The sequence below is a fragment of the Pontibacter toksunensis genome, assembly GCF_042686245.1.
GTDB classification, from domain to species: domain Bacteria; phylum Bacteroidota; class Bacteroidia; order Cytophagales; family Hymenobacteraceae; genus Pontibacter; species Pontibacter toksunensis.
Window position 1 is genome coordinate 173,014 of sequence record NZ_JBHUOX010000006.1, and the last position, 113,307, is coordinate 286,320.

Below are 113,307 nucleotides of genomic sequence, written 5' to 3' on the forward strand. Positions count from 1 at the left end.
TTCCTTATACGGCACCGACTCATCGGTTTGCTTAATGCGGCCTACTATCTCCTTGTATAGCTTCTCCTGTAGCGCTTCTGTATGTGCCAGCCGCTGCTTGGTATAATCATTCTCAGCATTGAGATAGGCAACCACCTTTGGGTCCTCACGCTGGTTCATCCAGTAATAATTGTCGATGCGCATATCACCGTGGGCGGTGAGCTCTTTCGGTGTCTTGGTGGCAACCGGGGGCTGCGGTTCCTGCACGGCTGGCTGTTCGGTTGCAGTGGTCACCGCAGCCTGCCCGGCGGTAGCGGTGTTGCCGCTGCTGGAGGAGGTATTGCTGGAGGAGCAACCACTACCAAAAGCCAGGCAGGCAGTTAGCATGGTAGCGGATGCAGCCACTTTCGTTTTAAAGCTTTTCATAATTCTCAAACATAGACTTTAGTGGGTGTGCAGCTGAAAAAACAAGGCGTATCACGACTAAAATTATGAAAAATCAGCCAGAAACAAAACAGGCATAATGTTATGCATGTAGCTGTAATTTTATTAACTTATCACATTATCCACATAAAAACATAGTTTAATAAAAGAGTGACATGGCAACACAAGCAGAATTTGAAAACGCAGTAGAAAAATCAAAGACCTTAACAGAGCGCCCTAGCAATAACGTGCTGCTGCAACTATATGGCCTCTATAAGCAGGCATCAGAGGGAGATGTGAATACGGAACGCCCCGGCGGATTTGACTTTAAGAACATTGCCAAGTGGGATGCCTGGAAACAGCAGCAAGGAAAGAGCCAGGAGGATGCGCGTGAAGAGTATGTGCAGTTGGTAAGTTCCCTGGCTGGCAAATAAGACGCATGGCAAAGCAGCAGCTACAGAAGCTGCTGCTTTTTTTTATGGGTGTCTGCACATGACGGTAATGTACTATAATAAAGCTATCGTTTACAGTACCAGGAGATGGCGTTGGTAAAGGAAAAGCGTTCGTTCGGCAGATGTATGGGCATGTTTATATAGTATGTTAGAACATTAATATTTAATATACTAAAACATAGCTACATTGATAAAGCTAAAAAGGGACGTAGCTGCTCCCGCCTGTTTATTATACCATATAAACTCCCTTGATCTATGAAGAAAAATTATCCTCTCAAGCTGCTTGTACTGCTGCTTATGATGATTCCCTTTGCCCTGTTCGGGCAAACGACAGTGCGCGGTACAGTAACTGACTTTGGCTCCGGGGCACCGCTACCGGGCGTAAGCGTTGTGGTAGTCGGCACTACCATCGGCACAAACACAGATGCCACAGGTGACTACGTTATCCAGGTGCCGGGCAACAGCGGGAAGCTGACCTTTCAGTTCCTCGGGTACGTTCCTATGACGTTCGATGTAACTCCCCAGGTGAATGTGCTGAACGTAGAACTGAAGGAAAGACTCACCAACCTGAGTGAGGTAGTGGTGACTGGCTTGGCCACTACCGTCAAGCGAACAAATGCCGCTAATGCAGTGGCGTCCCTGAATGCACGTGAAGTCTCTGGCATTACAACGCCGCAAACAGTAGATGCTGCTATCAGCGGCAAGCTGGTTGGTGCCAACGTGGTAGCCAACTCGGGTGCGCCAGGTGGCGGTATGGCCATGAAGCTCCGCGGAATTACATCTATCTTCGGTAATGCGCAGCCACTGTTTGTGGTGGACGGTGTTATCATCGATAACTCTTCTATCTCTGCGGGCCTCAACGCCATCACGAATGCAGCGGGTGGTGGTAGTACTTCCACACAGGACAACGCCTCAAACCGTATAGCAGACCTGAACCCTGCGGATATTGAAAGTATAGAAGTGCTGAAGGGTGCTTCTGCCGCTGCCATTTACGGTTCGCTGGCATCTGCTGGTGTGGTGATTGTTACTACAAAACGTGGTGCAGTTGGTAAAACCCTGATAGATTTTTCGCAGGATATTGGTGTTACCACTATCTCGAATAAACTGGGCATGCGCACTTATACAGAGGAAAGAGTAAGAGCGTCTTTCGGTGAAGACTTTGTGCCGCTGTTTCTGGAGGCGCAACGCGAGGGCCGCTTTATTGATTATGAAGAGGAACTTTACGGAAACGCCGGCCTGCTGCTGAACTCAAGGCTAAATGTGAGTGGTGGTACTGAAAAGACACGTTTCTTTGTAGGCGGGCTTATTCAGGATGAAGAAGGCATTGTGAAGAATACGGGTTATGAGAAGAAATCTATTCGCTTCAACCTGGACCATATCATTTCCGAGCGCTTTGATTTTAGTTTGTCCTCTAATTACATCAATTCCTCTGCTGACCGCGGGCTCACGAACAACGACAATGCCGGCGTCTCTTTTGGCGTGGCTTTGTCTTCTACGCCAAGCTTTGTCGACCTTCGCCCGGATGAAAACGGTGTTTATCCTGACAATCCTTTTGCTGCCTCTAACTTCCTGCAGACCCGTGACCTGATCACGAACAATGAGACCACGAACCGTTTTATAGGGGGCTTTACTTTAAACACCAAGTTGCAGGAAGGCGAAATGAGCAACACCAAACTGGTTATTCGCGCTGGCCTGGACTTCTACAACCTCGGAACGCGCGCCTTCTTCCCGAGCACACTGCAGTTTCAGTCTAAGGGAAGGGGTACAAACGGCGCCTCTATCCAAGGCAGCACCTATAACCTGAACACGAACTACGCCGCCTTTATAGTAAATAACCTTTCCTTGGCAGACAATAACCTGTTCCTGACTTCTACCCTGGGTGCCACCCGAGAGAACTTTAATCAGGACCAGATACTGAACGTGGCCACACAATTGATTGGTACACAGACAAACCTGGACCAGTCCGGTGCCGTGTCGGTGTCGCAGGACAGGCTGATTGTGCGCAACAAAGGCTTGTTCTTCCAGGAAGAGGTTAACTTCAGAGACATCATCATTGCCACTGCCGGACTTCGCCTGGACAAATCATCTAACAACGCCAATATAAATGACTTCCAGGCATTCCCGAAGGCTTCGCTTGCGCTAAACGTAGGGAACATGGATTTCTGGCAGTGGGATGACATCAATCTTTTCAAACTGCGGGTTGCCTATGGCGAATCCGGTGGCTTCCCGCCATTCGGTGCGAAGTATACTTCCTTTTCTCCTTTCAACATTGGCGGCGCGCCAGGCCTTATACCTGCCATACAACAAGGAAACAGTGACATTAAGCAGGAGCGCCAGAAAGAACTGGAGGCAGGCCTTGACTTTGCTCTGTGGGATAACAAAATCATATTTGAGGGGACCTGGTATAATAAAACAGTAGAAGACCTGATCCTGTACCGTAACATTGCGGGCTCTTCCGGTTTCACTACCCAGGTGGTGAATGGTGGCGAGCTTCAGAACAGAGGGTATGAACTTGCTGTTAACGCTATTCCTGTTGAAACTCCTGGATTTAAGTGGAACTCACGCACCAGTTACTGGGTGAACCGCTCTGAAATAACAGAACTGAACGATGATGTGCCGCCTTTCCCGTTGGGTGCCTTCGGTACTACCCTCGGAACATTCTTTATTGACGAGGGCAAATCTGCCACACAGATAGTAGGCATCAGGGGCGATGAGGGCGTGGTGCAGTTAGGAGATGCTGCTCCTGATTTCCAGATGAACTTCCACAACTTCTTCACTATAAAGCAGAACCTTACCTTCTCCTTCCTGCTTCACTGGAAGAAAGGCGGCGACAACATTAACCTGACAGAGCTGTTGACTGACCTCGGCGGCACAACACCTGATTTTGACGACGATGACAATGGCGATGGAGTGACAAATGCACAGGAGCGCATCAACACACTTGGTGTATCAGCCGAAACGTTTGTTCAGGATGCATCTTACCTGCGTTTGCGGGAAATCGGTCTGTACTACGATTTACCTGCACCGGCTTTGCGCACAGTGTTTGGTGACATGGTGCGTCAGGTAAAAGTAGGGGTTTCTGCCAACAACGTGTTCGTGTTTACAGACTACCGCGGCTATGATCCGGAAGTATCGAACTTCGGGGCAAACGGGCTTTCCACAGGCGTTGATGTGACACCGTTCCCGGCTTCGAGGAGAACATTCTTCCATTTTGTGATAGGCTTCTAATTTAAACTCACTCAGACATGAAGAATTACCTTAATAAGATAATGAATAAGCAGGTTGTAGCGATGTTGGCGCTGGCGCTTGCGCTCCCTTCCTGCGAAATAGAAAGTATCCCGGACCCAAACAACTCAACCATAGAATCGGTGCTGGAAAATGCATCGGTAGCCGATCTGAACAACTTGGTAGTAGGCACAGAGGCTGCGATGCGTATAGATTTAGGTACCTATTACGATGACCTGGGAGTGGTGGGGCGTGAGCATTATCGTTTTTCAAGTGCGGAGCCACGCTTTACGTCTGACCTTCTGGGTGCAGGTAGTGCCGCACTGGATAACAACACTTTCTACACAACCCGCCCCTGGAATGCCAGGTACCGGGCTGTGAAGAATGCCAACATCCTTATTGCCTCTGTTAACAATACAAACCAGATAACTGAGCAGCAGAAGCAAGGCTACCTGGGTTTTGCCAAAACCATAAAGGCACACCAGCTGCTCATGAACCTGACGCTGATGAATGAGAATGGGATTCGAATAGAGGTGGAGGACCCTGATAACCTGGGCCCTGTGGTGGGAAGAGAGGCTGCGCTTACTGCCATTGCCAGTCTGCTGGCAGAGGCCAAGGCGCACCTGGATCAGGCCGGTACTGTCTTTGCGTTTCCTTTGTCAGGTGGTTTTGAGGGCTTCAGCACACCAGAAACTTTCCTGAAGTTTAACCAGGCGCTGGCCGCCAGGGTAGCCGTGTACAGAAACGAGTTTGCAGAGGCGCTCACTTTTGTAAACAATTCGTTCCTCGAGCTGACTACAAACTTCGACAAGGGCGTTTACTATGTGTTCAGCAATGCATCTGGTGATATCCTGAACCCGCTTTACTTCGCTCCAAACGCAACAGGTGAGGTGCGTATTGCGCATCCAACCTTTGTGACAGATGCTACTCCCGACGATGACCGCCTGTCTAAAGTAGCACAACGTACTGCTGCGGCAACACAGAGTGGCCTGACAGGTCAGTATGATGTGGCACTGTATGAGACAAACCTGGACCCTGTGCCACTTATCCGTAATGAGGAGCTGATCCTGATTTACGCAGAGGCCAAGATACAGACAGGGGCTTTGCAGGATGCCGTAGATGCGCTGAACATCATCCGGGCGGGGCATGGCCTGCAACCTTATACTGGTGCCATAACACAGGAGGCGCTCATTGATGAGATGCTGCGTCAGCGACGCTACTCCCTGTTTTTTGAGGGGCACCGCTGGATAGATATGCGCCGCTATAACCGACTGAACCAGCTGCCGATAGACCGCACTGGTGATGATGTGTGGGTGAGCTTCCCGATACCATTTAACGAGGATGTGTAAGCAGAAGCATTTCCTAAAATAAAAAAGGAAGCCTCTTGAGGCTTCCTTTTTTATTTCGCTTTCCAACGGTGTCCGCAGTTATAGCAAATAAACTTGCGGCTCATGAAGGGCAGGGGGAACCCCAGCAGCAGGTAGCTGATGGAGAATACGGTCTTGTTGTATTTCTCCTCGCTGAAATTATCAGAACCGCAGTTGGGACATGTTTTGGCAGGAGCAACATGCTCCTGCATGGGAGGAGCCATCTCCAGGTCATCGTTATACAGGTACTCTGAGGTTCCTCCCTGTATTTTGGCCATAATGGCGAAAGCCTCTTCTGCGTCCTGTGCTGTTACCTTCAGCTTCACGCCACCCACAGCCACTGCATAGAACGGCTGTGCCCCCACAATATGCTCATCCCCCAAAAAGCAAAGAATGCCCTCTGCCTCCAGCCGGCCTTTCATGATATGGGCCTCCGTTAGTTCATTAAAAGTGGCAATGGTTACGAAGCGGTCAGCCATTGAAGGGAAAGTTGGAAATTACTGTTTCTTTGGAGGCAGGTCGAATGCCTCAGCCTCATGCTCAAAATGGCCTTTATGAGAGCCATCGCAGAAAGGCTTGTTTTTGGAAAGCCCGCAACGGCAAATAGATACCAGTTCGCGTCCTCCTAAGCCATACGTGTTACCGTTCTTGTCTACTATCTCAAATTCATCGCCTTCTATGCGCAGCGAGCCGTTGTTGTTTACTGTTATTTTTGTTTTTGCCATAGTTCTTTTTTACTTGAGTGTTAACAAATATACTGAAATAGGCGGATAAGTCTCAACGCATCCTATGTTAATGGAGCTCAAGCCTAAAACATATGCTGCCTGCGGTCGGTGTCGAAGGAGTAGATACAGTAAGGAATGCAGAACCGGGAAGCCATAGCTTCTGCAGGAGCCGGTTAATTTAAGCTGGCCCTCTGTGCAATGTTCAGCAACTCGTCACCGGCATCAATGTCATGTCGCAGCTTCTCTTTGAAGTTGATTGAAAGGCGTATTGCTTTTAGCCCTGGCACACCTGGCAGTTCCTCCACATCCAGGTATTCCACTTCTTTGCCTATGTAATTCTCAGACTGCAGAAACTCAATATAGCGTTGGTACTCCTGTACTTCTTTCTGCTGCGTATATACAATGGCTATCTTACCCGGCTGTGTCAGGCGCTCCTGGGAGTCGCGGACAGTTGCCTTGTCTATCCGCTTTTTAATTATCTCATACCGGATGTTGTTAGCGCCATCTACATCAAACTTCTTCTCATCCAATCTGAAGCGGATAGAGATAGGGTCGCTGTGCACAAGTATGAGTTGCGTGATTTCCAGGGGAAGCTTCAGGTTTGCACGCAGCTTATGCACACGCCGGGCAACCTCACAGGTGAGCATCAGTTGCCACAACCGCATGTTCTTAAGGTAAATAGGCTGGTAATCGCCGCTGTTGAGAAGCGATGCGCCAATATAAATATTATATTCAATGCCATCGGTTTTGTACTTCTCAAAATAATGGGGGAAGGTCTGCTGGGCTTTCTCTTCCTCCCGATCCAGAAAAGTGGAGATGGTTTCGTTAATCATGAAAAGGCTTTCCTCATAAGCGCGGCGCTTGTTGTACACCACCTTATAAGGATTGCTGATAGCGGAACGATATGCCTCTATAGCCTCGCGCGCAGCAGGGCGCTTTCTCAGGAAGTGATCAAAAAGCGGCTCAATCTCAGAGCGTAGAAATTCCAGTACCAGCACCTCATCCCCGGAGCTGAGCTCGCTCAGGATATCCTGGGAGAACTTGTCCATCTTAAATATTAATTCATCCAGAATGGAAAGCGGCAGGTTATCTTTCACAGCGAGTACTACCTCTTTTGCCAGCACCAGCTGCTCCATCAGGTCACCCTGTATGGCCTTGTTGCGCTCCGTGGCAGAACCACGAATATCGGAGGAGCCGTAGAGCGGGTAAATCTCCCGAAAAACGATGGGTTCAATCTCAGAACTCACGTTTCGCTCCATTTTATCTAACAGGTTTACTGCCGCCTTTGTAAAGCGCCATTCCACAATTGGGTGAATAGCCGTGTATTTTTCCTTTATGATACTCTGAATGTTGCTGCGTAGCTCTTCCAGGCTACGGTTAATAGCAAGGGCAAACAGCGGCAATATTTCTTTCAGCCTGATAGTAGACAGTGCGTTGAGCTCACCTGGTATGGGCGAGGCCAGCTCCATCAGGCCAATGATTTTTTCGTCATACACCAGCGGTGCTATTATTAGGTTGCGGATACCTGACTGCAGTAGCTTCTGCTCAACTTTAGTTGGGTTCGGCAGCACTTCCAGGTCTTCCACCACAATAGTATTGCCTCTCTTCAGCACTGGCTCATAAATGGAGTCATGCAGGTCTGAGAGAACAATGTCGCAGTCCTGAGTGAGGATAAGACCGTTCCAGATTCTGCGGGCATAGGTGGTATCAAATTCCTGCAACGCAGGGCAAGAGGCAAAGCCGAGTTTGATATCAGGTAAGCCAAAAAGGATGCGCATCTTCTGCTGCAGGTTCAGAAACCCCTCTGTTGTGCTCACAGAGCCCCTGTCCAGCAGGTCGAAGCGCAGCGTGGAAATAGTTTCCTCGTTTGTAACTTCCGTGAAGTCATACACTGCAAAGCCGGAAAACTCGAAGTTATCCGGTGGCAGCTTCATCATCCACAGGTCAAGGTCGTTATAGCGGTTAATCAGGAAATTTATCTCCTGCGTTTGCAGGTCTTTTATCTTGCCCTTGGCCTTCACCTCCATAAATTTCAGGTCGATGATGAGCTTGTAATGGCGCGGCAAGCCAGTGAATTTATCCTTTACAGTAAAAATAAATGGGACGTCAATGTTGAAGTTGGCATTATAAAACTTCTCAAGTATGAGGGTGTATGCTGATAGGATAAGCCGGAAAAGCAGTGTTTTCAGGTCCAGGTTCAGCTTTTCAGCATAATTGTCCCCTTCCAGCAGCCTCAGATCCTCCAGTTTCGGGGTGGCATAGAAACTCTGGAAGCGGAAAGGCACTACTGCTGCCATTAGCTCTTTCTCCCACAGGGCGCTCGGGAAGACATCCTCCATCAGGATATCAACGGTTTCTACATACTTGTCTATGATGGCTGTGTCCCCAATGGGGCCAGCCAGCTCCGGGGTGTTGCGAAGCAGGTCTGCCAACTCTCGCACCCTTGCCGCATTGCAACTGGGGTCGTTCTGCTCTTTGTTTTCCCAATACGTAATCAGAGGCGACAGGCTAAGTGTTGTCTTAAACGGAAATTCATCCACGCTCAGAAATATATCGTCATGGTTCGATATAGATACAACAGTCTCGTGAAAGCTGCCTTTATTATGATGGGATTTACTCATATATTACTTATTGCGTCGTGGCTAAGAAAGTACAATAAATCGTTTTGTCTTGCCCCTTGTGCATGATAAACGAAAATTGTCTCCAAAAGATAGTACAATAACAGTTGTGCTTGTGTAAAGTTTTTTTGAATGCTGCAGGAGATAATGTGGCAGTATGGTTGCTTCTTCTATTTGTGGCATAATTTTTACGGTTAAAAGCTGTTATAGTTTAAGCCAGACGGAACAACCTATGAAGAAAGTTATGAAATGGATGCTGACGCTTGTATTGGTAACAGCAACACTTGGAGGTGCGCAGGCACAGTCACAATTGGAGAAAGACCTAGCCGACCTGAGAGCTTGGATGCAGCGCAGGTCGAGCCAGGCAGACAGTACTATCCGTAAAGAGTGGCCTACTGTAAAGCAGGAGTTCAAGAGCCTGACCGCCGGCCTGAACCGGGACTCGCAAAATCTGTCTGAGGAGTCCAGGGAAGAGTACAACGACATAAAACAGCGCTATGAAGGTTGGGAAGAACGTAACGAGAGTACATCGGTTGACCTGTCAGGAAAAGAACTGGAGCGTTGGGAACGGAAACTGACAGGCACGACCAATATCAGCCGGTTGAAACCAGCTAAGCTGCGCGATGCCTATGTCCAGCATCTGGAGGTAACGCGGGAGCAGCGGCGCAACTGGAGCCTCCGCGACTGGGAGTATGCAGAATTTGTCATCGGGGAGTTGAACACCCGCAAAGCAGAGGTGTTTGACCAGCTCAGCAGCGGCGATAAAATAAAGATTGCAGCCCTGCAGTTAGAGTTTGCTTCCCTCAAAAAAAGCCGTGAAGTAAAAGATGCCTATGAGCAAAGGCGCGAGAGCAACCGATAACCAGGCAAACAATCCAATATAAATACAAAGCCCTTGCCACTACATTAGTGGCAAGGGCTTTGTATTTATATTGGATTGTAATTTAAATGGCATTCTGCCCTTTGGTGCCCCCAGACTGGTCTTCACCAGAGTTACGTCCCTGGTCCGGGTCTTTGTTCTGCTTCTTGTCGGTCAGGTGGCGGTTTTCGTTCTGGTCGTCCGGATTCTTCGGCTTTGGATCAGTCTGTTTGTTTGGGGCCTGGTTATGTCCTTTTGTCATAGCTGTTTCTGATTTATTGGTTAATACCTTTAATTGTACGGCACCCGGACCATGTGGTTAAGGCGCAGGTGGTGCAAGAGGCGGGAATGTTGATAACCCCGTGGGGAAATTGTCTAAAACCGACCTTATTCACCATCTGAAAAAGCCGTACTTTTACATCCCGATTTATACTATAACCACAGATTACCATGCACATTGCAATAGTCGGCAACATTGGTGCCGGCAAAACCACCCTGGCCACAAAACTGTCCCAGTATTTTAAATGGGATTTATACCTGGAGGCAGTTGATGATAACCCTTACCTGAAGGACTTTTATGAGGACATGGAGCGCTGGGCATTTCACCTGCAGGTGTACTTCCTGAACAGTCGCTTTAACCAGGTGCAGCAGATACAGTCGAAGACCAATGATGTGATTCAGGACCGCACCATCTACGAAGACGCTTTTATCTTTGCCAAAAACCTGCACCAGTCGGGCCTGATGAGCACCCGCGACTACGAGAACTATTTTTCGCTATTTCAGTCGATGATCAGCATGGTAAAGGCCCCGGACCTGATGATTTACCTGAAAGCTGAACTGCCCAAGCTAATCGGCCAGATAGAGAAGCGCAACCGCGACTATGAGAGCAGCATCAGCATTAACTATCTCCGCAACCTCAACGAACACTATAACTCCTGGATGAGCAGCTACGACCTGGGCAAACAACTGGTAATTGACGTCAACAACATGGATTTTGTGGCGAATCCTGAGGATTTAGGTTCTATTATTGAGAAGATACAGCGGGAACTGTTTGGTTTGTTTTAGGCTCTCAGGCTGTTTTTGTCTTAGTGAAGGGAAAGGCCGCGGCTTTTCCCTTCACTGTTTCTGGCGTTTTACGGCACTTTTACCTACCCGCACACCTGCACCACCTGCTGCTTTGGCACCACCTCAATTTTTGCTATCTTCAGCATCAAAATAAACTATACAAGATGAAACCACACCACCTACTCGTTGCTACGGCCATAGCGGCGGCTACTTTTGGATGCACCAGCTCTACTACCGAAACAGGAGAAACCACAGCGGCAGTTCAGCCCCCCGATAGCCTGCAGCAGAAACTGGATATGTACACCAACGTGCGCCTGACCGCTGACCTCCAGAACCTGAGTGCAAAAGAAAAGCAGATGATTCCGTTGCTGATAGAGGCCGCTGATATCATGAACAAGCTGTTCTGGCATGAGGCCTATGGGCAAAAGGACTCCCTGCTGACAGCCCTGGACAGTGAGAATGCGAAACGCTTTGTGAACATCAACTACGGACCTTGGGACCGCCTGAATAACAACGAACCATTTATTGCCGGAGTCGGACCAAAGCCCGAAGGAGCTAACTATTATCCGAAGGACATGACAAAGGAGGAGTTTGAGCAGGCCAGCCTCCCGGACAAGACCAGCCAGTACACCCTCCTGCGCCGCGATGCGAATGGCAAACTCATTACAGTGCCTTACCATGTACAGTTTAAGGAAGAAGTGCAGCGGGCGTCTGAATTGCTGAAACAGGCCGCTGACCTAGCAGAAGAACCAGGTTTGAAGAAGTACCTGAGCCTGCGGGCTGAGGCGCTGCTCACAGATAATTACCAGCCAAGTGACCTCGCCTGGATGGATATGAAGAATAATAAAATTGATGTGGTAATAGGGCCGATTGAGACGTACGAGGACAAGCTGTTTGGCTACAAGGCGGCGCATGAGGCCTATGTACTGGTAAAAGACATGGAATGGAGCGGGCGCCTGGCAAAGTATGCCGCCTTCCTGCCAGAACTCCAGCGTGGCCTTCCGGTAGAGGCAAAGTACAAGCAGGAAACGCCTGGCACCGACTCTGACCTGAACGCTTACGATGTGGTTTACTATGCCGGCGACAGCAACGCAGGCAGCAAAACCATTGCCATCAATTTACCTAACGATGAGGAGGTGCAGCTGAAGAAGGGTACCCGGCGCCTCCAGCTGAAAAATGCCATGCGCGCGAAGTTCGACAAAATCATGGAGCCTATTGCAGACGAGCTGATAGTGGAGGACCAGCAGCAGCACGTAACTTTCGATGCCTTCTTTGCCAACACAATGTTCCATGAGGTGGCGCATGGGCTAGGTATTAAGAACACGGTGAACGGCAAAGGAACAGTACGTGAGGCGCTGAAAGAGCATGCCTCTGCGCTGGAAGAAGGTAAAGCGGACATACTTGGCCTCTATATGATTACACAGCTACACGAGATAGGCGAGGTAGAAGGCAGCCTGGAAGATTACTATACTACCTTTCTGGCGGGTATTTTCCGTTCCGTTCGCTTTGGAGCGGCCAGTGCGCATGGCAAGGCAAACATGGTACGCTTCAACTTCTTTAAGGAAAATGGTGCCTTTGAGCGTGACGAGCAGACAGGCAAGTACCGGGTAAACTATGTGAAGATGCGGGAGGCTATGAATAAGCTGTCGGAGAAGATACTAACGCTTCAGGGTACAGGAGATTATGCCGGAGTAGGTGAGCTATTGGAGGTGCAAGGCCAGGTAAGTCCGCAGCTCCAGTCAGATTTAGACCGCCTGGCCAAAGCCAATATACCGGTTGATATCGTATTTGAGCAGGGAACAGATGTGCTGGGCTTATAAAGCGCTAAGCCTATAGACTTTAGTAGAGCAAATACATGGGTGATAGGACTGAAGAAAGCTGCCGAAAATAATATAGAAAAAGTAAATGCTTTATATTATTGGCAAACAGGCTATACCTTTTTGGTGTAGCCTGTTTATTTTTTAGTGAAGCTGCTGCTGCTGCTATTTATATGAAGTTGATTTTCAAATTGTTAACAACTTAATGTTTATATTAAGAGTATGTTACTCTTGGCAGCGAATTACAACTTAAAATTTAACAGTAAAAATCAACCATGAAAAGCTTTTATGACTTTAACAGAAACAATCCTGAGGAGCGGATGGAACAGTATGAATTATTTCCTGAAATGTCTCTCTTTCACATAGCCCTCCGGGAGGAAATGGGAGAGGAAGAGTACCAGGCATTTTACCAGGCAGAAAGAGAGTCTGTAAAACGTATGGCACCACTTTTTCACCAAAACAATCGTGTATGGGCAGCTGTTTAGTTAACTTTATTGCACCCAATTAAAAGGCAAGCCGATTTACCCGGCTTGCCTTTTAATTTATCGATTGTTTGCTGTTTAACCCTGTTGTATCCTGTGATTTCAGTCTTTTCATGGCCCCAACACCTTTGATGTAGGCATATACCAGGAACAGCTTTATCAGGATACCTGAAACAGGAGAAGTCGGCTCCTCTCTCAAACCTGTGAGGACGAACAACAGCGCCAGGTCAATTAGAATGAATGCGGCGACGGCATAAACTGCAACAGCAGATAAACGCCTGATGCCCCAGGCTAGCAGAAGGTAAGCTGCTCCGATAGCCATACTACCATACCCAAAGCCTATGCTTAGCATGATGTCTGATTGGGTAACCGCTGCCACCGTTCCTGCTGCTATATTCAGAAGGCCCAGGAAGAGGGCCAGCTGAAAAGAAGCCTTTCCATTGCTGCGCAAAAATCTTGTCTTAGCTGGCAGTGGGAGCCCGTCCAGCAGAAGCTCCAACTCAGGCTGTAATCCTCCCTTCAAGCGAACGGACAGCAGGTGCCCATCTGGCATTATAAACTGCCGCCCTGTTACCAGTTCCTTCTTTGTCGCAAAGGAGCAGATTTCCTCACCCTGGTAGCGCAGCCGGAAATTACTCCAGTTCTTCTTCCAGGAGGCGGAGAAACACTGATGTCTCTCTTTATCTGTATAAAAGATGTGCTCTGGCATAAAAGGATGAATTACATAAACAATTGCGCCACTATCCAAGCTTCCAGATAGCCTCTGCTTATAAAACAGGCGCAGGTTTACAAAAATTCAAATCTGCTGCAGTATAAGTGCTGCTCCTTCTTCCCCCACCAGCGAGCCGATGGCGATACCCATGCCACTGAGTCGGATGGCGCAGCTCACCCGCTCCGACACCTGCTGTACAAGCGTTGTCTTCTCAGAACCCATGCCCATGATGCCGCTCCAGCGGTGCTCTACCTCAAAGGAGGTGTCGGGGAGTATTACCTCGCGCAGTAAGTCCTCTAACTTTTGCTGTACCAGCGCTGTCAGCTCGAATTCCGGTGTTTCTTCTGTACTAAAATCAAGGTTGCGGCCTCCGCCAAAAAGCACACGATTACCGATATTGCGGAAGTAGTAATAGCCTTTGTCGTAATGGAAAGTGCCTTTGATACTAAGGTGGGGGATGGGCTTAGTAATCAGCACCTGTGCCCGGGCCGGAACAATGGAAAGCTGTGGCAGCAGCTTTTTGGCAAAGCCATTGGTGGCAACAAGGGCTGCGCGTGCTTTGATGGAAATGCCCTGTAGTGTTATGGCACTAACCTTTGTTCCCTCATCCTGTAGTTCCTGCACCTCCAGCCCATTCAGCACCAAAACACCAAGTGCCTGTACTTTCTGCGTCAGGGCCAGAATCATTTTGCCTGTGTCTATCTGCCCTTCGGCGGTGCTTTCAATCAGGTGGCGGACCCGCTGAAAGCCAAATGTGCTGATTTTACTATCGGCAGTGCGGTATATATCCTGCTCGCCTGTCAGGGGCTGCAGTTGCTTGTTGAGGTAGGGGAGGCGCTCCATGCAGGCGTCGTGCAGGCCTTCCTGTTGTGGCCCGAACAATTCGTATCCTCCCCAGCGGTTGTAGTCTATAGCAGTGTCGCCCAGGTTCTGCCGCAGGCGCTGCAGCCCTTTCCAACGGCGCTCCACTAGGCTAAAAACGGCTTCTTCCGAATGGTGCTCCAGGTCTTCCAGCAACTCAGAAGGACTGCCGAAGCAGGCAAAACCGGCGTTTTTAGAGCTGGCACCAGTCGGCAAAAGGCCCCGTTCCACAACCATTACTTTCAACTGTGGCTGTGTCTTTTTCAAGTGCAGGGCAGCATTGAGGCCAACAATGCCGCTGCCCACTATCAGTACATCTATATTACTGAAGTAGGTGTCTCTTTCCCAGAAACTGAGTTGCATAGGCTATTCGTCTTCGCGTATGTAGGGATGGCTATAGTGACGGGCGGAGGTTTCGTCTATCCGCTCAAAGTGGGTTAACATAATTTCGCGTTCCCCTTTGTTGAGCCCCTTCACAAAATAGCCCTCTGGTGTTTCGTAGATAGCATAATTGTGTTCTCCGAAGGGGTACAGGTTGTTGCTTTTCAGGATAATGGCTTGCGTAAGGTCCACCTGCTGCCCATCAGGAGTAGTTATGATGTATTTGCTTTTGCTCATTCGTCTTCTAAAATTTTTTTCAAGATAGCACTTATTTCGCCTGGCTGGTGCAGTACCATTAAATGTTCGCCACCGGGTACTTTGATGAGGCCGGGCCTGTCATACAGCGGCAGCACCCTGTCGGCGGTGCCATGGATATGTACCAGCCCCGGCAGCACTTCCTCCTGTTGCCAATCCAGCAGTTGCCCCAGCGACCAGCGCAGAAACAGCTCGTCTATGTCCAGAATAACTTCTTTCAACAGCTTTTTATTCGGCCTGGTGTGGGCGCCGAAGAACCATGGCGCAAGAGGCATACCGCTCTGTAGTACTTTCAGTGGTACCCATCTTTGCAACTTCATGCTTCCCAACGCACGGTAATACCACGGGAGGGCATGGCGGGTGGCCAGGCTGGAGATGATGATGGTCTTGCGCGGCTTCAGAATTTTGGCCAGTTCAATGGCTACTACACCGCCATAGGATAAGCCAATCAGGATAGGATCAGGTTCTGGAAGAAGCTGTTTCAGACGGTTTGCATAGTCAGGCAGGGGTTCATCTATGCTCTTGGGTGGGATCCACTCCACGTATTGCTTCCCGAACTGTTCCGGTAGCTTCAGGAGCCGGAACATGCGCCAGTCTGCTCCCAAGCCGCTGATAAGGTAAATGGTGCTCATGTCTGGCTATACGGAGAGAATCAAGAGTGTCTTATTTCATGCAATAAGAAAAGCGCTTCATGCTTTGGCGCATACACTTCATCCTCCTGTTCATGTATGGCATCAAACAGAAGAACGGATAAGTGACTGCTACCATATGTATTCATAATAAAAACTGCTGCTGTTCTATGTAAAAGAACCTCATCAGGCAGCTTTCAGCATTAAAAAAGTGTGTGTGTTCATCTGAATCTTTTTCTTGTTCGAGGATAGAAAAGGGTTGTTGGTATAATACAGTAGTAATATAAGAAACAGTACCTTGCATAACAAAGTACCTTAAGATATATTTGTAATAACAAAACGGAGTTAAACACATTAAAATTTAAAACTATGAAAATCCTTGTTCTTCTTTTCGCCTCTTTTTTTGGTTTTGGTCTTGCAGTTCAAAACACCGTGCGTGTAGATGCGCCAGCCAAAGTAGCTGTCAACCAGGTAGAAATTACTTCGCCTGTACTTGAGCAGCCTGTTATGGATGTTTTACTGGATACAGTTGAAGTCACAGTGGCAGCACCCGCCGCTGTGGCTTTGAACTAAGCCACATGTATCGGGACCAGCGGCACAAACTGCTGTCTCCGTGCATGGTACTTGTATCTGCTGACACCTGTAGCAGTATCAATAGTGATTGGCAAAACTGTCGCTTGATGGCTCTCCAGCAACGTGACAGGAAAGTAACCATGCTTTGGCAAGTGCCGGATCGTTGAAATTCTTTACCTGTATATGTGTCGTCAGGCGCTGTAACAGGTCACGGGAGGAAAGCCTGCTGAACATGTTGTTGGAATAAACATGTGCGATTGCGTGTAACCCTGACTTGATAGCTTCGGGCAGCCATTCATACTCGAGCCAATCATTTGCGTCTTCCCAGTCGCCGCTGGCGTCGGTCTTATCGTTGAGCAGCTTGGGAACAGGAGTTTTGTGCAGCAGGGAGAGGTATAGCGTGGCAGCTGTAACGATGCTGTCTGCTGTTAAATGCCCGCTCCATTTGGTTTCGATGTAGCCCTGCCGGATAGAGATGGTTAAAAACAACTCTCCTCCGGGATGGAAAAGCTTTACCGGCTCTGGCCATGCAGCCACCTTGTCCATAAAATCAGTACTATCTGGTGCCATTGGTGCCGGAAGTAAAACAGGAACTGCGCTTTTAGTACCTCCACTTCTGTAGCGGATTCTTTCTGTACAGCTAAAAGAAATACGACTTTCAGACGCAGTTGATAAGGCAAAAAGTGGAAATCGGAGAAAAATTCGCTTCTTCCCGACACGCGCTGATGCTATTCCGGCTTTCTGATGCCAATGTATACGCCGTCGGGGCGCAATTCTACCGGATGCAGCACCGCGTTCCGGGTGCGGTAATCGCACTCGCGGCCGTTCTCTAAATTGTAGCGGTAGCTATGCCAGGGGCAAATCACCTCGTTGAGGTAATTTGTGGTGCCACGGCTTAAAGACTGGCCCAGGTGGGGACAGGCATCATCTACGGCAAAGAAGCCGTCGGGGGTGTGCGCGAAACAGATGGCGCGCCCCTCTACCTCCAACAACTGCAACTTGCGCAGTGCTACCTGCTCTTTTGCCTCATCAGCAGAAGAGAACACTTTATGCCAGGTATACTTGTCTGTTGCTTCGGGCATAGGTATTAATATTCTACCCGGATGGCCTTGGCATATCCCTGCACCGGCACTGATTCCAGCACATCACCCTCAAACCAGACCTGTACCTCATGTCCCTCACGTAAGTGTTCTAACTTCAGTTCTTCTCCCGTAGCAGCCTCAATCAATGTGTTTTCGTCTATTCTCACGCTGCCGTCCGGAAAGTTTGCCTTGATACCCTCTATCGATTTCACTATGATAACGGCTTTAGCCGCGTTACCTTTGTTGGCAGTGCGTTTAATATCGCCAATGTAACCGTGCACATCAGGCAGGGTGTCAGGAATGCGTTTGGGTTCATCGCTGCAGCTACTACTTAGCAGTAGCAACAGGACCAGGTACACTACATGTAGCTTGTTGTTTTTCACTTGGTTTCTGTTATGGTTCGGTTGAGAAAGTGGTGTAAAGGCTGAACCTGCCTGTAAAGCGGCAGTAAATTACTCACAAAATCAGGAGCATAAACATCTTCATCTGTAAAGTAATGCAGCACCTGAAAATTATTTTGCTTCAGTAGCTCAATTTCCGGGTGCGCCTTGTCGTAACCCTTTGGAGGGATTTTACGCTTTTCTCCCCGCAGCCCTCCAAAAACAGATTTAAATTTCGTTTCCTGCAGTATGCCCTGCAGTTCACCCGGGTTATAGTCAATTTCCTCCCGTATCTGCTCCAACTGTTTAGCGGTAGGCTTCCTGATTCCACCTCCGGCCCTGGATTTTCCGTTTGGCTCCAGCACCAGCACGTAGTTGGCGTACGGCGAATGCCGCCCTCCCGGAGAAATGCCCGCACCAAAATGCCCCTTGTACGGTGGTTCTCCTTTCCTGGAGAAATCATTCTTATTTATTCTGAACAAGGACTCCTGCGCTATTACCCCGTGCAGGTCAGCGTCGAACTGCCGCAGTTCTTCCAGCAGCTGGCTTACAACCGCCGTAAACCGGGCTCTTGCCTTCTGATACCTTTCCCTGTGGCTGTCCATCCATAGTTTACTGTTGTTCTTTTGAAGGTCCTGTAAAAAATCGAGTACAAAGCAGGTATCCATTTGAGAAGGGGCAGCTTTTAATGCTTCGGAGTATTAGATTTAAACCAGATAACACCAATGATGATAGCGATTGCCAGTATGATTAATAAGATAAAAGTCATAGCTTCTTCAAGTTTATATACAGGGTGCTATGCTATAGTACTAAAGACAAAGCCCTCTTGTTGCAAATAATTGTGCAACAGGAGGGCTTCTGCGGGTGCTGTGTCGGATACTGCTATGCCACGCGCAGGTAAGACTCCCCGAGTAAAGCCTTTCGAATGCGGGCCTCCGCTTCATAGTGCGATAGGAAATCACCACGGCGGCAGGTCTGTGTTTGTGGCTCCTGCATCAGCACAACTTTTGACCGCTTACCTACTGTTATAACACCAACTCCGCGGCGCTGGCAGATGCACAGCAGGTGCTTGGCTAGGTCGTTATTCCTAAAAACGAGGCTGCTAATGGAGATGCCCAGCCAACGCTCATCGGCAGGCAGGCGCATAATATCATCGAGCAGATGTTCAACTTTACGCTTCAGGTGCTTCTTTTCCAGCACAGTGTAAAGAATAAAGCCAGCCAATGCCGCCGCCACGGGCAATATAAAAACAAGGGTCCAGTGGGCTGCTTTTAAACCTGCAAACATTGCTATTGCAAACAGGACAGCCGCTGCCAAGTAACGCATCTTACTCAGTCCGTTCTTTTTGTAACCTGTTAGCAGGGAGGCTATACTTGATGAGTTCTTAGTACTAAGAGAGGCAATAAAAAGGCTTTTTTCTGAGTTCTTAAATGAGAAGAACCCGTCTGCGACATACCCTTGCCTGGTTCGTGCGGCTTTGTCCACTATAATTGTTTCTATACCTGTACGTGTTGTATAGTAAGACGGAATATAGTTGAATGCAAAATCTTCTATATTGCTTTCTCTCTGGTTTGGCATAAGTACTTGCTGTGTTTTTATAAGGGCGAGGTGGATTTTGCACAAGCCTTTCAGTTACAGAATAAAGGTAGCTTGCGGTAGCTCACACCATACAGTTAAAGACAGAGTATAAACACTGATAAGAATAACCCCATACAGGATTTGTACACTGAACAAACATATTATAAATCTAATATAGTTGCAATAAAAATGTACATTATTTTATAAACAATATACTTAAGGTGCTACACAAACCAACGCTATGGTGGTTTAAGCCCATAATTTGCGTTATAACGTTTGTACAGTTCATTCTGTTGTTTGTAAGAGCTTACTCCCTTTCTGTCAAATACAGAAAGGCACTTATATTTTAGATCAACATTATTTTATAGCTTTACAAAACAAGGCGCCCCGGAAGGTTAATTTCCTGTTTGGCTGCTGAAGATAAGAAACAAAATGATAAAATACGCTTACTCCCGCCAAGGCTTCCTGCTGTTGCTGGCGCTGTTGCTTGCAGTGCCAGCTGCATGGGCACAGGCACCTGTTAAGCCCTCATCTTCAAAGGTGCTGCAGGACTTGAAAAAACTGAATGTACTCGGCTCTGTGCTCTATATAGCCGCGCACCCCGATGATGAGAACACCCGCCTGATAACTTACCTCTCCAACGAGAAGCTCTACAATACCGGCTATCTAGCCGTGACCCGTGGAGACGGTGGGCAGAATCTTATAGGGCCAGAGATCAGCGAAGGGCTGGGGATTATCCGGACACAGGAGTTGCTGCAGGCACGGCGTACAGATGGCGGCCAGCAGTTCTTCACCCGCGCCAATGACTTCGGCTTCTCCAAGGATCCTGAGGAGACTTTCACAATTTGGGACAAAGAGCAGGTGCTGGCAGACATGGTGTATGTAATCCGTAAATTCAGGCCCGATGTGATGGTGACGCGCTTTTCGCCGGAGCCTTCCGGAACGCACGGCCACCACACCAGCTCGGCTATTCTGGCAGCAGAAGCCTTCGACGCCGCCGCCGATCCAAAGCGCTTTCCGGAGCAACTGAAATATGTGGAGGTGTGGCAGCCGAAGCGCCTGTTATGGAACACAGGCGTATGGTCTTTTGGCAACCAAGCGGAGTTCGAAAAATATGTAAAAGAACTGCTGACGATAGATGTGGGTGCTTACAACCCGCTGCTGGGGAAGTCTTACGGTGAAATTGCCGCAGAGAGCCGCAGCATGCACAAAAGCCAGGGCTTTGGGGCCACAGGGTCGCGTGGCGTGGCACTGGAGTACCTGAAGCATACGAAAGGTGCCAGAGCAGAGAAAGAATTGTTTGAAGGTATAAACACCAGCTGGAGCCGGGTAAAAGGCGGTGAGAAAGTAGAAAAGTTAATTCAGAAAGCTATTGATACCTACAACCCCGCTGTGCCGGCTGCTGTAGTACCAACTTTGATTGCCGCTAAAAAAGAACTGGACAAGATACCTGAAGGCTATTGGAAACGCGTGAAGCAGGAAGAACTGCAGGATGTAATTCAGGAGGCGCTTGGCCTGTACCTGGAGGTCACAGCCAATGATTTCGCGGCAACGCCGGGCCAGCCGGTAAAGCTGCAGGTGGAAGCCATAAACCGTTCTGCCGTGCCTGTCACGCTGCAGCGCATTGGTTACAGCTTCGCCTCAAAAGACACTACTCTCAACAAACCCTTGCAGAACAACGAGCCACTCCTTTATAATGCCACTGCCACACTGCCGCAGGACATGCCGTATTCCCAGCCGTACTGGCTGCGCAAGCAGGGCACGGTGGGTATGTTTGCAGTAGAGAACCAGCAGGAGGTGGGTCTGCCTGAGAATGCACCCGCTGCGCAGGCTACTTTTACCCTGCAGGTGGCGGGCCAGCCGCTGGAGGTAAAGGTGCCGATTGTGTACAAGCGTACTGACCCGGTAGAGGGGGAGGTATACAGACCTTTTGTGGTGACACCCCCGGTATTTGTTAATATCTCGGAGAAAGTCTACATGTTCGCCAGCCAGGAGCCGAAGCAGGTGCAGGTGCTTGTAAAGTCAGGCAAGGATAATATAGCCGGTAACGTGAAGCTGCAACTGCCGCAGGGATGGCGTGCGGAGCCCGCTTCTGTGCCGTTTAACCTGAAGAGCAAAGGAGCAGAGTTACCTGTCTCGTTCACTGTATACCCGCCACAGGGGCAGCAGGAGGCAACATTACAGGCAGTGACCACAGTAGACGGTAAAAATTACTCCCAAGGCCTCAACGTCATCAACTACAGCCACATTCCGGCACAGGTGACGCTCCCGGATGCCAGGGCTAAAATAGTAAAGCTCGATTTGCAGAAAAAAGGGCAGAAGGTAGGCTATGTAATGGGTGCCGGAGACGATATCCCGACAAGCCTGCAGCAGATTGGTTATGATGTTTCGCTGTTACAGGAAGGCGATATGCGCCTGAGTAACCTGCAGCAGTTTGATGCCATAATATTAGGGGTGCGCGCCTATAACACCGTGGAACGCCTGAAGTTTTACCAGCCCACACTCCTGAAGTACGTAGAGAACGGCGGTAACCTGATTGTGCAGTACAATACCAACCACAGCCTAGTCATTCCGGATGTTGCCCCGTACCCGCTCAAACTTTCCCGTGACCGGGTAACGGTAGAAGATGCGGAAGTGCGATTGCTGCAGCCTGGGCACCCGGTGCTGAACACGCCAAACAAAATCACGCAGAAAGACTTTGATGGATGGGTGCAGGAGAGAGGATTATACTTCCCCAATGAGTGGAGTGATAAATTCCAGGCAATACTTTCCTCTAACGACCCTGGCGAGCCCGCACGAAATGGTGGACTGCTGGTTGCGCCATACGGCAAAGGGAACTATATCTATACCGGTTACTCCTGGTTCAGGGAGCTGCCTGCTGGCGTGCCGGGTGCATACCGCCTGTTCGCCAACCTGATTTCCCTGGGCAACCATGCATCAGGGGCAAACGGTGAGGCAAAATCAAGCGCCAACAAGTAAAGGCTATAGCCCGGAAACAGTTATCCAATATCTTGCTTCCGGGCTATGGTTTCTCTAGCACCCAACCAATGAAAAAGAACACTACCCCACCTGTAGACACTGAAGAACCTATTGTGAAGCCGCCTTTTTTCAGCAGCTGGTCTGGCATGTATTGGCTGGTGCTGGGCAATCTCGCGTTCTTAATTGTACTGTTTTACATCATCACCAGGGTATATTCATGAGGCCCCTCGATTGGATTGTGCTGCTGGGCACACTTGGCTTCATTGTAAGCTATGGCGTGTGGAAAACGCGCGGAAGCAAAAACATTGAGGGCTATCTGAAAGGCGACAACAGCATGAAGTGGTGGACCATCGGTCTGTCCGTTATGGCCACGCAGGCCAGCGCCATCACCTTTCTTTCCACCCCGGGGCAGGCGTATGAAGACGGCATGCGGTTCGTGCAGTTCTATTTCGGGCTGCCCATTGCCATGGTGATTATCTCCATCACCATTATCCCTATTTTTTACAGGCTGAATGTGTACACTGCCTATGAGTTCCTGGAGAACCGCTTCGACCTGAAAACCCGTTCACTGGCAGCGCTGCTGTTCCTAGTGCAGCGTGGTCTGGCAGCAGGCATTACCATTTATGCGCCGGCCATCATCCTGTCTACCATGCTGGGCTGGAGCCTGACGGTAACTATTCTCATAATAGGCGTGCTGGTTGTCCTGTATACTGTTTCGGGAGGCTCTAAGGCTGTTAGCGTGACGCAGAAGCAGCAGATGGCTGTGATGATGGGTGGAATGATCATAGCCGGCTTTATGGTAGTCAGTTACCTGCCCGACAATGTCAGTTTTGGGGAGGCTGTGGCTGTGGCCGGCAAAATGGGAAAGATGAACGTAGTGGATTTCTCTTTTAACTGGGATGACCGCTATAACTTCTGGTCTGGCATAACAGGAGGGCTTTTCCTTGCGCTTTCCTACTTCGGGACCGACCAGAGCCAGGTGGCCCGTTATCTGGGCGGTAAATCTGTTGGAGAGAGTCGTCTGGGCCTGTTGTTCAACGGCCTGCTGAAGATACCGATGCAGTTCCTGATTCTGTTTATCGGGGTGATGGTTTTCGTGTTCTACCAGTTCAACCAGCCGCCGGTGTTCTTTAATGAGGTTGCTAAAAGCAAGGTATACGCTACGCCTTATGCCGAAGACCTTCGCCGGTTAGAGGGGGAGTATACCACTGCGTTCGGGCAGAAGCAGGAAGCAGTACATGGCTTGATAGCAGCCATGAAAGCGGAAGATGACGCTGCTGTTACGGTGGCCCAGGGCAAGGTAGATGCTTTAACGACAATCACCATGGAGGTTCGGGAAGAGGTGAAAGAAATTATCAGGCAGGCCACCCCTGAGGCAGAAATCAAAGACACGGACTATGTTTTCATCTCTTTTGTGATGAAGTACCTTCCGGCTGGTCTGGTCGGTTTGCTGTTGGCAGTTATTTTCTCTGCGGCAATGTCGTCGTCGTCGTCTGAGTTGAACGCGCTGGCCTCTACTACAGTGGTGGATATCTACAAGCGATCTATGAATCAGAAGGGCAGCGACAAGCACTATCTCGATGCCTCCAGGTTCTTTACTGTTTTGTGGGGAGCTATCGCTATTCTCTTTGCCACCTTTGCCTCGCAACTTGATAACCTGATTGAGGCAGTGAACATAGTTGGATCTATTTTTTATGGCACCATTCTCGGCATTTTCCTGGTGGCTTTTTACGTCCGCTATATCCGGGGAAACGCCGTGTTCATTGCCGCTGTGCTTGCAGAAATGGTGGTGCTGTACTGCCACTACTACACAGACATTGCCTTTTTGTGGTTCAACGTAATTGGCTGTGCCTGCGTAGTGCTGTTTGGCTTCATTATACAGGCGCTGATAGGAGGGAGAAACATTAAGAAATAAGCACTGTTACAAAAGTCGCAGCAGCCAGGTAGGCTGCAATGCTGTTTTGTTGCTCTGTGCTTGATTCTTGTTTCCTCAATACCAGCAAAGATGGGTATGTTTGAATAAAATTTATCGCAAAATCTACATTTAGTAACTTTGCTAGGCATGCTACATGTATGCTTCAGAAAAGGGTATTTATTTCTAAACATTCAAAACAACAATGGGGAAAATCGGTATTCTGGCTTGGCCTGGTTTTTCAACTAGAAAAATAAACCCATACAACTATATCTTATATAGTAGTATGAAGCGTCAGGGATGCCAGCTTTACGAGTTCGATGCTACTTTAGGTTACTTTCTGAAGCACAGCCTTTCCCTTCATAAATTTCAGATTTTTCACATCCACTGGCCCACCCACGTATTTTTTAGAGAAAACAAACTGAAAGTCAGACTCAGGATAAAAGCGTTTTTTGCTTTTATAAAATTTGTACAGCTATTTGGAAAAAAAGTAATCTGGACGGTACATAACCTGGAGGCGCATGAGAGCAGATTTCCTGACCTGCAAAAGAAGCTCGATGAGTTCCTGTATAGAAAAGTAGACGGATTCATAAGCCTGAACAAACATGGATTGGACCTGATAAAGAAGAAAGCCAGAGACCATGCTAGGCAGAGTTTCTCATATATTGCTCATCCTCATTATAGAAAATATTACCGGAATAATGTTAGCCGGCAGGATGCACGAAATGCGCTGGGAGTACCTTCGGACGATTTTGTGTTTCTCTTTTTGGGGCAGATCCGTGGCTATAAAAATGTGACAGGGCTGATTAAAGCCTATAAGAACTTAAAAGGGGGCAAAACTACTTTGCTCATAGCTGGCAGCGTACATCAGGATACGAAGGCAGAGTTAAGGCAGTACTTAAAAAATACTGACAGCATCTTGTTTACCGATTCTTTTGTTAAAGACGAGGAACTGCAACTGTATTTTAACTGTGCCGATGTAGTTGTAACGCCTTATAATAAAATATTCAATTCCGGTTCGGTCTTCCTGAATCTGAGCTTTGGTAAACCAACTTTGGCTCCGGATGTCAGTGCCTTGGCTGAGATAAAGCAATTAGTTGGGCCTCGTTGGTTAAAGACCTACAAAGGGCAGATTTCTGCTGAAGTGTTGGAGAAATACATGGCAGAGGTAATCAGTGAATCTTCTGATATAGCTGCAGCGTCTCCCAATATCGATTGTTTTGATCCTGATACTATCGCCAGGGAAACAATAGCCTTTTATAATGTTGTGTTAGAGCACAAAAACCTTCCTGCGGATAGTAAGCTGTTATATAACCATGCTTGATTAAGCTACCTCGGTTTCTGTGCGGCAATTATATAAACTAGGCTGCCGCCTGCTGACACATACTCCTCGTTCTGTAGTTTTTGCTTCAGGGTAACTTTGTTGTAGAGCAATGTCTGCCAATAGGCGTCGAACTTCTCTTGCTGGCCACCGCCTGCCATATAGTAGTTCAGGTTGTCTTGGTAATCATAACCCATCGCCTCAGACTCTATCCATTGCAGCATCTGTTCCACGCGCAGCATTTTTTCCTGCGTATCATAGGGTGGAATGATAGAAAGGGCCTTGTCAGAAATCCACACTTTAATGTCTTTTAAACCGGCTTTCAGGAAGAGGTCCGGTATCACGTCTCCCAGTGAATTGAAGCCTTCACCCAATTGCTTTTTCCCTTTCTCGATGCGAAGCTTCACTTCCAGCACGTCAAGCATGCCCTCCACGTTATAATCAGTTTCTCCGTAGCGATCAAACATCAAATTTGGCACGAGATTGTTTGGCTCCAGTGCAAGCACCCAACCGCCTGGCTTTGTTACACGAATCATTTCCTGAATAACGCGCTGCGGGTTTTTCACGTGAATCAGCAGCGTTTGGCAAAGCGTAACATCTGCTGTGTTGTCGGGTAGGGGAATCTCTGTGGCATTGCCAACTTTGAATTCATAGCTGATGCTGTTGCCAGAGTACTGGCTCTGCGCCCGCTGCCGTGCCTCTTCTATATACCCAGGCTCATAATCCACGCCATACACTTTGCCACCGTCAGGCATGTACTTCGAGAACTTAAAGCCCATCATGCCCTTGCCGCAGCCAATGTCCACTAATGTTCCGCAGTATTCAATGTACAGGCGCTGGGCCAGGAGTTCCAGATAATCCTCGTTCCACCAGTACTCGCGCGCTGGTCCTAAATGCTCTTCTGAATGCTGTTTATCTTCTTGCAATTGTTTTCTTTCTAAAATAAACGGGATAAAAAAGCCTCCGGGAGTAACTTCCCCGGAGGCTTTTTATACGATAAAAGTGGATGAAGCTTTACTTCTGCTTTTTCCAGTCAGCAATTGCTTTTTGGTTCAAGGCTACATAATCCTGGTTCTGGGCCTTTTGTGCCTCTGCCATCGAACGCTCCGCTGTTTTCACAGCGTTCTTATAGTCTTTAAGCTGCGCCTCAATTTTGGCCTGTGTGTGCAGGTTCCAGAATTTAGCGTCTTTTTCGTTGGCTTTTTTGATCCAGGTCAGCGCCTGCTTCAGTTCACGGTTTGTCTGAAGGTAATAGCTGGCTGCTGCGGCATATACATTAGGATCAGCGTTGGCATTGTCAATGGCCTCTTTCTTAATCTGGCTCATCACCTTGCTGTCTACATCTGTCTTGATGGTGAACGGTACAATGGTGTTGTCCCACAGTATCTCCACATCGGCTGCATCGGCTTGCAGGTTAGCAAAGTTAATGGTAAAAGACTCTACCTTACGCGGGTTCTGCTGTGGCTTCACAGTAAAACGTGCCTGGTCTTCCTCCTGCTTGTAAGCAGCCACGTTACCTCCCAGCTTGGTATTTTTAGAAAGGATAACAGTCCACTCGTTCTGGTTCGGAATAGTCAGGATGGCATATTCACCGGCAGGAACCTGCTTTCCTTCGATGGTAACATCATCCGTGAACTTAATAACGGTAGAGTTATTAGCCCCTGTGCGCCATACCTTGCCGTAAGGCACGAGGTCACCGAAAACAGTGCGGCCTTTTACTGAAGGGCGTGAGTAATCTACAGAGACAGTGGAAAGCCCTACTGCCTGTTCTACTTTTTGAGATGGGCTTGCGGCTGGCATTTTGATGCCCTGTGCCTGCGTTGCTCCTGCACCAAATAGCAGGGCAGCAGAAAGTACAAAACCAATAAATGTTTTCTTCATGATAAAAACCTATTAAAATAAGGATGTTTTGATGCTGTGAAATTACACATTTAATCATGATTTAGCCAATCTATTTTGTTGTATGAGATACCTGCCACACATGGCCTGTCTTATAAGGAGTAGTCTTCAATTTTATATCATGATTAAAGCTTAATAAGCCCCTTCACATGGCTCTGCTTACCTTCTGTACTCCTGGAACAATATAGAAGGAATCTGGCTATAGTTGCCTGTCGTGTCAAATGTCATTTTTCATTTCTTATAATCTTTTGTACCTTGGCCTGCATTACACGGGGTGCTTAACAAAATGTTAGGCTGAGAAGATACCCGAAACCTGATCTGGATAATGCCAGCGTAGGAAATGTAAGTCTGCTTAGCACTTTATTCAGTGCTTTCCCGCCATTCCCTATCTGCTTTGTATAGTCAGGATATTTTAACCTAAAATTCCTGCTGTGAGAAATCTCGAAAAACAAAAATTTGATCTCGTAACGAAGGATTTACGAAAGTGGCAAGGCCGTAAAGAGTGGTTCTTTAACAGAGACCATACCGATACCTATGAGCTTTGGTATGAAGGCCGGTACAAAAGAGCCGAAGTCTGGCAGAAGAAAGTAATTGGCCAACTTATTAGCAAAGACGAACGTGTAAAGACCCTGCTGGAATTTGGCTGCGGAACAACCCGCTTTACCAGATGGTGGAAGGAAATAGGCATTGAAGCCAGCGGCGGCGATATTTCTCCATTTATGCTTGGGCAAGGGGTACATCTTTTTGATGGTGACCTTGTGCTGGCTGATTCTCACCATATGCCCTTCAAAGACCACACATTTGATGCTTTAGCCTTTATCACCACCTTTGAATACTACGAAGACCCTGTAAAGGTCATTCGTGAAGCTGTGCGGGTAGGCAAATACGGCATTGTGTTCGGAATGATGAACAGGAACTCACCTAAGGTGGCCAGAAGAAGGATTCAGGAATTGTTTGGCAAGAACCCCTTTTACGTGACTGCTACCTTTTATACCCCACAAAAACTAATCGCAGTCATTCAGGAAGCACTTCAGGGAAGAGAATATACAATAGAATGGACAGCTACCGGCCTTCCTAAGTGGTTTCCGGTGCAGCAATGGAACCAGCCCTATGGCGATTTTTTTGGTTTACATGTTCGGCTAAATGATGTACAATGAGCGCGTTTAAAGATAATTCAGGAAAAATAGCCGGTTCAACATTTAAAGATGTGCTGCTGCCGCACTGTGGTTACAGCCGGGAAGAAGTGCTAATGGGCCCTGCTTTTGGCGTAGATACCGCCGTCATTGATTTAGGAAACAACCTGGGGATGGCTGTATCCAGCGACCCGCTTTCGCTCATACCCTCCATCGGCCTCAAGGAATCGGCCTGGCTTTCCGTCCATCTGCTAGCCAACGATATGGCCTCCACCGGGTTTGCTCCCATGTACGCGCAGTTTGTTCTAAACCTGCCGCCCAGCCTTTCTTTGCAAGCCTTCGAAGAATACTGGAGCTACATGCATCTCTTCTGCAGAGACATAGGAGTGTCCATTACTGGTGGGCATACCGGCCACATAGAAGGCCAGAACTCAACCATATTAGGCGGAGGCACTATGTTTCTGACAGCTCCGTTGAGAAAAATCATAACAAGCAACAAGGCTGAACCCGGAGACATAATAGTAGTAACCAAGGAAACCGCTCTTGTAGCCTCTTCTATATTAGCTATGAGTTTCCCTGAGACGGTGAAAAGAAAGTTGGGCAAAGAAGTCTATGAGATGGGCTGTAAAAACTTTTACCAAACCTCTTCCCTGAATGATGCCCTGTCTGCTACTGAGGTGCTCCAGCACAATGTGGAGATAAAAGCCATGCATGATGTGACGGAAGGAGGCGTAGTAGGAGCTATATGTGAGATGGCAAAAGCATCAGGCTGTGGTTTCAGAATTGAAGATAAGGCTATTCCTGCAGGAGAAGCCCAGCGCCAGATAACCCGTTTTTTCGATATTGATCATCGTTTTTGTGTGGGTGCAGGCTCCATGATAATGGCAGTGAAAAGGGGCAGGGAAAGTGAGTTAATCAGCCACCTTCACTCAAAGTCAATAAAAGCAACTGTCGTTGGTGAAATGACTTCTCAGGAAGAGGGATTCAGAATCATTGAAAATGATGAAGAAATAGACCTTGTCTTTGATGGAAAGGACCCTTACTGGGAAGCATTTTTCAAAGGAATAAAAGGAGGTCTAAAATGAGGAGGTGTTCAAATTCCATAGGGGGAGTATACCTTGTATTGGATCCGGGTATGGATAAAGCAACGCTGCTGCACAGGTTAAAAGAAGCGTTGGAGGGAGGAGTCAAAATGCTGCAGGTTTGGAATAACTGGCCTGCTTCTTTCAACCTATCAGCTAAGCAGGACCTTATACAAGCCATCGTGCATGCTGCCTCCGCTTACCAGATACCGTTGCTGATTAATGAAGAGTGGGAGCTGCTAAAAGGCTCAGGACTGGCCGGTGTTCATTTCGATAAAATTCCTGAAGATTATGAGGCTATAAAGGCTGAAATCGAAAGAGAGTTTATTTGTGGCATTACCTGCAGCAATGGTTTGGAAGTGATTCACTGGGCCGAGCAGAACCAACTGGACTATATTTCATTTTGCTCTATGTACCCATCTGGTTCAGTGGATAGTTGTGATATTGTAAGTCCTGGAACGGTAAAAAAAGCTAGAGAAATCACTCAAATACCGTTCTTCCTTTCAGGAGGGATAACAGCAGATAACCTGATTGAACTCAAAGAACTTGATTTTGCTGGTGTTGCTGTTATTTCAGGAATTCTGAATGCGGAGTCTCCCAGAGAGTCCACTTTTGCTTATAAAAATGCTTTAACTAATTTAAATTCTAAGAAATGAATGCATCGCTTCTAAAAAAACTGTGCTGCCCCATTGACAAGTATGACCTTGTATCTAAGGTTTTTGTAAAAGATGAAGCAGGAGAAGTAATAGAGGGTCTACTTACATGCCCGGCTTGCAGAAGATACTATCCCATTGTTTATGGCATACCTATTATGACGCCTGACGAATACAGAGAACAGGCACTTGAGGCCCCTATTCTGCAAAAGTGGGGTTTAAGTATAGAGAAAGCAGATGCTGAAGTTTTCTTGCTGAAGGAGTAATTATATTGTAGAACGTTATTACCGGAAGCTTTTGCCCACGCTAAAGCCGAACCGGGGAATCACGCCCACGCCCGGTGTTCTGGATTCTTTGTCAGGAGAAATGAAAGGAGTGAAAGCCACCCGCACTAAAAGGCCCCCGCGCGGCACCTGGTACCGGAAACCCAACCTGGCAAAATACATGCTCTGTAGCAGGTCCGGGTCATCGGTTAAGCGGCGTGTGTAGCCTAAACCACCTTCAAAGTGCTTTCGGTTGTTTCCCACCAAGGCCATTAGTTCTAAAGGCATAACAGGGTATAGCGTCTTCTCATCCTCCAGAAAAAAAAGGTTGGTGCCAAGGCCTACCCGTGCAGCGGTTTTAAACTTTTCCCGCTGGTAAAGCACCCGGTCATAGTTAAAGGAGTAGACATCGCTGTTGCCACCGACTTCTACATAAAAGGCACTAAAGGCTTTAAAATTCTGGGTAAACTCCTGTGCGAACAGCTGGCACGGAAGCAAAAACAGGAGAAGGCTGAGGGTGGAAAGTGCCTTCGGTTTAAAATACGGCATAAGAAGAATATGGGCGAAACGTCTGTTTTTGAAGAATTGGTATATCTACGCAGTTAGCACAAAGTAAGAAGTAAAAGTATGAAAATAAAAAACCTGCCGGCTTAGCACCGGCAGGTTTTTTTCGTATTGTGATGGCCTTTGAACTAGCTGAGTTCAAACTGTAGCCTCAGCAGGTTAGCATAGATGCCCTCAGGGTTCATGGAGAGCATTTCATGGGAGCCTTCCTCCACAATCTCTCCACCATCAATCACAAGTATTTTGTCTACTTTTCGAATCGTAGCCAGGCGGTGGGCAATCACGATGGTGGTGCGGTCCTGCATCAGCACGTCCATTGCCTGCTGCACCAACTGCTCCGACTCAGAGTCGAGTGCACTGGTGGCTTCGTCCAGTATCAGTATGGATGGGTTCTTCAGAATAGCCCTGGCAATAGCAATGCGCTGGCGCTGCCCACCCGATAATTTAATGCCTCGCTCACCTACCAGTGTTTCAAAACCTTCCGGGAAGGAAACCACAAAGTCGTAGGCGTTGGCTTTGCGGGCCGCTTCTATAATTTCTGCTTCTGTTGCCTCTGGCCGCCCATAGGCAATGTTTTCCCGAATGGTGCCGCCAAAAAGCAACACCTCCTGCGGCACAATGCCAATGTTGCCGCGCAATGTTGTCAGGTTTATGTCACGGATATCTTTCCCGTCCACGGCAATGCCTCCTCCGGATACATCGTAATAGCGCATTAGCAGCTGTACAATGGTGGACTTACCGGCACCGCTTGGGCCAACAAGAGCTACTTTTTCACCGGCTCTTACAGTAAAGTTGATGTCGTTGAGCACCTGCACATCAGTGCGGGTAGGGTAGGAGAAGGCAACCTGGCTATACACAATGTCACCGTGGAGCCTTGGTATCTCGCTCAGCGCCTTTATGCTTTTGTCGGTTGGCTCTTCCTGCTCCTGCAGTATTTCGAGTATGCGTTCCGTAGACCCGAGCGCCGTCTGCACTTTACCATAAATCTCACCCAAACCACCTACTGATGCACCAATGAAGACAGTATAAAGCACAAAAGAAATCAGGTCACCAGGTTCAATCTCGCCGTTGGCCACCAGTGTAGCACCATACCAGATTACCAGGATAATGCCGCCAAACAAGCCGATGATAATGAAGGTGATAAAGGCACCCCGGTAATAGGCAGCAGACAAGGCCGTGCTTACGGCTTTGCCCAATGTGGCTTTGTAGCGGGCTACCTCAAACATCTCGTTTGTAAAAGCTTTCACTGTATTAATAGCCTGCAGCGTTTCTTCTACAATAACGTTGGTGTTGGCCAGTTCATCCTGTGTCTTTTTAGAGAGGCTCTTGATTTTGCGGCCAAACACCAGCGCCAGCGCCACCAGCACCGGGAAGGTAGCCAGCATAAAAAGCGACAATTTGATAGAGACCCACATGATGATGATAACACCCACAAGCAGGGTGGTGGTTTGCCTGAAAAGCTCTGCCAGCGTGATAGACATGGCATCCTGTACCTGTGCCACATCCGTTGTGATGCGGCTCGTTATTTCGCCCACGCGCCTTTTCTCGAAGAAAGAGATAGGAAGCAGTACAAATTTGCTGTACAGGTCGCGCCGGATATCAGCTACGGCGTTTTCGCTTACCTGTGCAAAGAAGTATACCCTGAAAAAGGAGAAGATGCCCTGAAATATAATGACAGCAAAAAGCCCCATGGCAATCAGGTTGATGTCCTGCAGCAGCCCCTCTGCGTTCCCAATAGAGGAGTCCACGAGCTTGCCTACGAGGTAGGGGAATGCCATGAAAGTGAGACTGGAGAGCACCAGAAAGGCAAGACCAATGATGAACTTATACTTATAGGGTAGAACGTAGCTGAAAATCTGCAGGCCACGTCGAAAGCTCTCTTTGCTGATTTTTACTCTGCCTTCTTTGTCCTGCTCTCCGCCTGGCCCGAATCCGCGTTTTGCCATTAATAAAACTCTGCTTAAAATAGGTTATAGTACAGCCTCCGGCTCCTGAATGCTTTTGCTGTAAGGGGTATCTGTGGTATAACAGCAAAACTGTTTGAATGATGCCACAGCGCCCTAAAATCTTACAAAGGTAAGGATTCTGATGGACTTTGGTGAAGTATGAGGAAAGGAAAGAAAGGCGTTGATAAAGGTGCGAAGGGGAGTAGAACCTATTTCCTGTTATCGCCGCCGTGCATCATGCTGAGGTAGCTTTCGTAGCGAGTGAGGGAAATGTCGTTCTGGCGCACGGCCTCTACCACGGCACAGCCCGGCTCATTGAAATGGGTGCAGTTGTTAAAGCGGCACTGGTTCATACGCTCCCGCATCTCAGGGAAAAAATGACTAAGCTCCGCTGCCGGAATATCCACAATCCCCAGTTCCTTTATACCCGGTGTGTCTATTATATAAGTGTCCTCGCCTACCTCAAACATCTCCGCGAACGTGGTGGTGTGCACGCCTTTGTCAGAGAAGTCAGAAATCTCAGAGGTCTTCAGCTCCAGGTCCGGCACGAGTAAGTTAATAAGCGTGGATTTTCCTACGCCGGAGTGGCCGGAGAGGAGGGTGGTTTTGCCCTGGAGTAGCGCCTGCATCTCTTCAATACCCTCGTTGTCTTTGGCAGATACAGAGAGGCTCTCATAGCCCACCTGCTGGTACATATGGCTTATCTGGCGCTGGTACTCCCGGATTTCCTCATCATACAAGTCCGTCTTGTTAAAGACAAGTGTAGTAGAGATATCATAGGCCTCTGCGGTTACCAGGAAACGGTCTATAAACCCAAAGGAGGTGCGTGGCGACACCAGCGTGACAATCAGCAGGGCCTGGTCGAGGTTAGATGCGATAATGTGAGAATAAGCAGTTTTATGGGTAGACTGCCGTATGATATAGTTTTCGCGGTCTTCAATCTTGTTGATAACAACGGTGTCTTCCCCTGTGTCCTCTATATCAAACTCTACCCGGTCGCCCACTGCCAGGGGGTTACTTACTTTCAAGTCCTTTTGCTTGAACTTGCCACGCAGGCGGGCACGGTGCATCCTGCCTTCTTTGTCGCGCACCAGGTACCAGGAACCTGTTGATTTTACTACTACTCCTTTCATGCCATCTACTTTAGCAGTTGCTGTATGTCTGCCATGATTTTGGCTGTAGCCCCTGCCTGCTGTTTTACGTATCGTTTTTCGTTATCGGTTATTCTTTGCCTTAAAACAGGAGAAGTGTGCACCTTCTCAAACGCCTGCAACAGCTCTTCTGAATGGCGCACCGGAAAAGCACATTCCAATTCCACCAGCTCCTTTGCCTCCTGAAACTTGCTGTAACTGGGGCCAAAGAACAGCGGCAGCCCAAAAACCGCAGCTTCCAGCGTATTGTGCAGGCCTTTGCCAAAGGCACCGCCAATGTAGGCATACGTGCCGTAGCTGTAGAGCGAAGACAGCATGCCTATGTTATCTATCACCAGCACCTCATACCTGGCTACGTCAGCTTCCGTGGCCTGAGAAAATCGGATTGCACCATCACCAGCCACCTGCATTACACCGCTGATGCTGCTCTCATTTATCTCGTGCGGCGCAACGATAAACTTCATGCTGGAGCGGTACTTCCGGATGAGGGGCTTTAGCACCTCTATGTCAGCGGGCCAGCTGCTGCCTATCACGAACACCTGTTGCTGCTGCACAAAAGCCTCCACCAGTGGCAGGATTTTAACGGAGGCAGCTGTTTGCAGCACCCTGTCGAAGCGGGTGTCGCCTGCGACGCTTGCCTGCTGCACATTGATGCACCGGAGCAGTTCCAGCGATTGCTTGTTTTGTGTATAGATGTGGGTGAAGCGCTGCAGGATATCGCGGTAAAACCGGCCGTATGGCTTAAAAAACACCTGCTCACTCCGGAAAATGGCTGAAATGGAAAGCATTGGAATCTGCTGCTCCTGCAGTTGCTGCAGGTAATAGTGCCAGAACTCATACTTCACGAACACCGCCAGCTTTGGCTGCACCAACTGTATAAAGCGGGATGCGTTCTCCTCGCTGTCCAGGGGCAGGTAAAGAATGTAATCAGCGCCACTGTAGTTTTTGCGCACCTCGTAGCCGGAGGGGGAGAAAAAGGTCAGAAGGATCTTATATCCCGGGAAAGCTTGCTTAAATGCCTCTATCACCGGCCGCCCTTGCTCAAACTCGCCTAAAGAGGCGCAGTGAAACCACACCACCGGCGACTGGTTGGATTGCAGCATCTGCTGTAGCTGCTCAAACTGCTGTTCGCGCCCCTGCAGCATCAGTTTCGCCTTCACGTTAAAGGGTGCGGCCAGGGTGATGGCTGCTTTATAAGCTTTCAGGCCGATGTCGTAGAGTTGCTTCAATAGGTTTGTCGTTCAGGTGCTGTGTCAAATGCCGCCTTTCCCAAACGCGTCGGAACTGGTGTTGGCTATCACACATTTTCTGCTGCAAAGATAACGTATTGGCTTGTTTTGTGGCAGTTTAGTTTTGAGGAGAGGCGTCAATTAGTAGGCACTACTGCTGTTTCCTGCCTCCAGACAGCCTTGAATAAGTTAATAAAATTATACTTCTGAATAAAGCTGTGAGTCTATCCTGAACACGACATACTGTAAATACCTGTTTAAAAAAATTGCCAATGATGAATCGTTATTGAAAAATGTGATTCATCATTGGCAATAGTGAAATCATGAAAGCATGTTATCTGCTGATTGTTTTAAAAACCATCTCTGTCAGGAACTCGAGGAGTTGGCTGTCTTTGCTGTCTGAGATATTAGTGAGGGAGGGCAGATGCAGCGAAAAGAATTTTTGGGAGTGGGCCGTTTCTGCTACTGTGGAAACCAATGAAGCAGGAAACTTGTAGGCAGGGTTTATCTCTTTGATAATTTCTGCAACACGCTTACAAAAACGCTTATAGGAATAAAAAAAACCTTCTTTGTTGTTATCATCCACCTCTTTTGTGAGGTAAACCTTTGCAGATTCTGCCACCACAATTTTTTGCAGTGCCACCTCATTCACATGTACAAAATTCATGTCAAGTTCTACCTTTCCTGACAGGATGCCAATGGCAATCTTTAATCTTTCTTCTGCAGGCCCGATATTATTTGTAGCAAACACAAGGCGATATTCCAGCCAACTCCAGTACCAGGAGATCAGGTATGAGAGCAGCATATGCTTGCTCTCAAAATACCTGTATATAGTTGCCTCCGTTGTGCCTATCTTCTCTGCCAGCTTTTTAAATGTGAAAGACTCTAGTCCGAGTTCATCTATGAGCAGTATACTTTGTTCCACGATGTGCCGCCCTTTCTCAGACGTATCCGGATCTTTCAGGTAGACTTTCTCATCTACTTTAATTTTTAAGTTCGCCAGCAGATTTTTCATTCATTGTTGGCCTTATTGCAAAGAATGATCATAGAAATTCACGACACCGGTTCCCACGTCATACATGCCTCCGGCAATTCCAATCTCTCCGTTCTGAATCATTTCCTTCAGTATACTACTTCTGTTCTGGATATCATCTATCACTCTGTGGACATTTTCTTCAGCTACCTTGTCTACAAATTCTATATTTTTAGAGCTTCTGTCTCCATCGTAATCAACACCTTCAACAGAAGGCTTTATTTTATCTAAAAGCACTGTCAGGTTGCCGAGTTCTACATTATCGCAGGCACCTTTTATGGCTCCACAGCTTGTATGCCCTAAAACTACAATCAGCTTTGAGCCGGCTACCTTACAGGCAAACTCCATACTTCCCAATATATCCTCATTCACGATGTTGCCGGCAACCCTGGCATTAAAGATATCGCCCATGCCCTGGTCAAAAATAAGCTCTGACGAAGTTCGGGAGTCGATGCAGCTCAATATGATAGCAAATGGATTCTGACCTTTAGACGTTTCGCTTACCTGTTGTAAGAGGCCATGATCAAGCTTCTGATTGCTAACGAACCGCTTGTTCCCCTCTTTCAGTCGCTCCAATCCTTTTTCCGGCGTTATCTTTTCTTGTTGTTCTTTTGTTAGTGCTCTCATTTTCTTTTTGTTTTTATTAAAATGTATTGTTTCTATCTAGATTAGAACCTTACCTGCCCTGACATCTTCACCTTCCTCCACTTCTTTTATGGTTAAATTGATGTTCTTACTTCGGGCATTTTCCTTAAAGTCTTCAATAACCTCTTTCACATCCGGGTCAACATAGGCTGACTTGGAAAAGTCGATTTCAAGATCCACATTGTCGGGGAGTTTCCTTAGCGTCTGCAGGATGTTTCCCTTGTTCAGAAAAGATATCTCCTCTGCCAATACCATATAGTACTGTTGCCGGGCACCTTCAGTTTTGTCTTTGTACAGGTAATGTGAGACTTTGTAGTTATTGCGCAGGACATTAATTATCGCCACAGCCATGCCTATACCTATTCCGGTAAGTAGGTCTGTGAAAACAATGGCTACGATGGTTACAATGAATGGCAGAAACTGATTCCAGCCGCTTCTGTACATGCTTTTGAACAGAGCGGGCTTTGCCAGCTTAAATCCGACAATGATCAGAATAGCTGCAAGGCTAGCCAGCGGAATCATGTTCAGAACACTAGGAAGCAGGATGACAGAGACCAGAATGAGCACCCCATGAATAAGGGCGGCAAGCTTTGTTCTTCCGCCGGATTGAATGTTGGCAGAACTCCTGACGATTACCTGTGTTACAGGCAAACCGCCGATGAAACCTGAAACCATGTTGCCCACACCCTGCGCTACCAGCTCCCGATTTGCAGGGCTTATACGTTTGTAAGGGTCCAGTTTGTCTGTTGCTTCGAGGCACAGCAATGTTTCAAGACTCGCCACAATGGCTAAAGTGGCTCCCAGAAAGAGTACATCATAGGTGAGCACACGGCTGAAGTCCGGAGTGGTGAATTGCTGGAGGAAACCAGTAAAACTATCGGCAACGGGGAGTTCTACCAAATGGTTGATTCCCAGTGCCAGTTGCGGATATAAATCCCGGAAAACCACATTAAGTATAATGCCCAGCACCACAACAACCAGCGGCCCCTGTATGATTTGAAATATCTTATGCTTCTTTGTGAGCACCTGGTCCCATAAAATGAGAATAGCCAAAGACAGCACACTTATTATAACCGCCCCGGGCGTAATATAATTGAAAGCATTGAATAGTGAAGAAAATGTAGTGCCGCCATCAGGCTCAATGTAATGCACATTTCCCTCAAAACTAGAATCATAACCGAAGGCATGAGGAATCTGCTTGAGAATAATGATGACCCCGATACCCGCAAGCATTCCCTTGATGACTGAAGTAGGGAAGTAGTAGCCAATGCTCCCTGCCTTCAGGAAACCCAGTCCAAGCTGTATGGTACCAGCCAGCACAACGGCAGAAAGAAAAACCTCATAGTTTCCGAGGCTTTGTATCGCCTGCAACACGATTACAGCAAGTCCGGCCGCAGGTCCACTGACGCCCAGTTGCGAGCCACTGATGAGTGATACCACGATACCACCTACAATACCGGCAATAATACCGGAGAACAACGGTGCACCCGAGGCCATGGCAATACCTAAGCACAGCGGCACTGCCACCAGGAAAACCACAATTCCTGCTGGCAAATCGTTTTTGATTTCTTTCAGGCTGATCATTTTTTTAAATTTAAGTCATTAAGCTATAGTATTACTATTGTTATTAAATGTATGCATAATTTTTCCAATTGGTTTACTTTTTTTTGTGTTTTTTCCTGTTTTATACCTGTAACCCAGCTGCGGGTATAAAGTTCTGTTAAAAGCAGGGCTGTAAAAGAGACTAATTTTTGTAAAAAATCTGACGTACAAATGAGTCTTCAAACAATAGGAAGCGCATTCCGGTAACCCCTGAAAACAGGAAAGCCACTGCAGATGCAGTGGCTTTCCTGTTTTATTCCTAAAGATGGAGTGCTTAGTGTGCTCTGTTAGAGAGATAAGCAGAAACACCTTCTTTAGTGGCTTGCATGGCTTCTTCGCCTTCTTCCCAGTTAGCCGGGCAAACTTCGCCTTTCTCTTCGAAATACTGCAGGGCATCTATCATTCGAAGTGCCTCGTCGATGCTACGGCCAAGCGGAAGGTCATTTACTACCTGGTGGCGAACAACCCCTTCCTTGTCAATCAGGAACAGACCACGGTATGCAACAGGCTCGCCTACAAAAGTAACTTCACCTGCATCGTTATAGTCGTAGTGGCCAGCCAGTACATCAAAGTTCTGAGCAATTGTTTTAGCTGCGTCAGCTACCAGCGGATAAGTAACACCCTGTATACCGCCCTGGTTCTGTGGGGTGTTTAACCAGGCAAAGTGCGACATGTGTGTATCGGTGGAGCAGCCTACCACAGCCACACCCTTACGCTCGAAATCAGCTAATCTATCCTGGAAAGCAAGAATTTCCGTTGGGCATACAAACGTAAAGTCCATTGGGTAAAAGAAGAATAAAACATGCTTCTTGCCTAGGTATTGCTCCAGCGAAAAGTTTTCTTCGAATTCTTCACCGTTTACTACGGCTGTTGCTTTAAATGAAGGAGCTTTTTTACCTACTAATACTGCCATTCTTAAATCGTGTTAAAGTTAGAAAATCTATTTATTTGGTTTTTAAAATACTTACTCCCTTCCCCGGCTCCACCTTATTTCCCGTCAGTTGCACTGAGAAACCCCTGACTTCAAAGTTAAAGAGGTTCCGCCCCTGCAGAAACTCCTGCAGCAGCTGATCTAACTCCGCGTCTTCAAAATCAATTATTTCCTTTGTATTACTGCAGTAGATATGGCTGTGGACAGTGGTGTTGGCATCGAAGCGCTTTCCGCCCTCTTCTGACAGCACTTTATGAACAAGATTGATTTCTGCAAAAGAATCAAGGGTTTTGTACACTGTGCCTAACGAGATGCTGGGGTTAGCTGGTTTCAGATGCTGATACACCTCCTCTGCCATGGGGTGTTTTCCGTGCAGTTCCATCAGTGCCTCATACACTACAATGCGCTGGTGCGTCGCCTTCAGGCCGCTCGCCACAATGCGTTCCCGTATGGTATGCCGGCTTATGGTGTGCTGCATCTGTTGTTAGGAAAAATTCTTATTTCGTAATTTATGCTGCAAAGCTACGGCATAAATAATCCGCCTGCAAACAAGAGAGGCTATTTTAATGTTAAGACATGAATTAGGTGTCCTGAACCTGTTTTATAGGAGAAAGGAGTATGGCTAGCCCCTGATTCCGCTACATCATTGGCAGTATGCTTCAGGATTCTGCGTTTAAATAAAACACAAAAAAGCCCGTCTTTTAAGACGGGCTATATATTTGATAAATTTAATGTTGTTACAGAGCGGCAGCTGAAGACTGGGAGGTAAATACCCGGAAATACAACTGCTGAATTTCCTGGGAAGAGTCTGCTTCCAAGACCGAAGTCGGCGGAGAGGCTTTCAAATTTCTTGCTTCTACAATAGGCGCTAAACTGGGAGTCTTCAGTATTACGCCAGTAATGAGAAGAACAAAGAGGAGCAGCAGCTTGAAAAAAGATTGTAGGGTAAAAGTCTCAGCAGTTTGCATAGCGGGTTAGGTGGTAAGTTGGCCATCAAAAACTGACCTTCATGCTTGCAAAGTAAATACAAAGTTTCTATAAAAGAAAGTAAAATATTAATGTTTTACAATAAATTAATTTATCAGGAAAATACAACTACCGGCTGACAAATTGATAGGTGGTGCGGGTGCGCTGCTCCAGTAGTATTTCCTTGTTTTCCAACACCCTGTTCAGGCTTTCTGTGTCATAGTTTTTTACCGTGAACAGCGTTAAAGCTGTATTGTAATGAATAACAAAGGTATCGTGCAGCGCCTGTATAAGCCGGTTTAGGCGTTGTTCGTTAAAGTCAGTGCACACAGAAAAGGAAATGGCGGAATTTTGCATCAGGTTTATTTTAATACGTTGCTCCGACAGCGCATTAAAAATAGTGCCCAGGTTTTTCTCTGAAATAAAGGTAAAGTCCTTTACGCTAAAAGAGACAAGACACTGATTTTCCTTGATAATGTAGGCAGGTGCGGGCTTGTCAAAGCGGCAATCGCATATTTTAGTACCCTTGCCTGTAGGAATAATAAAAGATTTCACAAATAGTGGAATCTGTTTGTTGGCTAATGGCTTTATAGTTTTCGGGTGTATAACGGAGGCACCGTAATACGCCATCTCCACCGTCTCCTGGTAAGAAATTTCCGGGTAACATACAGTGTCCTTAAAGTATTTTGGGTCTGCGTTGAGCAGGCCTTCCACGTCTTTCCAGATATACATGCCTGCTGCATCAAGGCAAAAGGCAAAAATAGCAGCACTGAAATCAGACCCCTCGCGGCCTAGTGTGGTGGTGAGGCCGTTGCCAGTGCCTCCCAGAAACCCTTGCGTTACCACCAACTGCTCTTCCAGTATAGGCGGCAGGTCACTTTTGATCAGGCGTTCCGTGAGGAGCCAGTCCACCTTCGCTTCGCGCCAGGTGCCATCGGTCTGAATATATTTTCTGCTATCCACCCAGGTGTTAAACAGTTCCTGGTCCAGCAGGTAATGGTGCAGGATGGTGGAGGAGAGGAGTTCGCCATAGCTCACTACTTGGTCGTAAGCCTGGTCATAGTCAGCAGTGGGTGTGAGTTGCTGAAGGTCATCGTGCAGCAGCATGAACGTTTTTTCGAGCCGGTGATATAGCAGACTTCCGGGTGCCGGGAACAGCTCCTGGAGCACCTCATAATGGTAAGCTTTGATCTGCTGAAAAGCAGCCTCAAAATCCTGCTGCTTGTAAGCCTGGTCCATTACAACTTCCAGTGCATTCGTTGTTTTACCCATTGCGGATACAACTATGAGTAGTTGCCGTTTGCCGCCATGCACTTTCACTATTTCTGCCAGGTTCCTGAATGCCCCGGCGTTTTTAACAGAGGCGCCTCCGAATTTATATATCCTAATCCTGTCTGTACTCATTTCTTTAAAAATAGCTATTGCCCGAAACCTTGCCTATAGTTTATATTTTTCCCTATACGGCTATCTTTCCTTAAATATATGAGAAGTGCTTTATGGAATGGTGCAGGGCGTTTGTCAAAAAGGCCTGTCCGAGATAAAATATTATCAGGTTCTTCTGATGAAGAGCTGATTCTCAGGAAAGGGCAATCTTCCAGATAAGCGGCCATTCCAGCGAATTGGCTCCTGAAAGTTAATCGTAAAGAAACAAAGCTTACTGGCTGTACCTGAAGCGATTCTCTGCCTTCTGCAGTTCTCTTTTAATAATCAGGCGCGAGATGCGTTCTGCTATTATTTCTGGTTCTTCGGCAGCCATCGCCTCTTTCACCTTCCGTTCTTCCACATCAATGCGGTAGAGGATGTGCAGGAGCCGGTTAAAATCTGAGAACAGCAATTCTTGTATGAGGTGAGCCAGCTTGTAATGCAGGGCTTCAAGGTCTTTAGCTGGCAGGTTATCTATGCCAAAAACTTTCTGCAAGTGGTTCGTGGCGCTGGTAAGTATGGCAGGCGAGTACTGCATAACGGAGTTCGTGGGGTAATTCAATTTTTAAAAGAACAAAGAAGCCCTCTGGCAAAAGGAGGGCTTCTTTGTTCTTTTAGTTTAGGCTTGCTCTTCTTTGCCTTCTTCTGTTTCTGACTCAGTTGCTGTTGCTTCCGCTTCTTTATTTTCTGTGAAGCCTACATAGTCCTTTACAATGTAATACCAGTTCACCAGCTTTTTCATGTCTGATACATACACACGCTCCTCGTCATACTCGGGAAGCACATCGGCCAGCAGGTTTTTATAATCCTCGCTCTCAGGCTTATCGCTAATGGGTAACTCGTCCCCGTACTTCTGGTGCATCAGGTCAAATACCTCTGCAAGTGGCACAGTGCCTTCTTCATCCGTTGTATATATCGAAATCTCATCCAGCAGCGACATGCGGTGGCGCGCCTGTGCTACAAGGTTTTTCGGATTCTCCTCAAGGCTTTCCACAATAACACCTGTTCGGGTCGGTTTCACAACGCGGTAAAGGCCGCTCATGCCAGAAATGGCAGCAACTTGTCTTAAATCAATAGGCATAATAAAGAATAAAGCTTATCAAAGGTTATAGTTTGAATCGAATTGGGAGGCTGGCATTCAGGCTGTAGCCCGGCGCTTTGAACTTCAGCAGCCTGGCCACCCGTACGGCCTCTTCGCCTGTGCCCGCACCTGGATTGCGCAGGATTTTAAAATTTGAGGTAGAGCCATCTTCGTTAATGTCGAAGGAGATAATGCTCTCTCCCTGCACACGGTTTCGTTTTGCCAAGGCAGGATACTGCAGTTCCTTTTCAATGGCCTTGTACATCTCTTCAACGCCGCCTTCATAGTGCTCAGCCACCGGAAGCACCTGCTCCGGCATCCACACCTTTTTTTCCTGCGGCGCCTCATCTGGCTTCGCGGCGCTGGTTTGTGCCGATGCCGTTAAAGTTGCAAAGGCAAAGAAAAGAAACAAAATTGAAATTCTGGTTTTCATAAGGGTAAACATTTAAGGTTCAACTTTACCTGGTTCGCTCCGGCACATACTTAAATGCAGACCTCCTCAGAGGGCGGATTACTGATTCTGCACTTGCGCGTTTACTTCTTCTATGAAGCTCAGTATCTCCTCCCGGCCTGTCTGCAACTCTGCAGAGGTACGGAACATCTGCGGTAGCTCATCCCAAGTTTCCCGCAGTTTACGCTTATAAGCTGCTATGGTTGAGTCTGTTTTTGTAGCCGATTGCTTATCAAGTTTTGTAAATACAAGCACAAAAGGCACGCCTAAGGTTCCTAAGTGGTTAATAAAATCCAGATCCTGTTTCAGTGGCTCGTGCCTGGAGTCAATCAGCGCGAACACACAGGTCAGGTTTTCGCGCTTCTGGAAGTAATAGTTGATCATTTTGCGCCAGCTCTCGCGGGAGTCTTTACTTACTTTGGCGTAACCGTAGCCTGGTAAGTCTACCAGGTACCAGCTGTCGTTTATCAGGAAGTGGTTGATGAGCTGCGTCTTACCGGGCGATGACGAGGTTTTGGCCAGCCCTTTCTGCTGCGTCAGCATATTAATGAGTGACGACTTGCCCACATTTGACCTACCAATAAAGGCGTATTCCGGCTTGTCCGGGACCGGGCAATCTTCCACCCGTGTGTTACTCATCAAAAATTTTGCTTCTTTTATTTTCATGCTGCAGTATCTTTTTGCCGGCTCTCCTTATATTACATGCGAAATGAACATTCGGGCTAAAAGCCGTTTCTCTGATTCCGGCCTCCGTTCAGGCAGGCTTCTTTAATACTCAAAGGTACTAATTTATTTCCCCAATCGGGAGTTGATGAACGGGCGAACCTTTGATACCAGCAGTGCTGATTGTATAACGGCTAAACAGAGAGAGCAGTATCTGATGCTGGATGAGATTTACCGCAATGGAAAGCCCTGCTCCTCGGGCCTGCTTTAAGGCGTGCTGGCAAATTGTGAGGCTGCCAATAAGGCTTATGGTGCACTGAAAGCTGTTTTCTTCATTATACTGGTGTGAAAAAAGTGATAGAAAACAGATAAAGCCTATTACCTGGCATACAAGCCATTGATACTAAATATTTTGTTGTTGTGCTTTGCCCAAGTGCAAGGTGATGGCAGCATTGTGTGTATAGCCGTCAGGGTGAAAATAGTTCGCTGTTGGAGGTTGCAGGGATAAATAAAAAATCACACAACATTTATTATTTTATATATTTGTTCGTTCAACTTATTGTTCTTAATATTATACTTGGGGCAGGACCACGAGTTTTTTAATTCAGTAAAGATTAGCTTTAAAAAAACAGCGGTTATGTCCGTGACAAACCCGAAATTATTTAAGGATAAAGCAGAAATTAAATATACTAAATCTGATATTAAACGTATAGAAGCGCAACAAAGTCTAAAACAGACGTAGCCTGCACACCTGCTTTTCAGGTAAACTCAAACCAAATTCAAGCAAAGTATAACAAACCCTTTTACACATGAATCATTTAGCCAAATCGTTCTCACGGTTTACTATGCTGCTAGCCTTAATATGCCTTTTGGCAGCTTCTGCGTCGGCACAAAGCACTAGAAAACAACTGCGGAAAGCGAACAAATTCTTTGATAGAGAAAATTACAGGGCAGCTTTACCTCTATATGAGGAAGTGATAGCCGCTAACCCTAACAACGCAACAGCGCTTTACCGTGCCGGTATCAGCTACCTGACTTTCGATAAGGAAAGAGCAGCTGACTATCTGTACCGTGCACAGCAAATAAAGCCCAGAGTAGACAGGGACATAGAGTACTGGCTGGGTAGGGTTGACCATATCAACTATCGCTTTGACAGCGCAATTGAACACTTTCAGGCCTACCAGAAGACGATACCAAAGCGTAACGAGTACCGCCGCGAGGAAGTGGCCCAGTTGATACAGCAAGCCCGGAACGCAAAGCGTGAAACGGCTAACCCGAAAGACGTTTTTGTTAAAAACCTCGGAGGTACTGTAAACACTGCATTCTCTGAGCACAGCCCCGTTATTTCGTCAGATTACGATTACCTGCTTTTTACCTCCCGTAGCGAAAGTGCAACTGGTAGCAAGGCTGCGATAGACGGGGAGTACTACGAAGATATTTTTGAGACAAACCGTTTAGGTGACGACGAGTGGGAGAAGACACGTATTGTTTCAGGTGCCCTTAACAGCCCTGGCCACGATGCCTCTATCCAGCTTTTCGACAACGACACGAAGTTATTACTGTACCAATCAGTCAACAATGGTGATATAATGGTGTCAGAGCGTCAGGCAGATGGTACCTGGGGTGCTCCTAAAAGTATCAGTGACAAGGTAAACACTCCGGATTTTGAGTCTGATGCTTTCATCACGGCAGATGGGCAAACGTTGTATTACTCCACCAGCCACAATTCTGAGAATGGTGACCTCGACATCTATGTGGCTCAGCGTAATGCGAACGGTACCTGGGGTACTCCAAGAAGCCTTGGAAGATCCATTAACACGCCTTTCGATGATGACAGCCCTTACATAGACAGCGAAGGCTCCCTTTATTTTGCTTCCCGTGGCCATAACACAATGGGCGGGTACGACATCTTCTATGCAAAGTACGATTCAGTGGCAAGAAGATGGGCACGTCCTGTAAACCTCGGTTACCCGGTTAACACCCCGGACGATGACACTTACTACCGTTTATCTCCGGATGGATCTTATGCTTATCTGTCTTCTTACAGGATTGGCGGTTACGGAGAAAAAGACATCTATACTATCAACTACATCAAGAATGCAGGAGTGGAAGGGCAGGTGTTTACAAAAGCTGACAGCCTGCTTGTTCCTGGTGTTGAGCTGATCTTCAACGGTCTACAGGCAGATAAGCGCCCAATTTCATACCGTGACGTGACAAAACCTGATTCAGCTAACTACAATGTGCAGGTACTCTCCGGTAGAAACTACCAGGTACAGTTATCACTGGATAACCAGGTAATAGAGACGCAGGAGATAGAAATACCTGTTGTGGTAAATGATACAACAACCATCAGACGTGACTTCTACATTACGCTGTCTGACACTGCAACTGCTAATCTTATAGCAAGAGGTGGCACAAGAAGCACCAGTTCAACAGCTTTTGCTATGAAGCCTGTTTATTTCGATACTGATGAGTATGATCTGCGCCCTGAGTCCATTCAGGAACTGGATAGCATTGCCCGTATCATGCAGGCGAATCCTAACATCAACATCAGCATAGAAGGCCATACAGACTCACGTGCAACAGATGAGTACAACGTAACACTGGGCCAGAACCGCGCTGATGCCGCTTATGACTACCTGGTAAGACAGGGTATTTCTCCGAAGCGCCTTGTAACTGTAACATATGGCGAGCGCAGGCCAGCTGTTCCGAACACTTCTGCTGAGAACATGCAGCTGAACAGAAGAACAGAATTTAAGGTGCTGCCGCGGCAGGATGAGACCGTACAGTAAGTAGAAAGGCCTTTAGCCACTACGTACACACATTTGAAGCAGGTTGGATACTTATCCAGCCTGCTTTTTTTATATTTTGGAACATAAACAATGCATTATAGTTTTTGTAGGAGTATTTTTGCTGAACTATTATTTACATTTAACCCATGGCGGTAGTACCTTACAAAGACCAGAACGATGATAAGAAGTCGCAGGTGGCCAAAATGTTTAACAACATTGCCGGCAAGTATGACTTCCTGAACCACTTTCTGAGCGCTGGCATTGATATTATCTGGAGAAAGAAAGCGGTTAGCCTCCTGGCTCCCGAAGAGCCTAAACTGGTGCTGGACATTGCCACCGGCACCGCAGATTTTGCCATAGAGACGCTGCGCTTAAACCCGGACAAGATTATAGGAGTTGACATTTCAGAGGGGATGTTAGCCGTAGGCCGTGAAAAGCTGGTGAAGAAGGGGCTGACGGATAAGATAGAACTGAAGTATGGGGATTCGGAGAATCTGCCTTTTGAGGACAATACCTTTGATGCCATAACCGTAGCTTTCGGTGTTCGCAATTTCGAGAACCTGGAGAAAGGACTGGCAGATATGTATCGGGTGCTGAAGCCTGGAGGCACGGCAGTGGTGCTGGAGTTTTCGAACCCGCGGAGCTTTCCGATGAAGCAGCTCTATCATTTTTATTCCAGCAATATACTACCGATGGTAGGTAAACTCGTTTCTAAGGACAATGCAGCCTACACGTATTTGCCGGAGTCGGTGCAGGCATTCCCGGATGGACAGAATTTTCTTAATATTTATTCAAAAGTTGGATTCAGAAGCACAAAATGGCATTCACTCACATTTGGAATAAGCTCTATTTATATAGGCAAAAAGTAACACTGGCTGGCGTGCTTGCCTTGCTGCTAATGGGGGGCAGCACAGCGCAGGCCCAGAAAATCCATGATTTGAACAAACCCGGCTATGATGAAAGGCCGGTACATTATGGTTTTTACCTGTCCCTGCCGCTTACAAAGTACAACGTACACCACTCACAGGCATACGTCGACCAGTTAAAAGACGGTGGAGATGATGCCGTTAACGCAAAGTCCAGCCTAGGCTTTTATACTGGCCTGGTGCTTAACGTGCGCATTGCAGACTATCTTGATGCCCGCTTTGTGCCGGGGGTGGGTTTTTATGGCCGTACTATTGCCTTCACTAATGTCGAAGTTCCAACCCTGGAAACACAGCCAACCATGAACGAGACGGTGAGTAATACCATGATAGAACTGCCGGTGCTGCTAAAATACAAAGCCAAGCGCCGCTCTAACTTCAGGCCATACATTGTAGCAGGGGTGAAGCCCAGTTACGACTTAGGAAAAGGTAACAACGGTGCTACGCAAAGTGAAATTAATCTGGAAGTAGAGAACATGGATATAGCACTGGAGTATGGCATCGGAATCGATATCTTCTATCCCTACTTCAAGTTTGCACCTGAATTGCGCTTCTCGCACGGCCTATTAAACCAGCATAAGCCTGTTCCCAATAGTTTCTACAGTGCCAATATCCAGAAGCTGACAAATCACAATGTTTCCCTGATATTCTTCTTTGAGTAAAATGACAAAAGTAGCATTTGTTACCGGGGCCACCTCGGGCATAGGCCGTGCAACGGCTTTTGAACTGGCTAAACAAGGGTATCGCATTATTGCTACTGGCAGGCGGGCCGAGCGGCTGGAGGAATTAAAGCAGGAACTGACGCAGGTTCCGGTGTATACCCTTGCGTTTGATGTGCGCGATAAAGCTGCCACACAACAGGCCATAGATTCTTTGCCAGCGGAATGGAGGCAGATAGAGGTGCTGGTGAATAATGCAGGAAATGCGCACGGCATGTCCTCTATTCAGAATGGCTCACTGGACGATTGGGATGCGATGATTGACATCAATGTGAAAGGTTTACTGTACGTGAGCCATGCGGTGCTCCCGCTTATGCTGCAGCATAAGAAAGGCCACATCGTAAACATCGGATCTATTGCAGGTAAGGAGGTGTATCCAAACGGAAACGTTTACTGCGCCTCCAAGTATGCCGTGGATGCTATATCCCAGGGAATGCGCATAGACCTGGTGCAGGAGGGAATACGGGTATCAGAGGTGAACCCGGGGCTGGTAGAGACGGAGTTCTCTGAGGTGCGGTTTAAAGGCGACAAAGAGCGAGCAGCTTCGGTTTACAAGGGTTTCCAGGCGCTGCAGGCCCAGGACATTGCCGAGTTGATCGGCTTTATAGTATCGCGGCCTGCACACGTGAACCTGGCCGAGGTGCTGGTACTGCCAACAGCACAGGCAGCAGCTACCATAGTGCACAAACAGCAGTAGATTCGCTTAAGCCGGAACCCGATTGCCATAGCACCGTAATCAAAAGGGACATACTTGTAACAGATACAAGTCTATAACCTTTACATTGAGCAACAGAAATAGCTATGGCAAACGAGAAAAACGAACAGAACGATAAAAATAAGAATACCAAACCAGCCAGCAATGCGAATCCATTTCGCAAGTCGGAGGAGGAAGAGTATTCAAACACAGCGAATCATAAAGGAGCTGTGGATTTAGGCACAGAGGGCACAAAAGCAACTGCTAGCCAGCAGCAAGGGCAGGGTTCCTGGAATGCCAAAGACAACGATGATAACCGCAACGGAAGCAAAAGTGGCGGTGGCGGCCAGGGCAGTCAGAATAAAACAGATGAGTAGGATCGCTAATTCTATAAAAGCAAAGCGGCGGCACCATATGGTGCCGCCGCTTTGCTTTTATAGAATTAGATTCAAGTTAGTAGCCTGCTTGGAGCGAAAATCCCCCTAGGCTTTTGGAGTATGTAGTCTGTTTCCGCAGTGGTTTTATTAGCGCTGGAGAAAGTAAATTAGAATCCTTCCCTGTCAAAGGCATGCACCCGAACATCTTTTGTTCGCTTGTCTTTTGTTTCAGGGCCTGCCTCCAGGTCCGTGCCGCGCTTTGTGTCGTAGACCCAGGTTTTCTTCCCTGAGCCGCCAACGCGGGAGGTATCCTTTATCTCGTCTTCGCCGCGCCCGCCATAGATTTCTATCTTGATTCCGCTTTTTACTTCTCCACTTACTTCAAAATCATCATCTCCTGCCAGGCCGTGCAGCGTTATTAACTCGGTATCGGAGCGCTTGAACACACGGCGGTAAGTGACTTTGTCATCTGATTTACGGCGTACTGTTACCTCTGTCTCCTCATCATTCAGGCGCTTTACAGTAAACTCGTCTTCCTTGTCTGTGCCAACTACCAGTACTTCCTCTGCCAGTATTTCATAAAAGTCTGCTGCGGCTTTTGTCAAGTTGTTGCGGCGGTTTATGAGTTTGCGCCTGGTGCTTTCGCCTACCAGTTTGTATACTGAATCAGGAAACTGCTGTACGGCTTTCTCTATCACCTCGTCGGTAATGGCAGTCTGCAGCTCTTTTGCCAGTGAGTCGAACTGTTCCCGCGTCAGTTGGGAAAGTGCGCGTCTGTCTATGAATTCTGAATTAACGGTAAGTGCTTTCACATCATTGAACTCATCATCAAAAGACTCAAACTTCCTAATGGCCCAGTTACGGCTGAAAACCCAAGGAATAATACCATCCTGGAATCTATAGTACACATTGTCCCGGTCCTTGGGGATGGGGCGGTATATGCGCTGGTCTTTTTCTTTGTACTGTGCCCACTCCCACTGCCCTTCATGCCGGTCCCAGTCATGAATCAGAATGTCAAGTAAGCGTGCTTTCCCGAATGCCGCCTGATCAATAAAAACATCATCCTCGCTGTACCGGTTATTCAGCACGGTACCGGAACCATCTATATCTACTGCATCTCCCAGGGCAGGAGTTAAGGTGTTCTCATCATCAAACTTCTCTTCCAACATATAAAGCCCATCACTGAACCGCTCTTCGTGCTCCCCGAAACTATCGGCTTTAGGAGGCACATACACTAATCTGGGCTTTGAATGCGGAATGCCGGCCGCCGCTGCCAAAGGTGGTACTGTTAGCGCGGCATAAGGGTTTATAGCTGAAATCTGGTCACGTAGAACGTTGGTAACAAAGGTTTTACGCCAGAACTTAGGCAGCACCTCTATAGGATCTTTATCAAGGGAACGTAGGGCATAGGTAAAGCCGGTGGAGTCAACAAGCGTCATGCTGGTGGTCTGAAAGCCGCCTCCCAGTTCCTGAAACTTCAGGCCTCCTTTAATGGTGTCCATATCGAATACCGGAACAGTGACCGGGGCGTTCCAGACGGGGCGGTAGTGTGTGCCCCAGAACAGGCGATGCAGAAACCCCCGTTTGTAATGCTTGCCTGCTTTCACGGTTACACTGTCTACTGCTTCAGGTGACTTTTTTAGCTGATTATACACAGCAGGATCAACAACTGGAGTTTTGGCAAAGAAATTTTTCCTGGCGCAACCAGTCGAAAACAGCAGGAATAATAAAATCAGGATGTGCCTTGGGTGCATCTTTTTTGAGAAGTGTTGACTTTTTGTGTCCCTATCTAACGTAAATCCTGCATAATGTTTTCATGTGAGAGGCTGGTAACAACAAGGCAAGGGCATGTTTGCGCTAGCGGAGACTACCAAAGCAAGAGAAACCTGGCCTGCCGGTGAGCCCTTATTCTGTGCAATTTGTGTCGGTATACGAAAGAATAGACACTTTTTTGCCAGATAGCATAAGAGTTATTCATAACAACCATGCAAACTTCCTCAGAAGTAAAAAGAGCCTGACTTGCAGGTCAGGCTCTTTTTACTTCTATTTCCAGGCTTCTTAGCCGCTATTTACAGCTTCACGAATTCTACCCGCCTGTTGTTTGACTTTGCTTCGGTGGTAGTGTTTTTATCTAAAGGTTTTGTTTCACCCCAGCCTTTCGAGGAGAGTCGCTCCAGCGTAATGCCCTGGCTAACGAGGTATGCTTTCACGGCTTCTGATCTTTCCTGGCTCAGTTTCATGTTGGTGTTGTCATCTCCATCGCTATCCGTATGGCCTTCTACGCTAAACTTCAGGGCAGACTGCTCCTGCATCAGCTTTACTATATTATTGAGTGCGCCGACAGATTCTGGCCGGATGGTTGCCTTGTTCACATCGAACTTTATACCATACGAAACAATCTTACCGTCTGCCATTACCTGGTCATATAGTTTTTTTCCTCCTTCTGCAATAAAAATGTTCTTCACCATGGTGTTGGCGTCTATACGCTTGTCTACTGCTATTCTTAAGCCGGTAGGTTTTCCGGTTACATTTGGAATGTTGATGAGCCGGTACTGATCGAGGTATACTTTCATGCTACGCTTGTTGAAGGCAATGGCCACATGGCGCCACTGGCTTTTGATGCCAGCTGCTTCCAGTTCCTCTGATTGGGTTCCGAATGTTTTAAACCTGACACCGTTGGCTCTGATATCAATCGGATCCCAGAAGTGCCCATGCAGGCTTTCGCTATAGTTCTTAGAGTCATCTAGCAGATAGACTTCATAAGCCACGTTAGGATTATCGCTGTCGAAAAAGATATCAAACTCTATAGTGAAAGTTTCAGGTACCCAATCTTTTGTTTTCATTAGCGGGGTGATTTCTGTTCCCGTCTGCACAAGGTTGATTACGGGTTCTCCTCCAAACGAAGCCACCTCCGCATTTCCCTTTTTTAGATCCCAGCGGGAAGGGAACTCTCCGTTTTCTTCTCCAATGAGGTTGTCTTCGAACAGCACTTTGTCTCCGGCCACGAAGTCATACTTGGTCCAGGCCCGTTTTTGTTTTTCACCAGCATCAGCAGTCATGCTTTCAGGAGAGTCTTTTTCCGTGCCGGCTGCACTGCCTTCAGTCGTTTTATCTGCAGCTTTCTTTTCAGGTGCTGAAAGCGCACCATCAATTGATTTGTCTATTTGCTGGTCTACCTTCTGATTTATTTTATTCTGCAGTTTTTTGCCAATATTAATCTGGGCATAAGCAGGTACCATGAGTATACATAGCACAAAAGACAGGCTAAACCGAATGATACTTTTATTCATAGTCTTAGAAATTATGTTTCATTAATAAAGCTATAAAAATTATGAATTTAATATGATAAATAAAGCTTGTTTTTAGTGAGAAGAGTATTTCTAAGGGTTATTTAACAGAAAGTTCCTCTGAAGCGGGAGTAAGCCTGCCTTCATTCCGGTCCTCCAGCCTGACGAGGTAGAGGTAACAAAAATGTGAAAAGCTTTCGGTAGTTACTTTGGCTCGAGTCATGTTTCTGCTCTGCTTAGAGGTAGGTTAATCATTGGGAAATAAAAACTTAGGGAGATAAATGGCGTTAAACTTGGTATTGTTCAATATTAAAAACATAACTATGGATAACGACTTACACAATGAAAGGCATTATAGAGCCCCTTACACAGGCACAAGACCTGCTATGGGCTTAGGAGTAATTAAAAGGATATCTTGGGGGGCGGTTTTCGCGGGCCTTGTAGTAGCCCTTGTAGTACAACTTTCCCTTAGCCTGCTCGGGCTGGGCATTGGCATAGGATCCATTGATCCGGCAACGGAGCAGAACCCTGCCTCAGGCCTGGGAACCGGAGCACTTATCTGGTGGATTGTGAGTATGCTGCTTTCTCTGTTTGTAGGAGGCTGGGTGGCAGGCCGGTTGGCAGGTATGCCAACTTCCTTTGACAGCATCCTGCATGGCATCCTGACCTGGAGCCTATTTACCTTGCTTTCGTTCTACTTATTGACTACCGCTGTCGGAAGAATTGTTAGCGGTGTAGGAAGTGTCGTCGGCAGTACGCTTTCGCTTGCAGGGCAGGGAGTAGCTGCTGTAGCCCCACAGGCCGCAGACGCCATACAGTCCAGGCTGGAAGAGAGTGGCGTCAATTTCCAGGATGTGAAGCAGGAGGCACGCCAGATTCTGCAACAGACCGGAAAGCCGGAACTTCAGCCCGAAAACATTGAGCAGGAGGCAAGGTCCGCTGCCAGCCAGGCACAAGGCGCGGCCGGAGAGGCAGCGGCAAACCCCCAATCCGCCGGTTCTACTTTCGATGAAGTAATGAACAGGTTGTATGGACAGGGCGCTGAAGTAGCAAGTGCTGCTGACCGTGAGGCAGCTGTGAATGTGGTGATGGAACGTACCGGCAAGAGCAGAGCAGAGGCAAGCGAAATTGTTGACGGCTGGATTACGACGTATGAGCAAGCTAAGACGCAATTTAAGGAGACCAGAGCGCAGGTTAGCCAGCGTGCGCAGGAGATAGGGGGAGATGTTGCTTCTGCTGTCTCTAAGGCTGCCATTTATGCTTTCTTCGGGCTGCTGCTGGGTGCAATAGCGGCGGCTATAGGTGGTAAAGTAGGAGAGCCGCACGACTTAGCTGCTACCGGTGACAATGCTGTAGAAAAAATATAGCTTAACCAATCACTATAAAGCAAAAAGGCCAGCTGTAGTTCTACAGCTGGCCTTTCTATATAAAGCACTTGCTAATTAGTCAGAAGCTCTTGACATACGGTTACGCTCGTTCTCGTCGAGGTAAATCTTACGCATGCGAATGCTCTTTGGTGTTACCTCCAGGTACTCATCCTTCTGAATGTATTCCATGGCCTCTTCCAGAGAGAAGTTCTTGGCAGGCGCGATTTTCACGTTATTGTCAGAGCCTGAAGCACGCATGTTTGTCAGCTTCTTACCTTTCTGAATGTTCACCGTGATATCGTTCTGGCGGCTGTGCTCACCGATCACCTGGCCCATATACACCTCAACACCTGGGTCAACGAAGAAGAAACCACGATCCTGAAGTTTGTCGATGGAATAAGCAGTACCAGGGCCTGTCTCCATCGAGATAATAGACCCGTTGTTACGGCCAGGAATAGTGCCTTTAAACGGCTCGTACTGCAGGAAGCGGTGGTTCATAATAGCCTCACCAGCAGTGGCAGTCAGTACGTTGTTACGCAAACCAATCAGGCCTCGGGCCGGAATGTTGAACTCCAGGTGCTGCAGGTCGCCTTTCGGCTCCATAATAGTCAGTTCACCTTTACGCTGCGTTACCAGTTCAATTACCTTTCCGGCAGTTTCTTCCGGTACGTCCACTACCATGTGCTCAATCGGCTCACAGCGAACGCCATCTATCTCCTTGAAGATTACCTGGGGCTGACCAACCTGCAACTCGTATCCTTCACGGCGCATGGTTTCAATCAGAACAGACAAGTGCAGGATACCACGTCCGAATACCAGGAAAGTATCTTCACGGTCTGTCTCCTGCACACGCAGTGCCAGGTTTTTCTCAGTTTCCTTAAACAGGCGGTCACGCAGGTGGCGTGATGTCACAAACTTACCCTCTTTACCGAAGAAAGGAGAGTTGTTGATCGTGAAGAGCATGTTCATAGTAGGCTCATCGATTGAGATGCGCTTTAACGGCTCCGGGTTAACAGCATCAGCAATGGTATCGCCAATGTCAAAACCTTCGATACCGGTTACCGCACAAATTTCACCAGCTGTTACCTCCTGTACACTCTTTCTACCAAGGCCTTCAAAAATCTGGATCTCACCGATTTTGCCTTTCTTGATGGTGCCGTCTGCCTTGCACAAACTAATTGGCATACCTTCTTTCAGGGTGCCACGGTGCACACGACCGATAGCAATACGACCTACGAAAGAAGAATAGTCAAGCGAAGTGATTTGCATCTGTGGTGATCCTTCCAGGTATGGAGCCGGAGGAATTACGTCGATGATAGCATCCAGAAGTGGCGTGATGTTGTCAGTAGGCTTTTTCCAGTCAGTGCTCATCCAGCCATGCTTGGAGGAACCGTAAAGTGTCACGAAGTTTAACTGGTCTTCCGTAGCATCCAGGTTAAACATCAGGTCGAAAACCTGCTCATGCACCTCATCCGGGCGGCAGTTTTCTTTGTCTACTTTGTTTACCACTACAATTGGCTTCAGGCCAAGCTGTATCGCTTTACCCAACACGAAACGCGTTTGTGGCATGGCTCCCTCGAAGGCATCTACCAGCAGGAGCACACCGTCGGCCATTTTCAGTACACGCTCCACCTCGCCGCCGAAGTCGGCGTGACCAGGTGTGTCGATAATGTTGATTTTAACGTCTTTGTAACGAACCGACACGTTCTTGGAAACGATTGTGATGCCGCGCTCGCGCTCCAGGTCGTTGTTATCCAGAATGAGGTCGTCAAACTGCTGGTGCTCAGCAAAAAGCTTAGAAGCGTGGATGATTTTGTCCACGAGCGTTGTTTTGCCGTGGTCTACGTGTGCGATGATCGCAATATTTCGAATGTTCTGCATTTAATTGGTTTTTCGAGCCGCAAAATTACTAAAAAGGGTTTACACTTTTAGTATGCTGCTCGAAATAAACATGTTATGTATGAAAATAAATTCCAGTAGCCACAAAAAGTGACTCCTGAATGGCAAACATTATCAGCTTGAGGATTGTTTCTTAAGCTGTTATATTTTTAATAAGGCAAAAGCTAATTGTGCGTTTGCCTCGTATCTATACTTATGAAACTATTCAATTTAATATTACTTATTAGTGCAATTAACCTCGGAGCCTGCGCGCAGCAGGATAATACAACAGATCGGGCACTTACAACAGCCACTGCAGGTAACGAGCCTTTACCGGATGCGGTCGTTAATGAACTGAATGAGCAGGCACTCGGAGATACCGTTGTAAAAACAGAAGAAGAATGGCGGCAGCAGCTTACACCAGAAGAATACCAGGTACTGCGGGAGGAGGGAACAGAGCTAGCCTTTAGAAATGAGTTTAATGACAACAAAAGGAGAGGTGTCTATTCCTGTGCCGCCTGCGGCAACCCCATGTTCACATCCGAAACAAAATTTGAGTCAGGCACCGGCTGGCCAAGCTTTTATGCCCCGATATCAGAGAAACGGGTAAAGGAGGTAGACGACAGAGCGCTGGGTATGCTACGAACAGAAGTCGAGTGTTCCCGTTGCGGCTCACACATTGGCCATGTTTTTCCGGATGGTCCTAAGCCAACCGGCCTGCGGTATTGCTTAAATTCTATAGCCCTCGATTTCGAGGAGAAGTAGATCAGCCTACATTCAGGTGTTTTATGTTATAACTTTTTGTTGCCGAACAGGTAAAAACTTGTTCGGCAACGCTTATTTTAGATTATATTGGAATTGTGTTTCCGCAGCCCTTATACAACATAAATGACACGCATACCTGTTATGAATAACCGCATAGAGGCGCTGCAGCAAGCGCTGAGAGAGCACAAAAAGCGCTTGCTGCGCCACAACGTTTACCAGTCGTTAGAGACCCTGGACGACCTGAAGCTATTTATGGAGCACCACGTGTTTGCTGTGTGGGATTTTATGAGCCTGCTGAAGGCACTGCAGCGCGACCTGACCTGTGTGACGCTGCCGTGGGTGCCGAAAGGAAGCCCCAGCACCCGCCGCCTGATAAACGAGATTGTGCTGGAAGAGGAAACAGACGTAGACCAGGAAGGCAATCCTGTCAGCCATTACGAGCTTTACCTGCGCGCCATGGACGAAGCCGGAGCTGACAAAAGCATGATTGAACAGCTTCTGCAAAGCATCAGCGAGGGCAAAAGCGTGAACAGCGCGCTGGATCATGTCCGGATCGATCCGAGTGTTAAGTTTTTCGTGCGCAATACCTTCAGCGTCATCAACTCAGATAAGCCGCATGTGGTGGCCGCTGCCTTTACCTTCGGCAGGGAAGACCTGATACCGGATATGTTCCGGAGCCTCATCGAAGATTTAAACAAGCGCTTCCCCGGAAAGCTGGCAACATTTATCTATTACCTCGACCGCCATGTGCAGTTGGATGAGGAGGTGCACACCCCCCTTGCCCTGCAAATGGTAGCAGAACTCTGCGAAGATGACGATGAAAAATGGCAGGAAGCACTCGAAGTGTCGCAGGCATGCATTGAGCAGCGCATAGAACTGTGGAACGGCATCCGGAATTTGCTGCCGTCAGAGGCGTAGTCTTTGATTGGTCAATTGCTGGATGGCTACATTGTTGGATCACATGGAATAATTAAATAATCGGTTACTATGAACCAGACATCTAACAATTTAGCCATCGAACCATTTAACAATTCAGTAAGCAACAACTAACAATCCTGCAGCGGCTGCCGTATCTTTTAACTCAACAACTAAAAGACAGATATAATGGCAGAATTACATTCAGAAGCTGAAAACATAGAAAATACCGCACAATGCATCATAGAAGCTTTTAAGGAAATGGATGTTCGGGCGGGCAATGTGCTGCCTTACCAGGAGCTGTACCCTTTCCTGCAGGAACGCTATCCGCATTACAAAGATGTGCAGAAGGAGGCGGAGCATCACCTCGCCAAAGAAGGCTTTGTAAACCCCGCTCCGGATGGCCTGATGCTGACACAGGTAGGTCATCAGCATGTGTATGGCGAAGAGGCATAGATAAAAAAGGACCACATAAAGCGAAATCAGGCAAAAGGGCAGGGGCAGTAGCCTCTGCCCTTTTGTGTAGATGAAGCCCTGTATCTGTCTTCCTCTATTAGCGCCACTCCCCTAAATGACCCTTGCTTTACTCCAAATTATGCTTTTTAACCGTATACTATATATAAGCTCCAAGGAGAGTGGAGAATGTATTATTAGCGAGAGAGAAAAATGGAGAGATACAAGATATATATAACCGGAGTAGTTATGTTAAGCATAGGCGGCTGTACGTCGTTGTCGGAGGGGCAGGCAAGCCTGCCGGACGACGTGATGCTGAATGAGCGGGTAACATTGCGGCCGACTGCAGAAGGCACTTTAGGAAGACAAATGGGCGGAGTGGCCAGCGAAATCAACCGGAAGAGAAACATTGAAGAGTTTGACAGAAACGGCCCTGCCATGACGCCCAATGCGCTGCGCCCCCGACAGCTGCCGTTTTCCCCCATCGACACAACACGGCACAATATCTACTGGCCCATCCGGCCCGTAATCAGGCCAATTATAGTAAACCAGTAAGTCCGTTCAAACACAGAAGCCTCCGCTTTATCTAAAAAGCGGAGGCCTCTGTACTTCTTAGCTGAAAAGAATTTAGCCTTTGCTGGTTGCATCATCTGCTTCTTCATCTTCTCCCAGGTGCAGTTCATCAGGTTCCAGGTCTACATACACTTCATTTTCGGGAGGTGTGTTCTCAGATTCACGGTCCACTTTTTTGGGAGCAGGATTCTGAGATAGTTTATTTTCATGGTCTTTCCTGCCAAGATTCTCTCCATCATCCCTTCTCGATTTTTGACTATCGTTATGCCTCATAATTAATGATTCTTTAGGTGATGCCTTTTCTTACGGAAAAAAGCGCTGGAGGTCAGCGATTGTATCAGATTTCGGCATTTGCACCCTGGTGGCAGTGCAATACGTTCTCTATTTGTATATTTGTATTTTAAATTAAGACATGACAACTACTCCAAAACGATATACCGTAACGGCTGCACTGCCTTACGCTAATGGTCCCGTGCACATTGGCCACCTGGCAGGTGTGTACCTTCCTGCTGATATCTATGTGCGTTACCTGCGCTCTCAGGAGCGTGATGTGAAATTTGTGTGCGGCTCTGATGAGCATGGCGTGCCTATCACCATTCGCGCCAAGAAAGAAGGGATTACACCGCAGCAGGCCGTTGATAAGTACCATGAGCTGATCAAAAGTTCTTTTGAGGATTTCAATATCTCTTTCGACATCTACCACCGCACCTCCTCAGAAGTGCATGCTGAAACAGCTGCCGGTTTTTTTAAGAAGTTGTATGAAGAAGGCAAGTTCATAGAGCAGACCACGCAGCAGTATTACGACGAAGGGGCGCAGCAGTTCCTGGCTGATCGCTACATAGTGGGTACCTGCCCCAACTGCGGCAACGAGAATGCCTACGGCGACCAATGTGAGAACTGTGGCACCTCTCTTAATGCAACTGACCTTATCAACCCGAAGAGCACCTTGAGCGGCTTAAAACCGGTGATGCGCGAAACGAAACACTGGTACCTGCCCCTGAACGACTATGAGGCATGGCTGCGCGAGTGGATTGTGGAAGGCCACAAGCAGGATTGGAAGCCAAATGTATACGGGCAGTGCAAAAGCTGGATAGACCAGGGGCTGCAGCCGCGTGCTGTAACCCGCGACCTGGACTGGGGTGTGCCGGTGCCTGTAGATGGTGCCGAAGGCAAAGTGCTGTACGTGTGGTTCGATGCTCCTATCGGCTACATATCGGCTACAAAAGCCCTGACAGATGAGTGGGAGAAATACTGGAAAGACGAGGAGTCGAAGCTGGTGCACTTTATTGGAAAGGACAATATCGTATTCCATTGCATTATTTTCCCGGCTATGCTGAAAGCACACGGAGATTACGTGCTGCCGGATAACGTACCAGCCAACGAATTCCTGAATCTGGAAGGCGATAAGATCTCCACGTCCCGCAACTGGGCTGTATGGCTGCACGAGTACCTGCAGGACTTTAAGGGCAAAGGCGATGTGCTGCGTTATGTGCTGGCTGCCAACGCGCCGGAGACAAAAGACAATGATTTTACCTGGAAAGATTTCCAGGCCCGCAACAACAACGAACTGCTGGCCATATTGGGCAACTTCATTAACCGTGCGGTGGTGCTCACGCAGAAGTATTACGATGGTGCCGTGCCTGCCCGCGGAGAGTTACAGGACTTTGACAAGGAGACACTGGAGCAACTGGCAAACTTCCCGGGCATCATTGCGGACCTTATAGAGCGTTACCGCTTCCGGGAGGCACTGAGCGAGCTGATGAACCTGGCCCGCCTTGGTAACAAGTACCTGGCGGACACAGAGCCATGGAAGCTGATAAAGACAGATGCCGAGCGTGTGAAAACCATCATGAATGTCGCGCTGCAGATTTCTGCCAGTCTTAATATTCTGATGGAGCCTATCCTGCCAACATCAGCTGCTAAACTGAGCAACATGCTGAACAAGCCGGTTGGCAAATGGGCGGAGGCCGGTGCAGCAGACCTGCTGGCAACAGGACACGTTATCGGGACGCCGGAACTGTTGTTTGAGAAAGTAGAAGACGCTGCTGTGGATGCACAGGTGCAGAAGCTGCTCAACACGAAGAAGGCAAATGAAATAGCCAATGCCGTGGCCGAGCCAGCCAAAGAGAACATCTCTTTTGAGGATTTCTCGAAGATGGATATCCGCATTGGTACCATACTGGAGGCTGAGAAAGTAGCTAAAACCAAAAAGCTCCTGAAGCTGAAGATTGATACTGGTATAGACCAGCGCACCGTGGTAAGCGGCATTGCGGAGTACTACAACCCGGAAGACATCATTGGGCAGCAGGTGAGCATCCTGGTGAACCTGGCTCCACGCGACATCAAAGGCATCACCAGCCAGGGCATGATCCTGATGGCTGAAAACGCCGACGGCTCTTTAGCCTTTGTGCAGCCAAGCAAGCAAATTGTGAATGGGGGAGGGGTGAGCTAATAATTTCCTTATATTCACAGGGAATAGAACCTCACAGCGCCTAAGGCATGTGAGGTTTTTTATACAACAATCAGCGCTTCATCCGCATCCGGAAGGACAGTTTGCCTGCCAGGCCTTTGCTTTTCCATTTGCTGCACCACAACATACAAACCACCAGCCGTGACCACAGCCAATCCCCCTGTAGCCCACCAAAGGGTAGCAAACCCATAGATGGAGGCAATTGTAGTACCAAGATAAGGCGCTATGACCAGTGGGGCTGTATAAGCGACAGTGAATAGCCCCATATACGCACCCCGGTTACAGGCACCGGAGCGTTCAGCAGTGATGGCCGACATAAATGGCATCGCCAGTATCTCAGACAAGCTGAAAAGCAGCATCGCGATAAGCAACACACTCAAGTGGTGCACCATGTTAAAAAGCACAAAGGAAAAGCCCAGCAGCAGCACACCTGCCACTATCAGCACTGACCTTTTCATGATTTTGTTCAGCAGGTATATCAGTACCATCTCCACAAGAAGTACAACAACGCCATTAAATGACATCAAAAGTCCTATGCGTTCTTCTGATAGCTGGTACGCCTGCTTGTAATAGAGCGGGAGAGTGGAGAACAACTGGTAAAAGATGGTGGCAAAGCAGCAGCACAATAGCACGAAAACTACAAACGGAAGGTCTCTTAATGGAGAACCACTTGCTGCAGGCAGCGGTTGCTCCTCTACTTGTTTTTGTGCTGGCTGCTCATCTTGCCGGCCCAGAAAGTACCAAAAGAAGAAGAGACCAGCCACTATACCCATGATACCATTTGCCATAAAAAGCCATTTATAAGAAACTGCTGCCAACACACCGCCTATAGCGGTTCCCACAATAAAGCCAAGATTTACGGACATGCGGTTGAGTGAGAAGGCACGGGTAAGGTTCTCAGCTGTCGCATACTGTGCAACAGCGGCAGCGTTTGCAGGGCGCAAAGTGTCGTTCACGAGGCTTAGTATAAACACGCCTGCCGCCACGAATTCGAATTGCTGCAACTGCAGGATGAGAAAAAAGAGGCAACCCCCGGCCACCTGGCTGATGAACTGGATGCTAAAGTGCCCGAACCTGTCTGTTAGCCACCCACCTACAAAAGAGGCGCAAACAGAGCCTAACCCATACATGCTAAGTATAAAGCCTGCCTGGCTTAAGTTAAAATGCAGTACTTCTGTCAGGTAAACTGCCAGGAATGGCATGACCATGGCGCCACTACGGTTAATGATAACCATTAAAGCGAGCATCCAGGCAGGTTCTGAAAAACCACTGTACGCGTTTCGTAAGGTTTTAAGTAATGTCTTCATGAAAAGATAGTACAGAAGCAGGATATTTTGTAACTGTAAATGTAGGGTTTAAATCTACTTTACAAAATCATACTTTTCCTGTTTATAGCTCTTAGCAGAAGAATGAAGTAAGTAAGGTGTTTCGGCTTTGACTTAAATCTAATCTCACTCGTTATACAGCTATATCATTTTGCTACCATACTTCCGCCTGCAGCCACAGTAGGTTGTGCCTCTTTCCGCTCGTTCTCTATCTTCTGCACTACCCAGTAAAGCCCGATTGCTGTGATGACGGCCATGACTCCAATTACCCACCAGAGTGTGGCGAAGCTGTAGGTGGAAATGATGGTGGTGCCCAAGAGCGGTGCTATAACGTGTGCCGCAGCATAAGAGATAGTATAAAGCCCCATATAAGCCCCACGGTTAGCAATGTTAGAGCGCTCCACTGTGATGGTGGCCATATAAGGCATTGCAAAGATTTCGGAGATGCTGAGCAGCAGCATAGAGAGGTAGAGTACACTCAGGTGCTGCATCATGTTCAGGACGATAAAGGAGACACCCAGGATAAGAAGACCAACTAAAATCAATACCTGCTTCTTTATACGTTCGCCAATCAGGTACACCAGCATCATCTCCAGTAAAAAGACGATAATCCCGTTCAGCGCCATGAGCAGGCCAATCTGACTTTCCGGCAGTGCATATATACCCCGCCAGTACAAGGGAAGGGTAGTAAACAACTGGAAAAACATTACAGCAAAACTGCAGCATAAGAGCACGAACAGCAGAAAGTAGCCATCCCGGTACGGCGAGCGGGCAGTAGGTGCCTTTACAGCCAATGAAACCTGCTGCTGTGGTGCCGGCCGATGGCCCTGCTGGTTGCGGAAATACAGGAAGAAAAAGATACCTGCAGCTATACAAGTGGCACCATCAGCAATAAAGAGCCATTGGTAAGACAAAGCCGCCAACAGTCCCCCAAGGGCCGGGCCAACAGAAAAGCCAAGGTTAATGGCCATGCGGTTCAGCGAAAACGCCCGGGTCATGTTTTCCGGCTTTGCATAGTGCGCAATAGAGGCTGAGTTAGCCGGCCGCAGGCAGTCGTTTACTAGGCTGAGAACAAAAACACCGGCTGCCAGGTACTCAAACTGCCGCAGGTTGAGCAGCAGAAAGTACAGGCTACCACCGAGTGTCAGGCTCACGAACTGCACTTTAAAGTGCCCGACTTTGTCTGTAAGCCAACCTCCTAAAAAAGAACCGCAAACAGAGCCCAGGCCATAAATACTTAGAACGATGCCTGCCTCGCGCAAACTGTAGCCGAGCATGTCTGTCACGTAAAGGCTCAGGAAAGGCGTTACCATAGAGCCGCTCCGGTTGATCAGCATCACCACAGACATCATCCAGGCGGGCTTGGAGAGCCCGCCAAAGGCGTTGCGGTAGAGGAGGAGGAGCCGTTTCATTTTATGTGGTGGTGCAGCTGTAATGTGATGCAAATATGCTGAGTCTTATTAGTACAAGAGCAAAATAAGAAGCAAAATTTTGCGTCTCTACATAGGATGCAGGTAAAATGATTACTTCGTATTAAACTGGTTCATCGCCCGCTCCAGGCCAATGGTGCCAAAGGCGATAGCCGCTTCCGCTGACTTTTCTATCAGCGTCTGTAGCTCAATTTCTTCATCAGTGCTGAAGGTGCTCAACACGTAGTCTACCTGCTTGCCTTTGGAGAAGGCGTCACCGACACCAAAGCGGAGGCGCGGGTAGTTATTGTGCCCAAGCGTTTGCTCAATGTGCTTCAGGCCATTGTGCCCGCCGGGGCTACCCTTCGCTCGGATGCGGATTTTGCCGAAAGGCAGGGCCAGGTCATCCGTAATCACCAGCATCTGCTCTGGCTGTAGTTTAAGGCTGTTGAGGTAATGCCCAACGGCTTTTCCGCTCAGGTTCATGTAGGTGGTTGGCTTGACCAGCACAAAGGTGCGACCCTTGGTCTTTATCTCCGTTACAAAGGCGTGGCGGCCCACGTCAAAGTTGCCTTCATGTTTCTTTGCCAGGTAATCGAGCACCATAAAGCCAATGTTGTGGCGCGTAGCCGCATATTCCGGGCCGATGTTGCCGAGGCCCACTATCAAATATTTCATACTTATATCTTCATCAGGAGTGGCGGGGGTAAGCCCCAGCCACTGTTTTATGCTTTCAATTGTTGAATGGCTCAATTGGTATGTTGCTTAATAGTTTAAAAGTAGTGTAGTAGCCTCCGCGGTAGCAGCACCATAAAACAAGGCAGCAATTTAGCCATTTAAGTATCTAGCCGAAATAAAAAATCCTGCCCCGCTTGTAGGCAGGACAGGATTTAATACTAAAAAGCTGTATGAGCTTATTATTTCTTGCCGCCGCGGGCTTCTTCCATCTGCGCGCTCTTCAGGGCACGTGGAACAGTTACTGTCGCGATTGGGGCACTTGGGTTCGTCAGGATCTCGTAGTTCTCAGACTTCACTTTCGATACCTTGATTGATTTACCAAGCTCCAGGTCAGAAATGTTAACCTCTACGTAATCCGGCAGGTTAGCAGGAAGCGCTTTCACTTTCAGGGCACGTAGCTTAACAGAAAGCTTACCACCTGCAATCACACCAGGAGATGTTCCAACAAACTTCACAGGGATATCCAGTTTCACTGGCTTGTCGTCCTGCAACTGAAGGAAGTCTACGTGCAACAGCATTTCGTTCACCGGGTGGAACTGTGCATCCTGCAGTACAGAACGGTAATGTGTACCTTCAACGTTAAGATCTACTTCGTATACTTCTGGCGAATAGATTAAGTCTCTGAACAGGATGGCTGGCGCATAGAAGTGCACTTGCTCTCCGTTGCCATACAAAACACCTGGTACATAAGACTCTTTGCGCAGGTCTTTTGCCTGCTGCTTACCGAGATTTGCTCTTTTAAACCCTATAATCTCTAAAGTTTTCATAAAATGACTTTGTTAAAAAATGTTATATCGCTACAAAAGTATAGCCTTGGTTAAATTGTTAAACTGTTGGTTGCTAAATTGTTGGTTCAGATACTGTGAAAACAACTAATAAACAACTAAGCCATTTAACAATGTATTGAACGCTGGATTAAGTCTAAAAACAATAAACCACCAGCAATCAACAATTAAATAAACAGTGAGCTGATCGACTCGTGGGTAACCACGTTGTTAATTGCCCGGGCAAACAGGTCTGAGAAAGACAGCACCGTGATCTTCGAGGATTCCTGCCTGAGCGGAATCGTGTCCGATACAACAAGTTCTTCCAGCACTGAGTTCTCAATACGCTCGTAAGCCGGCCCTGAAAGAATAGGGTGTGTGGCAATAGCACGAACTGATTTTGCTCCTTTTTCCCGCAACAGCTCAGCTGCTTTGGTAATGGTGCCTGCTGTATCCACCATGTCATCCACCAGTACCACATCCATGCCTTCCACGTCACCAATTACCTGCATCGAGGCAATTTCGTTGGCACGCTTGCGGTACTTGTCGCAAACAACCATCTCAGCCCCGAAGTTCTTGGCAAAGGCTCTTGTTCTTACCACACCGCCCACATCGGGAGAGGCGAAGATCAAGTCGTTGCCAAGGTTCTTGCTGCGCAGGTAAGGCACAAAGATGGCCGAGCCATCCAGGTGATCTACCGGAATGTCGAAGAAGCCCTGTATCTGGCCTGCATGCAGGTCGCAGGTCATCAGGCGGTCAGCGCCGCAAGACTGTATCGCGTTTGCCACCACTTTAGAGCCTATAGAAACACGGGGCTTGTCCTTCCTGTCCTGGCGGGCGTAGCCGTAGTACGGCATCACCACAATTACCTTGTGTGCCGAGGCACGCTTGGCAGCATCTACCAGTAACATCAGTTCCATCAGGTTGTCAGTCGGCGGAAATGTAGACTGTACAATGAAAACCTCTGCACCTCGTACTGACTCATTGTAATGGACACCTATCTCTCCATCGCTGAAGCGGGAGATGCTCACATCACCTAGCTTAGTGCCATAAGCGGCAGCTATTTTCTCAGCTAAATACTGGGACGCAGATCCGGAAAAAATTTTAACCTGTGGCATAACGGGGCTGAATACTTAGGTTGGGTAAAGTTTATTATGCCCGCAAAGCTACCAAAATTTCAGATGCCTTCTATCAACAATATTTGTTTTTAAATGCTTACGGCTGCTCCATAAGCAAAAAAGAACAACACCCGGTTGAGTGTTGTTCTCTTGATTGTTGTCCGACCAGGGCTCGAACCTGGACTCTTCTGAACCAAAATCAGACGTGTTGCCAGTTACACCATCGGACAATCTCCCTACTAAACTTCAGGACTTTCGCCCCTTTGTCGTTTGGTGATGCAAAGATAGAGAGACGATTTTAAACTGCAAACTATTGCTGCAAAATTTTTCAGAAAAGTTTAGTCTAAAATCTGCTCCAGCGCCGTGTCATAGTGCTTTTTGGCCACGGTAATGCCACCAAACAGTTCACCGTCTATATGGCAGTCATGAGCTGTTACCTTACCTAATTTCGTGAAATTCACCCCATTATTTTGCAGTGCTTTCTCAAAATCTGCCTGCTGCTCCGGACTTACCGATACTACTACGCGGCCCTGGCTCTCCCCAAACAAAAAGGCATCTTTCCGGAAGTTTTTATCTGTATCAATGTCAAAGCCTAGTTCTTTCGGCATAGCAGACTCCAGCAAGGCAATGTATAAACCGCCGTCAGCCACGTCATGCGCAGAGTTTATCAGCTTCTGCTCGATTACGGCCTTCACTGCCTCGTGCAGCTTCAGTTCTTCGTCCATGTTAAAGTATGGGGCAGGAGTGAGCTTTACTTTGTGGTAAGAGTACAGGTACTCGGAAGAGGCGATGTCGTTCTGCGCATTACCCACCATATAAATAAGGTCGCCTGCATTCTGGAAAGCGAGCGTCATCTTGTTTTCCTTGTTCTCCAGGATGCCCAGCATACCGATAGTTGGTGTCGGGAAAACAGGGCCTTCATCAGAAGACTGGTTATAGAAACTCACGTTACCTCCTGTTACCGGCGTGCCAAATGCCTCGCATGCCTTGCTCATACCTTTAATGGCGCCCACAAAATGCCAGTATACTTCCGGCACGTAAGGGTTTCCGAAGTTCAGGCAGTTGGTAATGGCCACGGGCTCGGCACCGGAACATACTATATTACGGGCAGCCTCTGCCACTGCAATCGCACAGCCTTCTTCCGGGTCGGAATACACGTAGCGGCTGTTGCAGTCTACTGTTACAGCAATCGATTTGTCCGTTCCTTTTACCTTCACGATGGCCGCGTCAGAAGGAGCGTTGGTTGTCATGGTGGCAGTGCCTACCATCGAATCGTACTGGCGGTATACCCAGCGCTTTGAGGCGATGTTCGGGTGTGTCGTCAGGAACTCAGCTACAGCCTGGTAGTCTTCCGGCTCCTGCACCTGGTCTATGTTGAATTTCTTTGACTCTGCGAAATATGCAGGCTCACGGTACTCGCGGTGATAAACCGGTGCGCCGCCGCCTAATACCAGGTCTTCAGCTGGTACTTCGGCTGCCAGTTCGCCGTGCATGTAGTAGCGCAGGGTACCGCCCTCTGTTACCACACCAATCTGTTCGCAGTATAGGTCCCATTTGTCGCAGATGTCCTTGATGGTTCGCTCCGAACCTTTCTTCATTACTATCAGCATCCGTTCCTGACTCTCCGACAACAGAATCTCGAACGGCACCATGTTTTTCTGACGCGTTGGCACTTTGTCCAGCCAGATGTCCATGCCGTGCTCGCCTTTTGCGCTCATTTCAGAAGTAGAGCAGGTGATACCGGCGGCACCCATATCCTGCATTCCAATCACTTCACCCGATTGAATAACCTCCAGGGTAGCCTCCAGCAAAAGCTTTTCCTGGAATGGGTCTCCTACCTGTACGGATGGCAGGTCGTTGGCAGAGTCTTCTGTAATATCCTTGGAAGCAAACGCAGCACCGCCCATGCCGTCCTTACCTGTGGCAGAACCCACAATGAACACCGGGTTGCCAACACCATAAGAAGTGGCAGAAGCTGTTTCGCCAACCTTCACGATACCTGCAGAGAAGGCGTTTACCAGCGGGTTAATGTTGTAGCACTCGTCAAAGAAAAGCTCGCCGCCCACAGTTGGTATACCAAAGGCATTGCCATAGTCGCCAATTCCTTTTACCACACCGCGTAATAAGCGCTGCGTCTTTTCAGATTTCGGGTTGCCGAAGCGCAGGGAGTTGAGCTGAGCGATTGGGCGGGCACCCATCGTAAAAATATCTCTGTTGATACCTCCCACACCGGTGGCAGCACCCTGGTACGGCTCAATGGCAGAGGGGTGGTTATGGGACTCTATCTTAAAGCTGCAGGCGTAGCCGTCGCCGATGTCTACCAGCCCGGCGTTTTCCTCACCGGCCTCTGCCAGGATGCGCGGCGACGACTTCGGGAGTTTCTTCAGCCAAACAATAGAGTTTTTATAGGAGCAGTGCTCAGACCACATCACCGAGAAAATGCTCAGCTCCGTGAAGTTGGGGGTGCGTCCTAATATTTGCTTTATTTTTTCGAATTCCTCTTCCAGAAGGCCAAGCTTCCGGGCGGTTTCTACTGTTGTCAGTTCTTGTTCCACGGTTATCTGGTTTGTAACGGATTAGCAAAAGTAGGAACTTATACTTAAAGAGTACAGCAGAACTTTACCCTTTTTGTAATGCTGCTCCGGCAAACGCTTCTGGTGTCTACTGCTCCCGTTCCGGCGACAACAACCCGTTGATAAAAAAACTGATTTTTATTTAGTCAGGGTGACACATGTGTTCTGAATATGCGTAAAGAATTTTGCAGTATCTCTTTACCCTCTGTTTCCATCTTTTTATCATGATAACCACTAATCAAGACATTGTTGTTACCACCTGTGGCCGGGAGTTAGATTTAAGTAACACTGAACTGGTGATAGAGCGGTCTAACAGCCTTTTCAGCTACAACATCCACAAACTGAAAACCGGTGAGTACATCATTGCCGAGAAGTTCTACGCCAACCCCTTCAATAACAGGTACATCCTTCTGAACGATGATCAGATTGAAATGCTGAAGAACCTGTAAGCATGCTTTAAAATTTTCTATAGTAGCTTACTGTCTGCTCCTGCTGAAAAGTTGCTGTGTGAACAGTAGTGAATGGCGGCAGTAGCCCTGTATGTATCCGGAACTGTATTTGGTAGAAGCTAATTTTTATCGATTTTAGTCCCGCTGGGACGATCTGTTAATTCACATCAATTCATACTGCTCCTCCGGAGCTATAGGTAACCTATTGTCTTCAGGCTATCAACAGGTCGTGCCACAGGTACATCATATAAGCTATGCAGAACTGATAGAAAAAACGAAAGGGTGTCTTATACCTGCCATTCCTTTTTGAGTCTCCTGTTGTTCCGGTGTTTGTGCCTACTATATTATAAGGTGTGCTTAAAGTTTTTAAAGCCTCGCAAGGTTTTCATCTTTTTATGCATTAGTTTTGCACCTTGAAATAACTCCATAACAATAGTTAGTTAATTTAACAAAGTCAAATGGCGAATATTGGCAGAATTACCCAGGTTATCGGTCCGGTAGTGGACGTTAGCTTTGTGGGTGACAACATTAAGCTACCAAATATTTTGGATGCCCTGCAAGTGACGAAAGAGAACGGCCAGGTAATCGTACTGGAAGTGCAGAACCACCTTGGGGAAGACCGTGTGCGTACCATTGCCATGGACTCTACAGAAGGTCTTAGCCGTGGCATCGAGGTAATTGACCTGGGTTCTCCTATCCAAATGCCGACAGGTGAAGGCATCAAAGGGCGTCTTTTCAACGTGATCGGTGAAGCCATTGATGGTATCCCGCAGCCTGTGAGCACGGGTGGTTTGCCAATTCACAGACCTGCCCCTCGTTTTGAAGACCTGGCTACTTCTTCTGAAGTGCTTTTCACAGGTATCAAAGTAATCGACCTAATTGAGCCTTATGCAAAAGGTGGTAAGATTGGTCTGTTTGGTGGTGCCGGTGTAGGTAAAACCGTACTTATCCAGGAGCTGATCAACAACATTGCGAAAGCACACGGTGGTCTTTCTGTATTTGCCGGTGTGGGTGAGCGTACACGTGAAGGAAATGACCTGCTGCGTGAGATGATTGAAGCCGGTATCGTGCGTTACGGAGCCAACTTCATGGAGTCCCTGGAGCACGGCGGATGGGATCTTTCTAAAGTTGACCCTGAAGAACTGAAAGAGTCGAAAGCTACCTTCGTGTTCGGTCAGATGAACGAGCCTCCTGGGGCGCGTGCCCGTGTGGCTCTTTCTGGTTTGACTATGGCGGAATACTACCGCGATGGTGAGCCTGGTTCTAGCGATGCTGGTCGTGATATTCTTTTCTTCGTTGATAACATCTTCCGTTTCACACAGGCGGGTTCTGAGGTATCGGCTCTTTTAGGCCGTATGCCATCAGCGGTAGGTTACCAGCCAACGCTGGCAACAGAAATGGGTGCCATGCAGGAGCGTATCACGTCTACAAAGCGTGGTTCTATTACATCTGTACAGGCTGTTTACGTGCCTGCGGATGACTTGACTGACCCGGCTCCGGCAACAACATTTGCCCACCTGGATGCGACAACTGTGCTTTCCCGTAAAATCTCTGAGCTTGGTATTTACCCTGCGGTAGACCCTCTGGATTCTACATCCCGAATCCTGTCTGCTGACGTTGTGGGTGCTGAGCATTACAACACAGCGCAGCGTGTAAAAGAGATTCTGCAGCGTTACAAGGAACTTCAGGATATCATCGCCATCCTTGGTATGGACGAACTTTCTGAAGAAGATAAGCTGGTGGTACACCGTGCGCGCCGCGTGCAGCGTTTCTTGTCTCAGCCGTTCCATGTAGCAGAGCAGTTTACAGGTCTGAAAGGTGTGCTGGTTGATATCAAAGACACCATCAGAGGCTTCAACGAAATCATGGACGGTAAGCATGACCACCTTCCTGAATCAGCTTTCAACCTTGTAGGCACCATCGAAGATGCGGTTGCCAAAGGTGAGAAAATGATGGCTGAAGCAAGATAGATTTTATAGTTAAAAGTTAAGAGTTAGGAGTTAAGAGTTGGTTATTCCAATTTTCACTCTTAACTCTTAACTCTAAACTCTTAACTAAGCAAAATGTATTTAGAGATAATCACGCCAGATAAAAAGGTTTTTGCCGGTGAGGTAGAAGCAGCTAAGTTTCCGGGGACCAACGGTTCCTTCGAGGTGCTTGACCTGCACGCGCCGCTTATCAGTACATTGGAAAGTGGCCAGGTTCGCATCACGACCAGCACCGGTCAGGAGTTCTTTACTGTGGACGGTGGTGTGGTGGAAGTGCTGAACAACAAAATCATCGTACTCGCTGAGTCTGTAGTAGCATAGGCTAAGCCTTCTTAAAGTATAAACAGCAGCGCCTTCTGTTCTTTTGAGCAGAAGGCGCTGCTGTTTTGTAAAGCTTCAAAATCTGCCCTATGCGAGGCAAGCCTTTTTTGAGTTACTTAAGATCAGCCCCACCCAAGATTTCAAGCTCCTGCCCTTGCTCAGGCCTTCCGTTCAGAATGGGTATGGCCTGCGATATCAATTCCCTTACTCCTTCAACAGTCAATGAATTGTCGTGGTCTTCTTTGCTGTCCCATACTTCCGTTACCCATACAACATTTTCGTCGGTTTTGTCTTTGCTGACCATGTAAAGGTGGCAGCCTCTTGCTGTTGAAACCAATGCCGATGCCTGCAGCAGGATTGAAGAAAGTTTTTCTGCGTTTCCTTCTGTTGCTGTTAGTTTACCGTGTAGTCCGTATTTATTCATAGCGTTTTAGCTTTTGTTTCTGCTGATGCTTTTCCTGAAGAGTTATTAGCCTGCAAGCTAAAATATACACTATTCCTATCATTTTAGATGTAATAATGTTTTATGTATTTGCTACATGTGAAACATATTTCAGTGCCGTAGAGGAAAGAATTGAAAATCTGATTTTAAGGGCAAACTGCAGAAATATTTTAGATACGTATAATTCCTGCTTAACTTTAAGCCAAAGTCATATTCTGAATTATGTCGCATATCCACCCGAAAACCACGCCGATATACCAAACCTCTGTCTTCACCTTCGATGATCTGAATGCTCTGGAACAATATTTTGAGCAGCCGGGGCAGAGCTACATGTATACGCGCTACAGCAACCCCAACACAGATGAACTGGCAGAGCAGGTGAACAAGCTAGAGGGTGGGGCAGGTGCCGTGGTTACCTCGTCGGGCATGTCGGCTATACTGGCGGCAGTGCTGGCAGTGTGCAAAGCCGGGGACCATGTATTATGTGCCGAGGAAATTTATGGCGGTTCCTCCGCCTTACTTACAAAGGAACTCACCCGCATCGGAATAGAAGTGACTTTGGTTCCTACAGATAGCATGTATAAGCTACAGCCTTATGTGCAGCCAAACACGCGCCTGTTGCTGGTGGAGACGATGAGCAACCCCTTGCTGCAGGTGTTCGACATCGGGCGGCTGGCACAGGAAACAAAGCAGCACCAAATCAGGCTTGTTGTGGATAATACCTTTGCCACACCTGTCATTACCAAACCACTTGCCTTGGGGGCTGACATCGTGATGCATAGTGTCACGAAGTACCTTTCTGGCCACAGTGATGTAACGGCAGGAGTAATTGTGTGCCAGCAGCAGGAGGATTTGCAGCGAGTAAAGCAGGTGATGATGGTATATGGCCTGAACCTGAGCCCTTTCGAAGGATGGCTGGCGGCACGGGGGTTGAAGACGCTGCGCCTAAGGATGCGCCAGCACAGCAGCAATGCCCTGGCTGTGGCAAACTATCTTCAGGCGCACGCCAAAGTAGAGAAAGTATGGTACCCGGGGCTGGAAGAGCACCCGCATTTTGAACTGGCCAGGGCACAGGGCCACGGCATGTTCGGCGGCATGCTCAGCTTCCGGATTCAGGATGATAAGGAGGCCGTAAACCGCTTCATGCGGGGGCTGCAGCAGATTCCGTTTGCTTCGTCTCTGGCGGGAGTGGCAACTTCTATTTCTTATCCTCTGGGCACATCTCACCGGTCGCTGAGCCACGAGCAGCGCGAGAAAATGGATATAACGGCTGGTGTCATACGTTTGTCAGTAGGGATAGAAGAGCCGGAGGAAATCATTGCCGACATTGAGCAGGCTTTAGCCCAGGTATAGGGCCGGGATGTTCAGGTTAATTGACCGTGCTGGCTGAGAAGCAGAAGCCAGCACACAATAGCATTAAACGGACTCTAGGACTCGCCTCAGGTGCTTTACTACCTTCTCCAGTTCTTCCTCGGTAAGACTGCTGCTGCTGGGCAGGCACAGGCCCCTTTCAAACAAGCCGGCGCTCATGCTATTGCCATAGTAAGGGTAAGCTGCGAAAAGGGGCTGCAGGTGCAGTGGTTTGTATAGCGGACGCGTCTCAATGTTTGCCTCCTCCAGCGCCAGCCTTACCTGTTCAGGGTGGTGGCTTTCCGGCAGAAGCACCGTGGTAAGCCAGCGGTTGGAGAAGCAGGTTTTAAGTTCCTGCAGAAACGCGAGCCCTTCTATGTGCTGTAACTGGTTTTTGTAGTAGGTGAAAACCTCGCGGCGCTGTTTCACGCGCTTCTCCAGCATTTCTAACTGTCCGCGGCCGATGCCCGCACTGATGTTGCTCATACGGTAATTGTACCCCATCTGGGAGTGCTGGTAAAAGGGAGCCGCATCCCGGGCATGGGTTGCTAAGAACAGTGCCTGTTCTGCCAACTGCTGGTCTTCTGTTACCAGCGCGCCGCCGCCAGAGGTGGTAATGATTTTATTGCCATCGAACGAGAATACCCCCATACGCCCTATGGTGCCTACCTGGTGGCCGCTGTAACGGGAGCCAAGTGATTCTGCCGCGTCTTCCACCACGGGTATCCCAAACTCATCAGCCACAGCCATAAGCTGGCTCAGTTCAGCGGGCATACCGTAGAGGTGCACCAACACAATAGCTGCCGGGCGTCTGCCTGCTTTTAAACGCGCTGCAATAGCGTCGCGCAAAGTTTCGGGGCACATGTTCCAGGTCCTTTCTTCACTTTCCACAAAAACAGGCACAGCCCCCAGGTACATAATAGGGCTGGCCGAGGCAACAAAGGTAAAGGTGGAGCAGAGCACCTCATCTCCGGCTTTCACACCCAGCAGATGCAGCGCCAGGTGGAGGGCAGCAGTACCTGTGTTAAGGGCTACCGCATGGCGTGCATTGGTGTGCTGGCAGATGTCGTGCTCGAAGCCGGGCAGGTTAGGCCCGTTGGTGGCGACCCAATTGTCCTCTAATGCTTTCTGCACGTAGTTCTTTTCGTGCCCGCCCATGTGTGGCACCGAAAGAAATATTCGTCCTGGCCTGTAGTTCATGTTGCTGCTAAATCTGTGCTGGAAATCCGACGGAAGCACACTCCGGCGGTAATAAGTTTGTAAAACGGCATCTGCTTAAATTGGGTGCCTTCAGCGCTTAATCAAAATGAACAGGAAGTGAGCATATCAGTTATGCCAAGCCCAGCGCGTACTTAACCGGTGCAATATATATCCTGATTTCAACAATTCTTTATTATGTGCGCTGTTTCCCTTTTTATTGGAAGTGCAATTTTTCAGGACTCTGAATTTAAGCGAATCTTCCATACCATAACCGCCATATGCTGCACAAAGTATTTTATTGCGTATAGCTACAGCAGCTGTTTCCGCACATTTTTATAGATTGCAATAACTATTAAGCACACCTGTTTTATATGCTCGACTTCCCGAACGCAAAGATAAACCTTGGATTATACATTACCGAAAAACGTCCTGATGGTTTCCATAACCTTCAGTCGTGCTTTTACCCCGTGAGGTGGAACGATGCACTGGAGATTTTGCCTGCTTCGGAAATGCGGTTTGATATGACGGGGATTCCGGTGCCGGGTGGCCCGGAGACTAACCTGTGCCTGAGGGCTTACCAATTGCTACAGCAACACCACCAGCTGCCGCCCGTGCACATGCACCTGCACAAAGTAATCCCGATGGGAGCCGGCCTTGGCGGTGGCTCAGCTGATGCCGCTTTTACGCTGCGTATCCTGAATAAGCTTTTCGAACTGAACCTATCAGCAGATGCGCTGGAAAACTATGCACGGCAGTTAGGCAGCGACTGCGCTTTCTTTGTGCGAAACAAGCCTGTTATCGCCACAGAAAAGGGAGATGTGTTTGAGCACCTCAATTTAGACCTGAGCGGCTACACGTGCGTTATTGTGTACCCTAACATTCATATTACCACGGCGGAGGCATACGGGAGCATTCAGCCCAAAGCGCCTACCTGTACGATGAACCTGCTGCTGAAGCAGGATGTAAAAGTGTGGCAAGATGTGCTACTGAACGATTTTGAGGCCGTGCTGTTTCCCAAATACCCGGAACTGCCCCAGGTAAAGGAAAAGCTGTACGCTGCAGGAGCATCCTATGCGGCTATGACGGGCTCAGGGGCTGCCATATACGGCTTGTTTGAGGGAGGAGCACCGGATGACCTAGTCTTTCCCGGCCACTACCTCGTCTGGAAAGGCGCGCTTTAGTTTTTTACGGCGCTCAGGGTAGGCATCCAGAATAGGATAGATAAAAACACTCATTAAGATTATAGCTGCACCATAGTAGAAGCCTGCCGACATCTTTTCACCTTCCTTGAAAATAAACCAAGCCAGCACGATGCCATACACTGGCTCCAAGTTCACGGTCAGGTTCATAGAGTAAGCAGAAATGCGCTGCATCAGGCGCACCCCGGCAGTATAGGCATATACCGTGCACGCCAGTGACAGTACCATCAGGTACACCCAGTCCATTGCCGACAACGTAAAATTCAAAGCACCTCCCTCAGCAAAAACTTCTGTGTAGATTGGGAAGAAAAGCATCGTGCCAAGGCACGCGCCTGCCATTTCGTAGCAGGTGATGGTAGTGGAGGGTATTTTCTTTACCAGCTTCGCATTAATGATGGTGAAGATAGAAGCTAACAGGGCAGAGCTTACTGCCATGGTGATACCCAAAATGCTGTTGAACTCTGTTTCGTGCTGGAAAATAACATACAGCCCCAGAATAATGAGCAGGGCCAGCAGGATCTCATGTGGCTTTATGCGTGTTTTTGAGAAAAAGGGATCCAGAAAAGCGGTCCAGAGGCTGCAGGTAGCCATACCTACCAGGCAGATAGACACCGATGATACCCGTGCCGCAGCAAAGAAAAGTATCCAATGCGCCGCAATCAGGAAACCTACACCGATTATCTTCAGCACCATCCTGCGGCCCAGCCAGAAGGCTGTGCGGCGGTTGTAAATAATTAGGCCTAAAGCTATGGCAGTGATAAGCGTACGTAAGGCCACCAACTCCACGGCAGGAATGCTGATAAGCTTACCAAGTATAGCGGTAAAGCCCCATAGCAGGATAATAAAATGGAGCTCCAGGAAATCTTTAAGACGTGGCATGCTAGCGCGGAACGTAACGGTATAATAAGAAGCCTATCCCTGTGAAGATTATAGTCGGAATCCAGGCAGCAATCTGCGGGGCAATATCACCAACCTGTGCCAGGCTGCGGCTGGCAATTACGAAGATGATGAAGATAAATGCCAGGAAAAAGCCCAACGCTATCTGAAAGCCTACGCCGCCACGCGCCTTTCGCGCACTCATGATTACACCGATCACTGTGAGAATGATGATGGCAAAAGGATAGCTGAAGCGCTCATACTTCTCAATCAGGTAGATTTCAATGTCGTCGGCACCACGGTCCCGCTTCTCCCGGATAAATTCATTCAGCCTGGTGAGCGTCATGGTCTGCTCCAGTTTATAGGTACTTTCAAAGTCTCTCGGCCACATGTTCAGCGTCGTGTCCAGGGAGGAGCCTTTTGTAATGGTTTCATCCTCCCCGTTGAAAGTGCGCAGCGTATAGTTGTCTATATGCCACTTCTCTACATCTGAGTTCCAGGAGATGCTGTTGGAGGTAAGCTTCTGCTTGAGTGTGGTGCCCTCAATATTTTCTAGGGCGAAGTTATAACCCACGTTGGCGATGTTGTTATAGCTCTCCATGTAGACATATGTTTCCGGGGCTATTTTAATGTGGATGTTCCGGCTGTCGTAGGTAAAGGGGCTTTTGATGTACTTCACCTGAAACGCCACACTCTCTTTATTCGCGTTAGGGATTACCCAGCCAATCAGTACGAAAATAATGACTGCAATAAGCGAGGAACCCATCAGGTAAGGCACGAGCATTCTTCTGAAGCTCACGCCACTGCTCAGGATAGCCACAATTTCCGTATGCGATGCCAGCTTTGCCGTTACAAAAACGGTTGCGATAAATACCGTAATCGGGCTGAGCATGTTCGCGTAGAACGGGATCAGGTTCAGGTAATAATCAAATATGATCTCGCTTATACTAGGGTTGGTTTTGATGAAGTCGTCATTCTTCTCCGTAAAGTCAATCACCAGAATAACGGCCACCAGTATCAGCACCGTGAACACGTAGGTGGTCAGGAACTTCTTTAGAATATATTTATCGAGGAGCTTCAAGCTTTGCTTCAGTTAGAAAGTTAGAAAGTTAAAGAGTTAGAGAGTGAAAAGTTAACAACTCTTTAACTTTCTAACTCCCAAACCCTTTAACTCCTTATAGCCTTGTCATCAGTTTCTTAACCATTAAATCTTTCCAGTCACGGAAAGTTCCGTTTATAATGTGCTGGCGAGCCTGTTTTACAAGCCACAGGTAAAATGTCAGGTTGTGCACGCTTGATATCTGGGCTCCCAGCATCTCGTTGGCGCGCACGAGGTGGCGCAGGTAAGCCTTGCTGTAAAAAGTGCTGGCATAGCCTCCCAGTTCTGCATCTATGGGGCTGTGGTCGTTGGCCCACCTTTCGTTCCGGATATTCACGATGCCCTGCGTGGTGAACAGCATGCCATTGCGGGCATTGCGGGTTGGCAGCACGCAGTCGAACATATCCACGCCCAGCGCAATGTTCTCCAGAATGTTGGCGGGTGTACCCACACCCATGAGGTAACGCGGCTTGTCCGCCGGCAGTATGTCGCATAGCAGTTCGGTTATTTCATACATCATCTCGGCTGGCTCACCCACTGATAAGCCACCAATGGCATTGCCCTCGCGTCCGAAGCTGGCAATAGTCTCTGCCGATTTCACCCGCAGGTCTTTGTAGGTGCTGCCCTGTACAATCGGGAAGAGTGTTTGGGAATAGCCATACTTTGGTTCGGTGCTGTCGAAGCGGTCCACACAGCGCTGCAGCCAGCGGTGGGTGCGCTCCATGGAGTTTTTGGCGTAGGTATAGTCGCAGGGGTAGGGGGTGCACTCGTCGAAGGCCATGATGATGTCGGCACCGATAATGCGCTGCGTGTCCATGACGTTTTCCGGGGTAAAATCCAGCGGCGAGCCATCAATGTGCGACCTGAATTTTACGCCTTCCTCCTTTATCTTACGGGTGCCTGCCAGGGAAAAAACTTGGTAGCCGCCGCTGTCTGTCAGAATGGGGCGATCCCAGCCATTAAACTTATGCAGGCCGCCTGCCTGCTCCAGCACATTCAGGCCCGGGCGCAGGTATAGATGGTACGTGTTACCCAGAATGATCTCGGCTTTCACATCTTCTTTCAGCTCGCGCTGGTGCACTGCTTTTACAGTTCCGGCCGTGCCAACCGGCATGAAGATAGGCGTTTCGATGGCGCCATGGTCTGTTTGCACTACGCCGGCGCGGGCTTTGGACTGTGCGTCTTTTGCTACAAGATTAAATTGCATGGTATTCGTATGGCCGGTGCATCAGCTGTAAAAAACGACACCCATACACCGGCTTAGCCACTAGGGCTTCTGATTCTTTAAGATCTGAAAAAATATAACCTGCAAAGATACAAACTGCCGTGGCACAATCTATATACATTGAATAAATCGTGCGGTGCTTCGGAAATGCCTTTAGTTTAACTAATTTTGATGCGAGGCTTAGGTCAGTGATGCTGCATCCGGCGCTTACCACACAACATATCAGGGATTAACAAACAAAGAACAATTTGATTTCAACTGTACTCTTAGTGCTGCTGGCGTTGTGTGTGCTGGTGCAGCTATACTTTTCTCTGCTCTACTTCATGCCCCTTACCAGGTACCAGGACCCCGAGGCAAATGCTGTGTGGCCGGTGTCGGTGGTTGTGGCGGCGCACGATGAGTTGGAGAACCTCATGGAACTGTTGCCCCTGCTGCTGGACCAGAATTATCCGGAGTTTGAAATAATTGTGGTAAACGACCGTTCAGAAGATGACACAGAGTTTTACCTGTTTGAGTTGGAGAAGCAGTTTCCACACTTACGGGTAGTATCTGTAAAGAAAACACCTGAGTACCTGAACCCAAAAAAATATGCGTTGGCTTTGGGTATAAGAGCGGCAAAACACGAGCACCTGCTACTCACCGATGCCGATTGCCGCCCCCTGAGTAAAAATTGGATCGGAAAAATGCAGAGCGGCTACAAAACCGGCTCTGAAGTGGTGCTAGGCTATTCTCCGTATGCACAACTAAAGGGATTTCTAAATCACTTGGTGCGATATGAAACCTTACTCACCGGAATTCAGTATTTGTCTCATGCAAACAGGGGTAACGCCTATATGGGCGTTGGCCGAAACTTATCTTATACCAAAGGGTGTTTCTTTAAAAACAAAGGGTTTGCATCGCATATCAAGACTATAGGCGGCGACGATGATCTCTTTGTAAGAGATGCCGCCAGCAATAGTAACATCAGCATTGTAATCGATAAGGAAGGGCAGACGGTCAGTATTCCAAAGAGCACGTTGCGGGAATGGATGGTTCAGAAACGAAGACATATGTCTGTTGGTGGACGATACAAGGCAGCGGATAAAAGAAGAATCGGATTTTTTGTAGTAGCGAACATTCTTTTTTATGTCATTTCCATTGCTGTTCTTGTTCTAAATAGCCATTTGGCTATCTTAGCCGCTCTCATTGGCGCAAGGTATCTCTCGGTTTTTCCAGTGTATGTGCTGGTGGCCCGCAGACTAAACGATACGGTATCCTTGCTGATGCTGCCTTTACTTGATGTAGTTTATTTTATGAACTACTTATTCCTTGGGATATCTGTAATACTGTATAAAAAATTCAGATGGAAGTAAACAAACAATTCTCTGCGAAAGCAAAGCACGACTTCAAACTTATTCAGGCCGCAGTTGAGGAGAACGACGAAAAAGCGTACGCCGAACTGATGAGCATCTACAAAAAGCCTGTGTACCACGTGGTTCTGAAGATGGTGCGAAATGCCGATGATGCAGAGGACTTAACAATTGAAGCTTTTGCGAAGGCTTTCCGTAACCTGCACAAATTTAACCCGGAGTACGCTTTCAGTACCTGGCTTTTCCGTATCGCAACGAACAACTGTATCGACTTTATTCGTAAGAACAGGATCAAAACCATGTCGATTGACTCCGCCATTAAAATAGATAACGGCGACGAGATAACGATTGACTTCAAAGACAAGAACCTGAATCCGCAGGAGGAAGCGATTAAAAACCAAAAAATTGAGATAATGCAGTACGTAGTGGCGAAGCTGCCAGATAAATACCAGCGACTGGTGACACTGCGTTACTTCAACGAACTGAGCTACGAGGAAATAGCAACAGAACTGAACGCACCGCTTGGCACCGTAAAAGCGCAGCTGCACCGCGCCCGCGAGTTGCTCTATGACATGGTAAAAAACAAAAAGCACCTCATCTAGTCAGAAGATATTAAATTAAGGTTAATTATTGATTACGTTCAAAGCCCCTGATGCCCGAGTGCAGCAGGGGCTTTATACATTTAAGCTATTCCCGTACTTATTTTATACTTTTGCAACAGCTACTATAACCACTATAATGCTTTTACAACAATGGAGTTTGTATTAGGTGAAGCTATACTGTCGTTGCTAGGCAGAATTTACCTATACCTCCGCTTCAGAAACAAGGTGAAGGTGCAGCAAGAGCTTACCAGAAAGTATGAAGGCCAGTTTAGAAATGCTGGTGTTGTGCTGCTGGCTGATATTTTTATGGCCTTGGCCGTAGTAGTTGTTGTTAGCATGCTCGCAGTTCTGTTATACTTTGTAGTTGCCTAGACTTCATTCTTAATTCATAATTCAATGACCGCCATACGCACCTTATTATCCGGTTACTTCCCGGAGCTTACCGAAGACCAACTGCAAAAGTATGACCGGATGGGGGAGCTGTACCAGGAGTGGAACCAGAAGATTAATGTGATTTCGCGAAAGGACATGGAGCAACTGGGGGTACACCACATCCTTCATTCACTTGGTATAGCCAAAGTTGTTGCTTTCCCGGAGCATACGTCGGTGCTGGATGTGGGCACAGGAGGCGGTCTGCCGGGACTTCCCCTGGCCGTCATGTTCCCGGAGGTGAAATTCCACTTAGTGGATTCTATCGGCAAGAAAATACACGTAGTGCAGGAGATAGCACGTGAGCTGCACCTGCACAACGTAACGGCCACCCATACACGTGCAGAGCAGGTGAGGGAGAAGTTTGATTTTGTGGTGAGCCGTGCCGTTACCCGCCTCGCTAACTTCTACCCTTGGATTGCGAACAGCTTCAAGAAATCAGATGTGCCTGCCAAAGGCTTATACTATTTAAAAGGCGGCGACTTAGCCGAAGAAATTGCCGAGTCCGGCCTCATCGCCCATGTGTATCACCTGAACAGTTACTTCGTTAAAGAGTTCTTCGAGACGAAGAAGGTGGTATACGTGCCGTTTAAATAGAAATCTTTTATTCCTTATTTCCCAGTAGAAACTGAACCGCTCTTGCCTCTGAGTAGTAGAGGTCTTTTCTGAAGTCCTCGGCAAAGCCCACGTGGCCACCTTCTGTGGGCATCTCCAGGTAAAAGTTCGGATTCTCTTCAGCCTCCTTCACCGGGTAGCACTCCTTCGACAGGAAAGGGTCGTTTAACGCGTTTACGAGCAGCGTTGGCAGCTGTATGTGCGGTATGAATTGCCTGGAGCTGACGCGGGCGTAGTAGTCTTCAGCATCCTTGAAACCATGCAGCGGAGCCGTGTACTTATCATCAAACTCAGGAAACGACCAGAGCACATTATAATCCGTCAGGTCTACTTCCTGCTCATACATCCGCTGCTTCTGTTCCAGTTTCAGCTTCAAAGACTTCATGAAGCGCCTTGTGTAAATTTTTGAGATTCGCTGGGCAGAGCCTTTTAAATCCACAGGGGTAGAGAACACGGCTACGCGTTTTACCTGCTGCGGCACCTGGGTCGGATCTTCGCCAATGTACTTTAATGTGATGTTGCCGCCTGCACTGAAGCCAGTAAGGTATACCTTGCTGTAGCTGTTATGCTGCAGTGCATGCCGCAGCACAAAGTCCAGGTCGTCGGAAGCGCCTAGGTGGTAGGAGCGAAGGAGTTTGTTCGGCTCACCGCTGCAACTGCGGTAGTTCCAGGCCATGGCATCTATACCTCGCGCGTTGAAGGCCTTTACCATACCCATGATATACGGTCTGGCAGTGTCTCCCTCCAGTCCATGCGACAGGATAAGAAGCGAGTCAGAGCCCACCCTGGACCAATCCACATCAATAAAGTCTTCATCGGGCGTAACAAGCCGCTCCCGCTGATACTGCACGCCCTCCACCTGCCTGAACAGGCTGGGAATAATGGTTTGCAGGTGGCCGTTAAAAAGGTAAAAAGGTGCTTTATGTTCGGACGGAATGACAGGCATAGAAAAGGGTGAAATTGCAGAGGCGCTTGTTAAAGGTATCTAGGCTGTACTTAAATTAGCGGTGCTTCCTTATTATCTTCTCTCTGTTTTTATGAACAGATGTTAGGGTAAACAAAGAAACAAAATGAAAGTTGCATTGGAATGTAAAACGATAAGTTTTACGTTAGTTCTGGTGTGTCTCTTCTTGAGACAGCAGACTTTGCTATCATTGTGCTGCCCAGGTGACGTAATAATTTCATAGTTGGTTTTGGAAATTATATGTAAAGGTTATACCTTTGCAAACTCATTCTAAGAACAGAATCAAAAGATTTAATTACATAAAATAATATGGCTAATCACAAGTCGGCATTAAAGAGAATCAGAGCGAACAACGCTAAACGTCTTCGTAACAGATATCAAGCGAAAACTACTCGTACTTTCATCAAGAAACTAGAGAGAACAACTGACCAGGCAGAGGCGCAAGAGCTTTACAAGACAGTTTCTTCTATGCTTGACCGTCTGGCTAAGAAAAACATTATCCACAAAAACAAAGCTGCCAACAACAAGTCAAGATTGGCTAAGTTGGTAAACGGCCTGGCTGCAGCTTAATTCTTTGCTGGAAAAGCTTTTCAAAAGCCTTGCACACATCGTGTAAGGCTTTTTGTGTTTTTATCATTTTCCTGTTTATGTAAACGTAGTAACTCATTCATTAATGGAATTGAGTTTCATTAGATCGAGTAAGAAATGAAGGGTTTTAGCCAGCTCTCAGGAAAAATAATTCCAGTTTTTCTGAGAGGCGCCTTGTAGATGTTCCGGTGCAGCACGAAGTGAGGCAGCCCGAGCAGCGCGAGGGCAGGTTCAGCTACACAGTGCCGAATAGGAAAACGAGCCCCCGCGGGAGTGGAGCGCAAAGACTGTGATTATGGAAAAGGCTATTCATGAGTCGCTGGATGAACTACAGCTACGCCAGCTTAAAAGTGTTTGTTTATAAGATAAAACTCTTAGACTAAACTGATAAACAAAAGGCCCCTGCAGAAGCTTCTGCAGGGGCCTTCTCTATACTATAAATCTCTTGCTTAGGCTACACTTAACTTAATCATATTCGTGCGCTTCTGCTCATTAATCGGCATGCTGGCCGTGTTGATAAACACATCGCCTTTCTTCAAGTAGCCTTCCTTAAGCAGCGTGTCCTTGATGTCGTTGATTGTCGCATCTGTGGACTCAAATTTATTGTAGTGGAAGCCCCGAAGCCCCCAAACAAGGTTCAGCGTGGTAAGCAGGTTTTCGTTTTCCGTGAAGATAAAGATATCCGCTTTCGGGCGGAACTTTGCCAACTGGAACGCCGTGTAACCGGACTTAGTCATGCCGATAACCGCGCGGGCGTGGGTGTCGCGGGCAAGGCTACAGGCATTTGCTACAATACTGTCGTTGCAGAAAGACTCCGATTCCGGGTTTATCTTGTAGGTCTTGTTAAAGATACTGGAAGCGTTGGCTTCCACTGTTTTGATGGTGAGGCTCATGCTGCGGATAGTCTCGATAGGGTAGGCGCCAACAGCCGTCTCAGCACTCAGCATCACGGTGTCAGCTCCGTCAATCACAGCGTTTGCCACATCATTCGTCTCGGCACGTGTAGGTCTTGGATTGGTGATCATACTTTCCATCATCTGTGTGGCCACAATAACAGGCTTGCCCGCTCTGTTGCATTTCTCCACCAGCATTTTCTGGATCATCGGTACTTTTTCCATTCCCACTTCCACACCGAGGTCACCACGGGCAACCATAATGGCATCCGTCGCTTCTATGATCTCATCAATATTTTCGATGGCTTCAGGCTTTTCGATTTTCGCGATAACCCGTGTGCCTTTGCCGCGCTCCTGAATCAAACGCTTGATCTCATAAATGTCTTCAGCTCTGCGTACAAAAGAAAGGGCTACCCACTCCACATCATTGTCTAAACCAAAGTGCAGGTCTTCCACATCTTTCTCAGTCATGGAAGGAGCAGATACTTTAGAGTCCGGGAGGTTGATGCCTTTACGTGGCTTTACAGTGCCGCCGTAGATAACCTCAGCCTCCACCTCCATGTCATGGTCTGTGCTGATAACCTTCACCTCCAGTTTGCCGTCGTCCAGCAGGATGGCGTCGCCTGGTTTAACGTCTTTGGCCAACCCTTCATAGATAGTGGAAAGCCTGCCTTCTGTGGTGAGAGAGCCGTCGCATACAAGTTTGATGATCTGGCCTTCTCTTATTTCTATAGCGCCGTTCTCTACATCACCCAGTCGAATCTTTGGTCCCTGAAGGTCCTGCACCAGGCAAATGTTGCGGTTGTGCTCCTTGTTTAAATTGCGTACATGATCTATTACTTTCTGATGTTCTGAATAGGCACCATGTGAGAAGTTAAGGCGGAAAGCGTTCACGCCTGCGTCTACCAAAGCCAGAAGGCGCTCAGGAGTATTGCTTGCAGGGCCAACGGTAGCCAGAATTTTTGTTTTGTTGAAGGAGAATTCCATACTTAGAATATCAGGTTATCTTTTAGTTTAAGTGTAAGTGGGTCAAATTGTTTCACGCACTGTACCAGCGGAATCCGGAGAAGCCTCTGAATAAACTCCTGCGGGTACAGTTGCTGCAACGGACCTTTAATCTGCAGCACGAAATCAAACTCTATTAGCTCTGGCAGCAAGAACGGCCTTTTTCCAGGTGAACTACCTACTGCTTCGTTTTTGAGAAGACGTACTATGCTAAAGTCGGTAACATATTCATACAGGGATACGGTAAAACGCTCCTGACCAACTAAATCGTAACAAAGGTCCTCCTGCTTTATGAAGTGAAAACCCAGGAACTTATTCAGCGCCCATGCCAGTTTGTACTCCTTTACCGCCGACACCAGGCCATACAGATCAAAGTCGAATTCATACGCTATGTCCAGCCGGAGAGTCTTCATCATTTTATTCAGGCCAAAAATAACAAGGGAACTTGGTAAAATGGCAATTACAAGGTAAAACTTTTGCAAAACAGGGAATAGAGTAATTTTTTTTGACATTGTCTGCCTAATTACATTTCTTTGCACAGTGTTTTAATTAACTATAAAATAAAATGTCAGAAATCGCAGAAAAAGTAAAGGCTATCATCATCGATAAGCTTGGTGTGGAAGAGTCAGAGGTTACACCGGAGGCTTCCTTCACGAATGACCTTGGCGCTGATTCATTGGATACTGTTGAGCTTATCATGGAATTCGAAAAGGAATTCAATGTATCTATTCCAGATGATCAGGCTGAAAATATCGCTACTGTAGGGCAGGCTGTAAGCTACCTGGAGGAGCACGCGAAGTAATTATCCCACCTTTTGTAATCCCTATCAGAACAAATTTTCTACTATCTATCCTCTACTAGTAGCTTATGGAGCTTAAGAGAGTTGTAGTTACTGGGTTAGGCGCACTCACGCCACTTGGGAACACCGTTTCAGAATATTGGAACGGGTTAAAAAATGGCGTGAGTGGTGCTGCCCCTATCACCCGCTTCGATGCGAGTAAGTTTAAGACCCAGTTCGCCTGCGAAGTGAAAGGATACGAGCCTGAGAACTACTTCGACCGCAAGGAAGCCCGTAAAATGGACTACTTTTCCCAATTTGCCATGATAGTGGCCGATGAGGCCGTGAAAGATGCCAGGTTGATTGAAGACAACGTAGACCTTGACCGCATTGGTGTTATCTGGGGCTCCGGCATTGGTGGACTGCGTACTTTCCAGGAAGAGTGCGTAAACTTTGCCAACGGCGATGGCACCCCGCGCTTCAATCCCTTCTTCATCCCGAAGATGATAGTCGATATCAGTGCAGGCCATATCTCTATTAAGCACGGTTTTAGAGGACCCAATTTTGTTACTGTATCTGCCTGTGCATCTGCTACAAACGCCCTTATTGATGCTTACAATTATATCCGTTTGGGTATGGCTGATGTCATCGTATCCGGTGGTTCTGAGGCAGCCGTAACAGAGGCAGGTGTAGGTGGTTTTAATGCCCTGAAAGCCCTTTCAGAGCGCAACGACTCTCCGGAGACTGCTTCCAGGCCTTTTGATGCAGACCGTGACGGTTTTGTGTTGGGAGAAGGAGCAGGAGCCTTGATACTGGAAGAGTATGAGCATGCCAAAGCGCGTGGTGCTAAAATATATGCCGAGATTATCGGTGGTGCCATGTCTGCTGATGCGTATCATATCACGGCGCCACACCCGGAAGGCCGTGGTGCATACACTGTGATGAAGAACGTGCTGCAGCAGTCGGGCATAAACACGGAAGAAGTTGATTACATCAACGTGCACGGTACTTCCACTCCGCTTGGCGACCTTAGTGAAGTGAAGGCGATCAAGCAGGTGTTCGGCGATCACGCCTATAATTTGAACATCAGTTCCACTAAATCCATGACCGGCCATTTGCTGGGTGCCGCTGGTGCTGTAGAAGCCATTGCTTCTATCCTGGCTATTCAGCACAACGTGGTGCCGCCAACCATCAACCATTTCACCGACGACGAGAACCTTGACAGCCGTCTGAACCTGACGTTTAACAAGGCGCAGGAGCGTGAAGTGAGGGTGGCCCTGAGCAACACATTTGGCTTTGGTGGTCACAATACCTCCGTATTATTCCGTCAACTGAATGATTAGTGTGTGTTTGGTCCTATAAAACCAGTTCGGCGCGTATACCACAGGCTATTTAACAAAGACAGGGTATTAGTACGCGCGCTTGCTGGGCTTATTGGCAGCACACCTGATAACGTCCGATTGTACAAACTTGCCCTCACGCATACCTCCTTTGCGCGGCAGACATCGGCGGGCAAACACGAGACAAACGAGCGCCTGGAGTTTTTGGGCGATGCCGTGCTGGGCGCTGTGGTGGCAGAGCTTCTGTTCCGAAAGTTCCCCTACGAAGATGAAGGTTTCCTGACCGAGATCCGTTCCCGCATTGTAAACCGGGAGTCGCTGAACTACATTGCTTTGAAAATGGGTCTGAACCTGTTGGTGAAAGTGGATACCTCAGGCCAGAGTAACCGGAACAAATCAGTAAACGGCAATGCCTTGGAGGCGCTTGTGGGAGCCATTTACCTGGACAAGGGCTATGATAAAACCCGCCGCTTTATACTCTCCAAGCTTATAAAGCCACACGTAGACCTGCATAGCCTCGTCAACACCACCGCCAACTTTAAAAGCAAACTCATTGAGTGGGCGCAGAGCCAGAACAAGGACATTCGTTTTGAAATCGTCAAGCGGAAACAGCAGGGCAACACAACAGAGTTCACCTCTGAGGTTACCTTAGATGGCAAAGCCATTGCCATAGGTATTGGCCTGTCCAAAAAGAAGGCCGATCAGGCCGCCGCCGAAAAAGGCCTCACCTTCCTAAAGATTTCCTGATTATATTTCTCAAATTTCCTAATTGCTGGAGTTAACGATTGAGTGTACCGTAACATGTACTCCTCAAAATCTTATTCCTATCATTCAGGAATTTGAATATTATTTGCGCTGCAGCGCTTAACTTGCCTCCACAATGTTGCGTTAGAGAACATCATGGAAGAAACAAGACTAATGCTTGCCGCCGCCGCCCTTAACCAAACCCCCATGGATTGGGATGGCAACTTGCAAAACATAAAAGACGCTATCGAAGAAGCGAGAGCAAACCAGGCCAATCTTCTGCTACTACCCGAGCTGTGTATTACCGGTTATGGTTGCGAAGACATGTTCCTGAGCCCCTGGCTTTCAGAAGTAGCGTTTGAGAAGCTGCTGCAGGTAAAGGAATGGTGCGCTGGTATAACCGTGGCTGTTGGCCTGCCGCTTTTCCTGGACAAGAAGGTGTATAACACCGCCTGCGTTATCAAAAACAAAGAGATTATTGGCGTTACGGCAAAACAGTTCCTGGCCAACGACGGCGTGCATTACGAGCCGCGTTGGTTCACGCCCTGGCCTGCGGATGTAGTGCAGCAGTTTGAGAAATTTGGCGAGACTTACCGCATAGGCGACATCATTTATGAAGAGCAGGGCGTAAAATATGCTTTCGAGATTTGTGAAGATGCCTGGCGGCCGAACAGGCCAGCCGAGCGCCATATGCCGAAAGGCGTGCAACTCATCCTGAACCCAAGTGCCAGCCACTTTGCCCTGAGTAAAACTGATGTGCGGCACCGCCTGGTGGTAGATGCCTCTAAAAAGTACCAGTGCGCCTATATGTACGCGAACCTGCTGGGCAACGAAGCAGGCAAAATGATTTACGATGGCGAGGTGCTGATTGCCCAGAATGGTAAACTGATTCGCCGGAACGAGTTGCTGTGCTTTAAGAACGTGGATTTAGAGTGTGCTGAAGTCTGTTTCTCTAAGAACCCTACGATCGAAGAAGTAATAGAGTACCTGCCTCCGATAGATGAGAACAAGGAGGTCATTGATGCCCTCAGTCTTGCACTGTTCGACTACATGCGCAAGAGCCGAAGCCGCGGATTTGTGCTGTCGCTGAGCGGCGGTGCCGATTCTTCTTTATGCGCAGTGGCTGTAGCGGAAATGGTGCGTAAAGGCATCGAGAGCCTTGGAGTTGTATTGTTTGCTGCCAAAACACAGATGTTCCAGATGAAAGATGTTGCTTACTTTGACTCATTGCCTCCGGAGCAGGCACAAAAAGAGCTGGTAGGCAGACTGCTCACCTGCGCTTACCAGGGCACCATTAACTCATCTGATGATACTTATAACTCCGCTAAAGGACTAGCAGAATCAATAGGAGCAAAGTTTTACAACTGGACGATAGACAGCGAAGTGAAAGGCTATATCTCTAAGATAGAAGATGTATTGCAGCGCCCTCTGACGTGGGAACAGGACGACCTGACGCTACAGAACATACAGGCACGGGTGCGTGCGCCGGGCATCTGGATGTTGGCTAATATTAACAATGCGCTGCTCATGGCCACCTCTAACCGTAGCGAAGGCTCGGTGGGCTATACCACCATGGATGGTGACACCGCCGGCGGTATTTCACCGATAGCAGGTATAGACAAGGCTTTTATCCGGCAGCTGCTCATCTGGATGCAACAGGAACTGGGTTACGAGGGGCTACAGTATGTGAACAAGCTGCAGCCAAGTGCCGAGCTTCGTCCGTCGGAAGAGGAGCAGACAGATGAGAAAGACCTGATGCCCTACGAGGTACTGAACCAAATTGAGCGCCTTGCTTTCCACGACCGCTTTGCTCCCAGTGAAGTATACAACATCCTGGTAGAGCAGCAGGTGGCTGAGCCGGAGCTGCTTAAAGACTGGGTGAACAAATTTTTTAAGCTGTGGTCAAGGAACCAGTGGAAGCGTGAGCGTCTGGCACCATCTTTCCACCTCGACGATTATAACATTGATCCACGCAGCTGGCTTCGCTTCCCAATCCTAAGCGGCGGCTTTCAGGCCGAGCTTGCTAAAATAAACGAAGCATAACAGGCCAGCGAACAGGTATAGGTGGAGGAGTGGGCGCTACTGAGAACAGTAGCGCCCACTCCTTTTTTACCAGTCCCCGTACTTGCGTTTCAGGTGTTCGTTTGTGAGAACAATGCTGAGCATGAACAGGATGAGCATAACGCCCAGCGGCGCCAGCAGGCTCAACAGCAAAGGCAGTGTATAATAACAGAGAAGGCTGACGACTATAGAGATAAACCCGATGCCGAGGATAATCCTGGCATAGTAGCGGTTACCTTCCTGCCAGTTCTCAAGATTGCGCATAGAGTAGTGGGTACGGAAGCCGTAAAACCAGTTTACCCGTTTTGGTGGCCAGCGCTCTAGTATAAAGCCTATGAGAAGCACCAGCAGACCAGGTAACAGATGCAGGAAAAGCATGCGGTTTAATAAAGATTTATACTGTACATACACGAACGGCTAGGGTCTTTCGTTTTTTCCATTCCCGATTTATCGTAACTTTGGCAAGAACCGAAACGCCCGTATGAGTATTCTACAGTACATTCCCTGGAATGTTGACCCCGAAATTTTTAACATTGGTCCCCTGAGCATCCGCTGGTACGGTTTGCTTTTCGCTTTAGGCTTTGTGATAGGCCAGCGCATTCTCACAAAAATTTACGTAGCGGAAGGACGCACAGAAGGTGATGTAGATGTCATTACCCTCTATATGATAATAGGAACAGTGGTAGGTGCCCGCCTGGGCCATACCTTGTTTTATGCCCCTGACTATTACCTGAGCAACCCACTTGAAATCCTGAAAATATGGGAGGGGGGATTAGCCAGCCATGGTGCTACTGTCGGTATACTTTTTGCCCTGTGGCTGTTCAGCCGCCGCCAGAAGTTCGACTACATGTGGGTGCTTGACCGCATCGTAATTGTAGTGGCTTTAGGTGGAGCCCTTATCCGGTTGGGTAACCTGATGAATTCAGAAATCTTTGGCAGGCCAACGGATGTGCCATGGGCTTTTATTTTCTACCGCAGCACGCAGTATTCTCATGTGCCACGCCACCCGACACAACTATATGAGTCGCTGAGCGTGTTCCTGTTGTTTGTGCTGCTGTATTGGCTGTGGAGCAAATACAAAGAGGCACTGCCACGCGGATTGCTGTTTGGCCTTTTCGTAACCTTCCTCTTCTCTTTCCGCTTTTTAGTAGAGTTCCTGAAAGAAAACCAGGAGGCGTTTGAAGATGAAATGACCCTGAATATGGGGCAGATTCTAAGTATACCGCTCATCTTTGTTGGCCTGTTCATCCTGTTCAGAGTATGGCAGAACCCAAAGCCTGCTTTACCCGGAGGCAGATTAACTGAATCATCAAAAGCTGATACAAAAAAAGTGCGATAAACATAAAAAGCAGCAGGCCTTTCTCCATCAGAAAAAGGCCTGCTGCTTTTTGCGCCTGCGGGTAGCTACTTCTGCTACAGTTTGTAACGGTACAGGTTACCACCCTCACTTGTAATAATCACTGTGCTGTTGTCTTCAAAAGCTATTCCTTCCGTCTGTCCGGTTCCCTTGATTTCAATTTCGTTATAGTCACCTTCAAAAAAGGCGTCAGGCGAAGAAATGTCTCGGAAAAGGTGTATTCTTTCTTCACTTAACAAAGCCACTGTGTTTCCGTCAGGGCTTATGTCAGCGCCTGTTATTTCTTTGCCTGTTTTATAACTACCAATTAGTTTGGCTTTATGGTTACCTGCCTGAGCGGGCACCTGGTACACCTTGGCAGTTTCGCCCTGTCCCCTGTCTTTCGTAATGATGTACAGGTTATCATCGTGCCAGAAGAGCGCCTCAGAATCGAAGTTCTGGTCTTTTTTAGAGGGAGGGAATTTTTTTTGGTCCTCGTAGGAATATTGAATGGCTTCTACCTGCTGCGGGTTTTTCAGGTTCACCTTGTACACTGCCAAATCACGGCGCCTGTTGTTATTGTTGCCGGTGTCTGCAATGTAAATGTTTCCGGATTCGTCCTGCGCCAGGTCTTCCCAGTCCACGTTTTTCAGTTTCAGCTTGAGAGTCTCCACAAGTTCTCCCTGTTCGTCCAGTTTGTAGAGGTATGGCTTGTTTCCGGCATCGTTGTGTGTGAGGTAGTGGCCTTTTTGTTGTAAAACAGCAATACCAGAGCTTTCTCCAACGGCACCAGGCAGGCTGGCCAGCTTTTCGAAAGAGGCAGAAACGTTAGGAACTGCTTCCGTTGTGGGAGGCGCTTCTAAAAATGTTTCAGGCAGAATAAAGAACAACCCCGCCGCTACAGCTATAAGACCAGCTGCTACTTTTATCATAAGGTTCATTTTTTTTGATGGATAAAGAATAAGGTTACCAACTTCTATTTAACGAGAAGAGCCTGCCAGACGTTAATAAAAATTGGACAAATATATCAGGAGAGGGAAGTTCTACAACCGGCTCCAACTTAAAAGAGATGAAATGGAAGTTAAAAAGATAAAGGAAACCTGCCTGTACATTACAGATTTAGAAAGCAGCAAGGCCTTTTATAGGGGGAAGTTAGGGTTTGAGCAAATTGGGGAGGTAAAGGACCGGCACGTTTTCTTCAGGGCAGGTGCTTCGGTGCTTTTGTGTTTTATAGCGGAGGCATCTAAAAAAAGCAGTCATCTGCCACCGCACTATGGCTCCGGTCAACTGCATCTTGCTTTTGAAGTGGAGCAGGAGCAGTATGCGCCATGGAAGGAAAAAGTACTGAATGCAGGCATACCTATTGAGCAGGAGTATGATTGGGGCGGCGGCTTCCTTTCATTCTATTTCCGGGACCCGGACCAGCACCTATTGGAAATTGTGATGGAAGGGATGTGGGAGAGAAGTTAATGCTGCATAACTGAATTTTGAATAACTGAAAACTTATACAGTTTTCACACACATTACAGCTTTCCGGTTATATTAGAGGAAGCCGCTTGTGTACCTCTAAAAGCGTTTCCGGATGGATGGTATGGCCGCCTTCGAACGTGTAAACCTGGGGCTTAATTCTTAACTGCGCCATTAACTGGCTCTTCTGCTGCAGTTTTTCAGGCGTGATAAATTCGTCCTGGGTGCCATATACTACTGCTACGGGTAAATTCTGAAAAGTAGCTTTTCCAGCTTCGAAATCAATATCTTCCGGAAAAGAAGCAGCCCATAAGATAAGGCGACGTACTGGAACCGGCATGTTCGATAACCAACGGCAAACCGTAGCGCCACCCTGTGAAAAGCCCAGCACCGTTACCTGTACATCCTGCGGCAGCTGCCGGAGTTGTTCGTTCAGCAGTAGGTTTAGGTAAGCTGACTGGTCCTCAATCTCAGCAAGCCGGTCCTCCTTTGTCATCCAGGTAGCACCTACACGCCCCGAGAAGCCATCCATGTAAAACCGCGACAGCGCCTCTGGCGCCACCACCAACGATTTGCCATCATCCAGCCCATTGAAGTGCCGAAGGAAGTAACGTCCCAACTGCCCGTATCCATGGCAAACAATCCAAAGGTGCCTGGTTTTATCGGAAGGGGTGCCCAAGGTATAATAACGGGCAGTGCGGGGTACAGTGAGTTTATGTTCTGTCAAAATTCTACGTGTATCTAAACAGCTGATTGTAAAAGCAGTACCTCCTTAACTCTCTAACTCTCTAACTCTCTAACTCTCTAACTCTCTAACTTCAGAGGTTGTCCTTCGTGAACTGGAAGGGAAGCAAATCCGCCATTTTTTGGAAACGGTAGAATTTACCATCGGGTGCATGTAAAAGGACCGGAATATCCTCCTGCTGCTTGTATTCGTATTCTCCCATAACCTGTCTACAAGCCCCACAGGGCATAGCTGGCAGAAACGCCTTTTCGTTTCTGCGGCGGGCAGTTACGGCAAGCAATTTGATTTTTTTGTTAGGGTGATGAGCGCTCAGGGCAAACAAGGCAGTGCGCTCAGCACAGAGACCAGAGGGATAGGCAGCGTTTTCCTGATTGCTTCCTTTGAACATGGTGCCATCTTCCAGCACCAGGGCAGCACCCACCAAAAAGTTAGAGTAAGGAGCGTAAGCATCGTTGGCAGCTTCCTGGGCCAGTTGCATGGCCTGCCGCTCCTGTTCAGTCAGTTCTTCGTTGTCAAGTACGTCTACACTTATGTTCACATCAAGTTTACTAGCCATTTCGTCAGGAGTAGGTCTAAAAATTAGAAAAGGGCTATAAATTTAAGTTAATTATCTGACAAAACCAGTTCGCGTTTCCCCGATAGGAACGAATGTTTAATTTAAACCAGAACCACACCCATTGCTATGAAAAGAATTCTCCTTCTCGGTGCCGGTCGATCGGCGGCCTCCCTTATTAAGTATTTGTGTGATAAGGCTGCAACAGAAAACTGGCGCATCCGGATTGGTGACATCGCTGTTTCCCATCTGCAACCCTTAATGGATGTTGTTACCTGTGTCGATCTCATAAACTTTGATGTGCACAACGATCGACAGCGGGAAGAGGAAGTGCGTCAGGCAGATTTGGTTATCTCGTTACTGCCTGCGGCATTTCACATACATGTGGCGCAGGAATGCCTGAAGCAGAACAAGAACCTCATCACTGCCAGCTATGTAACTCCTGCTTTTAAAACACTGCACGAGGAGGCACAGGAGAAAGGTTTGACCATTATGATGGAATCCGGCTTAGACCCAGGCATAGATCATATGTCGGCAATGGCTCTAATACAACGTATACAGGCAGCTGGGGGAAAGCTTACTTCCTTTAAGTCTTTTACCGGTGGGCTTGTGGCTCCCGAATCTGACACCAACCCCTGGCAATACAAATTTACCTGGAATCCGCGGAACGTTGTGCTGGCAGGGCAAAGCACAGCAAAATACATCAAGAACGGGGAGTATAAATACATTCCGTATCACCAGCTTTTCAGGCGTACTGATGATTTTTTTGTAGAAGGGTACGGCCATTTTGAGGGCTACGCTAACCGTGATTCGCTGAGCTACCGCGAACCATACGGCCTGGACGGCATCCCGACGATGCTGCGCGGCACGCTGCGCCGTCCTGGCTACTGTGCCGCCTGGGACGTGTTTGTGAAATTGGGCCTGACCGACGACAGCTACACACTGGAAGGATCCGAGAAGATGACACACCGCAGCTATGTAGAAGCCTTCTTGCCACCTGCTACAAGCGAAGGCCAAAGCATTACAGAGCGATTAGCGGCTTATGTAGCCATTCCGGCTGATGGAGCTGTAATGCAAAAGTTAGTATGGCTGGGGTTATTTGAGGAGACACCGATAGAAATGACCGGGGCCACACCAGCGCAGGTGCTGGAGAAAATCCTGAAGGCGAAGTGGGCCTTGGCTCCAGGTGATAAAGACATGATTGTAATGCAGCACCTGTTCGAGTATGAGCAGGATGGAGAGCTGCGCGAAATAACCGCTACTTTAGTTGCTACAGGCGATGATAAAACGCACACAGCCATGGCGAAAACAGTAGGCTTGCCTGTAGGGATTCTGGCCAAATTACTGCTCCAAGGTCAAATCACGAACAAGGGTGTCGTCATACCAATACATCCTGAACTATATAGGCCCGTGTTGGAGGAGCTAAAGCAGTTCGGAATTGACTTCATAGAGAAGGAGCGGGTGCTATAGGAGTAGTAAGCTTTGCCCACTGCTTCTGCTCCTAAAGGCCTCGCAGCGTGCGCAGTTCCTGCGAGCGTCTGCGACAAAAGCAGGGGCGAACTAAAACTGCAGGTAGTACTCCTGCAGCAGCAAAGCAAACTCAGAAGTATAAGTGACTTTATCTTCCTCGCGAATAAAGAACTGTTTTACAGCAGGAGCCACGGGTAAAGAAACAGTATAGGTCTGAATATGCCGGATGCACTTCCCGCCTCTGTATGTGTAGACCTCTGTCGTTTCAGCTAAGTTAAAGTTATGTAGCAGTGCTAACTTTCTGAACAATGCAGCCTCAGCAGGAGGAAGGAGCAGGTATAGCTTGCCTGTTGGGGCTAAACACTGCTTTGCAAAAAGCAGGATATCTTCAAACAACAGTTCCCCTGTGTGCTTGGCTGCGTTTTTAGCCGAATCCGGTGATTTAAGGGAGAAGAGGAAAAAGGGTGGGTTTGAAAGAATGATGTCATATGGCTCCACCTGGTGATTTTCTGCAAACTTTTGCAGCGACACAGGATGCAGGTATAGCCGCTCTGCCCAAGGGCTTGCAGCAAAATTCTCTGCCGCCTGTACCTGTGCTTCCGGATTGATTTCCACCGCATCTATGAAAGCTTGGCTTCGCTGCGCCACCATGAGCGACAGTAACCCAGTGCCTGCGCCAATGTCCAGTATGCGCTGCGCGCCGGCTACATCAACAGCTGCTCCAAACACACAGGAATCAGTGCATACTTTCATCGCGCACTTATCCTGCTCTATCCGAAATTGCTTAAACTGGAAATAGGTGTTAGGCATGAATTAATTTTGAATGACAGGATAGGTTGTAGGGAAAAAGTAACCGAACTACAGCAGAACCAGAACTCTTGTTACCATCCTAGTTTGATGAATTCAGTCATTAAAAAGTCATTTATTTAAAATTGATTTTTAACTCGGCTGAGAGGCACCGGATTCGAAGCCTTCATCAATGAGCAGGTTAGGTGAAAGTGCACTGGCTACTGCCAGTTCATCGCAGCGTTCGTTTTCGGGGTGGCCGGCGTGCCCTTTTATCCACACGAACTTCACCTGGTGTCTGGGATATATGCGCAGAAAACGAGCCCATAGGTCTGCGTTTGCCTTGCCTTTAAAGCCTTTCTTCTGCCAGCCGAATACCCAACGCTTCTCCACCGCATCCACCACGTATTTAGAGTCGGAGTAGATGGTAACGGGCATACCTGGTTTGGTGATAGCCTCCAGCCCCACAATCACAGCCAACAACTCCATGCGGTTGTTGGTTGTTTTCCGGAAGCCCTGGCTCATTTCTTTTACATGCTGCTTCCACCGCAGTACCACTCCATAGCCACCAGGGCCAGGATTTCCGCGGGAAGAGCCATCTGTGAAGAGTTCTATCATATTTTAGATTTGGAAATTTGAAGATGAGGAGGTTTTAGAATTTAACTGCGGTTCTGCAATCACTTCATTTTTAAATTTCCTGTTTTTTGTATCAAAGGATATTTCAGTGTTGTGATTCAAGCATCTTCAAATTTCCAAATCTCCATATTTTCAAATTAACTAAAGGTTTGTTTTGAATAGCTTTATGGCAATAGCCAGCAGGATGATGCCGAAGATTTTCCGGAGTATGTTTGCTCCTTCTTTTCCTAGTTTGCGTTCAATGGTGGCCGAACCTTTCAGTACCACATAAACAAAGCCCAGGTTCAGCACAATGCCCACCAGCACGTTCGGGAGGGAATAAGCTGCACGAAGTGAGAGAAGCGTCGTCATGGTGCCGGCACCTACAATCAGTGGAAACGCCAGCGGTACAATAGAGCCACTCTTCGATTCCGGATCAGAATGGAAAAAGTCTTTGCCCAAAATCATCTCCAGGCCAATTAGGAAGATAATGATGGCACCAGCCATGGCAAAAGACTGAAAATCGATGCCAAAGAGCTTGAGAATAGACTGGCCCAAGAACAGGAACGCAATCATCAGGAGCCCGGAAACGATGGTTGCCTTACCGGATTCTATTTTTCCCTCCCGCTTGCGGAGATCAATGATGATGGGAATAGAGCCCAGGATGTCAATGACGGCAAAGAGGGTCAGGGTAACGGAGGCTATCTCTTTGAAACTGAAAATTGAATTTAAGTCCACTTCTTTTCTTTTGTCAGATGCTGTACCAGTGCAACTGGAAATGCGGCTGGTACTTCCTAATAGTGCGCTTTTTCTTCTGCTAATGAGAAGGTAGTGCACTCAGCAGGTTTTCAGGCCGCAAAGGTAGCAGACTTATGCGTAATAGTGCAGGAAAAAGCGTTTCAGTTCCTCGTACTCCTCATCGGTGATGGCAGGGAAGTTAGCGATGCGGAATGTGTTACGTGCCCAGGGACCGTAGCCGTTGCCGAGGCGCATGTCGTGGTGCAGCGCCCGCTTCTTGATATCGTCTACCAGTTTCTCGCTTGCCTGAAGCGCCAGAACAGTTTTTGAACGCACGTCCTCATGCTCTATCAGCAGCTTGAAATCATTGAACTGGCCGAAGAAGGTATAAAGGTCCTGCGCCCGCGCCGTCAGTTCAATATCGATGGTCTTGATGAAGGGACGGTCTTCCAGCATCCGCTTGAGGAGGTAAATGCTGAGGATGTTGGGCGTATGCGTAGTCTGGTAGTTTAGCATCTTCTCGTACATCGACACCAGGCTGTTGTAATGACTTCGCTCTCCTATCTGCTTTGCCCTGAAAATGGCACGCGGAGAGCAAACCATTACGGCCAGCCCAGGTGGCAACCCGAAGTTCTTCTGAACAGAGGAAAACCAGATATCGGCTTTAATCATTTTCAGGTTCAGCCCGGCCATAGAAGAGGTCGCGTCCACGGCAATGAGGGTGTCGCGGAAGCGGTTGTGCAGGTTCAGAATGCAGGCAGGGGATACCTGCGTGCCGTTGGACGTCTCGTTGTGGGTGAAGCAGATTAGTTCTGTGTCCTTACTGATTTCCAGTTCGCTCACAGGCATCGGGCTGTTCAGGTCAAACTGAAAGCCTTCGGACTTTGGGCGTAGCTTCTGTGCGTACTGGCACCACTTCTCCCCAAACGACCCGTTGTAAATGTGGTAACTCTTGTGTTTGGTAAGGCTCTGAATCAGCACCTCCCAACACTCAGTGGCCGACGAAGTAAAAAAGACAAAGTAGTCCTGCGGAATATTGAGCCTGCGCTTTAAAGAGCCCACCACTGCACGTGATAGCTGCACGAATTGCTCCCCTCTGTGCGGCGCGCTCAGTATACCTTCGTCATACGCATCTACAAGGTAGTTGCGTACGTCAGGGTACAGTTTGGATGGGCCGGGATAGAAGTTAAGCATACGTGTAATGATACAAAAAATATAGTATATGCACTATATAATTGTAAATATATAATAGACGAATATATAACGCCGCTTGTTGCGGTTACTTTATACCAAATCCGATTTGTTTTGGCTTCAGGCGCTCAAAGTATTGAAGAGCAAGGCGATAGCTCTCCAAGCCAAAACCGGCTATAACACCTTTGCAATAGGCAGCTAGCATGCTTTTGTGGCGGAAGGCCTCCCGCGCATACACATTGGAGATATGAACCTCCACCACCGGTGTCTCGATAGCCTTAATGGCATCAGAAATGGCTACTGACGTATGCGTGTAAGCACCGGCGTTAAATATGATTCCTTTGAAATCGCTGAAGCCTACCTCATGCAGTTTATCTATTAGGGTGCCTTCTGTGTTTGACTGGAAGTAAGTGAGTTCCAGCGCCGGGAATGCTTCTTTCAGCTCCTCAAAGTAGTCTTCAAAAGAGCGGTTGCCATAAACAGATTTTTCGCGGGTGCCCAGCAGGTTCAGGTTAGGGCCATTCAGGATGATGATCTTCATAGTATGGTCTTGTTATGCGTTCTTGCAAATTTCCGAGGATACAAAGGTACAGATTAACTATCTTTGCCAGAGAAAAATTGTTTAATTGTTGGATGGTCAAACTGTTGTTTGTTGGTTAATTATTGTTGTAAACGCCACTCTCTAACTTTCTAACTCTCTAAATCTCTAAATTACAAAAATGAACTGGCCCATCTGTATTAAACAATTTGAAGAGTACCTGAAGCTGGAGAAGTCGCTTTCGCGCCATTCTGTGGAGGCCTACCACCGTGACATCCGGAAGCTAACGGAATTCCTGGAGATGAAGAAGCTACAGGTGTCGCCGGAGAACATTACACCTGCCATACTCCGGGATTTTCTGGAATGGATTGGAGAACTGGGCATGACGGCGCATTCACAGGCCCGTACGCTATCGGGCATCCGTGCCTTTTATAAATTCCTGATAATGGAGGATATGCTGCAGAACGACCCTACAGACACCATAGAAGCACCGAAACTATCGCGCAAACTGCCTGATACCCTGCACTTCCATGAGATAGAGCAGCTGCTGGACGTCATCGATCTCTCTACACCGGAAGGCACCCGTAACCGCGCCATGCTGGAGACGCTGTATTCCTCCGGTCTGCGTGTTTCAGAGTTGATTGACCTGAAGATTAGCAACCTGTATGAGGACATGGGTTTCCTGAAAGTGGCAGGTAAAGGAGACAAAGAGCGCCTGGTGCCGATTGGGCGCGACGCGCTGAAGCACATCAAGCTGTACCGCGAGGGGATTCGCTGCCACCTTACCATCAAGAAAGGCCACGAAGACATCCTGTTCCTGAACAGGCGTGGGGCTAAAATGACCCGTGTTATGGTGTTCACCATCATCAAAGAATTAACAGCCAGAGCGGGTATTCAGAAGACGGTAAGCCCGCACACATTTCGTCACTCCTTCGCCACACACCTCATAGAGGGCGGTGCCGACTTGCGCGCCGTACAGGAGATGCTGGGCCACGAGTCCATCACCACCACTGAAATCTACACCCACCTCGACCGCGATTACCTGAAGCAGGTGATAAAGGATTATCACCCAAGAAGCTGATTTATTCCAGAGACCTCGCAGCGTGCGCAGCTCCTGCGAGCGTCTGGTGCTAGAAATCAGCGAGACATCTATAAGTCTGGAAGATACAGTGAGGTCAGGGCTATAGATGTAGATTTGAGACTTCGCTGTTGGTAACCGCCGCCCGCCGTTGTTGGTGTTTTCACCAACAACTAAACCCTGACTATGAAGCTATGGCTGTGCCTTTGCCTTTGCCTTTGCCTTTGCCTTATATCACCCTGAGGTCTAGATTACGGATTATGAGCTGTCCTACCAGCAGCATGTAGGTAGTTGTTGGTGAAAACACCAACAAGGGCGGAGAAGATGTAGAAGGATAAACTTCCTTTCTGTTATTTCCCGAGCAAAGTATTCACAGCCTTTCTATCTTTGCCAACACCTATTACAACCAGTCTAACCATCAACAACCATATCCGCTGTGTACAAAAGTCTCCTGCGCCCGCTCCTTTTCCAGTTTGATCCAGAGAATGTTCATTACCTGACAACAGGTGCGTTGCGTGCTTCTCTGAAACTGCCGTACGCGCAGGGCATCAGCAAAAGCATGTTTAATGTTCAGGACCCGCGGTTGGAGCGTGAGTTATTTGGACTGAAGTTCCCGAATCCTGTTGGCCTGGCCGCTGGCTTTGACAAAGACGCCATGTTGGTGGATGAGATGGGAGACATCGGCTTTGGCTTTGTGGAGATTGGAACACTCACACCCAAGCCACAGCCCGGTAATGAAAAGCCGCGCCTGTTCCGTCTGCCACAGGACCAGGCCATTATCAACCGCATGGGCTTCAACAACAAAGGCGTGGATGCTGCTGTGGAAAGACTTCGCAAGCGCAAAAGCAAGGTCATTGTAGGGGGCAACATCGGGAAAAACAAAGTCACCCCAAACGAGGAGGCCCTGAAGGACTACATTTATTGTTTTAAGGCACTGTATGATGTGGTGGATTATTTTGTGGTGAATGTAAGTTCCCCCAATACCCCAGACCTACGGGCACTTCAGGACAAAGAGCCGCTGAAAAGGCTGCTGCTTGCAGTGCAGGAGCAAAATTCAAAAATGCCGAAGCCAAAGCCGCTGCTACTCAAAATAGCCCCTGATTTGAACATGGCACAGCTTAATGATATCATTGAGATTGCGGTAGAGGCGAAGTTGAGCGGTATCATTGCCACGAACACCACGGTGAGCCGCAAAGGGCTGGTAACACCGGAGCAACGCGTGACGGAGATGGGTATGGGAGGGCTGAGCGGGAAACCGCTGCGGCAGCACGCCACCCAGATTATCCGGCACCTGCGCACGTTCCTGCCACCCGAAATCCACATAATTGGCGTAGGCGGCATCATGACAGCAGACGATGCTGTGGAGAAGCTGCAGGCGGGAGCAGACCTGGTGCAGTTGTACACAGGCTTTATCTATGAAGGGCCAGCGCTGATAACTAAAATCAATAAGAAGCTGCTTTCCAGATAATTTACTTTGCCTCCAGATTTACGCATGCAATGATGCGAAAAATTGTAAATTTGGAAATCAACTTTAGTCAAGGGTATGGCCAAGAACACTTACAGAGACGATACGCTGCAAGCAGCGCGGAAGAATGAACTGCGGGGTAAGAATGAGCCACGTGGAGCGAACATGCCAAAGGGAGCAAAGCCAAAGAAGGAGAAACGGAACTGGTCTTTCAAGCTGCCATCGATGCCCAGTTTCAGGATTGGCTTTCTGCAGGACCGCCGCTTTAAACTGGCCGTCGGCTTTACTTTTCTGCTGTTTTCCTTTTTCCTGACCATCGCTTTTGTTTCTTACCTCTTTACAGGTAATGCAGACCAGAGTGTGGTGGAAACAGTGAATGGCACCGGCCTGAAAGAGACGGGGCAGGAAGCAGAAAACTGGTTGGGTTTGTTTGGAGCCTGGCTTTCGCACATTTTCATCTACGACTGGGTTGGTCTTGGTGCTTTCTTTTTTATACCTGTGCTCTTTTTTGCAGGCTTAGGCATTGTATTTAAGCGCGTGAACATCTCCATGACCTATGTGCTGGGGCTATGCAGCTTTTCTATGCTTTGGACCAGCCTGATTCTGGGTTATATTGTTTTTACCACTGATACTGTTGGAAGACTGGGCTTTTTAGGCGGTGGCATCGGTGTTGAGGCTGCAATCTGGCTTAACAGCCTCATTGGCTGGGGCTCCTGGCTCTTGCTGGGTTTCCTGCTGCTGCTCTTCCTGGTCAGCTTCTTTAACATTACGAGCATCAACTGGAGCATGAAATCGGCTGCTGTGGAAACTGATACTGCTCCGGAAAGAAACCATGCTTCTTCATTAGGTGATGTACTGGGTACAGATACCCGTGGCATCAATCATAACGCCGACCCGACTGCTTCGCTGGAAATGGAGGAGTATGAAGAGGAGGTTCCGTTTGAAGAGGACGACGATGAGATAAACCGTGCGCTGGAAATAGAGCTGAATTCTATCCCGCCAAAGAAGGAAACACCTCCTGCGCCTGCCAAATCAGCCATGCCACCTTTGGAACTGGACATTGAGCAGAATGATGAAATAGAGTTAGAGGATTCCTTTGATGAATACGACGAAGCAGCAGAAGAAGACATGCCGCTGCAGATAGCTGAAACACCGGAAGAGGAAGAAGCAGAGGTTATATCCGGTGAAAATTACGACCCAACGCTGGACCTTGCCCGCTACCAATACCCAACCATCGACCTGCTGACGGATTATGGCATCAATAAAATACAGGTAAGCAAAGAGGAACTGGAGGCAAACAAAGTAAAAATTGTCGAGACGCTGGGGCACTATAACATCGGGATTGCAAAAATCTCAGCCACCATTGGTCCGACAGTTACCCTTTATGAGATTGTACCGGATGCGGGTGTGCGGATTTCTAAAATCAAAAACCTGGAAGATGATATTGCCCTAAGCTTAGCCGCTTTGGGTATCCGTATTATTGCTCCGATTCCGGGTAAAGGAACCATCGGTATTGAGGTGCCGAATACGAAGAAAGAGATGGTTTCCATCAAGTCTATTCTGGCTACAGAAAAGTTCATGAAGAGCGATATGGACCTGCCGATTGCCTTCGGGAAAACCATCACTAACGAGGTATTCATCACGGATTTAGCGAAGATGCCGCACTTGCTGATGGCAGGAGCCACGGGCCAGGGTAAGTCAGTTGGTCTGAATGCCATCCTGACCTCGCTGCTGTACAAGCGCCATCCTTCGCAGCTTAAGTTCGTTCTGGTTGACCCTAAGAAGGTGGAGTTATCCCTGTTCAATAAGATTGAGCGCCACTTCTTGGCGAAACTGCCAGACACGGATGAGGCCATCATTACCGATACAAAGAAGGTGGTGAACACGCTGAACTCGCTCTGTATGGAGATGGATATGCGCTACGACCTGCTGAAAGACGCCGGCTGCCGTAACCTGAAAGAATATAACCGCAAGTTTGTAGAGCGTAAGCTGAACCCGAAAAAAGGGCACCGTTTTATGCCGTTCATCGTGCTGGTAATCGACGAGTTGGCTGACCTGATGATGACAGCAGGCAAAGAGGTGGAAACACCGATTGCGCGTCTGGCGCAGTTGGCCCGAGCCATTGGTATCCACCTGGTGGTGGCTACGCAGCGCCCGTCAGTGAACGTAATTACGGGTATCATCAAAGCCAACTTCCCGGCCCGTATCTCCTTCAAAGTTACCTCTAAGATTGACTCCCGCACCATCCTGGATGCCGGTGGAGCCGACCAGCTGATTGGCCAGGGCGATATGCTTTTCTCCATTGGTTCTGATATGATTCGTATCCAGTGTGCTTTTGTGGATACGCCGGAGGTAGATCGCATCTGTGATTTTATCGGGAATCAGCAAGGCTATGATGATGCCTACCTGCTGCCGGAGTTTGTGGGGGACGAGAGCGGGAACGAGAAAGCAGACTTTGACCCATCTAACCGTGATCCTTTGTTTGAGGAAGCCGCCCGTATTATTGTGCAGCACCAGCAGGGAAGTACTTCGCTGTTGCAGCGCCGCCTGAAGCTGGGTTACAATCGCGCAGGCCGTTTAATTGACCAGTTAGAGTCTGCAGGGGTAGTGGGAGCGTTTGAAGGAAGTAAGGCCCGTGAAGTTTTGATTCCGGACGAATACAGTTTGGAACAGTTATTGAATACACTCGGGTAGAACTTTAAACGAGTACCTAAGGACATGAAAAAATTATTATCTCTACTAGTTGTTGCCCTGCTGTTTGTAAACCTGGCACAGGCGCAGCAAGACCCAAAGGCAACTAAGATTCTGGATGCCATGAGTCAGAAATACAGAGTGATGAAGGCTTTTAAAGCTGACTTCGCTCAGACACTGGAAAATCCTTCAGCCAAAGTAAAAGAGACAATGGCTGGTAATATTATAGTTAGCGGCGGGAAATACCGTTTAGGCGTAAGTGGCCAGGAAATCATAAACGACGGTAAGCTGATGTGGACTTTCCTGAAAGATGCGAACGAAGTAACCATCATGGAAAGTGACGAAGAGGCGGAGTCTATGTCTCCTGGCAAGATCTTCGACATGTATAAAAAAGGCTACAAGTACTCTTATGCCGGTACACAGACATTAGAAGGTGCCAAATACGATGTCATTGAGCTTGCTCCGGAAGACCGTAAGAACCCGATTTACAAGGTGCGTCTGTTTATCAACCAGAAGGACAAGACCTTAAAGAGCTGGGAGATGTTCCGTAACAACGGCAACCGCTATATCTATACTATCAAGAACTTCCAGGCAAATCCAACACTAGCCTCCGATGCCTTTACTTTCAACAAAGCCAAGTATAAAGGTGTTGAAGTAGTAGATTTAAGATAAATAAACTTATTCCAATTTTAGGAAAGCGACTGTTCTCATCGAGAGCAGCCGCTTTCTTTTTAGTATTAATATGAAATTTGTTTTCGTGGCGGGCAGGTTGTTGTCGTGTACTTCACGGCAGCAAACTACTGATATATCACAATAGACTTAGTATTGTACTGGTCTTCTCCCGCCCAGAATTTAAATGTATAGGTACCTGCTTTTTCAGGCTTATAAGTATAGGTGACTTCACGGGTGACGAACGCCTGCGTACAGAAGCCATCCCGGTAATGAGGGTAAACCTTTACAGTGATGGTGTTTCCGCTTCTGGCTGCTTCAAAACTGCCAAACTCTCCGCAGCCGTTGTTAACTGAAAAGAAAACGGTTGCTGTCACAGTTTCTCCAACCGAGGCGGCTTCCGGCGCATTAACCTGCACTACCGGTACAGGATAACTATCCAGAGGCGAAACAGTATCTTCCTCTTTAGAACAGCCTAAGAAGATAAATCCTATCAGGGTTAATAGAATAGATATCTTTTTCATAGTGTGTCTTTTTGTTATGACCCTAATCGGGTAAGTTTAGTTGCAAAGGCATGAAAAGAGAATTATGTTTTACTGGCTGCCTCAATTTTATACTTTTGTGTAAACCATAGCCTTTCCCACGCCATGACAAGAGAGCAGCTTTTCGAGCAGATTTTACAGAAGAAGTCTTACCTGTGCATCGGCCTCGACACTGACCCAAAAAAACTGCCACAGCACCTGCTGGATACCGAAGACCCCGTGTTCGAGTTTAACCGCCAGATAATAGAAGCTACCGCTGATTTATGTGTGGCCTATAAACCAAACATTGCTTTTTATGAGGCACAAGGGCCGCAAGGGTGGGTGAGTTTAGAGAAAACGCTGCAGGTGATACCAGATAATATCTTTACTATTGCCGATGCCAAGCGTGGTGATATTGGCAATACCTCAGAACTCTATGCCCGTGCTTTTTTCGAGACAATGCAGTTTGATTCCGTAACGGTAGCGCCCTACATGGGAGCCGATTCGGTGAAGCCTTTTCTGGTACAGGAAGGCAAATGGCTAATTCTGTTAGCTTTAACTTCCAATGCCGGAAGCCAGGATTTCCAGATGCTGCGCCTCGAAGACGGGAATGAGGAATACCTGTTCGAGCAGGTACTCCGTACCAGCGCTACCTGGGCCACTCCAGACCAAATGATGTATGTAGTAGGCGCGACGCAGGCCGAGTATGTGCAGCGGGTGCGGAAACTGGTGCCGAACCATTTCCTGTTGGTGCCAGGCGTGGGAGCGCAGGGCGGAAGCTTGGAAGACATCTCCAGGTTAGGCATGAACCAGCAGTGCGGTTTGCTGGTAAATTCTGCCCGGGGCATCATCTATGCCTCCGCCGGCCGCGATTTTGCCGAGAGAGCACGGGAAGAAGCTATGGCTGTGCAGCGTGAGATGGAAACATACTTAGAGCAGTACGTGCAGCACGTATAAAATATACCTGAACTTAATGTATCGTGCAGCTATAGCCATTTTTGAACTAATGAGAAATAAAGCTGGCTATCAAGGAGCTTTCAATAAAGCAAATCTATATCGTAGTTTTGGTGATAAGCTCGTATTTTGGCTGGTAAGAGGGTACAGAAAAAGCAATCCGGTTTGTATAGTACATTTAAAGAAATCCAGATAACATGACCAACAAAGATATCCTGCGTCGCATCCGCTATACCTTTGACTACAACGACTCCGAAATGATAGCCCTCTTTGCATCGGGCGGCAAACAGGTAACGCGTGCCGAGGTAAGTGATTGGCTGAAGAAGGAAGATGACCCGGAGAGCAAGGAGATAGATGATGAGCACCTGGCGGCATTCCTGAACGGGTTTATCAATGAGAAACGCGGCAAAAAAGAAGGAGAGCAACCTGCGCCGGAGAAAAAACTGAACAACAATATCATCCTGCGGAAGCTCAAAATTGCCCTTGACCTAAAGGACGAGGAAATAATTAATATACTTGAGCGTGTGCGCTTCAGGCTTGGAAAAGCTGAACTGAGTGCTTTCTTCCGGAACCCAAGCCAGCCCCAGTACCGCCCGCTAAAGGACCAGATCCTGCGTAACTTCCTGCATGGCATGCAGGAAGAGTACTATGGCAAAGAAAAGTGAAACTACTGCTCTCCTAAACCCACACTGGTATGAAAGAAGATTTCCTACACTACATCTGGCAGCACCAGTACTTCAGCAAATTAGATTTAGCGACTACGGAAGGAGAGCCTTTACAGGTGCTGCGTATTGGTTACTATAATACAGATGCCGGACCTGATTTTGGAGAAGCGCTACTGAAAATAGCAGAGGTAGAGTGGTCCGGGAGTGTTGAAATCCATTTAAAGGCCTCCGACTGGCACCGCCACCAGCACCAACTCGACGAGAAGTATGACCAGGTGGTGCTGCATGTGGTGTGGGAGGCTGATGTTCCCGTTTACAGGATAGATGGCACGCTGGTGCCTGTGCTGGCGTTGAAGCAACGTGTAGACCTTTCGCTGCTGCAGACCTATGAGCGGCTGCAACAGGCGAAGGATGCTGTGCCCTGTGCGGCTTTCTGGCCTGCTGTGCCCCCGATAACAAAAACGCTGATGCTGGAGCGGGCGCTGGTGGAACGACTGGAGGCAAAAGGAGTGGAGGTGCTGCAAACACTACAAAGCTACAGCAACGACTGGGAACAGACAGCTTACTACACCCTGCTTCGTGGTTTTGGTTTTAAGGCAAATCAGCAGGCATTTGAGGAGCTGGCCAAGGCACTGCCGCTGCCGGTGGTGCGGCGGCACCAGCAGCATGTGCTGCAACTGGAGGCGCTGCTGTTTGGGCAGGCTGGTTTTTTAGAGGAAGCACAGGATGCATACGCAACACAACTACAGCAGGAGTATGCTTTCCTGAGTCATAAGTATACCTTAACACCACAGGCCATGCCGCGCCACCGTTGGAATTTCCTGCGCATGCGTCCCGCCAACTTCCCGACAATACGGCTCGCCCAACTAGCTGCCGTTTTGCATCAACAACCGGCTTTCTTCTCAAAAGTACTGGAGGCACAAACTGTAAAGCAATACGCAGCGCTGTTCCAAGCCCCGGTGTCTGCATACTGGCAGGAGCATTACCTCTTTGGTAAGCAGAGCAAAGGCCTGCAGAAAAGCATGGGGAAAAGCAGCGTCCAGAATCTTATCATTAATGTAGCAGTACCGCTTCTGGCTGCCTACGCCAGTTATAGCGACAATCGGTTATACTTGGAAAAAGCAGTATCGCTGCTGGAAGAATTGAAGGAAGAAAGCAACAGGATAACGCGCCATTATGAGGAACTGGGCTGGCAGGCCAAATCAGCAGCCGACAACCAGGCTGCCCTCAGCCTGTACAAGCGGTACTGTGGACCGGTAAACTGCATGCAGTGTGCCATCGGGAATAAAGTGATGAAGCAAAGCAGTTCTGCCGCGTGAGTATACTTATTTACGTGCTGAACCTCCTGTTGCTAGGAGGGCTTTTGGGTTGGATGCAACGGCAGGAGTGGACAAAAGTAATCAAGCCATACTTCTACCCTGCGCTTATCTTTAAAATGGTCTGTGGCGTATTGTTGGGCCTGCTGTATACCTATTATTACGCCGGAGGCGACACGACCACCTACCATAAGGCCTCTCTGCTGCTAACAGCTTATGCCAAACAAAATGCAGCAGGTTATCTCAGGCTCTTGTTTTTTAATGTATTTGAGAGTGAGGCGTTTCGGGCAACAGTGCCTTTTACAAAATTCGCTGATTTCTCAAATTCATTTTACTTCATTAAGCTGCTGAGTGTTCTCAACTTGTTTACCGCAGGCTTCTATTACCTCAATGCGCTTTACCTGTCGCTTTTCAGTTTCTGGGGAGCTGCCCGGTTAGTGGCTGTGTTAAGTCAACTGTTTCCGCAGTGGCGCGCGGCAGCTGCAGCCGCTTTCTTTTTCTTTCCATCTGTCGCTTTCTGGAGTGCGGGATTGTCAAAAGATGCGTTCATGTTTGGCAGTATGTGCTGGGTTGTTGCCTTTGCATTCTCCGTGGCACACGGGCAGCGTGTTTCTTTCTGGCACATCCTGCTGTTGCCGATGATGCTGTACGTTTTCATCAGGATAAAGCTTTTTTATAGTGCTGTAATTGTGCCGCTGCTACTCTTGTACATCATCGTTAAAAGAGCGGCCGAAAAGGTAGAAGTGCTAATGCATCGGCAGGTGTTCTTTTTCTTGCTTTCTTTCTTTGTTGGGGTATTACTGACTGTGCTGCTGCAGGACTATTTGCCAATGGATTATCTTCTAGAGCACAGCACCCGGAACTATGTCGCTATGCTGAAAATGTCTTTGCATGGTCCGCACATAGTGCTTGAGAATATGGCTCCCTCTGTGAAAGGTCTCATTTTAAGTTATCCGGAGGCGCTGCTTAGCGCTGTGTACCGTCCCTTTTTTGGTGAGGCCTGGGAAGCACTGTATGTGCTCATGGGCTTGGAAAACCTGCTTCTGCTACTGTTATCAGTTATGGCTCTTGCTTCCGCTGTAAAGAACCCAGGCCTGAAAGTTGAGCCGGTGCACGTCCTGTTTCTGCTGTTTGTGCTGTTGCTGGGGGGCATTGTCGGGCTCACCACACCTAATTTCGGCTCGCTTAGCCGCTACCGAATTGTATTTCTGCCTTTCCTTGTTTTCCTGCTGTTACAGAACAGGTTTGCACAGCGCCTGTTACAGGATTTAAAGCTATAACACGTACTTTCAAACTCTCTTACAAATTCGTACCTTTGCGCCTTATTTAAGATGGAGAGATGCAAAATCCTGTAATCATATTAGGCGCCAAGAAACTGGGTACAGCCGCTTTAGATATTTTCAACAGCAACAGCGTAGTCGTATACTGCTTCCTCGACGACAGCGGAAAACTGCAGCAGGAGGAGGTAAACAACGTGTCGGTGATGAGCAGCACAGAAGACAATGAGTTTCTGAAGCTCATCGGAAACAAGTGCGATGTGTTTGTAGCGGTAGAAGATGCTGCTGCCCGCAAAGGCCTCATCAAGATGCTGAAAGAGGAGTACAAAGTAGTGCCGGTCAACGCCATTCACCGTTTCAGTTCTGTATCGGAACATGCGTGGCTGGGGCATGGAAACATGATAGCCGCAGGTGCGGTGGTAAACAACAATGCCAAAGTCGGAAACTACACTTTAATACAGGCCAGGGCGGTGGTAGACGCCTATGCTGAGATTGGGGACTTTGCCCAGATTGGCGCTGGTGCCATTATTAACTCAGAAGTGGTAGTGGAAGAAGGAGCATTTATCGGTTCAGGTGCTGTGGTGGTGTCTGGTGTTAAAATAGGGAAGAATGCCCGCATTGGTGCAGGCTCCGTAGTAGTAGCCGACGTACCTGCTAAAGCCACTGTGTTTGGTAACCCCGCTGCTCCCGTAAAGTAAACTTTTATACTTGCCAGGGCTGTTACGATACTGATAAATATCATTTTCAGGCTGAAATGCAGTTGTTTCCTTTGCCGCCTGAATAGTTAGATGGCTAAACTGTTTACTTGTTGAAAAAGATGAACAATGCGTCCATCTGACAATCAAATGCAGCAATTAAACATTTTAACAATAGCTCCGGAGGAGCAAACAATCAAATTTAACACTTAGCTGAATCTAAGCCGTTATGAGCAAACCATACAACATCCTGCTTTATTACTGCTATTCCCCGATAGCAGACCCGGAAACGTTCCGTGAGGAGCATCACCTGCTGTGCCTGGAACTGAACATGCTAGGCCGCATCATTGTGTCAAATGAGGGCCTGAATGGCACCGTGTCGGGCTCAAAAGAGAACTGCGAGAAGTATATGCAGGCGCTGAAAGCAGACCCACGTTTCGCTAAAATTGATTTTAAAGTGGATGAGTCGGACATCCATGCTTTTACGAAGCTGCATGTGCGCACCAAAACTGAGATTGTGCATTCCGGTATGCTGCACATCGACCCGAACGCGCGTACCGGTGTGCATCTATCGCCGAAGGAGTTCAAGGATATGAAGGACCGAGACGATGTGGTGGTGCTGGACGTGCGCTCGGATTATGAGCACAGCGTGGGCCGCTTCAAGAATGCCGTGACGCTGGACATCGAGAACTTTCGTGAGTTTCCGGAGAAGGTAGATGAACTGAAAGTAAAGTATAAGGATAAGAAAATTCTGACGTACTGTACCGGCGGTATCAAATGCGAAAAAGCAAGTGCCTTCCTGCTGGAGCAGGGTTTTGAGAACGTATACCAGCTGCACGGTGGTATCATCAAGTATGGCATGGAAGCAGGAGGAGAGGACTTTGAAGGCAAGTGCTATGTGTTTGATAACCGTGTGGCCGTGGACGTAAACAAGGTAAACCCAACAGTCGTGTCAGAGTGCCACGTGTGCGGCACCAGGAGCGACCGCATGGTGAACTGCGCAAATCCTGTTTGTAACCTGCACGTGCCCATATGCGAGAAGTGTGGCTGGGAGATGGACGGTGCCTGCTCTACGGAGTGTAAAGATCACCCTGAGAAGCGCCCGTACGACGGCACTGGCTACTATCAGAAAGCTACCAATGGCTACAATCCATTGAAAGGATTCAACCGCCGGAAGAAATCTGACGTACAAATATAAGTATTCTCTAAAGCTAAGAAAGAGCGTGTGGCACAAAAGCCCACGCTCTTTCGCTTTTTTAACCTACAACGAGCTACAAAATGTAAGACTACTGTAAATCTTACGTCCTGCATCTTGTCTCCTAAGCCCAAATTATAACCTATGGCCGCAATTCCAGACTCCGAATTAATTATAAACCCAGACGGTACTATCTATCACCTGAACCTGTTACCGGAGCATATTTCAGATACCATCCTTACAGTTGGTGACCCGGAGCGGGTGCCGAAAGTCAGCAAGTACTTTGATGAAATTGA

At 48.0% G+C, this 113,307-nt stretch carries 114 protein-coding genes, 1 tRNA gene and 1 riboswitch (2 of these 116 cut by a window edge); of the genes, 55 read left to right on the top strand and 60 right to left on the bottom strand.

What is annotated here, in order from left to right:
* Positions 1 to 405 carry the beginning of a S9 family peptidase gene (locus ACFS7Z_RS10190; protein ID WP_377484044.1) on the bottom strand. 1,809 nt of this gene lie to the left of the window's left edge, so only the first 405 of its 2,214 coding nucleotides appear in the window; its start codon is at positions 403 to 405; its stop codon lies beyond the left edge, outside the window.
* A gap of 173 nt (positions 406 to 578) precedes the next feature.
* On the opposite strand from ACFS7Z_RS10190, the gene ACFS7Z_RS10195 reads away from it, so the two are divergent.
* From ACFS7Z_RS10195 to ACFS7Z_RS10205, 3 genes are all read left to right on the top strand, one after another.
* Positions 579 to 836: an acyl-CoA-binding protein gene (locus ACFS7Z_RS10195; protein WP_377484046.1), complete on the top strand. Its 258-nt coding sequence runs from the start codon at positions 579 to 581 to the stop codon at positions 834 to 836.
* 273 nt (positions 837 to 1,109) lie between these two features.
* Positions 1,110 to 4,082: a SusC/RagA family TonB-linked outer membrane protein gene (locus ACFS7Z_RS10200; RefSeq protein WP_377484048.1), complete on the top strand. Its 2,973-nt coding sequence runs from the start codon at positions 1,110 to 1,112 to the stop codon at positions 4,080 to 4,082.
* A gap of 41 nt (positions 4,083 to 4,123) precedes the next feature.
* Positions 4,124 to 5,428: a RagB/SusD family nutrient uptake outer membrane protein gene (locus ACFS7Z_RS10205; protein ID WP_377484050.1), complete on the top strand. Its 1,305-nt coding sequence runs from the start codon at positions 4,124 to 4,126 to the stop codon at positions 5,426 to 5,428.
* 50 nt (positions 5,429 to 5,478) lie between these two features.
* Here the strand turns inward: ACFS7Z_RS10205 and ACFS7Z_RS10210 are convergent, their stop codons facing one another.
* From ACFS7Z_RS10210 to ACFS7Z_RS10220, 3 genes are all read right to left on the bottom strand, one after another.
* Positions 5,479 to 5,925 carry a putative signal transducing protein gene (locus ACFS7Z_RS10210; RefSeq protein ID WP_377484052.1) on the bottom strand — a complete coding sequence of 149 codons (447 nt, stop codon included), beginning with the start codon at positions 5,923 to 5,925 and terminating at the stop codon, positions 5,479 to 5,481.
* A gap of 18 nt (positions 5,926 to 5,943) precedes the next feature.
* Positions 5,944 to 6,171: a CDGSH iron-sulfur domain-containing protein gene (locus ACFS7Z_RS10215; protein WP_377484054.1), complete on the bottom strand. Its 228-nt coding sequence runs from the start codon at positions 6,169 to 6,171 to the stop codon at positions 5,944 to 5,946.
* 173 nt (positions 6,172 to 6,344) lie between these two features.
* Positions 6,345 to 8,792: a GAF domain-containing protein gene (locus ACFS7Z_RS10220; RefSeq protein ID WP_377484056.1), complete on the bottom strand. Its 2,448-nt coding sequence runs from the start codon at positions 8,790 to 8,792 to the stop codon at positions 6,345 to 6,347.
* A 229-nt stretch (positions 8,793 to 9,021) separates the two neighbouring features.
* Here ACFS7Z_RS10220 and ACFS7Z_RS10225 point away from each other — a divergent pair, with 229 nt between their 5' ends.
* Entirely contained in the window at positions 9,022 to 9,651 is a 630-nt protein-coding gene (locus ACFS7Z_RS10225; protein ID WP_377484058.1) for a hypothetical protein, read from the top strand.
* Between the two features lie 82 nt (positions 9,652 to 9,733).
* On the opposite strand, the gene ACFS7Z_RS10230 is transcribed toward ACFS7Z_RS10225, so the two are convergent.
* Positions 9,734 to 9,910: a hypothetical protein gene (locus ACFS7Z_RS10230; RefSeq protein WP_377484060.1), complete on the bottom strand. Its 177-nt coding sequence runs from the start codon at positions 9,908 to 9,910 to the stop codon at positions 9,734 to 9,736.
* 188 nt (positions 9,911 to 10,098) lie between these two features.
* On the opposite strand from ACFS7Z_RS10230, the gene ACFS7Z_RS10235 reads away from it, so the two are divergent.
* The 3 genes from ACFS7Z_RS10235 (at position 10,099) to ACFS7Z_RS10245 (ending at position 13,015) form a co-directional block, all read left to right on the top strand.
* Positions 10,099 to 10,713: a deoxynucleoside kinase gene (locus ACFS7Z_RS10235; protein ID WP_377484062.1), complete on the top strand. Its 615-nt coding sequence runs from the start codon at positions 10,099 to 10,101 to the stop codon at positions 10,711 to 10,713.
* Positions 10,714 to 10,877: 164 nt separating this feature from the next.
* Positions 10,878 to 12,533, top strand: a complete 1,656-nt coding sequence (locus tag ACFS7Z_RS10240; protein WP_377484065.1) for a dipeptidyl-peptidase 3 family protein — start codon at positions 10,878 to 10,880, stop codon at positions 12,531 to 12,533.
* A gap of 272 nt (positions 12,534 to 12,805) precedes the next feature.
* On the top strand, positions 12,806 to 13,015 hold the full coding sequence (locus tag ACFS7Z_RS10245; RefSeq protein ID WP_377484067.1) for a hypothetical protein: 210 nt from the start codon (positions 12,806 to 12,808) through the stop codon (positions 13,013 to 13,015).
* 52 nt (positions 13,016 to 13,067) lie between these two features.
* Here ACFS7Z_RS10245 and ACFS7Z_RS10250 read toward each other — a convergent pair whose 3' ends face one another.
* The 4 genes from ACFS7Z_RS10250 to ACFS7Z_RS10265 all read right to left on the bottom strand — a co-directional run bounded on the left by ACFS7Z_RS10250 (position 13,068) and on the right by ACFS7Z_RS10265 (position 15,853).
* On the bottom strand, positions 13,068 to 13,721 hold the full coding sequence (locus tag ACFS7Z_RS10250; protein ID WP_377484069.1) for a hypothetical protein: 654 nt from the start codon (positions 13,719 to 13,721) through the stop codon (positions 13,068 to 13,070).
* An 87-nt stretch (positions 13,722 to 13,808) separates the two neighbouring features.
* A complete protein-coding gene (locus tag ACFS7Z_RS10255) occupies positions 13,809 to 14,948 on the bottom strand; it encodes an NAD(P)/FAD-dependent oxidoreductase (protein WP_377484071.1) in 1,140 nt (379 codons plus the stop codon).
* A gap of 3 nt (positions 14,949 to 14,951) precedes the next feature.
* Positions 14,952 to 15,203 (bottom strand): hypothetical protein, encoded by a 252-nt coding sequence (locus ACFS7Z_RS10260; protein WP_377484073.1) that lies wholly within the window; start codon positions 15,201 to 15,203, stop codon positions 14,952 to 14,954.
* Positions 15,200 to 15,853: an alpha/beta hydrolase gene (locus tag ACFS7Z_RS10265; protein ID WP_377484075.1), complete on the bottom strand. Its 654-nt coding sequence runs from the start codon at positions 15,851 to 15,853 to the stop codon at positions 15,200 to 15,202. The genes ACFS7Z_RS10260 and ACFS7Z_RS10265 overlap by 4 nt, the downstream gene beginning before the upstream one ends.
* A gap of 366 nt (positions 15,854 to 16,219) precedes the next feature.
* On the opposite strand from ACFS7Z_RS10265, the gene ACFS7Z_RS10270 reads away from it, so the two are divergent.
* A complete protein-coding gene (locus tag ACFS7Z_RS10270) occupies positions 16,220 to 16,423 on the top strand; it encodes a hypothetical protein (protein WP_377484077.1) in 204 nt (67 codons plus the stop codon).
* A gap of 78 nt (positions 16,424 to 16,501) precedes the next feature.
* Here ACFS7Z_RS10270 and ACFS7Z_RS10275 read toward each other — a convergent pair whose 3' ends face one another.
* The 5 genes from ACFS7Z_RS10275 to ACFS7Z_RS10295 form a co-directional block, all read right to left on the bottom strand.
* Entirely contained in the window at positions 16,502 to 16,993 is a 492-nt protein-coding gene (locus ACFS7Z_RS10275) for a hypothetical protein (RefSeq protein WP_377484079.1), read from the bottom strand.
* Between the two features lie 158 nt (positions 16,994 to 17,151).
* Positions 17,152 to 17,505, bottom strand: coding sequence for a Rieske (2Fe-2S) protein (locus tag ACFS7Z_RS10280; RefSeq protein ID WP_377484081.1), 354 nt, complete (start codon positions 17,503 to 17,505; stop codon positions 17,152 to 17,154).
* 5 nt (positions 17,506 to 17,510) lie between these two features.
* The gene (locus tag ACFS7Z_RS10285) at positions 17,511 to 17,888 is read right to left on the bottom strand and encodes a DUF3221 domain-containing protein (RefSeq protein ID WP_377484083.1); all 378 of its coding nucleotides are present in this window, start codon (positions 17,886 to 17,888) and stop codon (positions 17,511 to 17,513) included.
* The gene (locus ACFS7Z_RS10290; protein WP_377484086.1) at positions 17,885 to 18,553 is read right to left on the bottom strand and encodes a DUF2461 domain-containing protein; all 669 of its coding nucleotides are present in this window, start codon (positions 18,551 to 18,553) and stop codon (positions 17,885 to 17,887) included. The genes ACFS7Z_RS10285 and ACFS7Z_RS10290 overlap by 4 nt, the downstream gene beginning before the upstream one ends.
* Before the next feature lie 214 nt (positions 18,554 to 18,767).
* A complete protein-coding gene (locus tag ACFS7Z_RS10295) occupies positions 18,768 to 19,463 on the bottom strand; it encodes a hypothetical protein (protein WP_377484088.1) in 696 nt (231 codons plus the stop codon).
* 432 nt (positions 19,464 to 19,895) lie between these two features.
* Between ACFS7Z_RS10295 and ACFS7Z_RS10300 the strand changes: the two genes are divergently transcribed.
* From ACFS7Z_RS10300 to ACFS7Z_RS10315, 4 genes are all read left to right on the top strand, one after another.
* Positions 19,896 to 22,442 carry a PIG-L family deacetylase gene (locus tag ACFS7Z_RS10300; protein WP_377484092.1) on the top strand — a complete coding sequence of 849 codons (2,547 nt, stop codon included), beginning with the start codon at positions 19,896 to 19,898 and terminating at the stop codon, positions 22,440 to 22,442.
* A gap of 68 nt (positions 22,443 to 22,510) precedes the next feature.
* Positions 22,511 to 22,663: a hypothetical protein gene (locus ACFS7Z_RS10305; RefSeq protein WP_377484094.1), complete on the top strand. Its 153-nt coding sequence runs from the start codon at positions 22,511 to 22,513 to the stop codon at positions 22,661 to 22,663.
* Positions 22,660 to 24,357, top strand: coding sequence for a sodium:solute symporter family transporter (locus tag ACFS7Z_RS10310; RefSeq protein ID WP_377484096.1), 1,698 nt, complete (start codon positions 22,660 to 22,662; stop codon positions 24,355 to 24,357). The genes ACFS7Z_RS10305 and ACFS7Z_RS10310 overlap by 4 nt, the downstream gene beginning before the upstream one ends.
* Positions 24,358 to 24,964: 607 nt before the next feature.
* A complete protein-coding gene (locus ACFS7Z_RS10315; protein WP_377484098.1) occupies positions 24,965 to 25,678 on the top strand; it encodes a glycosyltransferase in 714 nt (237 codons plus the stop codon).
* Between the two features lie 5 nt (positions 25,679 to 25,683).
* Here the strand turns inward: ACFS7Z_RS10315 and ACFS7Z_RS10320 are convergent, their stop codons facing one another.
* A complete protein-coding gene (locus ACFS7Z_RS10320; protein ID WP_377484100.1) occupies positions 25,684 to 26,601 on the bottom strand; it encodes a class I SAM-dependent methyltransferase in 918 nt (305 codons plus the stop codon).
* A gap of 88 nt (positions 26,602 to 26,689) precedes the next feature.
* Positions 26,690 to 27,556, bottom strand: coding sequence for a DUF2911 domain-containing protein (locus ACFS7Z_RS10325; protein WP_377484102.1), 867 nt, complete (start codon positions 27,554 to 27,556; stop codon positions 26,690 to 26,692).
* A 278-nt stretch (positions 27,557 to 27,834) separates the two neighbouring features.
* A riboswitch (TPP riboswitch) is annotated at positions 27,835 to 27,932 on the top strand.
* A 73-nt stretch (positions 27,933 to 28,005) separates the two neighbouring features.
* Here ACFS7Z_RS10325 and ACFS7Z_RS10330 point away from each other — a divergent pair.
* Genes ACFS7Z_RS10330 through ACFS7Z_RS10345 form a run of 4 tightly spaced genes read left to right on the top strand, consistent with a single transcriptional unit; the run spans position 28,006 to position 30,708 of the window.
* A complete protein-coding gene (locus ACFS7Z_RS10330; RefSeq protein ID WP_377484104.1) occupies positions 28,006 to 28,731 on the top strand; it encodes a class I SAM-dependent methyltransferase in 726 nt (241 codons plus the stop codon).
* A complete protein-coding gene (locus ACFS7Z_RS10335; protein WP_377484106.1) occupies positions 28,728 to 29,792 on the top strand; it encodes an AIR synthase-related protein in 1,065 nt (354 codons plus the stop codon). The genes ACFS7Z_RS10330 and ACFS7Z_RS10335 overlap by 4 nt, the downstream gene beginning before the upstream one ends.
* A complete protein-coding gene (locus ACFS7Z_RS10340) occupies positions 29,789 to 30,445 on the top strand; it encodes a thiamine phosphate synthase (protein ID WP_377484108.1) in 657 nt (218 codons plus the stop codon). Before ACFS7Z_RS10335 ends, ACFS7Z_RS10340 begins: the two co-directional genes overlap by 4 nt.
* Positions 30,442 to 30,708, top strand: coding sequence for a Trm112 family protein (locus ACFS7Z_RS10345; RefSeq protein WP_377484111.1), 267 nt, complete (start codon positions 30,442 to 30,444; stop codon positions 30,706 to 30,708). Before ACFS7Z_RS10340 ends, ACFS7Z_RS10345 begins: the two co-directional genes overlap by 4 nt.
* 18 nt (positions 30,709 to 30,726) lie before the next feature.
* Here ACFS7Z_RS10345 and ACFS7Z_RS10350 read toward each other — a convergent pair whose 3' ends face one another.
* From ACFS7Z_RS10350 to yihA, 15 genes are all read right to left on the bottom strand, one after another.
* Positions 30,727 to 31,254, bottom strand: a complete 528-nt coding sequence (locus ACFS7Z_RS10350; RefSeq protein ID WP_377484113.1) for a hypothetical protein — start codon at positions 31,252 to 31,254, stop codon at positions 30,727 to 30,729.
* 143 nt (positions 31,255 to 31,397) lie between these two features.
* Positions 31,398 to 33,215: an ABC transporter ATP-binding protein gene (locus ACFS7Z_RS10355; RefSeq protein ID WP_377484115.1), complete on the bottom strand. Its 1,818-nt coding sequence runs from the start codon at positions 33,213 to 33,215 to the stop codon at positions 31,398 to 31,400.
* 209 nt (positions 33,216 to 33,424) lie between these two features.
* Positions 33,425 to 34,348: a ribosome small subunit-dependent GTPase A gene (rsgA, locus tag ACFS7Z_RS10360; RefSeq protein WP_377484117.1), complete on the bottom strand. Its 924-nt coding sequence runs from the start codon at positions 34,346 to 34,348 to the stop codon at positions 33,425 to 33,427.
* 5 nt (positions 34,349 to 34,353) lie between these two features.
* Positions 34,354 to 35,595, bottom strand: a complete 1,242-nt coding sequence (locus ACFS7Z_RS10365; RefSeq protein WP_377484119.1) for a 3-deoxy-D-manno-octulosonic acid transferase — start codon at positions 35,593 to 35,595, stop codon at positions 34,354 to 34,356.
* Between the two features lie 334 nt (positions 35,596 to 35,929).
* Entirely contained in the window at positions 35,930 to 36,610 is a 681-nt protein-coding gene (locus tag ACFS7Z_RS10370) for a TetR/AcrR family transcriptional regulator (RefSeq protein WP_377484121.1), read from the bottom strand.
* Between the two features lie 12 nt (positions 36,611 to 36,622).
* On the bottom strand, positions 36,623 to 37,255 hold the full coding sequence (locus ACFS7Z_RS10375) for a carbonic anhydrase family protein (RefSeq protein ID WP_377484123.1): 633 nt from the start codon (positions 37,253 to 37,255) through the stop codon (positions 36,623 to 36,625).
* A 36-nt stretch (positions 37,256 to 37,291) separates the two neighbouring features.
* A complete protein-coding gene (locus ACFS7Z_RS10380) occupies positions 37,292 to 38,857 on the bottom strand; it encodes a SulP family inorganic anion transporter (RefSeq protein WP_377484125.1) in 1,566 nt (521 codons plus the stop codon).
* Between the two features lie 292 nt (positions 38,858 to 39,149).
* Positions 39,150 to 39,788 (bottom strand): peroxiredoxin, encoded by a 639-nt coding sequence (locus ACFS7Z_RS10385; RefSeq protein ID WP_377484127.1) that lies wholly within the window; start codon positions 39,786 to 39,788, stop codon positions 39,150 to 39,152.
* A 31-nt stretch (positions 39,789 to 39,819) separates the two neighbouring features.
* Entirely contained in the window at positions 39,820 to 40,284 is a 465-nt protein-coding gene (locus tag ACFS7Z_RS10390) for a Fur family transcriptional regulator (protein ID WP_377484129.1), read from the bottom strand.
* Between the two features lie 259 nt (positions 40,285 to 40,543).
* On the bottom strand, positions 40,544 to 40,774 hold the full coding sequence (locus tag ACFS7Z_RS10395; RefSeq protein ID WP_377484131.1) for a hypothetical protein: 231 nt from the start codon (positions 40,772 to 40,774) through the stop codon (positions 40,544 to 40,546).
* Between the two features lie 127 nt (positions 40,775 to 40,901).
* Entirely contained in the window at positions 40,902 to 42,176 is a 1,275-nt protein-coding gene (locus ACFS7Z_RS10400) for an aspartate kinase (protein ID WP_377484134.1), read from the bottom strand.
* 250 nt (positions 42,177 to 42,426) lie between these two features.
* A complete protein-coding gene (locus tag ACFS7Z_RS10405) occupies positions 42,427 to 42,756 on the bottom strand; it encodes a hypothetical protein (RefSeq protein WP_377484136.1) in 330 nt (109 codons plus the stop codon).
* Positions 42,757 to 42,813: 57 nt separating this feature from the next.
* Positions 42,814 to 43,275 carry a DUF5606 family protein gene (locus tag ACFS7Z_RS10410; RefSeq protein ID WP_377484138.1) on the bottom strand — a complete coding sequence of 154 codons (462 nt, stop codon included), beginning with the start codon at positions 43,273 to 43,275 and terminating at the stop codon, positions 42,814 to 42,816.
* 25 nt (positions 43,276 to 43,300) lie between these two features.
* Positions 43,301 to 43,708, bottom strand: a complete 408-nt coding sequence (locus ACFS7Z_RS10415; protein ID WP_377484140.1) for an energy transducer TonB — start codon at positions 43,706 to 43,708, stop codon at positions 43,301 to 43,303.
* A gap of 78 nt (positions 43,709 to 43,786) precedes the next feature.
* A complete protein-coding gene (yihA, locus tag ACFS7Z_RS10420; RefSeq protein WP_377484142.1) occupies positions 43,787 to 44,392 on the bottom strand; it encodes a ribosome biogenesis GTP-binding protein YihA/YsxC in 606 nt (201 codons plus the stop codon).
* Between the two features lie 806 nt (positions 44,393 to 45,198).
* Here yihA and ACFS7Z_RS10425 point away from each other — a divergent pair.
* From ACFS7Z_RS10425 to ACFS7Z_RS10445, 5 genes are all read left to right on the top strand, one after another.
* Positions 45,199 to 47,181, top strand: a complete 1,983-nt coding sequence (locus ACFS7Z_RS10425) for an OmpA family protein (RefSeq protein ID WP_377484144.1) — start codon at positions 45,199 to 45,201, stop codon at positions 47,179 to 47,181.
* 146 nt (positions 47,182 to 47,327) lie between these two features.
* Positions 47,328 to 48,050 carry a bifunctional demethylmenaquinone methyltransferase/2-methoxy-6-polyprenyl-1,4-benzoquinol methylase UbiE gene (gene ubiE, locus ACFS7Z_RS10430; RefSeq protein WP_377484146.1) on the top strand — a complete coding sequence of 241 codons (723 nt, stop codon included), beginning with the start codon at positions 47,328 to 47,330 and terminating at the stop codon, positions 48,048 to 48,050.
* Positions 47,999 to 48,766, top strand: coding sequence for a type IX secretion/gliding motility protein PorT/SprT (gene porT / locus ACFS7Z_RS10435; RefSeq protein WP_377484148.1), 768 nt, complete (start codon positions 47,999 to 48,001; stop codon positions 48,764 to 48,766). The genes ubiE and porT overlap by 52 nt, the downstream gene beginning before the upstream one ends.
* Before the next feature lies 1 nt (position 48,767).
* Positions 48,768 to 49,520 (top strand): SDR family NAD(P)-dependent oxidoreductase, encoded by a 753-nt coding sequence (locus ACFS7Z_RS10440; RefSeq protein WP_377484150.1) that lies wholly within the window; start codon positions 48,768 to 48,770, stop codon positions 49,518 to 49,520.
* Between the two features lie 104 nt (positions 49,521 to 49,624).
* Complete coding sequence (locus ACFS7Z_RS10445) at positions 49,625 to 49,894, top strand: hypothetical protein (protein WP_377484152.1); 270 nt, start codon at positions 49,625 to 49,627, stop codon at positions 49,892 to 49,894.
* 167 nt (positions 49,895 to 50,061) lie between these two features.
* Here ACFS7Z_RS10445 and ACFS7Z_RS10450 read toward each other — a convergent pair whose 3' ends face one another.
* Entirely contained in the window at positions 50,062 to 51,648 is a 1,587-nt protein-coding gene (locus ACFS7Z_RS10450; protein ID WP_377484153.1) for a hypothetical protein, read from the bottom strand.
* Positions 51,649 to 51,963: 315 nt separating this feature from the next.
* Positions 51,964 to 53,184: an OmpA family protein gene (locus ACFS7Z_RS10455; RefSeq protein WP_377484154.1), complete on the bottom strand. Its 1,221-nt coding sequence runs from the start codon at positions 53,182 to 53,184 to the stop codon at positions 51,964 to 51,966.
* A 320-nt stretch (positions 53,185 to 53,504) separates the two neighbouring features.
* On the opposite strand from ACFS7Z_RS10455, the gene ACFS7Z_RS10460 reads away from it, so the two are divergent.
* Complete coding sequence (locus ACFS7Z_RS10460; protein ID WP_377484155.1) at positions 53,505 to 54,548, top strand: hypothetical protein; 1,044 nt, start codon at positions 53,505 to 53,507, stop codon at positions 54,546 to 54,548.
* A 75-nt stretch (positions 54,549 to 54,623) separates the two neighbouring features.
* On the opposite strand, the gene typA is transcribed toward ACFS7Z_RS10460, so the two are convergent.
* The gene (gene typA / locus ACFS7Z_RS10465) at positions 54,624 to 56,429 is read right to left on the bottom strand and encodes a translational GTPase TypA (protein WP_377484157.1); all 1,806 of its coding nucleotides are present in this window, start codon (positions 56,427 to 56,429) and stop codon (positions 54,624 to 54,626) included.
* A gap of 213 nt (positions 56,430 to 56,642) precedes the next feature.
* Here typA and msrB point away from each other — a divergent pair, with 213 nt between their 5' ends.
* The 4 genes from msrB to ACFS7Z_RS10485 all read left to right on the top strand — a co-directional run bounded on the left by msrB (position 56,643) and on the right by ACFS7Z_RS10485 (position 59,114).
* On the top strand, positions 56,643 to 57,191 hold the full coding sequence (gene msrB / locus ACFS7Z_RS10470) for a peptide-methionine (R)-S-oxide reductase MsrB (protein WP_377484160.1): 549 nt from the start codon (positions 56,643 to 56,645) through the stop codon (positions 57,189 to 57,191).
* Between the two features lie 123 nt (positions 57,192 to 57,314).
* Entirely contained in the window at positions 57,315 to 58,109 is a 795-nt protein-coding gene (locus ACFS7Z_RS10475; protein WP_377484162.1) for a DUF3050 domain-containing protein, read from the top strand.
* 186 nt (positions 58,110 to 58,295) lie between these two features.
* Positions 58,296 to 58,562, top strand: a complete 267-nt coding sequence (locus tag ACFS7Z_RS10480; protein ID WP_377484164.1) for a hypothetical protein — start codon at positions 58,296 to 58,298, stop codon at positions 58,560 to 58,562.
* A gap of 246 nt (positions 58,563 to 58,808) precedes the next feature.
* Positions 58,809 to 59,114, top strand: a complete 306-nt coding sequence (locus tag ACFS7Z_RS10485) for a hypothetical protein (protein ID WP_377484166.1) — start codon at positions 58,809 to 58,811, stop codon at positions 59,112 to 59,114.
* A 72-nt stretch (positions 59,115 to 59,186) separates the two neighbouring features.
* Here the strand turns inward: ACFS7Z_RS10485 and ACFS7Z_RS10490 are convergent, their stop codons facing one another.
* Positions 59,187 to 59,405 carry a hypothetical protein gene (locus tag ACFS7Z_RS10490; protein WP_377484168.1) on the bottom strand — a complete coding sequence of 73 codons (219 nt, stop codon included), beginning with the start codon at positions 59,403 to 59,405 and terminating at the stop codon, positions 59,187 to 59,189.
* Positions 59,406 to 59,544: 139 nt separating this feature from the next.
* Here ACFS7Z_RS10490 and metG point away from each other — a divergent pair, with 139 nt between their 5' ends.
* Positions 59,545 to 61,584: a methionine--tRNA ligase gene (gene metG, locus ACFS7Z_RS10495; protein WP_377484171.1), complete on the top strand. Its 2,040-nt coding sequence runs from the start codon at positions 59,545 to 59,547 to the stop codon at positions 61,582 to 61,584.
* Positions 61,585 to 61,643: 59 nt separating this feature from the next.
* Here metG and ACFS7Z_RS10500 read toward each other — a convergent pair whose 3' ends face one another.
* The 7 genes from ACFS7Z_RS10500 to purL all read right to left on the bottom strand — a co-directional run bounded on the left by ACFS7Z_RS10500 (position 61,644) and on the right by purL (position 69,517).
* A complete protein-coding gene (locus ACFS7Z_RS10500; RefSeq protein ID WP_377484174.1) occupies positions 61,644 to 62,909 on the bottom strand; it encodes an MFS transporter in 1,266 nt (421 codons plus the stop codon).
* A gap of 164 nt (positions 62,910 to 63,073) precedes the next feature.
* On the bottom strand, positions 63,074 to 64,339 hold the full coding sequence (locus tag ACFS7Z_RS10505; RefSeq protein ID WP_377484176.1) for an MFS transporter: 1,266 nt from the start codon (positions 64,337 to 64,339) through the stop codon (positions 63,074 to 63,076).
* A gap of 111 nt (positions 64,340 to 64,450) precedes the next feature.
* Entirely contained in the window at positions 64,451 to 65,014 is a 564-nt protein-coding gene (pth, locus tag ACFS7Z_RS10510; RefSeq protein WP_377484381.1) for an aminoacyl-tRNA hydrolase, read from the bottom strand.
* Positions 65,015 to 65,253: 239 nt separating this feature from the next.
* Entirely contained in the window at positions 65,254 to 65,841 is a 588-nt protein-coding gene (locus ACFS7Z_RS10515; protein WP_377484178.1) for a 50S ribosomal protein L25/general stress protein Ctc, read from the bottom strand.
* 185 nt (positions 65,842 to 66,026) lie between these two features.
* Positions 66,027 to 66,956 (bottom strand): ribose-phosphate pyrophosphokinase, encoded by a 930-nt coding sequence (locus ACFS7Z_RS10520; RefSeq protein WP_377484180.1) that lies wholly within the window; start codon positions 66,954 to 66,956, stop codon positions 66,027 to 66,029.
* A gap of 157 nt (positions 66,957 to 67,113) precedes the next feature.
* Positions 67,114 to 67,186, bottom strand: a tRNA-Gln gene (locus ACFS7Z_RS10525).
* Positions 67,187 to 67,294: 108 nt separating this feature from the next.
* The gene (gene purL / locus ACFS7Z_RS10530; RefSeq protein ID WP_377484383.1) at positions 67,295 to 69,517 is read right to left on the bottom strand and encodes a phosphoribosylformylglycinamidine synthase subunit PurL; all 2,223 of its coding nucleotides are present in this window, start codon (positions 69,515 to 69,517) and stop codon (positions 67,295 to 67,297) included.
* A 236-nt stretch (positions 69,518 to 69,753) separates the two neighbouring features.
* On the opposite strand from purL, the gene ACFS7Z_RS10535 reads away from it, so the two are divergent.
* The 3 genes from ACFS7Z_RS10535 to atpC all read left to right on the top strand — a co-directional run bounded on the left by ACFS7Z_RS10535 (position 69,754) and on the right by atpC (position 72,287).
* A complete protein-coding gene (locus ACFS7Z_RS10535) occupies positions 69,754 to 69,978 on the top strand; it encodes a hypothetical protein (protein ID WP_377484182.1) in 225 nt (74 codons plus the stop codon).
* 458 nt (positions 69,979 to 70,436) lie between these two features.
* Positions 70,437 to 71,948 carry a F0F1 ATP synthase subunit beta gene (atpD, locus tag ACFS7Z_RS10540; protein ID WP_377484183.1) on the top strand — a complete coding sequence of 504 codons (1,512 nt, stop codon included), beginning with the start codon at positions 70,437 to 70,439 and terminating at the stop codon, positions 71,946 to 71,948.
* A gap of 93 nt (positions 71,949 to 72,041) precedes the next feature.
* On the top strand, positions 72,042 to 72,287 hold the full coding sequence (gene atpC / locus ACFS7Z_RS10545) for an ATP synthase F1 subunit epsilon (protein WP_377484186.1): 246 nt from the start codon (positions 72,042 to 72,044) through the stop codon (positions 72,285 to 72,287).
* Positions 72,288 to 72,399: 112 nt separating this feature from the next.
* On the opposite strand, the gene ACFS7Z_RS10550 is transcribed toward atpC, so the two are convergent.
* Positions 72,400 to 72,711: a putative quinol monooxygenase gene (locus tag ACFS7Z_RS10550; protein WP_377484188.1), complete on the bottom strand. Its 312-nt coding sequence runs from the start codon at positions 72,709 to 72,711 to the stop codon at positions 72,400 to 72,402.
* 240 nt (positions 72,712 to 72,951) lie between these two features.
* Between ACFS7Z_RS10550 and ACFS7Z_RS10555 the strand changes: the two genes are divergently transcribed.
* Complete coding sequence (locus tag ACFS7Z_RS10555; protein WP_377484191.1) at positions 72,952 to 74,082, top strand: trans-sulfuration enzyme family protein; 1,131 nt, start codon at positions 72,952 to 72,954, stop codon at positions 74,080 to 74,082.
* A gap of 63 nt (positions 74,083 to 74,145) precedes the next feature.
* On the opposite strand, the gene ACFS7Z_RS10560 is transcribed toward ACFS7Z_RS10555, so the two are convergent.
* Entirely contained in the window at positions 74,146 to 75,279 is a 1,134-nt protein-coding gene (locus ACFS7Z_RS10560; protein WP_377484193.1) for a DegT/DnrJ/EryC1/StrS family aminotransferase, read from the bottom strand.
* 371 nt (positions 75,280 to 75,650) lie between these two features.
* Between ACFS7Z_RS10560 and ispE the strand changes: the two genes are divergently transcribed.
* Positions 75,651 to 76,460 (top strand): 4-(cytidine 5'-diphospho)-2-C-methyl-D-erythritol kinase, encoded by an 810-nt coding sequence (ispE, locus tag ACFS7Z_RS10565; protein WP_377484195.1) that lies wholly within the window; start codon positions 75,651 to 75,653, stop codon positions 76,458 to 76,460.
* On the opposite strand, the gene ACFS7Z_RS10570 is transcribed toward ispE, so the two are convergent.
* The 3 genes from ACFS7Z_RS10570 to tgt form a co-directional block, all read right to left on the bottom strand.
* A complete protein-coding gene (locus ACFS7Z_RS10570; protein ID WP_377484197.1) occupies positions 76,416 to 77,357 on the bottom strand; it encodes a DMT family transporter in 942 nt (313 codons plus the stop codon). The two genes, ispE and ACFS7Z_RS10570, sit on opposite strands and share 45 nt — an antisense overlap.
* 1 nt (position 77,358) lies before the next feature.
* Positions 77,359 to 78,435, bottom strand: a complete 1,077-nt coding sequence (locus tag ACFS7Z_RS10575) for an LptF/LptG family permease (RefSeq protein WP_377484200.1) — start codon at positions 78,433 to 78,435, stop codon at positions 77,359 to 77,361.
* Positions 78,436 to 78,529: 94 nt separating this feature from the next.
* Complete coding sequence (gene tgt, locus ACFS7Z_RS10580; protein ID WP_377484203.1) at positions 78,530 to 79,660, bottom strand: tRNA guanosine(34) transglycosylase Tgt; 1,131 nt, start codon at positions 79,658 to 79,660, stop codon at positions 78,530 to 78,532.
* A gap of 266 nt (positions 79,661 to 79,926) precedes the next feature.
* Between tgt and ACFS7Z_RS10585 the strand changes: the two genes are divergently transcribed.
* From ACFS7Z_RS10585 to rsmG, 4 genes are all read left to right on the top strand, one after another.
* Positions 79,927 to 81,030, top strand: a complete 1,104-nt coding sequence (locus ACFS7Z_RS10585; RefSeq protein WP_377484206.1) for a glycosyltransferase — start codon at positions 79,927 to 79,929, stop codon at positions 81,028 to 81,030.
* Positions 81,021 to 81,629, top strand: coding sequence for an RNA polymerase sigma factor (locus ACFS7Z_RS10590; protein WP_115567331.1), 609 nt, complete (start codon positions 81,021 to 81,023; stop codon positions 81,627 to 81,629). Before ACFS7Z_RS10585 ends, ACFS7Z_RS10590 begins: the two co-directional genes overlap by 10 nt.
* Before the next feature lie 150 nt (positions 81,630 to 81,779).
* Positions 81,780 to 82,001 (top strand): hypothetical protein, encoded by a 222-nt coding sequence (locus ACFS7Z_RS10595; protein WP_377484209.1) that lies wholly within the window; start codon positions 81,780 to 81,782, stop codon positions 81,999 to 82,001.
* A gap of 24 nt (positions 82,002 to 82,025) precedes the next feature.
* On the top strand, positions 82,026 to 82,655 hold the full coding sequence (rsmG, locus tag ACFS7Z_RS10600) for a 16S rRNA (guanine(527)-N(7))-methyltransferase RsmG (protein ID WP_377484212.1): 630 nt from the start codon (positions 82,026 to 82,028) through the stop codon (positions 82,653 to 82,655).
* A 7-nt stretch (positions 82,656 to 82,662) separates the two neighbouring features.
* Here the strand turns inward: rsmG and ACFS7Z_RS10605 are convergent, their stop codons facing one another.
* On the bottom strand, positions 82,663 to 83,619 hold the full coding sequence (locus tag ACFS7Z_RS10605; RefSeq protein ID WP_377484214.1) for a YheT family hydrolase: 957 nt from the start codon (positions 83,617 to 83,619) through the stop codon (positions 82,663 to 82,665).
* A gap of 327 nt (positions 83,620 to 83,946) precedes the next feature.
* On the opposite strand from ACFS7Z_RS10605, the gene rpsT reads away from it, so the two are divergent.
* Entirely contained in the window at positions 83,947 to 84,207 is a 261-nt protein-coding gene (gene rpsT, locus ACFS7Z_RS10610; RefSeq protein ID WP_377484217.1) for a 30S ribosomal protein S20, read from the top strand.
* A gap of 467 nt (positions 84,208 to 84,674) precedes the next feature.
* Here rpsT and pyk read toward each other — a convergent pair whose 3' ends face one another.
* Together pyk and ACFS7Z_RS10620 are read right to left on the bottom strand one after the other, a co-directional pair.
* Positions 84,675 to 86,105 carry a pyruvate kinase gene (gene pyk / locus ACFS7Z_RS10615; RefSeq protein ID WP_377484220.1) on the bottom strand — a complete coding sequence of 477 codons (1,431 nt, stop codon included), beginning with the start codon at positions 86,103 to 86,105 and terminating at the stop codon, positions 84,675 to 84,677.
* 2 nt (positions 86,106 to 86,107) lie between these two features.
* The gene (locus tag ACFS7Z_RS10620; RefSeq protein ID WP_377484222.1) at positions 86,108 to 86,539 is read right to left on the bottom strand and encodes an IPExxxVDY family protein; all 432 of its coding nucleotides are present in this window, start codon (positions 86,537 to 86,539) and stop codon (positions 86,108 to 86,110) included.
* A gap of 149 nt (positions 86,540 to 86,688) precedes the next feature.
* Here ACFS7Z_RS10620 and ACFS7Z_RS10625 point away from each other — a divergent pair, with 149 nt between their 5' ends.
* The 4 genes from ACFS7Z_RS10625 (at position 86,689) to nadE (ending at position 91,028) form a co-directional block, all read left to right on the top strand.
* On the top strand, positions 86,689 to 86,925 hold the full coding sequence (locus tag ACFS7Z_RS10625) for an acyl carrier protein (protein WP_018477241.1): 237 nt from the start codon (positions 86,689 to 86,691) through the stop codon (positions 86,923 to 86,925).
* A gap of 65 nt (positions 86,926 to 86,990) precedes the next feature.
* On the top strand, positions 86,991 to 88,244 hold the full coding sequence (gene fabF / locus ACFS7Z_RS10630; RefSeq protein ID WP_377484224.1) for a beta-ketoacyl-ACP synthase II: 1,254 nt from the start codon (positions 86,991 to 86,993) through the stop codon (positions 88,242 to 88,244).
* Between the two features lie 3 nt (positions 88,245 to 88,247).
* Positions 88,248 to 88,988, top strand: coding sequence for a ribonuclease III (gene rnc, locus ACFS7Z_RS10635; protein WP_377484227.1), 741 nt, complete (start codon positions 88,248 to 88,250; stop codon positions 88,986 to 88,988).
* Between the two features lie 153 nt (positions 88,989 to 89,141).
* Positions 89,142 to 91,028, top strand: a complete 1,887-nt coding sequence (nadE, locus tag ACFS7Z_RS10640; protein WP_377484229.1) for an NAD(+) synthase — start codon at positions 89,142 to 89,144, stop codon at positions 91,026 to 91,028.
* Positions 91,029 to 91,094: 66 nt separating this feature from the next.
* Here the strand turns inward: nadE and ACFS7Z_RS10645 are convergent, their stop codons facing one another.
* Positions 91,095 to 91,424 carry an SdpI family protein gene (locus tag ACFS7Z_RS10645; RefSeq protein WP_377484231.1) on the bottom strand — a complete coding sequence of 110 codons (330 nt, stop codon included), beginning with the start codon at positions 91,422 to 91,424 and terminating at the stop codon, positions 91,095 to 91,097.
* 103 nt (positions 91,425 to 91,527) lie between these two features.
* On the opposite strand from ACFS7Z_RS10645, the gene lgt reads away from it, so the two are divergent.
* Positions 91,528 to 92,385 carry a prolipoprotein diacylglyceryl transferase gene (lgt, locus tag ACFS7Z_RS10650; protein WP_377484234.1) on the top strand — a complete coding sequence of 286 codons (858 nt, stop codon included), beginning with the start codon at positions 91,528 to 91,530 and terminating at the stop codon, positions 92,383 to 92,385.
* Between the two features lie 74 nt (positions 92,386 to 92,459).
* Here the strand turns inward: lgt and ACFS7Z_RS10655 are convergent, their stop codons facing one another.
* On the bottom strand, positions 92,460 to 93,314 hold the full coding sequence (locus tag ACFS7Z_RS10655; RefSeq protein WP_377484236.1) for an SdiA-regulated domain-containing protein: 855 nt from the start codon (positions 93,312 to 93,314) through the stop codon (positions 92,460 to 92,462).
* 142 nt (positions 93,315 to 93,456) lie between these two features.
* Between ACFS7Z_RS10655 and ACFS7Z_RS10660 the strand changes: the two genes are divergently transcribed.
* The gene (locus tag ACFS7Z_RS10660) at positions 93,457 to 93,852 is read left to right on the top strand and encodes a VOC family protein (protein ID WP_377484238.1); all 396 of its coding nucleotides are present in this window, start codon (positions 93,457 to 93,459) and stop codon (positions 93,850 to 93,852) included.
* Positions 93,853 to 93,919: 67 nt separating this feature from the next.
* On the opposite strand, the gene ACFS7Z_RS10665 is transcribed toward ACFS7Z_RS10660, so the two are convergent.
* Both ACFS7Z_RS10665 and cdd read right to left on the bottom strand, forming a co-directional pair.
* Positions 93,920 to 94,576, bottom strand: a complete 657-nt coding sequence (locus tag ACFS7Z_RS10665) for an alpha/beta hydrolase (protein ID WP_377484240.1) — start codon at positions 94,574 to 94,576, stop codon at positions 93,920 to 93,922.
* Positions 94,577 to 94,667: 91 nt separating this feature from the next.
* Positions 94,668 to 95,150 carry a cytidine deaminase gene (gene cdd / locus ACFS7Z_RS10670; RefSeq protein WP_377484242.1) on the bottom strand — a complete coding sequence of 161 codons (483 nt, stop codon included), beginning with the start codon at positions 95,148 to 95,150 and terminating at the stop codon, positions 94,668 to 94,670.
* A 126-nt stretch (positions 95,151 to 95,276) separates the two neighbouring features.
* Here cdd and ACFS7Z_RS10675 point away from each other — a divergent pair, with 126 nt between their 5' ends.
* Entirely contained in the window at positions 95,277 to 96,617 is a 1,341-nt protein-coding gene (locus ACFS7Z_RS10675; RefSeq protein WP_377484244.1) for a saccharopine dehydrogenase C-terminal domain-containing protein, read from the top strand.
* A gap of 90 nt (positions 96,618 to 96,707) precedes the next feature.
* Here the strand turns inward: ACFS7Z_RS10675 and ACFS7Z_RS10680 are convergent, their stop codons facing one another.
* The 5 genes from ACFS7Z_RS10680 to aroQ form a co-directional block, all read right to left on the bottom strand.
* The gene (locus ACFS7Z_RS10680; RefSeq protein ID WP_377484246.1) at positions 96,708 to 97,427 is read right to left on the bottom strand and encodes a tRNA1(Val) (adenine(37)-N6)-methyltransferase; all 720 of its coding nucleotides are present in this window, start codon (positions 97,425 to 97,427) and stop codon (positions 96,708 to 96,710) included.
* A 129-nt stretch (positions 97,428 to 97,556) separates the two neighbouring features.
* Positions 97,557 to 98,021: a ribonuclease HI gene (rnhA, locus tag ACFS7Z_RS10685; RefSeq protein WP_377484249.1), complete on the bottom strand. Its 465-nt coding sequence runs from the start codon at positions 98,019 to 98,021 to the stop codon at positions 97,557 to 97,559.
* 159 nt (positions 98,022 to 98,180) lie between these two features.
* Positions 98,181 to 98,741, bottom strand: a complete 561-nt coding sequence (locus ACFS7Z_RS10690) for a MarC family protein (protein WP_377484386.1) — start codon at positions 98,739 to 98,741, stop codon at positions 98,181 to 98,183.
* Positions 98,742 to 98,888: 147 nt separating this feature from the next.
* Entirely contained in the window at positions 98,889 to 99,950 is a 1,062-nt protein-coding gene (locus ACFS7Z_RS10695) for an aminotransferase class V-fold PLP-dependent enzyme (protein ID WP_377484251.1), read from the bottom strand.
* An 85-nt stretch (positions 99,951 to 100,035) separates the two neighbouring features.
* Positions 100,036 to 100,488, bottom strand: coding sequence for a type II 3-dehydroquinate dehydratase (gene aroQ / locus ACFS7Z_RS10700; protein ID WP_377484253.1), 453 nt, complete (start codon positions 100,486 to 100,488; stop codon positions 100,036 to 100,038).
* Positions 100,489 to 100,666: 178 nt separating this feature from the next.
* Between aroQ and xerD the strand changes: the two genes are divergently transcribed.
* The 4 genes from xerD (at position 100,667) to ACFS7Z_RS10720 (ending at position 106,391) form a co-directional block, all read left to right on the top strand.
* Positions 100,667 to 101,566 (top strand): site-specific tyrosine recombinase XerD, encoded by a 900-nt coding sequence (xerD, locus tag ACFS7Z_RS10705; RefSeq protein ID WP_377484255.1) that lies wholly within the window; start codon positions 100,667 to 100,669, stop codon positions 101,564 to 101,566.
* 433 nt (positions 101,567 to 101,999) lie between these two features.
* Complete coding sequence (locus tag ACFS7Z_RS10710; protein ID WP_377484257.1) at positions 102,000 to 103,031, top strand: quinone-dependent dihydroorotate dehydrogenase; 1,032 nt, start codon at positions 102,000 to 102,002, stop codon at positions 103,029 to 103,031.
* 75 nt (positions 103,032 to 103,106) lie between these two features.
* Positions 103,107 to 105,722 carry an FtsK/SpoIIIE family DNA translocase gene (locus ACFS7Z_RS10715; protein WP_377484259.1) on the top strand — a complete coding sequence of 872 codons (2,616 nt, stop codon included), beginning with the start codon at positions 103,107 to 103,109 and terminating at the stop codon, positions 105,720 to 105,722.
* Positions 105,723 to 105,746: 24 nt separating this feature from the next.
* The gene (locus ACFS7Z_RS10720; RefSeq protein ID WP_377484260.1) at positions 105,747 to 106,391 is read left to right on the top strand and encodes a LolA family protein; all 645 of its coding nucleotides are present in this window, start codon (positions 105,747 to 105,749) and stop codon (positions 106,389 to 106,391) included.
* Positions 106,392 to 106,516: 125 nt separating this feature from the next.
* Here ACFS7Z_RS10720 and ACFS7Z_RS10725 read toward each other — a convergent pair whose 3' ends face one another.
* A complete protein-coding gene (locus ACFS7Z_RS10725) occupies positions 106,517 to 106,912 on the bottom strand; it encodes a hypothetical protein (RefSeq protein WP_377484262.1) in 396 nt (131 codons plus the stop codon).
* 123 nt (positions 106,913 to 107,035) lie between these two features.
* On the opposite strand from ACFS7Z_RS10725, the gene pyrF reads away from it, so the two are divergent.
* The 7 genes from pyrF to ACFS7Z_RS10760 form a co-directional block, all read left to right on the top strand.
* On the top strand, positions 107,036 to 107,866 hold the full coding sequence (gene pyrF / locus ACFS7Z_RS10730) for an orotidine-5'-phosphate decarboxylase (protein WP_377484264.1): 831 nt from the start codon (positions 107,036 to 107,038) through the stop codon (positions 107,864 to 107,866).
* Positions 107,867 to 108,060: 194 nt separating this feature from the next.
* On the top strand, positions 108,061 to 108,528 hold the full coding sequence (locus tag ACFS7Z_RS10735; protein ID WP_377484267.1) for a YehS family protein: 468 nt from the start codon (positions 108,061 to 108,063) through the stop codon (positions 108,526 to 108,528).
* Between the two features lie 29 nt (positions 108,529 to 108,557).
* The gene (locus ACFS7Z_RS10740; protein ID WP_377484269.1) at positions 108,558 to 109,847 is read left to right on the top strand and encodes a DUF2851 family protein; all 1,290 of its coding nucleotides are present in this window, start codon (positions 108,558 to 108,560) and stop codon (positions 109,845 to 109,847) included.
* Positions 109,844 to 111,124: a hypothetical protein gene (locus tag ACFS7Z_RS10745; RefSeq protein WP_377484271.1), complete on the top strand. Its 1,281-nt coding sequence runs from the start codon at positions 109,844 to 109,846 to the stop codon at positions 111,122 to 111,124. Before ACFS7Z_RS10740 ends, ACFS7Z_RS10745 begins: the two co-directional genes overlap by 4 nt.
* A gap of 59 nt (positions 111,125 to 111,183) precedes the next feature.
* Entirely contained in the window at positions 111,184 to 111,819 is a 636-nt protein-coding gene (locus ACFS7Z_RS10750; protein WP_377484273.1) for a NeuD/PglB/VioB family sugar acetyltransferase, read from the top strand.
* 226 nt (positions 111,820 to 112,045) lie between these two features.
* On the top strand, positions 112,046 to 113,014 hold the full coding sequence (gene trhO, locus ACFS7Z_RS10755) for an oxygen-dependent tRNA uridine(34) hydroxylase TrhO (RefSeq protein ID WP_377484276.1): 969 nt from the start codon (positions 112,046 to 112,048) through the stop codon (positions 113,012 to 113,014).
* Between the two features lie 141 nt (positions 113,015 to 113,155).
* Positions 113,156 to 113,307: the start of a nucleoside phosphorylase gene (locus tag ACFS7Z_RS10760; protein ID WP_377484279.1), read on the top strand. The gene runs 706 nt beyond the window's last position; only the first 152 of its 858 coding nucleotides appear in the window; its start codon is at positions 113,156 to 113,158; the stop codon falls past the right edge of the window.

Coding starts and splice junctions, on each gene's coding strand:
- ACFS7Z_RS10195 (WP_377484046.1), top strand. CDS start 579: ATGGCAACACAAGCAGAATTTGAAAACGCAGTAGAAAAATCAAAGACC.
- ACFS7Z_RS10200 (WP_377484048.1), top strand. CDS start 1,110: ATGAAGAAAAATTATCCTCTCAAGCTGCTTGTACTGCTGCTTATGATG.
- ACFS7Z_RS10205 (WP_377484050.1), top strand. CDS start 4,124: ATGAATAAGCAGGTTGTAGCGATGTTGGCGCTGGCGCTTGCGCTCCCT.
- ACFS7Z_RS10210 (WP_377484052.1), bottom strand. CDS start 5,925: ATGGCTGACCGCTTCGTAACCATTGCCACTTTTAATGAACTAACGGAG.
- ACFS7Z_RS10215 (WP_377484054.1), bottom strand. CDS start 6,171: ATGGCAAAAACAAAAATAACAGTAAACAACAACGGCTCGCTGCGCATA.
- ACFS7Z_RS10220 (WP_377484056.1), bottom strand. CDS start 8,792: ATGAGTAAATCCCATCATAATAAAGGCAGCTTTCACGAGACTGTTGTA.
- ACFS7Z_RS10225 (WP_377484058.1), top strand. CDS start 9,022: ATGAAGAAAGTTATGAAATGGATGCTGACGCTTGTATTGGTAACAGCA.
- ACFS7Z_RS10230 (WP_377484060.1), bottom strand. CDS start 9,910: ATGACAAAAGGACATAACCAGGCCCCAAACAAACAGACTGATCCAAAG.
- ACFS7Z_RS10235 (WP_377484062.1), top strand. CDS start 10,099: ATGCACATTGCAATAGTCGGCAACATTGGTGCCGGCAAAACCACCCTG.
- ACFS7Z_RS10240 (WP_377484065.1), top strand. CDS start 10,878: ATGAAACCACACCACCTACTCGTTGCTACGGCCATAGCGGCGGCTACT.
- ACFS7Z_RS10245 (WP_377484067.1), top strand. CDS start 12,806: ATGAAAAGCTTTTATGACTTTAACAGAAACAATCCTGAGGAGCGGATG.
- ACFS7Z_RS10250 (WP_377484069.1), bottom strand. CDS start 13,721: ATGCCAGAGCACATCTTTTATACAGATAAAGAGAGACATCAGTGTTTC.
- ACFS7Z_RS10255 (WP_377484071.1), bottom strand. CDS start 14,948: ATGCAACTCAGTTTCTGGGAAAGAGACACCTACTTCAGTAATATAGAT.
- ACFS7Z_RS10260 (WP_377484073.1), bottom strand. CDS start 15,203: ATGAGCAAAAGCAAATACATCATAACTACTCCTGATGGGCAGCAGGTG.
- ACFS7Z_RS10265 (WP_377484075.1), bottom strand. CDS start 15,853: ATGAGCACCATTTACCTTATCAGCGGCTTGGGAGCAGACTGGCGCATG.
- ACFS7Z_RS10270 (WP_377484077.1), top strand. CDS start 16,220: ATGAAAATCCTTGTTCTTCTTTTCGCCTCTTTTTTTGGTTTTGGTCTT.
- ACFS7Z_RS10275 (WP_377484079.1), bottom strand. CDS start 16,993: ATGGCACCAGATAGTACTGATTTTATGGACAAGGTGGCTGCATGGCCA.
- ACFS7Z_RS10280 (WP_377484081.1), bottom strand. CDS start 17,505: ATGCCCGAAGCAACAGACAAGTATACCTGGCATAAAGTGTTCTCTTCT.
- ACFS7Z_RS10290 (WP_377484086.1), bottom strand. CDS start 18,553: ATGGATACCTGCTTTGTACTCGATTTTTTACAGGACCTTCAAAAGAAC.
- ACFS7Z_RS10295 (WP_377484088.1), bottom strand. CDS start 19,463: ATGCCAAACCAGAGAGAAAGCAATATAGAAGATTTTGCATTCAACTAT.
- ACFS7Z_RS10300 (WP_377484092.1), top strand. CDS start 19,896: ATGATAAAATACGCTTACTCCCGCCAAGGCTTCCTGCTGTTGCTGGCG.
- ACFS7Z_RS10305 (WP_377484094.1), top strand. CDS start 22,511: ATGAAAAAGAACACTACCCCACCTGTAGACACTGAAGAACCTATTGTG.
- ACFS7Z_RS10310 (WP_377484096.1), top strand. CDS start 22,660: ATGAGGCCCCTCGATTGGATTGTGCTGCTGGGCACACTTGGCTTCATT.
- ACFS7Z_RS10325 (WP_377484102.1), bottom strand. CDS start 27,556: ATGAAGAAAACATTTATTGGTTTTGTACTTTCTGCTGCCCTGCTATTT.
- ACFS7Z_RS10335 (WP_377484106.1), top strand. CDS start 28,728: ATGAGCGCGTTTAAAGATAATTCAGGAAAAATAGCCGGTTCAACATTT.
- ACFS7Z_RS10340 (WP_377484108.1), top strand. CDS start 29,789: ATGAGGAGGTGTTCAAATTCCATAGGGGGAGTATACCTTGTATTGGAT.
- ACFS7Z_RS10345 (WP_377484111.1), top strand. CDS start 30,442: ATGAATGCATCGCTTCTAAAAAAACTGTGCTGCCCCATTGACAAGTAT.
- ACFS7Z_RS10350 (WP_377484113.1), bottom strand. CDS start 31,254: ATGCCGTATTTTAAACCGAAGGCACTTTCCACCCTCAGCCTTCTCCTG.
- ACFS7Z_RS10355 (WP_377484115.1), bottom strand. CDS start 33,215: ATGGCAAAACGCGGATTCGGGCCAGGCGGAGAGCAGGACAAAGAAGGC.
- rsgA (WP_377484117.1), bottom strand. CDS start 34,348: ATGAAAGGAGTAGTAGTAAAATCAACAGGTTCCTGGTACCTGGTGCGC.
- ACFS7Z_RS10370 (WP_377484121.1), bottom strand. CDS start 36,610: ATGAAAAATCTGCTGGCGAACTTAAAAATTAAAGTAGATGAGAAAGTC.
- ACFS7Z_RS10375 (WP_377484123.1), bottom strand. CDS start 37,255: ATGAGAGCACTAACAAAAGAACAACAAGAAAAGATAACGCCGGAAAAA.
- ACFS7Z_RS10380 (WP_377484125.1), bottom strand. CDS start 38,857: ATGATCAGCCTGAAAGAAATCAAAAACGATTTGCCAGCAGGAATTGTG.
- ACFS7Z_RS10385 (WP_377484127.1), bottom strand. CDS start 39,788: ATGGCAGTATTAGTAGGTAAAAAAGCTCCTTCATTTAAAGCAACAGCC.
- ACFS7Z_RS10390 (WP_377484129.1), bottom strand. CDS start 40,284: ATGCAGCACACCATAAGCCGGCATACCATACGGGAACGCATTGTGGCG.
- ACFS7Z_RS10395 (WP_377484131.1), bottom strand. CDS start 40,774: ATGCAAACTGCTGAGACTTTTACCCTACAATCTTTTTTCAAGCTGCTG.
- ACFS7Z_RS10400 (WP_377484134.1), bottom strand. CDS start 42,176: ATGAGTACAGACAGGATTAGGATATATAAATTCGGAGGCGCCTCTGTT.
- ACFS7Z_RS10410 (WP_377484138.1), bottom strand. CDS start 43,275: ATGCCTATTGATTTAAGACAAGTTGCTGCCATTTCTGGCATGAGCGGC.
- ACFS7Z_RS10415 (WP_377484140.1), bottom strand. CDS start 43,708: ATGAAAACCAGAATTTCAATTTTGTTTCTTTTCTTTGCCTTTGCAACT.
- yihA (WP_377484142.1), bottom strand. CDS start 44,392: ATGAAAATAAAAGAAGCAAAATTTTTGATGAGTAACACACGGGTGGAA.
- ACFS7Z_RS10425 (WP_377484144.1), top strand. CDS start 45,199: ATGAATCATTTAGCCAAATCGTTCTCACGGTTTACTATGCTGCTAGCC.
- ubiE (WP_377484146.1), top strand. CDS start 47,328: ATGGCGGTAGTACCTTACAAAGACCAGAACGATGATAAGAAGTCGCAG.
- porT (WP_377484148.1), top strand. CDS start 47,999: ATGGCATTCACTCACATTTGGAATAAGCTCTATTTATATAGGCAAAAA.
- ACFS7Z_RS10440 (WP_377484150.1), top strand. CDS start 48,768: ATGACAAAAGTAGCATTTGTTACCGGGGCCACCTCGGGCATAGGCCGT.
- ACFS7Z_RS10445 (WP_377484152.1), top strand. CDS start 49,625: ATGGCAAACGAGAAAAACGAACAGAACGATAAAAATAAGAATACCAAA.
- ACFS7Z_RS10450 (WP_377484153.1), bottom strand. CDS start 51,648: ATGCACCCAAGGCACATCCTGATTTTATTATTCCTGCTGTTTTCGACT.
- ACFS7Z_RS10455 (WP_377484154.1), bottom strand. CDS start 53,184: ATGAATAAAAGTATCATTCGGTTTAGCCTGTCTTTTGTGCTATGTATA.
- ACFS7Z_RS10460 (WP_377484155.1), top strand. CDS start 53,505: ATGGATAACGACTTACACAATGAAAGGCATTATAGAGCCCCTTACACA.
- typA (WP_377484157.1), bottom strand. CDS start 56,429: ATGCAGAACATTCGAAATATTGCGATCATCGCACACGTAGACCACGGC.
- msrB (WP_377484160.1), top strand. CDS start 56,643: ATGAAACTATTCAATTTAATATTACTTATTAGTGCAATTAACCTCGGA.
- ACFS7Z_RS10475 (WP_377484162.1), top strand. CDS start 57,315: ATGACACGCATACCTGTTATGAATAACCGCATAGAGGCGCTGCAGCAA.
- ACFS7Z_RS10480 (WP_377484164.1), top strand. CDS start 58,296: ATGGCAGAATTACATTCAGAAGCTGAAAACATAGAAAATACCGCACAA.
- ACFS7Z_RS10485 (WP_377484166.1), top strand. CDS start 58,809: ATGTTAAGCATAGGCGGCTGTACGTCGTTGTCGGAGGGGCAGGCAAGC.
- ACFS7Z_RS10490 (WP_377484168.1), bottom strand. CDS start 59,405: ATGAGGCATAACGATAGTCAAAAATCGAGAAGGGATGATGGAGAGAAT.
- metG (WP_377484171.1), top strand. CDS start 59,545: ATGACAACTACTCCAAAACGATATACCGTAACGGCTGCACTGCCTTAC.
- ACFS7Z_RS10500 (WP_377484174.1), bottom strand. CDS start 62,909: ATGAAGACATTACTTAAAACCTTACGAAACGCGTACAGTGGTTTTTCA.
- ACFS7Z_RS10505 (WP_377484176.1), bottom strand. CDS start 64,339: ATGAAACGGCTCCTCCTCCTCTACCGCAACGCCTTTGGCGGGCTCTCC.
- pth (WP_377484381.1), bottom strand. CDS start 65,014: ATGAAATATTTGATAGTGGGCCTCGGCAACATCGGCCCGGAATATGCG.
- ACFS7Z_RS10515 (WP_377484178.1), bottom strand. CDS start 65,841: ATGAAAACTTTAGAGATTATAGGGTTTAAAAGAGCAAATCTCGGTAAG.
- ACFS7Z_RS10520 (WP_377484180.1), bottom strand. CDS start 66,956: ATGCCACAGGTTAAAATTTTTTCCGGATCTGCGTCCCAGTATTTAGCT.
- ACFS7Z_RS10535 (WP_377484182.1), top strand. CDS start 69,754: ATGATAACCACTAATCAAGACATTGTTGTTACCACCTGTGGCCGGGAG.
- atpD (WP_377484183.1), top strand. CDS start 70,437: ATGGCGAATATTGGCAGAATTACCCAGGTTATCGGTCCGGTAGTGGAC.
- atpC (WP_377484186.1), top strand. CDS start 72,042: ATGTATTTAGAGATAATCACGCCAGATAAAAAGGTTTTTGCCGGTGAG.
- ACFS7Z_RS10550 (WP_377484188.1), bottom strand. CDS start 72,711: ATGAATAAATACGGACTACACGGTAAACTAACAGCAACAGAAGGAAAC.
- ACFS7Z_RS10555 (WP_377484191.1), top strand. CDS start 72,952: ATGTCGCATATCCACCCGAAAACCACGCCGATATACCAAACCTCTGTC.
- ACFS7Z_RS10560 (WP_377484193.1), bottom strand. CDS start 75,279: ATGAACTACAGGCCAGGACGAATATTTCTTTCGGTGCCACACATGGGC.
- ispE (WP_377484195.1), top strand. CDS start 75,651: ATGCTCGACTTCCCGAACGCAAAGATAAACCTTGGATTATACATTACC.
- ACFS7Z_RS10570 (WP_377484197.1), bottom strand. CDS start 77,357: ATGCCACGTCTTAAAGATTTCCTGGAGCTCCATTTTATTATCCTGCTA.
- tgt (WP_377484203.1), bottom strand. CDS start 79,660: ATGCAATTTAATCTTGTAGCAAAAGACGCACAGTCCAAAGCCCGCGCC.
- ACFS7Z_RS10590 (WP_115567331.1), top strand. CDS start 81,021: ATGGAAGTAAACAAACAATTCTCTGCGAAAGCAAAGCACGACTTCAAA.
- ACFS7Z_RS10595 (WP_377484209.1), top strand. CDS start 81,780: ATGGAGTTTGTATTAGGTGAAGCTATACTGTCGTTGCTAGGCAGAATT.
- rsmG (WP_377484212.1), top strand. CDS start 82,026: ATGACCGCCATACGCACCTTATTATCCGGTTACTTCCCGGAGCTTACC.
- ACFS7Z_RS10605 (WP_377484214.1), bottom strand. CDS start 83,619: ATGCCTGTCATTCCGTCCGAACATAAAGCACCTTTTTACCTTTTTAAC.
- rpsT (WP_377484217.1), top strand. CDS start 83,947: ATGGCTAATCACAAGTCGGCATTAAAGAGAATCAGAGCGAACAACGCT.
- pyk (WP_377484220.1), bottom strand. CDS start 86,105: ATGGAATTCTCCTTCAACAAAACAAAAATTCTGGCTACCGTTGGCCCT.
- ACFS7Z_RS10620 (WP_377484222.1), bottom strand. CDS start 86,539: ATGATGAAGACTCTCCGGCTGGACATAGCGTATGAATTCGACTTTGAT.
- ACFS7Z_RS10625 (WP_018477241.1), top strand. CDS start 86,689: ATGTCAGAAATCGCAGAAAAAGTAAAGGCTATCATCATCGATAAGCTT.
- fabF (WP_377484224.1), top strand. CDS start 86,991: ATGGAGCTTAAGAGAGTTGTAGTTACTGGGTTAGGCGCACTCACGCCA.
- nadE (WP_377484229.1), top strand. CDS start 89,142: ATGGAAGAAACAAGACTAATGCTTGCCGCCGCCGCCCTTAACCAAACC.
- ACFS7Z_RS10645 (WP_377484231.1), bottom strand. CDS start 91,424: ATGCTTTTCCTGCATCTGTTACCTGGTCTGCTGGTGCTTCTCATAGGC.
- lgt (WP_377484234.1), top strand. CDS start 91,528: ATGAGTATTCTACAGTACATTCCCTGGAATGTTGACCCCGAAATTTTT.
- ACFS7Z_RS10655 (WP_377484236.1), bottom strand. CDS start 93,314: ATGATAAAAGTAGCAGCTGGTCTTATAGCTGTAGCGGCGGGGTTGTTC.
- ACFS7Z_RS10660 (WP_377484238.1), top strand. CDS start 93,457: ATGGAAGTTAAAAAGATAAAGGAAACCTGCCTGTACATTACAGATTTA.
- cdd (WP_377484242.1), bottom strand. CDS start 95,150: ATGGCTAGTAAACTTGATGTGAACATAAGTGTAGACGTACTTGACAAC.
- ACFS7Z_RS10675 (WP_377484244.1), top strand. CDS start 95,277: ATGAAAAGAATTCTCCTTCTCGGTGCCGGTCGATCGGCGGCCTCCCTT.
- ACFS7Z_RS10680 (WP_377484246.1), bottom strand. CDS start 97,427: ATGCCTAACACCTATTTCCAGTTTAAGCAATTTCGGATAGAGCAGGAT.
- rnhA (WP_377484249.1), bottom strand. CDS start 98,021: ATGATAGAACTCTTCACAGATGGCTCTTCCCGCGGAAATCCTGGCCCT.
- ACFS7Z_RS10695 (WP_377484251.1), bottom strand. CDS start 99,950: ATGCTTAACTTCTATCCCGGCCCATCCAAACTGTACCCTGACGTACGC.
- aroQ (WP_377484253.1), bottom strand. CDS start 100,488: ATGAAGATCATCATCCTGAATGGCCCTAACCTGAACCTGCTGGGCACC.
- xerD (WP_377484255.1), top strand. CDS start 100,667: ATGAACTGGCCCATCTGTATTAAACAATTTGAAGAGTACCTGAAGCTG.
- ACFS7Z_RS10715 (WP_377484259.1), top strand. CDS start 103,107: ATGGCCAAGAACACTTACAGAGACGATACGCTGCAAGCAGCGCGGAAG.
- ACFS7Z_RS10720 (WP_377484260.1), top strand. CDS start 105,747: ATGAAAAAATTATTATCTCTACTAGTTGTTGCCCTGCTGTTTGTAAAC.
- ACFS7Z_RS10725 (WP_377484262.1), bottom strand. CDS start 106,912: ATGAAAAAGATATCTATTCTATTAACCCTGATAGGATTTATCTTCTTA.
- pyrF (WP_377484264.1), top strand. CDS start 107,036: ATGACAAGAGAGCAGCTTTTCGAGCAGATTTTACAGAAGAAGTCTTAC.
- ACFS7Z_RS10735 (WP_377484267.1), top strand. CDS start 108,061: ATGACCAACAAAGATATCCTGCGTCGCATCCGCTATACCTTTGACTAC.
- ACFS7Z_RS10740 (WP_377484269.1), top strand. CDS start 108,558: ATGAAAGAAGATTTCCTACACTACATCTGGCAGCACCAGTACTTCAGC.
- ACFS7Z_RS10750 (WP_377484273.1), top strand. CDS start 111,184: ATGCAAAATCCTGTAATCATATTAGGCGCCAAGAAACTGGGTACAGCC.
- trhO (WP_377484276.1), top strand. CDS start 112,046: ATGAGCAAACCATACAACATCCTGCTTTATTACTGCTATTCCCCGATA.